Here is a 97116-nt window from a genome sequence, read left to right on the forward strand (position 1 = left end):
CCAATTAAAAATCCCCAATCTTTTCTTTGAATCCTACTAAACTCTTCCCGCTTTTTCCAAACGATTGGCAGCATAATAAGCACGATAATCCATAATCGATACATACTTAAAATAGAAGATGGTGCTGAGGACATCTTTACAAAAACTGCTGCGAATGAAATTGCTATAATTGAAATTGCTAATGGTAGTGCGATTGATTTTTCTTGTTTCAAACCTTGTCTCCCCTCTCACCTGCAAAAAATCCCACTTCATTATATCCGTTTTCTTTCATAACTTAAATACTAATTTTTTAGATTCTTCGTACCATTATGGTAAAATAGAAATTGAGGCACCTATTAGTGAATATTTCTTTCCTTTTCACTACAAGCGTCGCTCTTACAATCATAGTAAATTTTTATTTAGGGGGATATACATGAATCAAACAATAGGGCGAATTGAAGAAATTTCATTTTTTAGTACATCACTTCAAGAGGAACTTACACTTCTTGTTTATTTACCAGTAAATTACACACCTCTCCATAAGCATACGGTTGTTATTGCACAAGATGGTAGAGATTATTTTCAGCTTGGTAAAGCACACCGTGTAATTGAGCGTCTTCGTGAAACTGAAGAAATCGACCGCACAATTATTGTCGGTATTCCATATAAAAATGTACACGATCGTAAGGAAAAATATTTCCCGAATGATGTAAAAAATGCTGCTTACATTCGTTTCCTTGCTCACGAGCTTGCTCCATATATTGATGAAAATTATCCAACGTATCAAATGGGTAAAGGTCGCGTTTTAATTGGAGATTCTCTTGGTGGTACAGTATCTTTCATGACTGCGCTTATGTATCCGCATACATTCGGTAAAGTCGTTATGCAATCACCATTTGTTGATGAAACAGTCATGAACTTAGCAAAAGACTTCAAAGATCCACAGGCGTTAGAACTTTATCACATCATTGGGACAGAAGAAACAGCTGTAAAGCGCACAGACGGACAAGTATCTGATTTCGTAGAACCAAATCGCGAGTTAAATACACTTCTTACAGATAGAAATTTCATCACCCATTATGAAGAGTTTGAAGGGAATCACACTTGGAAGTATTGGCAAGCAGACTTGCCGAAAGCATTTTCTCATATTCTATCAATGAAATAATAGAGAGCAGTATTCAGAATAATTTGATATAATAGATTAAGAGATTTATTCTCAAAATCTAACTAGACTTACAAAGGGAGGAATTGGAACATGAAATTAGGCATTGTAATTTTTCCATCAAAAATGATTCAAGATAAAGCGAACGGATTGCGTAAACGTTATGATCCGCACTACGCATTAGTTCCGCCACATATTACATTGAAAACACCCTTTGAGACGCAAGATGATCAACTAGAATCGATTGTAAACGAGTTACATACAATCGCAAATAAAACGAACCCTTTCACCCTTCATGTTGGAAAAGTCGGTTCATTCGCACCTGTTAATAATGTCCTTTATTTTAAAGTAGAAAAAACACCTGAACTAACTTTCTTAAATGAAGAAATGCATAATGGTTTCTTTACACAAGAGCGTGAATACTCTTTCGTACCTCATTTAACAATCGGTCAAGACTTATCAGATGCAGAGCATGCTGATGTATTAGGTCGATTACGTATGAAAGATTTCTATTATGAACAACCAATTGATCGTTTCCACCTTCTATATCAATTAGAAAACGGAACTTGGACTGTACATGAAACATTCCACCTTGGAAAGGGGAACAACTAACTTGCACGCACAAATCGTACAAACAGACGCGCAGCTAAGTGATGCATTCTCCGTACGTAAACAAGTTTTTGTTGAAGAACAACGTGTTTCTTCTGAAGAAGAGTACGATGAATTCGAAGATACATCGGCGCACGTTGTTGCATATGACAATGACATTCCAGTCGGTGCAGGTCGCTTTCGCATCGTTGATGGAATAGGGAAAATGGAACGCATTTGTGTACTAGCTTCCCATCGTAAAAAAGGAATTGGCAAAATCATTATGGATGCACTTGAAGCTTACGCAAAGGAAGAGTCTTTACCGAAATTGAAACTTCATGCCCAAACACATGCTGAAGTTTTCTATAAAAAGCTAGGATACGTAACGGCTTCTGATGTGTTTATGGAAGCAAATATCCCGCACGTCGTAATGATAAAAGAATTGTAAAGTGAAACTTTAATCAGTGGGGTTTTGTTCATCCCCACTGATTATTGGCCTTCACCAATCGGGCGTTTACGGGCAGTTGATCTCCCACCTGAATTTTGAGTTTGGAGTTTTACTGCCCGCAAATAGCGGAATAAATTTGTAGCAGGAGGTAACCCCTCCTGTTTTTTACATTGCTATTTTCTTTTTCTTCCGCTAAAGTTAAATGTTGATGCTATAGTTTTGAAGGTGAATATATGACACAAGAAAAATTTTCACAAAAATCGTTAACACATGCTGGCATTCCGCAAGCGACATACCATATTCCGAAAACGTCTACCCATTTAATTATGGAAGAAGATGCAGATGCGGCGTATTTCCGTGCTTTAGAACAGCAAGGTATTTATTTAAATGAAAAACAGTTAGAAGCAGTGCAAACGACAGAAGGACCTGTTCTTACACTAGCTGGCGCTGGAAGTGGTAAAACATCTGTTTTAACAACTCGCGTTGGTTATTTAGTTAATGTAAAACATGTTCATCCGCGAAATATTTTACTGCTTACGTTTACACAAAAAGCAGCTGAAGAAATCCGAAGTCGTGTAGCAAACTTGCCTGGTATGAATCATGCTGCAAGTAACTATGTTGTTGCTGGTACATTCCACTCTGTCTTTTTAAAATTGCTTCGTAGTCAAGGATATAATCAGCAAATTTTAGCAAATGAAAAACATAAACAAATTATGATAAAGAAAATTTTGAAAGAATTACGCTTAAAAGACGATTATGATGCTGAAACAATACTCGCTATGATTTCACTTGAGAAAAACAAATTGAATCGTCCGAAAGATGTAAAAGCGAAAACACCGGTTGAACAAGAATTCAAAGAAGTATACGAACGTTTTGAAGAGGTAAAACAACGATACAATTATATCGATTTTGACGACATCTTATTAGAAACGTATTATATGTTAGAAAATAATGCTCCTTTGCTTACTCAATTGCAACAACGTTTTCACTACATTGAAGTAGATGAGTTCCAAGATACATCGTATGCACAATATGAAATTGTAAAATTGTTAGCCACGCCAAGAAATAATTTATTTATCGCAGGTGATGACGATCAAGCGATTTACGGTTGGCGAGGAGCAAGTCACCAAATTATTTTATCTTTTCCAAAAGAATTTGATAATACAACGATTATTGCGCTTAATACGAATTATCGATCCAATCCATTTATCGTTGGACTTGGAAATGAAGTTATCAAGCTAAATCAAGAACGTTTTGATAAAGAGCTATATTCTGTTCGTGAAGAGGGTGTACAACCATTTTACGCACGACCAGCTACAACTCTTGATGAAGCAAATCAAATTTTGCAGCTCATTCAAGAAAAGGTAGATAGCGGTGAGCGAAACTATAAAGATTTTTGTTTACTGTATCGCACACATTCTGTAAGTCGTTCGTTACTTGATCAGCTTACAATTCATAAAATCCCGTTTATTAAACACGGTGCGAGTCAATCATTTTACGAGCACTCTTTAATTAAGCCTGTATTAGATCATTTACGACTCGTGCTAGAACCGTTTCGCCTAGAATCCCTTTCTAACATATTGCCGACGATGTATATCGGCCGTGATGAATGTATTTCATTTATTGAACGGGAGCAATGGAAATATGGTGAGGGGCGTTTCCCTTCTCTTCTTCATTTCTTATTATTAAATCCGAGCTTGAAACCTTTTCAAGTGAAAAAGGTAAATGAGCGCATCGATTTTATTAAATTTATAAAAGAATTAGAACCGAAAAAGGCATTAAAAGAAATTATTCATGGTAAAGGAAAATATTTAGAGTACTTACAAAGTAACGATCGTTCTTCCTTTACGATGCATAAAGACATACAAGAAGAAATGTTAGAAGAATTAATGGAGTCTGCAACTCGTTTCACCGATATTCCAGCTTACTTACAATTTATTGACGAGGCGATTCAAGGTCAAAAAGAAATGGAAGCATTAAAAACAATGCCGCAAAAAGATGCCGTATCACTTATGTCAATTCATAACGCGAAAGGCCTTGAGTTTCCATGCGTCTTTTTACTTGGTGCAAGCGATGGTATATTGCCGCATACTTCTTCTTTAAAAGATGCAAATGACCGTGTGACGGATACTTCTGAAGCATTAGAAGAAGAAAGACGATTACTCTATGTCGCCATTACACGCGCTAAAGAAGAACTTTATATTTCCTCCCCGCAATTTTTCAGAGGAAAGAAACTAGATATATCTCGTTTTTTATATACTACGCGAAAAGATTTACCTGAAAAGACATCCATTAAATAAGGGTGTCTTTTTGCATATCACACTATGTACATCCCCTCTATATAAATTCCCTGTTTCTATCCTGAGAATTAACGTAATATCAACCATATCACGTTCATATTGTAATAGTGTATGTCAGAACTCACGATAAGGAGTGAACATAATGAGCTGCAATTGTAATGAAGATCATCATCACCATGATTGTGATTTCAACTGTGTATCTAATGTCGTTCGTTTTATACATGAACTACAAGAATGTGCAACTACAACATGCGGATCTGGTTGCGAAGTCCCATTTTTAGGAGCGCATAATAGTGCATCCGTAGCGAATACACGTCCTTTTATTTTATACACAAAGGCCGGAACACCATTTGAAGCATTCGCGCCATCTGCAAGCCTTACTAGTTGCCAATCTCCCATTTTCCGTGTCGAGAGTATAGATGATGATGATTGCGCTGTATTGCGTGTATTAACTGTAGTTTTAGGGGATGGTACCTCTGTACCACCTGGTGACGACCCAATCTGTACGTTTTTAGCTGTACCAAATGCAAGACTAGTGTCAACCGCCACTTGTCTTACTGTTGATTTAAGTTGCTTCTGCGCTATTCAATGCTTACGCGATGTTTCTATATAAAACTAAATATTAATTTAAGCATGGATTGGGTGGCAGAGTTTTCTGCCACCCAATCCATGCTTAAAAGGTATTATTATGTATTTTTTATAAAATTGGGAACTTGTCTAGAACATAGAACCTGTCCTTTTCATTAACTGAAAGTAGAAACAGATAAAGGAGTGAAAAACATGTTCTCTTCTGATTGCGAATTTACTAAAATTGATTGTGAGGCACAACCAGCTAGTACACTACCAGCCTTCGGTTTTGCTTTCAACGCTTCAGCACCTCAGTTCGCTTCATTATTCACACCATTACTATTACCTAGCGTAAGTCCAAACCCAAATCTTACTGTTCCTGTAATAAACAATACAGTAAGTGTCGGAAATGGCATTCGAATTCAAGTAGCTGGTATTTATCAAATCAGTTATACATTAACGGTAAGTCTTGAAAATGTTCCTGCTCCACCAAACGCTGCCCGGTTCTTCTTAACATTGGACACACCAGATAACGTTATTCCAGGATCAGGAACAGCAGTCCGTGCTAACATTATCGGCACTGGGGAAGTAGATGTTTCTAGTGGTGTTATTCTTATTAACTTGAATCCCGGCGACTTAGTTCAAATCGTACCAGTTGAATTATTTGGAACTGTAGACATTCGTGCTGCGGCATTAACAGTTGCACAAATTAGCTAGTAAAAAGCGGTATTTCTCCTTTGAAATACCGCTTTTTATATGTACAATAAAAAACACTCACAGTAACATGAGTGCTTCATTCTTCATAGTGTTTTATTGTGTTCTTCTTTTTCCCACAATTACATCCCTTTTTCTTCACAAATCCTTGTTGCTGTAATTGTTCTTGATGTGCCTGTTGTTGTGCTTGGTGTTGTTGCTGTATATGATACCATTGCTGCAGGTCATATGAATTTTTCCTTGGATTATTGCTCACAGCAAACATCTCCTCTACTGTCAATTCTGTCTATTTACTATATGAACAACTCTTTATTTCCGTTCCCTCATTCTTTTAAACTCCGCTTCCTCTCGTATTATGAAAATATATTATTCTCCTATAAAATATCCTGTAATCGTTTCAATAATTGCTGCTGCACCTGCAATAGCTAATAATGCAAGTAATGGCTCTGCAACGACGGGAATCCAATTATATAAAACTAATAGAAAAGCACTAACCCATACACCTGTACACCAATAACAGCTTAATAATTCACCAATCCACTTTCTTAATCCTTTCCCTTTTACTTTTGTAAACGTTGATACACTTCCATCTGGCTCCGTAACCTCTATTTCGTCAATAAACGGTCTTCGCAAAAAAACTGTAATTTTATCATATACAATTAGACGAGTGAGCCTAAAAGCAGCTAAAGCGAAAATAAAAAATAAAAGCCAACTTGTAAACAGCATGATTCCACCTTCCCTTATCTTCTTTCGCCTATTTAAAAAAAAAGGTCTTAAGATTGTGACCAAATCTCCTCGACTCCAATATCTTATTAATGTAAATACAAACAAGAAGATAAGGAGTGACATTAATGAGTTGTAACGAAAATAAACACCATAGCTCTTCTCATTGTGTAGTTGACGTTGTAAAATTCATCAATGAACTACAAGATTGTTCTACTACGACGTGTGGATCTGGTTGTGAAATCCCATTTTTAGGAGCACACAATACTGCATCAGTAGCAAATACACGCCCTTTTATTTTATACACAAAAGCTGGAACGCCATTTGAAGCATTTGCACCATCTGCAAGCCTTACTAGCTGCCAATCTCCAATTTTCCGTGTGGAAAGCGTAGACGATGATAGCTGTGCGGTGCTGCGTGTGTTAACTGTAGTATTAGGTGATGGCTCTACTATACCGCCTAATGACAATCCAATTTGTACGTTTTTAGCTGTACCAAATGCAAGACTAGTATCAACATCTACTTGCATTACTGTTGATTTAAGCTGTTTCTGTGCTATTCAATGCTTACGCGACGTTTCTATCTAATAAGTTAATTTAAGTAAACTAAAAAACTATTTGGGTGGTAGAAGATTTCTACCACCTTTACATATTTAAAAGCCGGCCATACTAATCGATTGGATATCATCTATAGACAACCTAATATCTCTCATACTATTTTGCGGCATAATGAATACAATGCCATTACGATATGATATTATCGATCCAACATATGAGACTGTAGCTGTTTTTATTCTGCACCTTACTTTCGGAATATAATGAGGGCGATTTAATAAAAAATGAATTTTTTCATCATTATTCATATCCTTGAATGATTTATTATACGGGACCGTTCTCACTGGCTCTTTCTCTTCTTGCTCTTGTTGCTCTTCTTGTGCTTCTTCTATTTTTTCTTCTACTTGTTGCTCTTGTTCTATTACCTCTTCCACAGCACTACTTACAATATTTTCATTTCTATTACTTTTCTCTTTTTGCTCCTCATTTTCAAAGTTTGTTAAGATAATTCTTTTTATTTTCGGTGTAGCGAGTTCTAAATTTACTTGCGCAATATATAACAACGGTTTTCCAACTGTTGAACTTTTATTTTTATTCTTCACACTCGTCCCTCCCACTTCCATACGTAGCTGAATAAATCGTGTACTATTATAGTTATATTCATAACGTGGCAAGAACTTTCGTTAAAAATCGTTCTTTCTGAGAACAATAAAAAGGACAGTCTCAACGTTTAGAGACTGTCCTTTAAAAATTATAATTACCCTAGGATATGATATCCTGAATCAACGTGAATGTTTTCTCCTGTTACGCCGCGTGCTAAATCACTGAATAAGAACACTGCTGTATCGCCAACTTCTTCTGGAGTTGTTGTGCGACGAAGTGGTGCGCGCTCCTCAATTTCTCTTAAGATTGAGTTAAAGTCGCCTACACCTTTCGCAGATAACGTACGAATTGGTCCTGCAGAAATAGCGTTAACGCGAATGCCATGTTGGCCTAAATCGTTCGCTAAATATTTTACGCTCGCTTCTAATGAAGCTTTCGCAACACCCATAACGTTATAGTTTTTCACAACGCGCTCTCCGCCAAGGTATGTTAAAGTTAAAATATTTCCGCCCTCTGTCATCACTTTTTTCGCTTCTCTTGCTACAGCTGTTAAAGAGAATGCACTAATATTTTGTGCAAGTAAAAATCCATCGCGAGAAGTATCTACAAATTCGCCTTTTAAATCGTCACGATTTGCAAAAGCAATACAGTGTGCAACACCGTGAATTGTACCAACTTCTTGCTTAATCGTTTCAAAGCAAGCTGTCAGTTCTTCATCATTCGTTACATCACAAGGTAATACAAGTGATTCTTGTCCTTCTAATGTGTCCGCTAATTCACGAACGTTTCTTTCTAAACGTTCTCCTGCATATGTGAAAATTAATTTTGCACCTGCATTATGCAAAGAGCGAGCAATTCCCCACGCAATACTTCTTTGGTTCGCAACGCCCATAACAACAAATGTTTTCCCTTGTAATAGTTCCATGATATATCCTCCCAGAAATACTTATACTTGTTATTAGTACCTGATACTATAATTATAGTACCATAAAACCGCCTAAAGGCAAACAAAAAAGTCATTAACATAAATTTGTTAATGACTTTTTGTTTCTATAAAAAAACGCTCTAATCCTTCTTCCCAAGAAGGCATTTGTGCAAAACCATTTAACCTAAGCATACTATGTTGAAAGATAGAATATTTTGGCCTTGCAGCCGCCGATCCAAATTCTTCGGTTGAAACAGGTAATACATTCACTTTCATATTTGCATACAAAAATATTTTTTGAGCAAATTCAAACCAAGAACATGAGCCTCTATTTGATACATGATACGTACCGTATAAAGAAGTATGAATGAGCTTATTAATAATCACATTTAAATCTGCCACATACGTAGGAGAACCGATTTGATCCGCTACAACAGATAGTTCTTCTCTTTCCTTACCTAATCGCATCATCGTTTTCACAAAATTATTTCCATACTTACCATATAGCCACGACGTACGAACGATAAAATATTTATTATGTAACTCTTTGACGAACTGCTCTCCTGCATACTTAGAAGCTCCGTATATATTTATCGGCGCTGGACTATAAAATTCATCGTATCCATCCGGTCTGTCGCCCTGAAATACATAATCAGTACTAATGTAAACTAACTTTGCTCCTACTAATTGTGAAGCAACCGCTATATTTCGAGCTCCTATTGCATTGATTAAATAAGCAAGATCCTGTTCTTTCTCAGCATGATCAACTTTCGTATATGCTGCACAATGAATAATTATATGTGGATTTATTTCTTGTACCACTTGCTGAATTCGGGATATATTTGTTACATCTAGTAACTTTTTATCAAATGGATATATGTCATATTCTTCAGGATTTAACTCTTCTTGTAGTTGCTTTCCTAATTGACCATTTGCTCCTGTTATGATAATCCGCTCTTTCATTTACATGCCCCTTACTGTTCTTTTAATGGTTTCCACCATTCCTTATTCTTTTCATACCAATGCACCGTCTCTTGTAATCCTTGTTCGAACGTATATTTCGGCTCCCAATCAAATTCGTTCTTCATTTTCTCTGCATCAATCGCATAACGGCGATCGTGCCCTAAACGGTCCGTAACATATTCAATGTCTTTTTTTGTTTTTCCTAAGAGAGTAATAATTTGTTCCACAACTTCTACATTTGTTTTTTCGTTATTCCCCCCTATGTTATATACCTCTCCTACACATCCCTTATGCAAAACAATATCAATCGCACGACAATGATCTGTTACATGTAACCAGTCTCTTATATTTAAGCCATCACCATATAACGGTAGTTTTTTTCCTTCCAGTGCATTCGTAACCATTAATGGAATTAACTTTTCAGGATATTGGTACGGTCCATAATTATTGGAACAACGCGTTACTATAACTGGTAATTGATATGTTTTATAATAAGATAAAGCTATCATGTCGGCGCTCGCCTTACTTGAAGAATACGGACTATTTGGAGCTAACGGGGTTTCCTCGGTAAACTTTCCTGTTTTCCCTAAAGAACCGTATACTTCATCTGTTGATACTTGCACGAACTTAATATGCGGATACTTTTTCACTAATTCTAATAAAGTGACTGTCCCGATTACATTCGTATCGTAAAAGGGAATCGGATTTTCAATACTACGGTCCACATGTGATTCAGCTGCAAAATTAACAATTACTTGCACATCACGCTCTTTAATAACATGCTCCAGCAGCTCTCCATTTTGAATTTTCCCTTTTACAAAAGAGTAATTAGGATGCTCTTGAATAGACTTTACATTATTCAAATTCCCGCTATATGTTAATGCATCGAAATTAATGATTTTATATGTTTCATAGCTTTGCAGCATGTAATGAACAAAATTACTTCCAATAAATCCAGCTCCACCTGTTATTAATATATTCATAAACAACTCTCCTACTTAAAAACTATCTTCATATTCCTGAAGTGATGGTAATATTCGATCCTTATCAGATAAGATAGGATTTGTTACCGGCCATGGAATTGCTAATTCTTTATCCTCCCAAAGTAATCCCGAGTCATGCTGTGCACTATAATACTCATCTACTTTATACATAACAATAGTATGTGGAACAAGCGTACAAAACCCGTGCGCAAATCCTTTTGGCACCAATAATTGCCGATGATTATCCGCACTTAAAATATATCCTTTCCACTGTTTAAATGTTGGTGAATCTTTTCGCAAATCAACGATAACGTCGTAAATTGCCCCTTGCATAACTTGAATGAGTTTCGTTTGTGCTTTCGGATTTTTTTGAAAGTGCAATCCTCGAATCGTTCCTGCCTGTGCTGAATAAGATACGTTATCTTGTACAAATGAATACGTAATCCCTAATGTTTCTAGCACCTTCTTATTATAACTCTCTGTAAAAAAGCCACGCTCATCTCCAAATAACCTCGGTTCTAACAATTTTGCATCGGTAAAGTTTGTTTCTACAACTTTCATATTCTCACCTATTCTCCGTTAAACTGTTTCCCAAAGTTTATATCTCGGGCTAGCGTATTCGCCCTTTGAAGAGAAGCATGAGTTCCCGCATCCGTCCACCAGCCGCTCATTTCGTTATAAGTAAGTACCCCTCGTTTTAAATACCAATTATTTATATCTGTAATTTCAAGTTCTCCCCTTGCGGAAGGTTTTAATTCTTTTATATAAGTAAAAACTTTCGAATCATACAAATAAATTCCTGTAACAGCATAGGAACTTTTCGGTTCCGTCGGCTTTTCTTCAATTTCAATTATTTTTTTGTTTTGAATATGCGCTACACCAAATCTTTCAGGATCTTCTACAGATTGAAGCAGTACTTTTGCACCTTCTTTTTGCTTTGTAAACTCCTCAACATATGGACGAATATCATCTGAAAAAATATTATCTCCTAATATAACTACCATGCGATCGTCCCCGATAAAATCCTCACAAAGCCCTAACGCTTGTGCAATTCCGCCCGCTATATCTTGCACACGATACGTAAAGGACACACCAAATTCGTGACCACTTCCTAAGAAACTAACAACATCTCCCATATGTTCTTTGCCTGTAATAATCATAATATCTGTAATCTCGCATTGTTTCATCTTATATACCGCATGATAAATCATTGGATACCGCCCAACAGGAAGCAAATGTTTATTTGTTACTTTCGTTATTGGATATAGTCTCGATCCAGTACCACCTGCTAAAATAATTCCTTTCACCCTGCATCTCTCCCTTACGATGGAGATAATATATCTTTATAATGTTCTACAAACACTTTCCGGTACTTTTCGTATATATCCGCATCAAATTCATCTCCGTTGTAATGAATACACCATAAATTCGCTTGATTAGGGATACCAATTAAATAACCCGCCTTTTGAAACTCTAAAGACTGCGACACATCATAAAAGTGGAATCCTTGAAACAAGTCTTCTCGCCACGGAATATCATATTGTGTGGCCATTAATAATCCATCAATTGCCTGAACTGACATAAATGATTGATTCCCATAAAACAGCTGATCTAAATTTAATAATTGATAATTCTGTCTTCTGTATTCAATCACTTTCCCTACTAAATTTTTCCCTTCCCACCATATCCCGTTGCCCGGTAAAAACTGAGCACCAGCTACGCCAATTAAACCAAGTTTTTCGTTATCTTTAAAAAGAGATATAAGTGTATAAAACATCTCTCGATTAATAAGATAAGTATCTTGATGCATATAAACCTTATACTTCGCGGGATATGAAAGTGCTCGGTTATATGCACTTGCCATGCTTTTCGCATCTCGTATCGGAAAAATTTGTACGACATAACCAGGGGGAACAAAAAGGTTTCTTATTTGTCTCTCACATTGCTTGAAAAGCTCTTCATTATTTATACAAACAACGACTAATATTGTATGATCTTTCATTTTGTAGCCCCTCTATTCGTCTTGATTTACATCTGACATATAGTGCTCCACAAATATCTTTCTATACTTTTCATAGTTTGTCATATTCACATCAATATGATAGTGAATGCACCAAGCATCACGCTGTACAGGAACCCCAACGGTATAGCCAGCTTTTCTAAATTCAAATGATTGAGATACATCATAAAAGTCAAACCCATCAAACAAGTCTTCTCGCCACGGAATATCGTATTGCGTTGCCATTAATAAACCGTCAATACATTCAACTGGCATAAATGTTTTTGACTCATGGTACGGCTTTTCTTGACTGGCCATATAAAATAAATCATTCATATAACCAATTACTTTTCCAACAACTCCTCTGCCTACACTCCATGTTCCATTTGGAGGAACATATTGGGCTCCAACCATACCAATCATTCCAAGATGTTCATGTTCCTGAAACAATTGAAGTAATCCATATAAAAAACCTACATTTACAATGAAAACATCTTGATGTATATACACTTTATATTTCGCTGGATGCGAAATCGCTTTATTATATCCGCTCGTCATACTTTCTGCGTTTCGAATCGGCATAAACTGTATAGTGTATCCTGGAGGTACTGCCAATTGCAATATATGTCGCACACATTGTGCATACAATTTCCGATCATTTATACACGTAACAAATAATATTGTTTTTTCTGCAGCACTCATACTTGTGATTTTTCTGCTTCAATAATATATTGAAATACAACCGTCTCAGCCATGAAGCCACTTCCAAGACGATATTTTTTACAAATTCCATATAACTCTTCAATAAGTGGCTCATACATTTTATGGTCAATATATACACGATCTACTTTATTAATAGAATATCCTGCTTTTAAAAACATTCTTAGCATTTCATTAAAAGTAAAGAAACGTACGTGCGTTTTATCTAGTAAGCCATTTTCTGTATACGTCCAATTTCCAGAAAGTAAGGGAGCTAATACTGAAATGTGAGCAACATTTGGTATACTAGCTAAAATTACACCGTTTTGTTTTATATATGGTTTTACTTTTTCTATTACAGCCCACGGATCGAATAAATGCTCTAATACATCCCCAAATATGACGCAATCAAATTGCTCTTCCTCATACGGCATATCCATTGTCTCTATATCACCTAAAACAACATGATCTAGCTTTTCTTTTGCTTTTTCCGCTGCTTCTGGAAATGCCTCAATACCTGATACACGTGTGCCATTTTCTTTTATAACCGCTCCTAATGCACCACTAGAGCAACCAATATCAAGAACTTCTTTCCATTCCTTTTTTATATGCTTTAATACATTCGGATTCGCTGCATTATAATAATAATCGGACTTTTCTTCATATAAAGAACTTTTTTCGCGATTCATTTCACACACTCCTTATGCAAATTGAATTTGAAATATACATCTCATATGAACAGAATACATCTTACAAAGGATGCCACCTCTACTGATTTCATTACTAATACTCTAATATATAGCCAATCTATCATCATTAGAATAATAACAAGGTATTTCCTAAAAACAGCCTACATTACACTTTATATTGTTTATCAAAAACACCTCGAAAATATTTACGGTTATATTCAATTACAGCATTATTCGGAACGTAAGAAGCTGCTAATTCATTGTAATAATATGCTTTGTCTGGATCTCCTAACTTGTTATAGCAAATACACATTTGCAAATATGGAAGCCATGTGTAGCTAGCTGGACTGTGAAACGGACTATCCGCTGCTAGTGGTACTTCCGTTGCTAGTTTAAACCAAAAGATCGCCTCATTATATTTTTGTTGTTCCATATATATATATCCTATTCTTGTACAATTCTCTCCTCTAGGGATATCGTACCGAAACGACTTTACACAAGATTCAATTGCCTTCTCCCACATTCCAAGCTTCGCATAACAATCCCCTAACTTACCGCATGCGTAAATTTTCTCTTCATGCCATCCTTCGTCTTGATTTAGAAATGTTTCATAGAGAAGGACCGCATCGTTGAATTTTTCGTTATCCATAGACTCATTCGCGTAATAAAACAAATCTCTTGGACTCAATTCTTCCCCCGCCGCTACGGTATTTTGAAAAATCTTCAAATTACGATCCGTCACTTCTTTTTCCTTTTTATGTGTAATAGCAACGTTACTATTATAGATTTCACCGGAAACAGCTAAATACTCATGTACCTTACCAAACCATTGAAACTGTTTTTCACGCTTTACAAGTCGATATCTTTTTGTGCAATAAAGAGGTTTTCCGTTAGAATCCATTACAAGATGATACGGCATCGAAACAGCATCTACTTTAGCATCTAATTCCCTTTTTAAAAGTTTCAATGCTTCTTGAGCATCCTCTAATAATACGTCATCTGCATCTAGCCACAATATATATTCTTGCGTCGCTTTTGAAAAAGAAAAATTTCTAGCTGCCGCAAAATCATCAATCCATTGGAAATCATATATATTAGGAGTGTATTTCTCTACAATTTCTTTCGTTTGATCAACAGAACCTGTATCAACTACTACAATTTCATCAACAATTTTTCCGATCGCATCCAAACATCGAGCTATTGTCTTTTCCTCATCTCGAACTATCATACATAAACTAATTGTAATGCCTTGCTTGTTCAATATAATCACCTTCTTCCAACTCAATCATATGTTATACAAATACAAAACTTTCCACTTTTTTATATTGTTCAAGTCATTTTAGAATTCTTTTCAATAATTCAAATGTCCGTGTCATTTTCTTACGAGTTTGCATCTACTATATAATGAAAGCTTTATGGAGGTGAATTTATGTCAAATAATAATTATTCAGATGGCTTAAATCCCGATGAATCATTATCCGCTAGTGCATTTGATCCTAATCTTGTAGGACCGACTTTACCGCCAATACCGCCGTTTACCCTTCCTACAGGGCCGACTGGTGCCACTGGTGCCACTGGACCGACTGGGCCGACTGGACCGACCGGACCGACTGGGCCAGCTGGTACAGGTGGTACAGGTGGTGCCACTGGGCCGACTGGGCCGACTGGACCGACTGGACCGACCGGACCGACTGGTGCCACTGGATCAGCTGGTGCGACTGGGCCGACTGGTGCCACTGGATCAACTGGTGCCACTGGACCGACTGGTGCCACTGGACCAACCGGGCCGACTGGACCATCTGGATTAGGACTTCCGGCAGGATTGTACGCATTTAACTCTGCTGCAATTAGCATATCTCTTGGATTTAATGACCCAGTACCATTTAACACTGTTGGAGCTCAGTTTGGTACAGCAATTTCTCAATTAGATGCTGATACTTTCCTCATAACTGAAACTGGATTTTATAAAATTACTGTTATCGCATATACTGCATTAGCAAGTGTATTAGGTGGTCTTGCAATTCAAGTGAATGGTGTTGATATCCCTGGCACTGGAACAAGTTTAATCTCACTTGGAGCACCTATCGTTATCCAAGCAATTACACAAATTACAGTAATTCCATCAATGGTTGAAGCGATTGTTACAGGGCTTGGATTATCGTTAGCTCTTGGTACGAGTGCATCCATTATTATTGAAAAAATCGCTTAATTTTTACTTAGCAGTAAAACTGATATCAGTTTTACTGCTTTTCAATTTCAATCATGAAACCTTCGTTATCTACATAATCATATTGTTGTATGACATTTCCTCAGGAGGAACAAATATGGAAAATAAATCTGCTATTCAGCTTTATCTTGAGTTATTAAAGAAAACAATTTTGTTTGAAATATGGTTAGAGTATGAACCATATTTACCTGCTACGTTACATATATCTAAAGAATTATCATATGAACCAGTTACAGTTCCACTCCCTTTATTTCTTAAGCAGTACGCAGAAAATCATAATTTAAAAATCGTTGATCCTAACATTTCAAAAAGTGAACGTCAAGGTGGCAAAGATTGGCCAAGAGCAGCACATAGTATGATCGGGCGAAAACGTATGAATCAATTACATGAGGCTATGGAAACTGTTGTCCGTGAAAATATAGAAGGTGACTTTATTGAAACTGGTGTATGGCGCGGGGGATCATGCATCTTTATGAATGGTTTTTTACAAGCAAACAACATCAAAAATCGTACTGTTTGGGTTGCTGATTCGTTTGAAGGTCTGCCAGAACCTAATTTAGAACAGTATCCAAAAGATTACGGTGATTATTTACACACATTTGATTACTTACGTGTTTCTTTAGAAAAAGTGCAAGAAAACTTTAGAAAATACGATTTATTAAATGATCAGGTGCAATTTTTAAAGGGATGGTTTAAAGATACATTACCTTCAGCACCGGTAGAAAAAATTGCAATTGCCCGCCTTGATGGTGATATGTATGAATCAACGATGGATAGTCTTGTAAACTTATACGATAAAGTTTCAACAGGTGGATATATCATTATTGATGATTACGGATTAATAACATGCGCAGAAGCTGTAACAGATTTCAGAAATCAAAGAAACTTAAAAGCTCCTATTACTAAAATTGATGATTTCGGTATTTATTGGCGAAAAGAATAGAATAAAGTGAAAAATGTATCCATTGGGGGCTCCTCTACTAATAGCATAATAAAAAAGCAAGGGGCTCCTCACCATTATCAGTTGTTTTTAGAAACATTCTTTACATATCGTAATAATTTAAATATCATTTTTCTCCTACTATAAAGTTTTAACTATATAGTAAAAGCGGCAATGTTCTACTTTACTATAAGGAAGGAGTAAATTTATGAACGAAAATGAAAAAAAAATCACATTACTCCCACCTCCAAAACTCGTTCAATATGTAGGTGGTGACTTCGAAAAAGTTGGAAACGAATTCATACAGTATTTTATTCAAATTGGCAATTTGAAATCAAATGAAACAGTGTTAGATATAGGTTGCGGTATCGGCCGAATGGCGGTTCCATTAATGAATTATTTAAGTGATGATGGAGCTTATTATGGATTTGACTTATTTAACGAGGGTATTACATGGTGCAAAAATAACATTTCAACAATCCGTAACAACTTCCATTTTGAACATGTCGACATATATAATCAGTTCTACAATCCAGAAGGAAAAGAAGATGCTTCCCAATACAAGTTTCCATATGAAGACGAGTCATTCGATTTTATTTTTTTAACGTCCGTATTCACACACCTCCTTCCGAAAGAATTAGAACATTATGTATCTGAGATTACACGAGTTCTGAAAAAAGACGGGAGATGTTTTATTACTTTCTTTTTAATTAATCCTGAATCATCCTATTACTTAAATAGAGGACTAAGTGCATTAAATTTTCATCATCAAATTGACAATTGTTATGTTCTGAATAAAGATATTCCTAATTTCGCAGTTGCCTATCCTGAGAACGATATTCGCGTTCTATTAAATAAGTATGGGCTAGAAATAATGAATCCCCCCCATTATGGTTCATGGTGTAACAGAACTGAGTACACAAGTTATCAAGATATTATTCTTACACAAAAAATTCCTGAAAGGTAGTTGTATATGAATAACAAAAAAAATCTGCCTCTCGTTTCCATCCTTATTCCCACCTTTAATCGACCACATTATTTTAAAATTGCTCTAGAAAGTGCATTAGCACAAACTTATTCGAATATTGAAATCATTGTAGGAGATGATAGTACAAATGATGCAACAGAAATTTTAATGGAGAGACATTATTTACCTAATTATAAAAACCTAACGTACATTCGAAATTCCGCTACTCTAGGACAATTTAATAACTCACTTATGCTCTTAGAACAGTCCAATGGAGAGTACATCAATTTCTTAATGGACGATGATATATTTTATAGTAATAAAATCGAAAAAATGATGTTCTATTTCCAACAAGACTTAGATCGGAACCTCGCACTTATCACATCCTATCGCACTTGGATTAATGATAATGGAGATATAATTGAACAACATTCCTCCATGAAAAAATTATGCGATGAAGATACTCTACTAAATGGGACAGATTTTGGAAACCGTATGCTTATAAAGGGACAAAATATTATCGGTGAACCTACAATTGTACTCTTTCGAAAACACCTATTAACAGAACCTTTCGGCACTTTAAATGGTAGAAAATATGGTTGTAGTGTTGATATGGCCTCTTGGATAAGTTTACTTTCAAAAGGTGATGCGATGTATATCACTGAGCCTTTAAGTTCATTCCGCCTTCATACTGGACAGCAAGTACATCACAAATTCCTTGAAGGCTGTGAAGATTTTTCACAGCTCGTTGTAACCTCGAAAAAGTATGGTTTCTTACAAGACGCCCAATATTATAAAAAGGGTTTGATAAGAGCTTACGGATGGTATAAAAATGCGGTCAAATTTTACAATCTATTTCCAAACCTCATTCCAGATATAAATACACATGCACGTCTTTCCTATTGTTTAAATATAATTACAAAAGAACTCCGTGCAAAATAGCACATCTCAAGGGAGGAGCAATTCCTTCCTCGTGATGTATGACTTCCCACAAATAGTGGAATAAATGTATGAACAGTCTACTTGCATATTATTTTTATCATGACGTCATCCATATACTTACTAGGTGATAGAAAGGACTATATACATTGAAACCAAATTCTCAATATCAAATAGACTACGTATTGCTATTCATCTTATTTGCCATTGGGACTGTTAGTTGCTTTGCTATTGCAAGTGCGCAAGCCTCTTTACCACCATTTTTACAAAACGTAAATTTTGTACTAAAGCAAATTCAATGGTATTTCATTGGATTTATTGCTATTGGCGTTATTATGATTATCGATTTCGATCGTTATCAAAAAATTGCTTGGTATTTATATAGCTTTGCAATGGTATTACTTATTGGGCTAGAACTTCAAGTACCAGGTGCCCTTACAATTAAAGGCGCTACCGCTTGGTACAGGCTTCCAGGCATCGGAAATTTCCAGCCTTCTGAAATTATGAAATTATTTTTAATTATCGTCATTGGACGAATTATAGCAAATCACAATGAGAAATATTTTTTCAGAACAATACAGGGCGATTTTTTATTACTCGGAAAGATATTCGCAGCAAGTTTGCCACCACTACTCCTTATTGCAAAGGAACCGGATTTAGGGAATACGATGGTAATTTCAGCTATGCTCGCAGCAATGATACTAGTTTCCGGTATACGATGGCGTTTTATTTTCGGATTAGTCTCCGGCATTATCACAGCGGGTTCTACATTAATATATATATTTTTTTCTCATACAGAGTTCTTTAAAGCACACATTTTAAAAGAATATCAATTAAATCGCTTCTACGGCTGGTTAGCACCATACAAATATGATGCGCAAGGCTATCAACTAAGACAAGCATTCTTAGCTGCTGGATCAGGGGAAATGCAAGGAAAGGGTTGGGAAAATGGACAAGTATATTTTCCAGAACCACATACAGATTTTATTTTCACTAATGTCGCTGAACAATTTGGTTTTTTAGGTGCAAGTGTCATTATTTCACTTTTTTTCTTACTCATTTTCCGAATGATTCATATCGCTTTAGAAAGTAATGATCCTTTCGGTAGTTATATTTGTGCTGGTACAATCGGAATGTTTACTTTTCAAGTATTCCAAAATATCGGGATGACAATCGGATTACTTCCTATTACAGGGATAACATTACCCCTTATGAGCTATGGAGGAAGTTCGCTGCTTACATACATGATTGCGATTGGATTTATTTTAAATGTTCGCTCAAGAACAAAAATCTTTATGTTTAAATAAGCCACACAAAAAGCGGTACATTTTTATCTCTATCCTTTTTTAGATATACTAATGAAAAATATGATGGAGGTTTAAATATGAAATATGACATTATAGGGGATATTCATGGGTGCTTCCAAGAGTTTCAAAATTTAACGACGAAACTTGGATACAACTGGAACAGTGGCCTACCCATTCACCCTGACCAACGTCAGCTTGCATTCGTTGGTGATATTACAGATCGCGGTCCTCACTCATTACGTATGATTGAAATTGTATGGGAACTTGTCATAAATAAAAAAGAAGCTTATTACGCTCCTGGAAATCACTGCAATAAACTATACCGATTTTTCCTTGGGGGTAATGTAACAATCGCTCACGGACTCGAAACAACTGTCGCTGAATATGAAGCGCTATCTTCTCATAAGCAAAACATTATAAAAGAAAAGTTCATCACCCTTTATGAGCAATCCCCTTTATATCACATACTAGATGAAAAAAGAGTAATCGTATGTCACGCTGGGATTCGGCAAGATTACATAGGAAGACAAGATAAAAAAGTACAAACCTTTGTATTATATGGCGATATTACAGGAGAAAAGCATGCTGACGGCTCACCTGTCCGTCGCGACTGGGCGCAAGAATATAACGGGGAAACTTGGATTATATATGGACATACTCCAGTAAAAGAACCTCGCTTTGTAAATCACACAGTCAATATCGATACTGGTGCTGTATTTGGTGGAAAGCTAACCGGACTACGTTTTCCTGAAATGGAGACCGTTTCCGTCCCTTCCTCCCTGCCTTTTGTCGCTGAGAAATTCCGCCCAATTTCATAACTCCCCTTACTTAGTGCAATTCATGAATTGCGAGGGATTACCGTATTATTTAGGCACATCTCATATAAAAACTAGGTAATGTACTTAAAAAAAGATGCAATAAAGTGCATCTTTTTTTAAGTACACGGCATATACTGTCGCAGGAGGTGACAGAATGAAGAAAAAATCTTCTAAACAAAAAAGAAAATTCCCGCCTTTCTATCTGCCTATGTACGGAATTAACAATTGGTGTAGCATTCGAGCTGCAGCTTTAGAAGAACTAGAAAAACAAGAATCATCAAAAAAAAGTAAAGCAAGAACAAAATATGTCTCTTTAGAAAATGCTGTAATGAGCCGCATAATCGATAATAGAAAAACAAAGATGCAACAAAAAAATAAACCTCTCTCTAATCATAGTGAACAGGTATTACATTCTGAGCAAACAGAGCAAAATACAGAAGAAAACATCCCTGTAGCAATAAATAAAAAAGTGGAACCAGAAATTCCAGCTACTATTATAAATCAAGTAAAAAAAATAAAAGAAGCATTAGCCCCATCAAATGATATACAAACAGAAAAAACTATTGTAATTCAGACCCCTACACCCGAAAATACAAAAGTTAAAAAAGGGAGCCGGTATGCACATGCAGAGGGGCTTCATTCTAATGCAGAAGGTACAGCTTCACATGCAGAAGGGCTTCTTACACATGCAAAAGGTTCTTTCTCTCATGCAGAAGGATCAAAAACAAAAGCAACTGGACATAGTTCGCATAGTGAAGGAAGTGAAACGACAGCAGGCGGCTCTTATTCTCATGCGGAAGGAAAACATACAATTGCTTTAGGCGAAGCAGCACATGCAGAAGGAACCGCGACTATCGCTAACGGATTCTCTTCTCATGCGGAAGGTATGCATACATCAACAGCTCATTTTGCAGGCAGCCATATTATGGGGCGCTTCGGCACGGCAGAAGAATCTTATTCTTGGTTTATTGCAAATGGTACAAATGACACCGACCATAATATCGGTGCAAAATGGCTTGCTCACAACGGAGAAATGTATATCGATGGTGCTTCTTACAATGCAAGTGGAACGGATTTTGCACAAATGTTTGAGACAGCAGATCATAGTTCTATTGATGTCGGTCATTTCGTTACATTTAGTAGCGAAGAAAAAATTCGAAAAGCTACTTCAAATGATTTATTCATATTAGGAATATCTAGTGCTACTCCTGCTCTCATAGGAAATAGCGGTGCTTTAAGTTGGCAAAAACGCTATAAAACAGATAGCTTTGGAAAGCGTCAATATGCGCATACGGACACGCAAGACACACAACCTCTTTTAAATACAGAATGGGATCCAGCTTGTAAATATATATCAAGAAGAGACCGTACTGAGTGGCTTCCTGTCGGATTAATTGGACAAATGTTAGTACGTGATGACGGTACTTGCGAAACACACGGATACTGTCTTCCAAATGATGACGGCATTGCTACAAAAGCTGAAAGTGGCTTTTTCGTTATTAAACGTACTGGTGAAAATCAAATTTTAATATTATTCCGCTAAAAAAAGGGAACAAAATTCTTCGTTCAGTAAGAATTTTGTTCCCTTTTAATTGTTATGTAAAGCGGATTGCATGTCATCTGGGATACATAAGGTAAAAGTCATTTCCTTTTCTAAAATAGGGTGATAAAACGTCAAAGACGTACTATGAAGCGCTTGGCGTTTCATCACATCTCTTCGACCGCCGTATAAATCATCCCCAAGTAGCGGATGTCCTATATGCGCCATATGTACACGAATTTGATGCGTTCTTCCTGTTTCAAGTTCAAGTGCTACATGCGTCTCATTAGAAGAACTTTCCATCACTCTAAAATGAGTAACAGCTCTTTGACCATCTTCACAGACAGTTCGCTCAATAATACTATCCGCTTTTCGTCCGATTGGTGCATCAATCGTCCCTATCTCTTCTAGGATCATTCCATGAACGAGCGCCTCATACGTTCGTTTCACTCCTTTTTGTTGATGCTGCTTTGATAAAAGGTTGTGAACGAATCGATTTTTTGCAATTAACATAAGTCCTGAAGTATCACGATCGAGTCTCGTTACAATGTGCACTGTACTTGCAAGGTTCTGTTTATCATAATGATATAACAGAGCATTTGCAACACTTCCTGACGGATGCTCCCTAGACGGAATTGTCGACATATATGCTTCTTTATTTACAACAAGCACTGCATCATCTTCATATACAATATTTAAAGGAATATCTTCTGCTTCCATCCCTTCACTTCTTTCCTCAAACGGAAAGAAGACTTGTAACTCTTCACCGGCTTGTAACTTGTAGCGAACACTCGCATGTTGACCGTTTACTTCAATAGCTCCACCGTGAAACTTTATATCGGTTAAAGCAGCCTTCGAAATTCCTTTCGTTTTCAAAAACTCTCTAACTAAAGTCCCCTCATCCGCAAGCTGTATATCCCATTTCAATGTAAACCTGTTCAAATATATAAACCCTCTCTATTTATCTGCAACAAACGAGTCACGGACACGTTTCCAGAACGGGAACGGACGGAAACGAACAAATCGTACTTTCTCGTTTGCAACGCGATACTGAATTGATTTCACATCTTGATGAACCATCGTCAAATGATCCACCGTAATTTGCAAGTTCATTCCTGCAGCCGGCTTTAAAACGCATGTATGATGTTTCGGCAGTACGAGCGGCGAACCTACCGTACGAAATACACGATTGTTAATTGATGCCATTTCTGCAATTTGAATCGCTTCAATAGAAGGGTGAATAATCGCTCCACCAAGTGCCTTATTATACGCAGTACTTCCTGAAGGAGTAGAAATACAAAGACCATCTCCGCGGAACGTTTCAAAATACTCTCCGCGTATTTCCACTTCTGTTACTAATGTTCCTTCTGCACTTTTTACAGTCGCTTCATTCATCGCCAAATACTGCGACTCTTTACTACCATTCACATAGCGAATAATCACCTCTAAAAGTGGGTATTCAACTACTTGGAACGGTGTTTTAGCAATCGCAATTACTAACTTCTCTACTTCCGTCGGTAACCAATCTGCATAGAAACCTAAATGCCCTGTATGTACACCAACAAATGCGGTTTCATCTAATCGATTATAGTAACGATGAAACGCATATAAAAGCGTTCCATCTCCCCCAACAGAAATTACAATATCAGGTTCCTTTTCATCCATCGTAAAACCAAAATCTAACAAGTATTCTTTCATCGTACTTGCTAGTGTATCTGATGATTGATCTCCCTTTGACATAATTGTAAATTTCATCGCCCAACACCCTTTAGTTTATGATTCAGAATCTTTCGTTTCCTGCTTTCGTGAAAAAATCTTTTGCGCTTCTTGAATTTCAAGACGAATGGAAGACATTTCTTCATCTAATAAAAATGCCGCTTCCGCTGCACGTTGTAAGCGTATTTTAATATCTTCAGGAAAACGTCCACTATATTTGTAATTTAAAGAATGCTCAATCGTTGCCCAAAAATTCATTGCTAACGTACGTATTTGAATTTCAACCAATACTTTTTTCTCTCCCTGTATCGTTTGAACAGGATAACTAATGACAACGTGGTAAGAGCGATAACCGCTATCTTTCTTTTGCGTTACATAATCACGTTCTTCCACAATTTCAAAATCATTTCGTTTTCGAAGATATTCTACAACAGGCTTAATCTCATCAACAAATTGACACATCATTCGAAGGCCTGCGATGTCTTGCATATCTTCTCTAAGCCGGTCTAACGGCACATTTCTCTTCTCCGCTTTATCAATAATACTTGCAACCGACTTTACCCTTCCTGTTACAAACTCAATTGGAGAATGCTCCGTTAACATTGCAAATTGAGTACGCATTCCTTTTAGTTTCACTTTCAGCTCTGCCACCGCTTGGTGATAAGGCGCTAAAAAGTCTTCCCAATTACGATTCATTTCAACCACCACCAAAATCAATCCATTTGCTTATAGAAATACTTTTTCTACAGCAGTTACTAATTCTTCTCCGTAATTTGCATTACCTTCAATATTTTCAACTAAATACTCTACTTCTTCTTTTAATGCTTCTAATTCCATTTCAATATCATTCACGCGAATAAACATTGCTGTATCTTTATTCATCGCTTCATGCATTGCTTCCCAGCATGTATGCGGAATACTTACATAAATGAAAGATGATTCGTTTTCTAAGATATATAAAAATGATAAATTATCTGAGTCTACAAGTACGTGATTACGCGCACTTAACTCCTTTACCTCTATTTCAGTATTTTCCGCACAAAAAATAAGCGCATTCTCTCTCATTTCTACGCTCTTAACTTGAATTTTATTTTGCATGCTCGAATTCCTCCATCTCAACTTCCTGTCTTACTTAACAGTATTATTGTATCATAACATGGACGCAAACAAATAAAACATTGAACCAAATTTGCGAAAAAGCGATAATGTGTAAAGAATTATTTTTCAAAAGGAGCGCATACAATGACACAAGAAATTGAAATTGAATTTAAAAACATGGTTACAGAGGAAGAATTCCAAAGGTTATGCAAGTCTTTTTCTATTAAAGCATTTACAAAACAAGTAAATCATTACTTTGAAACAACTCAATTTTCTTTAAAAAATACAGGCTCTGCACTTCGTATTCGTCATAAAGATGGAACTTATACATTCACATTAAAACAACCTGCTGAAATTGGTTTATTAGAAACTCATCAATCTATAACAGAAAAAGAAGCAAAACTTATGATGGAAACAAACGCAATCATTCAAGGAACTGTAATGGATCAACTTCAGAAACTACAAATTCCAGTTTCCTCTTTAACTTATATGGGAAGTTTAACAACAGAAAGAGCTGAAACATTGTTTGAAGGTGGAACACTTGTCTTTGATCATAGTTTCTATTACAATCACGATGATTATGAAATCGAATACGAAGTACAAGATGAGGAAGCTGGTAAAGCCTCATTTATGAGTTTATTAAAGCAACATAACGTACCAGTTCATCATACAAATAACAAAGTAAAACGCTTTTTCCTTGCCAAACAAAACAAAGAGCGCTAAAGTGAAATTTCCATCAGTGTAGAAGTGATTTACTGGTGGTTATGTTTCACCTTTTTGGAAATTAAAGATTTATTAGCAACACATAAAATAAGCAACGAATGTTATGAAGGCTGTTTAGTTGCTCTTCATAACATTCCATTGCTACAATAGATATACATTTCATGGAAAAAGGAGTTTATAAAGGATGAGCAAGCAACCGATGACACCATTTGAAGCAATTGGCGGTGAACAATGCATTGCAACATTAGTGGATACATTTTATTCCTATGTCAGTGAACACCCTGACTTATCTCCGATCTTCCCGGATGATTTAACAGAAACTGCTAGGAAGCAGAAACAATTTTTAACACAATATTTAGGTGGTCCTAATTTATACACTGAAGAACATGGGCATCCTATGCTAAGAGCACGCCATCTTCCGTTTGAGATTACTCCAAAACGCGCAGAAGCTTGGCTATCATGCATGGAGCAAGCAATGGATGATACAGGAGTGCACGGTCATATAAGAGAGTTTGTTTTTGAACGTTTAGCATTAACTGCTCAACATATGGTCAATACTCCAAATGAAACAGGTGAAGTGTAATGGATAAGCAGGAAGCAAAGCATATGAATATGCCTTCTCCTTCCACATGCGAGCATAAGTCTGTAGAAGCATATTTATTTATTGATCCACTTTGTAAAGATTGCTGGGATATCGAGCCATTTATTATTAAACTATGGCTTGAATATGGGAAATACTTCTCTATTCGTCATATAGTAACTGGAAAAGTGGACGGGGCAAACGCTTCCTCACACAAATGGAATAAACCTGCTAATATTCGATTTGTGTGGGAAAAGACAACAAGTTTACAAGGTTTTTCATGTGATGGAAAAGTACATATGCAAGAGGCATCGTCAACGCCGTATCTAGTTTCGATGGCAATTAAAGCGGCGGAGTTGCAAGGCCGAAAAGCAGGTTCGAAGTTTTTGCGAAAACTCCAGGAATACATTCTTCTTAAAAATGTATCAAATCCAGATGGTGAACTATTGCTTACATGTGCAAAAGATAGCGGCATTGATGTAGAGGAATTTAAAAAAGACCTACACTCAGTTAGCGCAAAAAAAGCTTTCCAATGCGACCTGAAATTCACAAATGAGATGCATATTACAGAAATACCTTCCCTCCTATTTTTCCATGCAAATTCAGATGAGGAAGGTATTAAAATTGCAGGAATTTATTCCTATGATGTATACGTACAGTTATTAAAAGAACTTGTAAAATGCGAGATTGAGCCAGAGCCATTACCTCCTTTAGAGGTATTACTAGAAGCAACACAATTTATTTCTTCAAAGGAAATCTCATTCATATATGACTGCCCGCAGCAAGAAATAGAGCGCGAACTAAAAAAATTACAACTAAAACGAAAAGTACAAATGATTGAAGTGAAGTGCGAGCGTTATTGGAAATGGATAGCAAAAGAAAAAGACCTGGTGTAAACACCAGGTCTTTTTCTTTACGGCTTATAAAAATATTAAAGGGGATGGGAGAAATTTTCACGTTCAAACAAAGGGGTATATGTTTGTATGTGAATTCGTTCACGCTTATTATATTACAAGATTCGACGTCAGATGACAACCCCTTTTGTCGAATTTCACACTTTTGTCACATTCTAAACGTTTTCATTCTTGAATAAGCTATAAAAAAAGCTATTTAGGAGGTTTCCTTATGAAAAAGTCTCATATTTTTCTTATCTTTCTATGTGTTATCGTTTCTTTTTTCTTGTACATCCTCTCTCTACTACAAGCTTTTCCTAAAATTATTGCCTTCCCTCTTTTATTTGGAGTTATCGTCATCGCTGTCTCTTATTTCAACTATAGAAAACGATTTAAAGGATTTTAACTACAAAAATAAGTCGTAAAAATTCCTTCTAATATAGAAAAAGCGAGGAAAATCACCTCAATAATTCGACAAATATCGACATTTTAACCTATTGAGCAAATGCCCCAAACAGAAAAGACGAGGATAAAATCCCTCGTCTTTTCTCATTACTTCTCTTCAAACAATAACGCTTCTAATTCATTTAACTTCTCTTCAAATACTTGTAATGCTTCTTTTACAGGTTCAGGAGATGCCATATCAACTCCTGCTTTTTTCAGCACTTCAATTGGATAATCAGAGCTTCCTGCTTTTAAGAATTCGTTAATGTAACGTTCTACTGCTGGTTGCCCTTCTTCTAAAATTTGTTTAGATAGAGCTGTCGCTGCACTAAATCCTGTTGCGTATTGATATACGTAATAGTTGTAGTAGAAATGCGGAATGCGAGACCACTCTAAACCAATTTCTTCGTCGATCACTAAAGCATCACCGAAATATTTCTTATTTAAATCATAGTAGATTTCCGTTAACATGTCCGGCGTAACAGCATGTCCTTCTTGTACTTTCTTATGAATAATATGCTCAAACTCTGCGAACATCGTTTGACGGAATACAGTGCCGCGGAATCCTTCTAAATAGTGATTTAATAAATATAGACGCTCTTTCTTATCTTCTGTCGTTTTCAATAAGTAATCATTTAGAAGCGCTTCATTACAAGTTGATGCTACTTCTGCAACGAAGATTGAATAATCACCATATACGTGCGGCTGTGTCTTCCTTGTATAGTAACTATGCACTGAATGGCCAAACTCATGAGTAAGTGTAAATAAATTATTTACATTATCATGCCAGTTCATTAAAATATACGGATTTGTTCCGTATGCACCAGATGAATATGCTCCGCTTCGTTTTCCTTTATTCTCATATACATCTACCCAGCGATTCTCATATGCTTCTTTTAAAATTTCAACATATTCATCACCAAGTACATTTAAAGATTTCAATAACATTTCTTGTGCTTCTTCATACTTCACATTCATTTTCACTTCTGGTACAAGCGGTGTATATAAATCATACATATGAAGCTCATCAAGACCTAGGGCACGCTTACGAATATCAATATAGCGATGTAGTAAGTGTAAATTATCATTTACCGATTCAACAAGTTGATCATACACCGCTTCAGGAATATTATTATTACTTAATGCAGCTTGACGTGCAGAATCGTATTTACGAACGCGGGCATTGAAATTATTACGTTTCACAGCCCCACTTAACGTACTTGCAAATGTGTTCTTATATTTTCCGTACGTTTCATATACAGCTTTGAATGCATCTTCGCGCACACGACGATCATCACTTTCTAAAAATTGAATATAACGACCATGTGTTATTTCTACTTCTTCTCCATCTTCACCTTTAATAGATGGAAATTTTAAATCTGCATTATTCAACATACCAAATGTATTACTTGATGCACTCATCACTTCAGATGCTTCTGCTAATAACGCTTCTTCAGCTTCCGATAATACATGCGGGCGTTGACGTGTAATTTCTTCTAATGCATGCTCATATACACTTAGTTCTCGATTTTCTTGTAAGAATGTTTCCAATGTATCTTCTGAAATAGATAAAATTTCAGGCACGATATAAGCTGTGCTACTAGATACTTGTGAGTATAAATTTGTTGCGCGATCATTTAATGCTTGATACACAGAGTTTGTTGTATCTTGATCGTAACGCATATGTGCATATGTATATAGCTTACCTAATCGCATTGAAATTTCATCTTCATATTGCAATGCCTCAAGCAAATTGTCTGCAGAGTCACCAAGCTTCCCTTTAAATTCAGTTAACTTTGGCAATAGCTCTTTAATAGCTTGGAATTCTTTTTCCCATTCTGCATCTGTTTGGAAAATATCTTCTAATCGCCATGTGTTTGCTTCTTCAATCTCATTGCGATCTGGTAATGATTTTACTGTGTTTTGTTCAGCCATTCTTTAAGCCCTCCTTTAAATATCTCTACTTAAGTACAATTCGATTTTTCTTATGTAATTCCTTCACGATCAGTCTTTATTATATCCCCTTTTCCCTCTCTCATGTTGTACTTTGTCTCAAATAGAGATAGTGCATGCGCTAAGCAAATGTCATCATATTTCATAATTTCCTCCTCTGTTTTTAACAAAACAACATCTCTTATTTTTCGATACTTATTATTACCTACTTTATTTAACACACCTATATAACATAAAAATGTCATATACTCTGCAACTGCTATCTTCCATATATGTTGTGCAAAATACGGAAGTAGACGCCTCTTCGTATATTTCGCTACATAATTACATGCGTACTGAAGGGAAATATACTCCCCTACCTTAAGCTTACTTATACACTTCATATAAAGAAAAGCTTGCCATATAAATGGATTTGTTTGAAAAGCAAATGAGGATGGAAGCGGAACACCGATTTCAGAAGGAAAACTCGATGGGGTACATTTATATTGATATAAGAGGCGTAATAGTGACTTATGATTATAATTCCAGATAGATAGAGCGTTTTGCCGAAAATGGTTCTTTTTTCTCTTCCATTCTTGTCCTAATACCTCTTTTCGGAAAGGAACGGGAGAAAAGAGCATTTCAACAGTAGTCGTATCGGTTGGTAAATAAATTGTATGTGAGAAAGAGACATTTGTAGAAAACGGAGTGATAAACGCGCATTTCATAAACGATTTTTGTTTCGGACAAAAGAAAATAAGGAATGGCTGAGGATAAGGTTGTAAGGAGAAGGCCATAAGGGCGGAGAATGTCATCCAATGGGCGGATTGCTTTTTCAACTGATTTCCACCGATTATCCAGATAACTTGTATACTAGCTTGCCAATACGAATATGTTCGCTTATAAAGCTGCTCTATGGAGAGATTTGCACATTGATATTCAATCGCAATTTTTCTATCCGCCCTCTCTACGTAAATATCTGGTCGTTGCTGAATTTCCGAAAGATAATGCTCTATATCTACATGAAAGTTTTGACGTTTTAACCATCTATATAACAATTCTTTACCTTGCATATGGTACACAGATTCTGCCTCATAAAACGCAAGACATGAATCTACTTTCTTATGAGCAAAATGCCAACTCTTTTGTGTCCCTAACTTCATTTGCACTTCCTTTCCGCAAGCTGTGCAAAAGAATTTTTCTCATTTACGCATATCGCGTAAACACTCTTCATCCCGGTTATATAATAGATGAATTTTCTCTCCGTTTTCTCTCCTTGCAATAAACATCACAATCACACCCTTTCAACTCCTTGTATTCTACAATTTACTACAAATTCCTCTCAAAAAAAGAGATGTCCTAAATTAGGACATCTCTTTTTATAATAAAGGTGATAATAACCGATACGTCGATTCAACAATCCGCCTATGAAGACGTCTCTTATGAAATCGGTCAACATGAATTTCACTGGATTCTTCTAAATCGTCTTTAAAATCTTGAACGAGCTTTCGAATGCTATCTGTATCATATAAAAAGGCATTTACTTCAAAGTTTAAATGAAAACTTCTCATATCCATATTAGCTGTCCCAATTGAAGCGAGATCCGAATCAACGATAACAACTTTACTATGAAGAAAACCTTTTTCATATTCATATATTTTTACTCCTGCATCTAATAACTCCGGAAAGTACGATCTTGATGCATAAAAGACAGTGCGCTTATCTGGCTTACTTGGCATTAACAAACGAACATCAATACCAGCAAGTGCAGCTACTTTTAATGCAGATAAAATATCATCGTCTGGAATAAAGTATGGTGTTGCAATCCAAATCGATTTCCTAGCTGAAGCAATCATTGCAAAATATAAATGTTTAATTGTTTCCCATTTATTATCTGGTCCACCTCCAACGAGTTGTACTCCGCCCCAATGATCACCCTCAACTGCTTTCGCTTGTAAATATTCAGGTGCTAATACTGCCTCACCAGTCATATAAAACCAATCTTGAAGGAAAATTAGCTGTAAGCTTTGAACTGCTTCACCGCGTAAATATAAATGCGTGTCTCGCCAAAAACCGAAATATTTATCCTTCCCTAAATATTCATCACCAATATTTAATCCGCCTACAAACCCTTCATTTCCATCTATAATAACGATTTTTCGATGGTTTCGATAATTAATTTTATCGTTTAAAATCGGAAAGCGCACAGGGAAAAATGGAATCATTTCTACTCCTGCATCATTCAATTCTTCAATATACGAATTTGATAATTTAAAACTTCCAACCGCGTCATATAAAAAACGAACGACAACGCCTTCTTTTGATTTTTTTATTAAAATATCTTTAATTTCTGTACCGAGCTTGTCATCACGCACAATGTAATACTCCATATGAATGTGGTGTTTCGCTCGATTTAACCCATCTAAAATTGCCTGAAACGTCTCGTCTCCATTTGTTAATGTCCTCGTTTCAGTTTGAAATGAAATATTTAAAGCACCCAATCGATCAGCTAAACGAAATAGCAATTCTTGATGCTTATGGTCTCGTAAAATTCGTTCTTCATAATCTTCGTGTCCCTTATATTGTAAAAATGCCTGTTCATCGAGTAACGCCTTCTTTTGGAACATTCTTTTTCTGCGAAAGTTTTGTCCAAATAATAAATAAGCAAAGAAACCGAACACTGGAAAAATTCCTAGTACGATTAACCATGTAAGTGTTTTGGATGGATGTCTGTTTTCTAAGAAAATAACACATCCAATTAAAAATGCAGAAACCGTAAATAAAATACTAATAATACCTAAAATCGAAACGTCTTTTATACCCATGACATCCGAATAAAATGCTACATCAATAAACATGCGTAATGAAACAAATAATGCGAACAATAGTAGAAAAAAGAAAAGTAGTTTTAACGTGTTTTTCATCTCTTACCCCCTTACTAAGAAAACTTTCCTATTCTTCATAAAAAAAGCCGATTTCATACTATAGAAATCGGCCTACGTTTTAGAAGGAAAATGGTTACGAATTGTCTCAAGCGCATGCTCTTTCACAACTTGCTTTCCATACTCACTTACACGATGAATCGTTAAAGTAGACTCTTCCCCGTATTCTAAAACAATACTTAAAATACGATCAATCTCTTCCTCATCATGTAGCACTTCATCGAATTCCACATATACATAATAGCGGTCCTCAAATGAATACAGTTCATCTTTTATATCTTCAAAAATTAGACGATGACTTAATGAAATTACATCTTCAAAATCATTAAACTTAATTAAAAAGCCAAACGTACCATCTTCATTAAAGTTTGTACCTGTCGGTTCTATTTCCTCTTCCTCTAATTCTTGCTGGAATAATGATTCGATTCCTTCATCTAAAGGAATATCTATAATTTTGTCTACACCTATTGGTAGTTCTAATTTTTGTCCATCCTTTGAAAGTTCTGCTTTCGTTACAAGTACTTCAATCCCTTTGTCGACTGCTTGCACTTGAATCCATAACGGTCCATCAATAAAGAAGTCATCATGATCGCGAGCTTCATCCATCATTTCCCAAAAGAGTTCTTCACTCCGTTCGCGGTCATACCAAATTTCTTCACGGTTAAACCCTCTGTCCTCTATATCAACGTACGTAATAAAAAATTTCATCGTATGATCGTTAATTCTTTCAATTTCCAAAATACAACTCTCCCTTCCTGTTTAGAATTGTTATGAAGGGATCCCCCACTCATATGACAAATCAATAGATTCTTGTACTCTCATTTTATGATAAGATTCTCCAGAATGGAAATAAAATCGATTTATTTTACAAAAATAGTTATATACCTATCTGCATTCGGCTACTTACATAAACTGAAACTTTAATTGATGGGTTCTTTGCTCATCCACGTTGATTATTAACCACACTAATCGGGCATTTACGGACAGGAAAGCACAAAACTAACTCCTTTTCTTTATAACCGGGTTTTGTGACGGAGTCTTACTACCCGCAGATAGTCGGCTAAATATCATTATTTCAATTCTCTGTTCACAAAAAATTTGGACATACATTTGCGTATTGCCCCGTACACTGTAATAAAGTAAAACTTCTATAAGAGAAGATTATTTAATCCCAAAAGCGCGGGATAAAAGCTAAACAAACTTTCTTCATCACATACATATCGCTTATTAAAACATCATAAATGGAGGCAGACGAATGGACTTAGAGTTTTTAACATCTGTACTAATGATCGTCGGTATCGATGTTGTACTAGGTGGTGATAACGCAATTGTTATCGCACTAGCTAGCCGAAATTTACCTGAATCAAAACGAAATAAAGCAATTTTGATTGGAACTATTTTAGCAATTGTGCTGCGAATTCTCCTCACAATACTAGCTGTCTATTTACTCGACATCCCATTTTTACAACTCATCGGCGGAGTTTTACTCACATTAATTGCAGTAAATTTACTAACTGATAACAACAACGATCTTTCTTCGATTCAGGGAAAAACGACTTTATTCCAAGCGGTGCGTACGATTGTATTCGCAGATCTCGTTATGGGGTTTGATAATGTTATTGCCATTGCGGGTGCAGCTCACGGAAGATTATTACTCGTAATAATCGGTCTACTCATTTCTATCCCGATTATCATTTGGGGCAGCAAACTTATTTTAATACTCATGGAACGTTTTCCGTTCCTCATTTTTTGCGGGGCAGCAGTTCTCGCCTATACAGCAGGAAAAATGATTACACATGAAGACAGACTTGCAACTTTTTTTCATAACAACCCAAGTTTCACGACAAGTATTCCTTACTTATTCATTTTCACCGTTTTATGCATCGGTATTATCGTTCAACGAGTTCGATTACGAAATGTGAAACATTAAAAGAAAACCTTCTACTATATAATAGGTAGAAGGTTTTCATATTATTATAATTAATTTACAAGACGCTGTGCTTCACGCAATTGGAACGTTCTTACTGTACGTGGTAAGAAACGGCGGATTTCGTCTTCGTTGTAACCTACTTGAAGGCGCTTCTCGTCAATCATAATTGGACGACGTAAAATCCCTGGATAGTCACGAATCATCTTATATAAATCTTGAAGTGGTAAAGACTCTAAGTTTACATTTAATTCTTGGAAAACTTTTGAACGAGTAGAAATAATCTCATCCGTTCCGCTTTCTGTCATACGTAAAATCTCTTTAATTTCCTCAATCGTTAATGGATCTGAGAAAATATTACGTTCTGTATAAGGAATATGATTTTCCTCTAGCCATAATTTCGCCTTTCTACAAGACGTACAGCTTGGAGAACTATATAATGTTACCATACAAAGCTCACTCTCCTTAAAGAGTACAAATTCTGTACTAATTACAGTTTAAATTTCTAACTTCCGCAATTTTTCACGATAACTTGTCTTATAGCAAAGTAAAAAATCACAATTCATGTAAGCAACAACAATTACTTTTAATAAGTAACTTCTATAATCATTATACAATAGTTTTTGCAAGAAATATACAGTAAATTTACTGCTAGTTGAGAAAACTTCTCCGTGTATTCCACTGCTATGTAACATGATTACACTCACTTTAACTGTCATCTAACAACAATCTTCAACCCTTTTGACGCCTGCTTTTTACAATATACTTCATGTTATATACGATTGTTTTTTCATAACATGAATCGCCTAAAAGAGAACGTTTTCTTACCTTTTCCCAATAATTCAATTGAGAAATGTAAGACCAAAAGCTAAAACAATAGAAAGAACATCTGTTCTTATATTAACAAATCTCATCACCCATGTCTATACGATTTCTAAAATTGCCAAACATTTTTCTGACATTTCTTTCTTTTTTACCTTTTATCTCATACAATAAAAATACAGGCAGGCAAAGGGGGAATTTGCATATGATTGCTTTTTTTACTGATTTTATCATTGTTGCTACCCTCATCATTGGAATAACAGCATTGATTGGTGTCATTACAAATAGCATCGGTGAAAAACTCTTTGGTGGGAAAGAAAAAATGAAGTTTGTTAACAAAAGTTTAGATGTACAATCTGGTTGGAATCAAGTTGGCGGAAAAGGCATTTATAAAAAACGTACGTACTAAAAAAAGCAGGTAATCACCTGCTTTTTTTGTTATTTCTCTACTGATGCCCATTTGAAGCTTACTTCGCCACCATATTTATGATTGTACATATCTTTAATTGTTTCTCTTTGTAAATATGCTCTACCACGTTGATATACTGGAACAATCGCAGCATCATCAAGTAACATTTTTTCTGCTTCTAATAAGTTTTTCCAACGAGCGTTTACGTCGCTTCCATCTTTCTTCGCTTTCATAATAATCTCATCGTACTTCGGATTAGAATACTTCATTTTATTCTGTGCTCCGTCAGTTACGAACATATCAAGATATGTAACTGGATCTGGGAAATCTGCACTCCATCCAGAGAATGACATTACATAGTCACCCGCATCTTCTAATTTTAGTTTTTGCGCGAATGGCTGCTGTTTAATTTTCACTGTTAAACCTGGTAAATTCTTTTCTAACTCACCTTTTAAATATTCACCAGTTTTCTTCGATAATTCCACGTCTTCATTTAACATCTCTAATTCAATTTCATTTTTACCAAGTTCTTTTTTACCAGCTTCCCAATACTTTTTCGCTTCTTTTACATTCGGTTTTATAATATCTCCATTTTCAGCACGGAAATCTTTTTTATCCGGTCCTTTAATGAAATTGTCAGGAATTAATCCCGTCGCTGGCTTAGAACCGTTATTTAATAATGTATCAACGAATGGTTTACGGTCAAAACCAAGAGAAATTGCTTTACGAATATTTTTATTTGCTAAAGCTGGGTCTTTTTGATTTAAGCGAAGGAAGAATACAGAAGTATCTTCTACCGTTTTGAAATCTGGTTTTCCTTTATATTTATCGATGAACTCTGCTAATAACGTCGCTCGATCGACTGCGTTTGTTTCATATAAATTAATTGGCGTAGACGTATCTTTTACAATATTAAAGTTTACTTCCTCAAGCTTCACTTCTTTATTGTCCCAATATGATGGGCTCTTTGTCATTTTGAAGCTACGTTCATGTTGCCAATCACTTAATGTAAATGGCCCGTTATAAAGTGTTGTATTTGCTTCTAAACCAAACTGTGCACCTTGCTCTTTTACATACTTTTCATTCACAGGATAGAAGATCGGATAGACCATTAAATCAACAAGATATGGAATAGAATTATCTAATTCCACTTCTAACGTGTGATCATCAATTGCTTTTACGCCTAATTGATCTGGACTCATCTCTTTTTTATTAATTTTTTCTGCATTCTTTATATCATACATAATGTACGCTGATTTTGCAGCTGTATCTGGATTAATCGCTCTTTGCCATCCATATACGAAATCTTTCGCTGTTACAGGTTCACCATTTGACCATTTTGCATCTTCACGTAATTTAAATGTATACTTTTTACCGTCTTCTGACTTTTGGAATTCTTTCGCTACACCTGGAACTAACTTATCATCTTTTCCAAGACGGTATAGTCCTTCCATCGTGTTGTTCATTACTTTCGAAGAAACTGCATCAGCTGACAAAGCTGGATCCATCGTTGGAATTTCTTGTGTTTCAATTAAGTTTATAACTTGCTTCGCACCGCTTTTCCCGCTATCCCCTTTTGCGTTCGCTTGCGGCTCATCTTTTTGATAACTACATGCCCCTAAAACCATGCTCATCGCTACTGTTGATGCTACAAAAACTGGTATCTTTTTTTTCATACTTCCACCCCTCCAAAAAATGTTAGCCCTTTCATTTTCAAACAGAAAGAAATATATATATGTTCTAATAATTCATATTATACACACAAATATATTCTTTGTATATTTATATTTCTATTTTATTAAAATTTTCTGTTAAAAAATAAACCTTTGTAAACGTTTCATATTGCTATTTTTCCTGACTAAAACGTCAAAAAAACTATTTTTATATTTTTCTAAATTATCAGAGAAAAATGAATTTTATATTCTATTATATTTTACGTATAATTATCCTTCTCTTATTAACATAAAATGGAGGTCTCTTCATATTAAAAATATGTAGGTTAAAATGAGTGCAATGGCTATGAAAGTATGTTACGATACACTTTGCTAAAAATAGATATCGGTAAAGAGGGGACAGATATGACAGCAATTCACTCAAAAAGTGGGCCAACTGAGAAACTAAGTTTATTCCTATTAACATGGCCTATTTTTCTAGAAGTTTTTCTTTTTATGTTGATGGGGATCGCTGATACTTTCATGTTAAGTGCATTATCAGACGATGCTGTATCTGGGGTTGGTGCAGCAAATCAATATCTTCATATCGCTATTTTGGTACTAGAAGTAATTGGGAATGGCGCTGCGATCGTCGTATCTCAATACCTCGGTTCCAAACGTTTTATGGAAGCATCTAAAATATCAGCATTAGCCGTCACATTAAATTTAGTGGTCGGACTCGTTATAAGCGCTGGTTTTCTTTTATTTTCAAAACATATGATGATGGCAATGAATTTACAAGGCGATGTACTAATGTATGCACAAAGCTATTTATCCATCGTCGGAGGGGCTATTTTCCTTCAAGCTATTATTAACTCGTTAGCCGCAATTATCCGCGTTCACGGCTTTACAAAGCAAGCAATGTTTGTTTCGCTCGGAATGAATATTATTCATATCGCCGGAAACTACGTACTTATTTTCGGGAAATTCGGTTTCCCTGAACTCGGTGTGCAAGGGGCCGCGATTTCTTCCGCTGTCAGTCGACTACTGGCACTTATTGTGTTCTTCTGGTTACTATACCGCGTTATGGAATACCGTGTGAAATTACAATATTACTTCACTTTATCAAAAGAATACGTTGGCAAAATATTAAAGATCGGCATTCCATCTGCATTCGAACAAGTCATGTATCAAGCTTGTCAAATTGTCTTCTTATATTACGCAACATACTTAGGTACGGAATCATTGGCAGCAAGGCAATACGCTACTAACATTTCCATGTTCACTTATTTATTTGCCATTGCGATTGGTATGGGAACAGCAATTATTATCGGGCGCCTTGTTGGCGGCGGCGAAAAAGATGAAGCATATGAACGTGTATGGAAAAGTGTAAAATGGGCAATTGGCGTAACTTTATGTATGGTTGTTCTCGTTATTACATTCCGCACACAATTAATGGGACTGTTTACAGATAATCCACACATTATTAAATTAGGTGCAAGCGTTCTTTTACTAAGTGTACTACTTGAAACGGGACGCACGATGAACATCGTCATCATTAATTCACTTCGTGCAGCTGGTGATGCAAAATACCCTGTTTTAATCGGCGCATTCTCTATGGTGTTAATGAGTTTACCACTCGGTTACTTTTTCGCCTTCCATTTAGATATGGGACTCGTTGGTATTTGGTTAGCGATTGCTATCGACGAATGGACGCGTGCCATTATTATGTTCTTCCGCTGGAAAAGTAGAGCATGGGAACGTTATGCACTTGTTAAACCGAATGAGCAAGAAGAAAGTGTTTCTGTTCAGGCGCAGTAACACTCGTTTGATCAAGATGTAGTTATTAGTGAATGAAATTTATATGGGCGATTCTTTCAATATATCGACTTACCGACAATGTTGACCACTCATTTATATAGTAGAAAAAAGCCACCCTTCCTTAATGGAAGAATGGCTTTTTTTATTATTGATAGATTTCTTTATATTTCTTATACTCTGCTTCAGAACATAATACGAAATGGCCTGGGCGAATTTCACGCATTGTTGGTACTTCACTACCATAATCATGCTGAGTTGGATCATATACGATACGTTTACGATTACGCTCATAATCTGGGTCTGGAAGTGGAATTGCTGATAATAGTGATTTTGTATACGGATGAATTGGATTCGCATATAACTCATCACTTGTTGTTAGCTCAACGATTTGACCACGGTACATTACGCCGATGCGGTCACTAATGTATTTTACCATCGATAAATCATGGGCGATGAATAAGTATGTTAAACCTTTTTCTTTTTGTAACTGTTTCAGTAAGTTTACAACTTGCGCCTGAATCGATACGTCAAGTGCTGAGATTGGCTCATCGGCAATGATAAATTCAGGTTCTACAGCAAGTGCTCGAGCAATACCGATACGTTGACGTTGTCCACCTGAGAATTCATGCGGGAAACGGTTCGCGTGTTCTTTATTTAAGCCAACTGTGTTTAACAGTTCATGAACACGATCCATACGCTCTTTTTTACTTTTTGCTAGTCCGTGAATATCAATACCCTCTGCAATAATGTCCCCTACTGTCATACGAGGGTTTAATGATGCATATGGATCTTGGAAAATCATTTGCATTTTACGGTTGAATTTCTTCAGTTCTGCGCGTGATTTTTTACCATGTACATTTTCACCATCGAACAACACTTCACCAGCAGTTGCATCGTATAAACGAATGATTGTTCTTCCAGTTGTTGATTTACCACAACCTGATTCTCCTACAAGACCAAATGTTTCTCCGCGGTAAATATCAAATGAAATATCATTAACCGCTTTGACAACACCACCACTCACGTCGAAGTGTTGCTTTACATTTTTTACTTCAATTAATTTCTCACGTTGTTTAGTCATGTTGTTCACCTGCTTTCATTTGAAGAATGCGTTTTTCAACAACTGCCGGTGGTTTTACTTCTGGCGCTTGCTCATGAAGTAACCAAGTTGCCGCATAGTGTGTATCACTTACTTTAAATAAAGGTGGTTCCATTTCAAAATCAATTTTCAGCGCCTGCGGATTACGTGGTGCAAAAGCATCACCCTTTGGCGGCTTTAATAAGTCTGGAGGCGTTCCAGGAATTGCATATAGCTCTTCTTCTGAACCATCTAAGCTTGGCATAGATGCGATTAAGCCCCATGTGTATGGATGTTGTGGATTATAAAAAATTTCATCAACAGTTCCAATTTCAACAACTTTACCAGCGTACATAACCGCAACTCGGTCTGCAACGTTTGCCACTACACCTAAGTCATGTGTAATGAAAATGATTGCTGCTTCTGTTTTTTGCTGAATGTCCTTCATAAGCTCTAAAATTTGCGCCTGAATTGTAACGTCTAGCGCTGTTGTCGGCTCATCGGCAATTAGTAATTTCGGATTACAAGCTAACGCCATCGCAATAACTACACGCTGTCTCATACCACCTGAGAATTGGTGAGGATATTGTTTTAAGCGAGCTTCTGGATTTGGAATACCTACAAGGTCGATTAATTCTACAGCAACTTTACGTGCGTCCGCTTTACTCATCCCTTGGTGTTTAATAAGGCCTTCCATAATCTGATTACCAATTGTCATCGTTGGATTTAATGATGTCATTGGATCTTGGAAAATCATCGCGATATCTTTACCGCGTACTTGCTGCATTTCTTTTTCTGTTAATTTCGTTAAGTCACGACCTTCAAATACGATTTCACCGTTTTTAATACGTCCTGGAGGGTTCGGAATTAATCCCATTAACGCTTTAGAAGTAACTGATTTACCAGAACCAGATTCTCCTACAATCGCTAATGTCTCTCCTTTTTTTAAATCAAAAGTAACACCGCGTACAGCTTGTACTTCACCTGCATGTGTATCAAAGGAGACTTGCAAATCTTTTACCTCTAGCAATGTTTTCATTTTTACTTCTCCCCTCTTTTACTTACGCATTTTTGGATCTAACGCGTCGCGTAATCCGTCTGCCATTAAGTTAAATGCTAAGATTAACATACTGATGACAACCGCTGGGATGAACATCATATGTGGATACGTTTGAATTGATTTATAACCGTCATTTACAAGAGATCCAAGTGATGCGAATGGTGGCTGAATACCTAAACCAATGAAGCTTAAGAATGCTTCACCAAACACCGCTGTTGGAATTGTAAACATTGTCATTACGATAATTGGTCCCATTACGTTCGGTATTAAGTGTTTCACAATTAATTGTGTATTCGTTGCTCCTAATGTACGAGATGCTAATACGTATTCTTGGTTTTTTAATTTTAGGATTTGTCCACGAACGATACGCGACATCCCTATCCAACCTGTAATTGCCATCGCAAGTGTAATCGACCATATACCTGATCCCATAATGATTACCATTAAAATAACGATGATTAAATATGGAATACCGTTAATAATCTCCATAATACGTTGCATAATGTTATCTACTCTACCGCCGTAGAATGCTGAAATACCTCCGTATGCAACCCCAATTACTAAATCAATTGCTGCTGCTAAAAGAGCGATATATAATGATACGCGTGTACCTTCCCATGTTCTTGTCCATAAATCACGGCCAAGATCATCTGTACCAAACCAGAAGTACTCTTTAATATCACGTTTTTCATATTGGTCAACACCATATTGATCTGTACCGTCAAATGGTAGCCAATGAATATTTTCAATCACTGGAATTTTTGGTGGCATTTTCGCACGACCTAAATCCTGCTCTTTATAAGAATGCTTACTTACCATCGGTCCTATAATTGCTAGTAGTACAATAAGCATTAATAATACGAAACCAAACATTGCACCTTTATGTTGGAACAAACGTCTTCTTACATCTTGCCAAAACGTTAAGCTTGGACGGGCAATGACTTCATTATCAACATTACTTTGATTGGCTGGTTGAAATAAATCTGGAGATAATTTTTGTACATCTTTCATCATTTTTTCCCTCCCGCTAAACGAATACGAGGATCAATAATTCCGTATAAAATATCGACAATGAAAATAACTAAGATGAAGATCGCACTATAGAAAATTGTAGTTCCCATAATAACTGTATAGTCATTCACTGTAATCGATTTAACGAATTGTTCCCCAAGTCCAGGTACAGCGTAAATTTGCTCAATAACTAGTGTCCCTGTAATTAATCCGGCAACCATTGGTCCTAAAATTGTTACAACTGGAATTAACGCGTTACGAAGTGCATGCTTGATAATGATAACGCCTTGGCTAATTCCTTTTGCTTTCGCTGTTAAAATGTAGTCGGCTTGCATAACTTCAATTAACTCTGCACGAGCGAAACGTGCGATTGTTGCGATAACTGCCATCGATAAAGCAATTGTAGGCATTACTGTAAACTCTGGTCCTTTCCAGAATGCTACTGGGAACCAACCAAGTTTTACCCCTACGAAATATTGTAGTAATGCGGCAAATACGAACGATGGTACCGACATACCGAGTACGGAAATTATTGTCGCCCCATAATCGACCCATGTATTGTTACGAAGTGCCGCAACGATTCCTAAAATTAATCCGATAAACGTTCCTAATATAATCGCTTGTAAACCAAGTTGTGCTGATGGTCCAATGCGGTCCACAATCATATCTGTTACTGGGCGGTTATCATATTGGAATGATACCCCTAAATCACCTTTTGCTAAGTTACCTAAGTAACGTGCATATTGAACTGGTACTGGATCATTTAAACCATATTTTTCAAGAATGATTTCTTTTTGTGCCGGTGATAACTTCTCCTGATTTTTAAGCGGAGAACCCGGAAGTAATTTCATCAAAAAGAAAGTCAGTGTAGTAATTAAAAATAATGTCAAAGCCATGTACACGAAACGTTTTAATACATAACGTCCCATAGTCAAGCACCTCCCCGTTTTTCTCAAAAGCAATAAGATAGTTTAAAATATTCTTACTTTTATTTTTTTAAAATAAGAGCATATGCCCATCATAGGCATATACCCTTATTCATGATGGAAACCATTTTTAGTTTTTGAGTTCAACCCACTTATAGCTAAATTCTCCGCCATATTTATGCTCTAATAGGCCAGTAATTGAACTACGTTGTAAATATGCCTTTCCAGGTTGATATACTGGAGCAATCGCTGCATCCTCAAGCAGTTGTTGTTCTGCTTTTAATAGAGCATCCCAGCGAGCTTGTACATCTACTTCTGTTTTGGCTTTCTTAATTAGTTCATCATAAGCTGGATTTGCGTAATTCACTTTATTTTGCGAATTACCTGTTGTATACATTTCAAGGAATGACATTGGATCCATATAATCTGGACTCCATCCCGCATATGACATCGCATAATCTCCACTTGCTTCAAGTTTTAATTTTTGTGCAAATGGCTGCATTTTTGTTGAAACTGTTAAACCTGGTAAGTTCTTTTCGAATTGTCCTTTTAAATACTCTCCGATTTTTTTAGCATCATCAGTATCAAAGTTTAATAACTCTAACTCTACTTTGTCTACACCAAGTTCTTTTTTACCAGCTTCCCAATATTTTTGAGCTTCTTTAACATCCTCTTTTATAAGCTTTCCGTTCTCTTCACGGAAGTCTTTTCCGTTAGGTCCTTTTGCCAAACCTTTCGGAACAAAACCATACATTCCTTCTGAACCATCGTTTAAAATAACTTTTCCGATATTTTCACGTTCAAAGGACATCGCAATTGCTTTTCGGATATTTTTATTTGCTAAAAACTTATTTTTTTCATTTAAGCGAATGAATTGTGTAGATGGTCTCTTAATTGTTTTAAAATCAGCATCTGATTTGTATTTATCTACAAACTCTGATGTTAATACTACACGATCAATTGCTTTTGTTTCATATAAATTTATAGCCGTTGAACGATCCTTAACAATATTGAAGTTTACTTCCTCAAGTTTTACTACTTTATTTTCCCAATACGTCGGATTCTTCGTCAATTTGAAACTTTGTTCATGCTTCCATTCATTTAAAACGAATGGTCCATTGTAAAGTGTCGTATTGGATTCTAATCCGAATTTATCTCCTTGTTCTTTTACAAACTTCTCATTCAAAGGATAAAATGTTGGATAGACTGTTAAACTTACAAAATAAGGAACAGGGTTGTCTAATTCCACTTCAAGTGTGTGATCATCAATGGCCTTTACACCCAGTTCTTCCACTGGTAACTCTTTTTTGTTAACTTTCTCCGCATTTTTAACATCAAATAGTATGTAAGCAAACTTGGCACCCGTATTTGAATCTACAGCTCTTCTCCAAGAATAAACGAAGTCTTTCGCTGTTACAGGCTCACCGTTAGACCATTTCGCATCTTCACGTAATTTAAATACATACTTTTTACCATCCTCTGATTTCTCATAGGATTTAGCGACACCTGGAACGAGTTTATCATCTTTCCCCAGACGATATAATCCTTCCATTGTATTATTCATGATGTTAGAAGATGCTGCATCCGTTGATAACGTCGTATCCATTGTTGGAATCTCAGCTGTTTCAGTTAGGTTTAACACTTGCTTATTTGAGGATTTTTCTTTTGCACCTGCTTTGTTATCTTCTTTTTGATAACTACAAGCTCCTAACATACTCACTGTCAACGTTGATGCAATTAATAACGGTATCTTTTTCTTCATGTTGTATTGCCTCCCCTAATTGCACTTCCTGTACCCTCACTTGTAAAAAAGTAGAATTGAAAGAATAATCTCCAAGTTTCTACAATTTTCATTATACATATAATATGACGATTGTGAATATAGTTTTTTGTTTTTTTGTTAAAATTTTTAATAAATTATTTATTTTTTTATTTTTTTGTAAAGGAATACGTTAACATTGCTACCATCATCTTGCAATTAACACTTTAATTGCATATAATTTTCAAAAAATTATTTATATTACTTATTATAACTTTTATAGTATAATAATTCTAGTAATATTTTGACGGAGGGGAATATTTTGAATAAAGTTTTTTTTCATACTTGTATACTATTTTTCGTAGCGATAATCGCTTCTAGTGTTGGCGCATTCCTCGTTTCATCTCGGTTTTTGTTGAATTTTGTCAACATCTCATTCTATATCTCATTGGTTTTTATTCTTATAGGTGGTTTTTTATACATATTTCAAAATGGATTTTTTAACGTAACAATTTACGCATTCCAAAGAGTATTTGGTACGAACAAAAAAATTGACTCTTTAATTGAAGAAGCAGAGGAACCTACCGATAAAAAAGAACGTATTTATAAAACATATTCATTCAAATGGACGTATCCGATTTGTATTACTGGTATCGTACTTGGTCTGTTCTCGACTCTCATTAGCTTTACTATTTTGATGTAGTTTGCAAACACTATTCCATATGATATAATAATCAGCAAAACATTTTGTTATAAAACTTTAGTTCTTTCATATTAAAAGGGCTCAGTTAACAATAAATAAATTTATATGTATGCGATGATAAAGAAGAGTACATATTGAGGCAATTTCAGAGAGCTTGTGGCTGGTGTGAACAAGTAATTGTGCAATATGGAATGGGCTTTTGAGCACCAAACCGAACCGTGAGTAGTAGGCTTTGGCGTTATATCCAGACGTTATTATGGATCTGAGAGATTTCACAATGGTGAAATAATTAGGGTGGTACCGCGGTCCATTCGTCCCTATGTAATTTGGGATGAATGGGCTTTTTTGTATGCCTTCTCTTCCCTATCACACATTCAAATTTAGGAGGAATTACTTATGTCAGTTATCTTTTCTGGTATTCAGCCAAGTGGAACAATTACACTTGGTAACTATTTAGGAGCTATGAAGCAATTTACAGAGCTTCAAAACGAACACGACTGTTATTTCTGCATTGTAAACCAACATGCGATTACAGTACCTCAAGATCCCGTACAACTTCGTAAAAACATCCGCAGTCTTGCTGCACTATATGTTGCATGCGGCATCGATCCTGAAAAAGCTACTTTATTTGTACAGTCAGAAGTACCCGCACACGCTCAACTAGGATGGATCATGCAATCAGTTGCTTACGTTGGAGAATTGGAGCGTATGACACAATATAAAGATAAAGCTTCTGGTAGAGATTCAGTTCCGGCTGGATTACTTACGTATCCACCATTAATGGCTGCTGATATTTTACTTTACAACACTGAAATCGTACCTGTTGGTGATGATCAAAAACAACATATGGAATTAACACGTGATCTAGCAGAGCGTTTCAACAAACGTTTCCGTGAAGTGTTCACAGTTCCTGAAATTCGCATTCCAAAAGTAGGAGCTCGCGTTATGTCATTAACAGAACCTACGAAAAAAATGAGTAAATCTGATCCAAATCCAAAATCAATGATCAGTATGCTTGATGAACCGAAAACAATTGAAAAGAAAATTAAAAGTGCTGTAACTGACTCTGAAGGTATCGTGAAATTCGATAAAGAAAATAAACCTGGTATCTCTAACTTATTAACAATCTATTCTTCATTCTCTGGAAAAACAGTTGAAGAAATAGAAGCAATGTACGAAGGAAAAGGATACGGCGACTTCAAAGGCGACCTAGCGCAAGTAGTCGTAGAAGCAGTTCGCCCAATCCAAGACAAATATAACGAACTAATCAGCTCCCCAGAACTAGACGAAATTCTAGACAAAGGTGCAGAAAAAGCAAACCGCGTCGCATTCAAACAACTACGCAAAGTAGAAAACGCAATGGGACTAAGCAGAAAACGTAGGTAACTTATAAAGCGGAGGCGGCTCGCTTAGAATGTGAGGGGGATGGAGCTCCTGACGCAGAGGCGCTTCTTGCCTCGCAGGAAGGCGCGAAGCCACCGAACATTCTTGCCAACTCCAAAAAAAAAAACCGCCAATCGGCGGTTTTTTTAATTTACCTTCTGCTCATTTTCCATTTCCCATAGCTTTTCAAAAAACGGCTGTCCTTTTACAAGACGCTCACATAATTGTTCGTGTTTCTCAGACCATCCAGTTTTCGCTTCATCATAAAGTTTAGCCCAAATATCTTCAAATTCCATATGTTGAACCATTCCGTATGCTGATGGATCCCACTCTGTGAACCAGTAGCGAATTTCAGCTGGATTTTTCGTTGTATGTAATTGATCTAACGCCATAAATAATAATTGTTTTAGCTGTCTTTCTTTACGAGTCAAGCCATTCATAATGAAAGGCGATGGTGATAAAATATGATGTTCTTTTTCAATTTCTTCTACCTGGAACTCATACTTTTCTGCTTGCACATTTTCTACCATCTCATATACCATCTGCTCTTGACGAGGTATAAGCCTACTTTTTCTAATTGGCACATTATAGCCGATTGAATCAATCGCAATAATTCCTTTTCCATCTGTAACTACAAAACAATATTCTTGTTGCAAACGTTCGTGATTTTTACGAATATAAGCCTTATGATGTACGTCTTCCAATAACTTTTGCGGAAGCTCTAACAATTCGTTCTCGATGTAATGATATAATGTGGAATCTACTTTTAATAATGGCACTTGATCTAATAGCTCAATCGTATCATCTTTCCGCCACTCGTAAAAATGACAAACGTTATACCCATTCTCTTCACCTTCAAACCAATTTACCCATACATCATGTAGATATAACATTCTCTACCCCTCACTTCACTACTGTTTGTACCAATCATTATGTTCATTTTTGCTTAACTTTATTCCACTTGAGGAAATATATTCTAATTATTATTTTTTCTTCTATAATATATAAAAAAACAAGAGATAGCTCTCCTGTTTTTTTACGAAACGTGAAATGTATTTGCTTTATTCAATATTTCTTTCGCATCTATAGATAATAAAGAAAGTGTATCTTCTCCTTCAAAAGCTACGCAATCTTTTACAATATGGAATCCAAGTGCATAGCCAAGCATTTTCGGATACGGGTGCAGTCCATTTAATAAAACATCATGCTCCCTCGTACCTCTCTTTACATCTATTCGTTCTTGTATTGAATTTCTCCAATAATAAATAGCATCTTCTTTTGAAATGTAAGTAGTCCACGGTGCGCATCTTTTTTCTGTATACCTTTCATATACAGCTTGCTCAGCTAAGCCTTCCATAATCATCGTATCAAGTAATGTATACTCTTTTTCTTTCGTCTCAATTTGATGCAATCTACATATATGGTGATATTCATGCGTTAATAAAGCTTTTAGTTCCTCTACTGAATTACGTCCACATACGAATAAGAAAATAACGTGACGCATAGATAAACCAGCCTTCCCGTTATACTCTTCTTGTACCGTTCGATTATATGAATCTGATAATAAAATAAAGATAGGAACATCTGGACCTTTTAGCCAACTTTTTAATTTTTCATACTCCATGCTAAGTTCTTTCCAAATTTCTTTTTTCTCTAATTCTTTAATTTCCTGCTCACCCCGCATTACCGGGCGATACATACCTCTAGAGATTAAAAAGCGATACAACCTCTCTTTTGGCAATGGAATATACTTTGTAAATTTCTCACAAAGTTTTTCTGGGCGTCCATAATACAGGTGTAGCCATTTTGCCGTATCAACAACCCCCATCTTCATCCCTCCTTTTTTTATGTATATGCGAAAAAAGGAAAGAGCGTAAAAATAAATAAGGTGTTTTTTCGTAGTTTGTTACGAAAAAACACCTTATTTCATCTATTATTTATACGATTTAAATACTAATACTGCGTTATGACCACCGAATCCTAATGAATTACTTAATACCGCGTTTACTTCTTGATGTCTCGCTTTATTTGGTACGTAATCTAAATCACAATCTGGATCTGGCGTTTCATAGTTAATTGTCGGAGGAATCACTCCGTCTGTAATTGTTTTAATAGAGAAGATCGCCTCAACAGCACCCGCTGCTCCTAATAAGTGACCTGTCATTGATTTCGTTGAGCTAATCGCTACTTTATATGCATGCTCGCCGAAAGTTTCTTTAATTGCCATCGTTTCATACTTTTCATTCGCATCTGTACTTGTACCATGCGCATTAATGTAATCAATATCTTCTGGCTCTAGACCTGCATCAGCTAAAGCTTGACGCATTGCACGCACTCCGCCTTCACCGCCAGGAGCAGGCATTGTAATATGGAACGCATCACCCGTTGCACCATAACCAGCAATTTCCGCATAAATATGGGCACCACGTGCTAACGCGTGCTCTAATTCTTCAAGAATAAGAATTCCTGATCCTTCACCCATTACGAAACCGCTACGGTTTTTATCGAACGGACGGCAAGCCGTCGCTGGATCTTCATTAAATGTTAATGCTTTCGCTGAACTAAATCCAGCAAATGCCATACTTGTTAACGGTGCTTCTGCTCCGCCCGTTATCATCGCATCAGCATCACCACGCTGAATTGCTTTAAATGCATCACCAATTGAGTTTGCACCAGATGCACAAGCCGTTACAGAACAAGTGTTAATTCCTTTTGCTCCTGTAGCGATTGATACTTGACCTGCTGCCATATCTGGAATCATCATTGGTACGAAGAATGGACTCACGCGGCGCGGACCTTTTTCAGTAAAAATCTTAAATTGTTCTTCGTATGTTTCCATACCGCCAATACCAGAACCAATCCACACACCAATTCGGGGTCCGTTTTCTTCTGTAATTTCAAGGTTCGCATCCGCAACTGCCATTTTCGCTGCTGCTACTGCATATTGTGTAAAGCGATCCATACGGCGCGCTTCTTTTTTATCAATATATTTCTCGACTTCAAAGTCGTTAATTTCTGCTGCTACTTTTGCTGGAAACATTTCTGGATCAATTCTTGTAAGTCGTCCGATTCCAGATACACCCTTTTTAATGTTTTCCCACGCTGTTTCAACATCTGTTCCGATCGGTGTAACAGCTCCTAATCCTGTAATTACGACCCTCTTTTTTTCCATACAAAATACACTCCTTTTTTTCTCTCAGTCCTTATTTACCCCAACGAAGAGCGACTGCTCCCCATGTTAATCCGCCGCCAAAACCAACAAGTATAATTAAATCACCGTCTTGAATACGTCCATTTTGCAATTCCTCTACCATCGCAATTGGAATTGAAGAGGCTGATGTATTACCGAACTTTTCAATTGTCATACTCATTTTTTCTTTCGGTAAATTTAATCTCTCTCTTGCAGATTCCATAATACGAATATTCGCTTGATGTGGTACTAAGAAGTCCACATCCTCTTTCGTAAGTCCTGCTTTTTCTAACACACGAAGACAAGAATCACCAAGTTGACGAACGGCAAATTTAAAGACTTCTCTGCCATTCATCATAACATACTCGTCTTGATAAAGATGCTTACCACCACTTCCGTCCGCTCCTAATTCGAATGAAAGTACACCTTTTCCTTCCGAAACAGCTCCCATTACGATAGCACCTGCTCCGTCCCCAAATAGTACTGCTGTATTTCGGTCATTCCAATCTACAATTTTGGATAGTTTGTCACTACCAACTACTAATACATTTTTATAAGTTCCCGTTTGAATAAATTGCTGCGCTGTAATCATTCCGTACATAAAGCCAGCACACGCTGCACTTAAATCCATTGCAGCTGCATGTTTTGCGCCAATTGCTTCCTGGATTACACAAGCTACTGCTGGGAATGCGCGATCCGGCGTTACTGTTGCGACTAAAATAAGATCGATATCCTCTCCGCTAATTCCTGCATCTTCAAGTGCTTTTTTAGAAGCCTCTACCGCCATATATGAAGTATCTATTGTATCATCGGCAATGCGTCTTTCTGCAATTCCCGTTCTCGTACGAATCCATTCATCAGATGTATCTACGATTTTCTCTAAATCGTGATTTGTGACTACTTTTTCTGGCACATATCTTCCGATCCCTAAAATGCCCACGTTCACATCGCAGCCCTCCGTTTTATATCAATTATTATGACTTGGTACTAATTTTAAAACATAAATGTACTTTTGTCTAGAATATATTTCAGCTAAAAAATAAAGACGGCGTATTACCAACTTTATTTTTCATTAAAAGAAACAGAAAAATCCCTGCCATTTCGAAATACAAATTATTCCATCACCTTATCCTTACTTCGCTCAAAACAAAAAGGCCCTTACCGCTTCTACTCACAGCTTGAGCCTCCTCCCCTCCAAAAGACGGGTTAATTCTTTATCAGTTCCCCTTCAAAACTAAGACCTTCTCCTCATCACCGCTCTGGCCTTACCTCGCTCGAAACAAAAAAAGGCCCTTACCGCTTCTACATACGGCTTGAGCCTCTTTCCCTCTCAAAAAAGAAGGTTTTTTTATTCTTTATCAGCTTTCCCAAGCTCATATGCTTCGCTCATTACTTTCATCAATAGCTCTAACACAGGCTGTGCTTTCTCCATATCAAGTGCAATTCCATTATCATCTAAAATTGCCTTAGCTTCTGGTAAATGCTTCATTGCGATTTGTAAAAATTGCATGCTTTTTTCGTTCATATATGCTCTTCCTCTCCAATAAAAATTTAAATTTATAGTCCATACAATAGTGTAACACGTGCACTACCCTTCGTATAACTCTTTATATTTTTTCATATGTGCCAATTGTTTATTTAAACCAAATTCTAACGGCGTATTTCTTTTAAGAGAAACAATCTCTACCGCTTCATTTCTTATATGCTCATCTTTTTTGTTTACCTTACCATCTGCATGTAAAAGGCTCATACCTTTTTCCCATAATGCTTCTTTTCCACTAAGTAAATTATATATACCGAGGTGCTTTACATTCATTCCATTTTCCCATAAGTATTCACATACATCTTCAACGTAAAGTAAATCCCTTCCTTTTTCTCCACTTATACAATGGCACTCTTTTTCATCGAGTTCTGATAAAATGAGCTGATGATACATCATAAACGACGGTTGCCATGGCCCATATACTGTAGGAACTCGATATGCACTATATTGTAATTCTCCTTTTTTCAATCCTTCTTCCACTTTCGAAAACAGGCGTTTGTTTTCGGATTCTTCAGCGCTTCCTATTTCAATAGAAGAAATTAGATTTAACTTTACTTTATTTTTTTCACACATTCTTACGATTCGTTTTAAATATTGTAATATGACTCTTTCATTCCGAAAGCCACTTTGCTGATTCGGCTCATACAAACAAAAATAAACTGTATCGAAACTCTCTTCCTCTACCGATCGCCATCCGTCTTCATCCCTTATGGAATAGTACGTAAATAACGCATTTCGCCCAATCAACAATAATTTCTCTTCATTAATTTTTGTCATACTATCAAATTCATCAAAATCAAGACCATATACTTCTACTTCTTCTGCAATCATTTTATTCACAAGGTGATAACCTACAAACGTAAGTGCACCCACAATTAGCACGCGTTTCATACCACCAACCCTTTCCCCTTGAAACAAATAGCTCCTCATTTATGTATATGGGAGCTTCACAATTCTTCTTCATATTTTTTAAAGAAATCCGTCGTTTGTCTAACCATTTTATATTTCACATCTTGGAGATGGAATAAGACAGAAGTATCGCATTGATTTAATTGCCTCATTTTCTCGTATTTACGTAACAATTGTTTTCTTCCTCTTTTTTCTTGTGTTGATACGAAAATTTTAACGGGTACACAAGACGGAAGAAGCGTAAATGATTTCTTATTTATTTTTGATTCTAATTCTTCTTCTTTGGAATCATACGCCAAACTTAATTCCTTCACTAATCTTTTGTAAAAAAACTTATGCTCTTTTTCGAACTCCACATATTCTGGCAAATCTAAACACGGATTTAACATAATGACAGAACGTATACTTTCAGGGTATTTGTTCATCATTTCAAGCGCTACAAGCGCACCCATACCATCTGCCATAATGTGCATTTTCGTATTTAATGTCTCTTTTCTCAAAACAACATCATATAAACGTTTCGCTAGGCGAACAGATTGGTCATTCCCCCAGTGTCTTCCATATAAATTAGAAGAAAAGACCGTGTAGCCTTCCTCAATAAGGCCATGTAAAAAATAAGATTTTCCCGCATGCTGTGTCCATAAACTTGTACCATTCTCAATAAAATAGTTATAATCTCCTAGGAGCATAACAGAAAATCCATTTGGCTTTTCCGGTAAATAAATTACACATGGTTCTTTTTCTAAGTAAAAAAAACGTTCCGTAATACTCATTTTTCCCCCGCCTTATTTTCTAAACGTATAAAAGTACTCTTTTATAATGTATGAACAGAATGCAAATTTGCGTTGAAAAATCTACAAATATTTTTCTATATTCTTTTTTCAATTGTGTTACAATAAGGACAGATTGAACGAATAGAGGTGTAAAATATGCGTTTCATTTGGGCATTAATTTGGTCGTTCGCGCTTGTACATATGATGAGCTATGTAATCGGTTCTATGACTGGCGGTACATACGATTTTAACCAAGCGTCTATTTTCTCAGTTGTTCTTGCTGTATTAGTACTAGCGATTTCAGCTACGATTCCAAACGAGCCAGTAGAACAACACTAAAAAAAGAGTCCGGATTTTATCCGAACTCTTTTTTTATTTTTATTGCACATGAACGACTAACTCATTATTTGCTACATCAATAACTACGTGACTATTATCAGTAATCGTTCCTGCAATTAATTCTCTCGCTAATCTCGTTTCCACCTGACGTTGTACGTATCGTTTTAAGGGACGAGCTCCGTACATCGGATCGAATCCAGCTTCTACAACAAATTCTTTTGCAGATTCCGTTAATTCTACTGTAATGTGGCGATCTGCTAAACGCCCTTGTAATTCTTGTACAATCTTATCAACAATACCTTTAATTTCATTCCTTGTAAGAGGTTTGAATAAAATAATTTCATCGACACGGTTTAAGAATTCTGGTCGGAAATGTCCTCTTAATTGTCCCATTACAAGTTCTCTTGACTCTTCTTTAATAGAGCCATCTTCTTCTAGCCCTTCTAATAAGTGAGCAGATCCAATATTTGAAGTCATAATAATAACCGTATTTTTAAAGTCTACTGTACGTCCTTGTGAATCTGTAATGCGTCCATCGTCTAACATTTGTAATAAAATGTTGAATACTTCTGGATGCGCCTTTTCGATTTCGTCTAACAAAATAACAGAATACGGTTTACGTCTTACTGCTTCTGTTAATTGTCCGCCCTCTTCATATCCCACATATCCAGGAGGCGCACCAATTAAGCGTGACACTGCGTGTTTTTCCATGTACTCAGACATATCGATACGAATCATTTGCTCTTCACTGTCAAATAACGTTTGTGCTAACGTTTTTGCAAGCTCAGTTTTACCAACACCTGTAGGTCCTAAGAAAATAAATGAACCAATTGGACGATTCGGATCTTTAATTCCAGCGCGAGCACGAAGTACTGCATCTGATACAAGGCTTACCGCTTCCTCTTGACCGATAACACGCTCTGATAAAATTTGTTCTAGACGTAATAATTTCTCACGTTCACCTTCAACGAGTTTTGCGACAGGAATACCAGTCCAGCGTGAAACAATATCTGCAATTTCTTCTTCACTTACTTCCTCACGTAATAAGCGATTTTCTTGTTTATTATGCGCACCCATTTCTTCCGATTCTTTTAACTCTTTTTCGATAGCTGGAATTTTTCCGTGGCGAAGTTCAGCCGCTTTGTTTAAATCGTAATTGCCTTCTGCTTCTTCTAACTCACGGCGCAAGCGTTCTAAATGTTCACGTAAGTCACGAACTTTGTGAATGTCTTCTTTTTCCTTCTCCCATTTCGCTCTCATACCGCTTGCAACTTCTTTTAAGTCCGATAATTCACGTTGTAATGTTTTTAGGCGTTCTTGGCTACCAAAGTCCTTTTCTTTCCCAAGGGCAGCTTCTTCAATTTCTAATTGCATAATACGACGCGTTACTTCATCTAATTCTGTTGGCATAGAATCAATTTCTGTTCGGATTGTTGCACAGGCTTCATCGACAAGGTCAATTGCTTTATCGGGTAAGAAACGATCTGAAATATATCGATCTGATAAAACCGATGCCGCTACAATTGCACGGTCATGAATATTTACACCGTGATAAATCTCAAAACGCTCTTTTAAACCACGTAAAATTGAAATTGTATCCTCAACAGTTGGCTCTTCTGCTAATACTTGTTGGAAACGTCTTTCTAACGCTGGATCTTTCTCGATATATTTACGATATTCATCGAGCGTCGTTGCCCCGATACAATGCAGTTCACCACGAGCTAGCATCGGTTTTAACATATTCCCTGCATCCATCGCTCCTTCTGTTTTACCAGCACCGACGATTGTATGAAGTTCATCAATGAATAATAAAATACGCCCTTCACTCTTTTTAATTTCATTTAATACAGCTTGCAGACGCTCTTCAAACTCACCGCGGAATTTTGCTCCGGCCACAAGTGCACTCATATCTAAAGCGAAGATTGTTCTATCTTTTAATCCTTCTGGGACATCCTTTTTCACAATACGTTGCGCTAATCCTTCAACGATTGCTGTTTTACCAACACCTGGCTCACCAATTAAAACAGGGTTGTTTTTCGTTTTGCGTGAAAGAATGCGGATCACGCGGCGAATCTCACTATCTCGGCCAATTACAGGATCAATTTTCCCTGCTCTCACTTCAGCCACTAAATCACGTCCATATTTTTCTAACGCTTCATAAGTTGCTTCTGGATTTTGACTAGTCACTCTCTGATTCCCCCGAACTGTCATTAAAGACTGTAATAAGTTATCTTTCGTAATATGAAATCTCGTAAATAATTGATTTATATCGCCTTTCTCTTCAGAAAAAGCAAGCAATACATGTTCGATTGAAATGTAATCATCCTGCAATTTCTCTGCTTCTTTCCCTGCTCTTACAAGCAGTTGTTGCAAAGCACCGGTTACATATAATTTCCCAGCCTCTGCCCCGCTTCCAGTTACAGAAGGCTTTTTCTTAATTAAACTTTCGGCGCCTTGCTTTAACGCTTCTATATCGACATTCATTTTTTGAAAAATACGTACTGCCAATCCGTCTTGCTGCTCTAATAACGTAAGCAATAGATGAACAGTATCTACTTCTTGATGATGATGAGATACCGCTAAAGACTGAGCACTCATAATCGCTTCCTGTGTTTTCGTTGTCATTTGATTTAAGTCCATCTTTACCGTCCTCCAAATGTTTGACTTTCTTTGACCTTTGATTTGATTATACGCCAACTGACTTTTTTATACAATAATTTTGCTTATGTATTTCAAACTTATTATTGGAAAATGCAAAAAGTAACATTCATTTTTCTAAGCAAAAAAGCCGCAATAACGATTGCGGCTTCTGTTACGGTTTTCTTTTATATGTCCACTGACGGTTATGATTTGTGTTCTCTGGGAACCTATCCCCGGCAGTTAATTTCACCATTTGTGGATCTTTCACCATACTTCCCGTTTCACCAATTTCTACATAAATGCCATCATTTGGCGCTTTTTGCCCTGAACGAAACCTGCGATTTTGTCCCATTTCCATTCTCCTTCCATGACGTCTTGCCTCATTAGTATATCCATTTTAAAAGAAAGCTTTTCTGTCATGTTTAGGAAACAAGTACTACCGTTTACTCATGCACATATATATAATTACACAAGCTTAAGCAGGAATTATTGACATATTTGTTGAAAAAAAAGAAACCAACCTACTTTAGGCCAGTTTCAAAGGAGAGTCAAACATATACGAGAAGATTACATGTTCATTATAAGTCGCATCGTTCAAACAATGTAACCCCTTTCACAAATTATACATAATGAAAGAAACATTGTTTGAACTTTCTAAAAAGATGTTGACTTTTCCTAATTTCCAATGAGAAATAGTAGACACCACAGCGCTTCGCGACGTAAGATGGATATATAGTGAAACTTTCATTTACAGTAGTTTCACCCAGTCTAACCTCTTATTTCTGCATATTAAAAACGGAAATACAGATAGAAACAAAAAAATTATTATAAGAGGTGAAATTATGAATAAACAACATTTAATCGCATTAGACTTAGACGGAACTTTATTAACAGACAACAAAATAATTTCTCCAAGAACTAAAAACACAATTGCAAAAGCAAAAGAACAAGGACATATTGTTGTTATTTCAACAGGGCGTCCATTCCGCGCTAGTTACGATTATTATAAAGAACTTAGCCTTAACACACCAATCGTAAACTTTAACGGCGCTTACGTGCATCACCCACTTGATTCAAGTTGGGGAACACATCACTCTCCTCTTGAACTTTCAACAGCGCAAGAAATCGTCCGAGCTTGCTTTGATTTCGGCGTGAAAAATGTCTATGCTGAAGTCATGGATGATGTGTATGTCCGTGAAATTGATGAAGATAAAAAACATATTTTCGAATTCGGTTCTCCAAAGATTTTCACAGGAGATTTATTAAATATTTTAAACGACCATCCAACTTGCTTATTAATCGATGCACATGACGAGCATTCCGCTGCCATTCGCCAGCATTTAACAGATATGCACGCTGAAGTCATCGATCATAGAAAATGGGGGGCACCTTGGCCAATTATTGAAATTGTAAAAAGCGGATTAAATAAAGCTGTCGGATTACAAAAAATTTCAGGTCATTACAATATTCCTAAAGAGCGAATTATCGCTTTTGGTGATGAAGATAACGACTTTGAAATGATCGAATTTGCTGGTCATGGCATCGCTATGGGTAATGCAATTCCTGAGCTGAAATCACTCGCAAATCATACAACATTAACGAATGAAGAAGATGGGATCGCTCTATATTTAGAAGAGGTTCTTGGGTTGTAATCTAAAAATTCCCTGCTTATAGTTTCTCGCCAAACGCTCATACTATTATTAGACGCAAAAGTCAGCGCGTCAATTGTTTTCAGCTAAATAAAGGGGGTTTTTCGAATGGGTAAAAAGAACAAATCAAAACGTTTTATCCAGCAAGGAGCCGATGCTGTTATGAAGCATGATGCAAGATTCCCGTACAGAGGTACATTAGCTGAGGCAGAAAAAGCGAGAAGTAACTCTTCATTTGGAGGGGTTTAAATGGGGAACTTACTATTCCAACAAGCTAGAGACGCTGTTGCAAGTGCCGTTTCTTGTTCAAGTGGCGCTGAACAACAGGAACTCGTTTATAGAGCAAAAAACTCTTTGCACTCTGCTTATGCAAACTCTTCAACTGCTGAAAAAGTTCAGCTACGTGAAATGCAGGAGCAATTGCAAAACATTACGAATTCGCATTAAAAAAGAGGACCAGCTTTGGTCCTCTTTAATCTTTTCTAAACAATCCAAACACACCGACCGTTTGCAGTATATTTGTAAATGCACCTGGGTCCACCTGTTTGATAACCCTCTCTAATTCGTACAACTCGTAACGAGTAATAACAATCATTAACATTTCTTTATTTTCATTTGTATAAGCACCTGTTGCTGGTATAGTTGTAATCCCTCTCACTAAACGAGAGTGAATCGCTTTTCTCACATCTCCCCCGTTCTTTGTAACAATTAGTGCCGTAATCTTCACGTGACGGGTATGAATCGCATCAATAATTCTCGTTGATACATACAAAGTGACTAAAGTATATAATGCCTTTTCCCATCCATATACGTAGCCAGCAGCGATAATGATAAGTGCATTAAAGAAGAAAAAATACGTACCGACAGGCTTATCTTTTATTTTAGATAAAATCATGGCGATAATATCTAGGCCCCCTGTAGAAGCACCCCACTTTAAAGCAATCCCTACCCCAATCGCTGAAATAATACCACCAAAAATCGCATTCAATATGATATCGTTCGAAACCGCTCTAACTGGGATAATTTCTAAAAACAAAGTCATAAATACAACGCAAAGAAAACTAAAAAATGTAAAAGCCTTCCCAACCTTTTTCCATGCTAAAATAACGACAGGAATATTAAATAAACTAAACAATACACCCGTAGATATGTGAATAGATAAAAAGTCACCTAACATTTGTGATAATAATTGAGATAATCCAGCAAAGCCACTCGCATATACTTTAGCTGGCGTTAAAAATAAATTCATCCCAATCGCATTTAATAAACCTGCAATAATCACAACGACTAACTTCTTAATAAGTTCCGTATAATTCAGCTTCAAATCCATTTCTAATCCACCTTTAGTATTCATGAATGCACCGCTATACATAGTCTTTACGAAAAAGGAAATGATAAACATACAACGTTTAGAAATGGAGTTGATACATATGCCACATACGAGCGATAACGACAAAAAAGCACGCGATAATAATGCAAAGCGCACTCAAAAAAATGAACAAGAGCAAAAAAATATTCAGCAAGGAAAACGTGCATATTCTAAGAAAACCGATCACCTTTGATTACATCGTACATCAACATTAATGTTGATGTACTTTTTTTACATTTTACAGAAAAAAAACATTAAAAATTCACTTCATGTTCACTTCTATATTCTACAATAGCGATAACATATTCGGATGAGGTGTTAGCATGAAAGGAAAAAGTATATTCATTATCACTGCACTAATAAGTATAATAATGCTATCTGCTTGCGGACAAAAAAATGACTCGGCCACAATCGCCACAACAACCAACTCAACCATTACGAAGAGCGATTTCGAAAAGCAATTAAAAGATCGCTATGGAAAAGACATGCTATATGAAATGGTAGCACAAGATGTTATCACTAAAAAATATAAAGTATCTGATGATGCAGTAGATAAAGAAGTAGAAAAAGCAAAAAATCAATATGGAGACCAATTCAAAGCAGCACTAGAAAATAATCGTTTAAAAGATGAAGAAGATTTCAAAGATCAAATTAGATTCAAACTCGCATTGAATGAAGCGATTAAACAAAGCGTTACAGAAAAAGATGTAAAAGACCACTATAAACCAGAAATTAAAGCTAGTCACATTTTAGTAAGTGACGAAAATGAAGCAAAAGAAATAAAGAAAAAATTGGATACCGGCGCTTCATTTGAAGAGTTAGCAAAACAAGAATCTCAAGATGTAATATCAAAAGATAATGGCGGAGACCTCGGGTACTTCAGGGCAGGAAAAATGACACCTGAATTCGAAAAAGCTGCCTATAAATTAAAGGTTGGGCAAATTAGCGATCCCGTTAAATCAGCAAACGGCTATCACATTATTAAACTAACTGATAAAAAAGATTTAGAACCTTACGATAAAGTGAAAGACTCTATACGTAAAGACTTAGAAGAAGAACGTATTGCCGATCCTTCCTTCGGTCAACAATTATTACAAGATGAATTAAAAAAGGCGAATATTAAAATAAATGACAGTGACTTAAAAGATACATTTTCTCATCTTTTCGGGAAAGAGAACTAAAATAAAGCACGATCTTATTTGTTCAAATAAGGTCGTGCTTTTTAATCTTTCATCAATATTTTCAATTTTTTCTTCAAGCTTTTATAATGCCAATTTATATGATCTAACTCTATCTCTACTTCAATTAACGCATCTATTAAGCCTTCTTTAGACTGCTGAGAGTGCATCATATTTTCAAGCATTTTTTCAAAGCTTTTACTACTCTCATATATATCATTTAAATCCACCGCTAATATTTCACATTCTTTTTTGGACGATAATACGGAAAGACGTTTTATTAATTGTTCTAGTACATTTTCTTGCACTATAATGCCTCCCTTTTAATCCGATGCTTATACCTCTTTCTTTAACAGATTATACGCATTTCAAAATTAACCACGCATACCACAATACCTCTTCCGCCTCAATTTCCCCATCATCAATCAAACCGATAATCCGCTTTGCATCTTCATACTTATCAACAAGTGATAAATCATTTAATTTCTTGCCAAAATCCTCTTGTAAATTATTATGAATAAAAGAATAAAAATTATTGTTACTAAAACCACATATATCAAATCCTAATATTTCATCGTTTTCAACATCAGCAGGTAATGCACTTTCGAGAAAATCATATATAGAAACTTCAAAGTCATTTTCTTCTCGCTCATTCATTAAAAAATTCGTCCGATACTCTTCTGAAAGATACAAACTAATAATCTCCAGATTTTCTATCCCCTTTAAATAATTTCGCTTAAAAAATCGCGCATCCTTTAAAGATTTAAAAGTATTCGGCCATGCGAACTTTTTTTCTCGCATTAATGTATCTAAAAAAGATTGTCCACTTTCATGCCCCTCTTTACTAATCTTCAATCTTGCATTTATCATCTGAGCAATAGGGTCATTTTCATTTGAATTACACCAAGGAAAAAACCAATAATCCGGAAATGTAGGCCGAATCCCATTACATATCGTTAAAATCGTTTGTGACAGCCCCTCAATATTGCATTCTTTATAGATAAGTTCCCTATCGTAGGAAATTATGAGGTATCCAGCGTTATAATATTTCATTTACACACCTCTTCTCTTTTCTTTTCCATTAAAAATAAATTCAACTTCTCTTTCATATAGATATAACTATCTATCCTTTCTATATTCTTTAAAATATTCCTCTTCCAACGATTCTCTTACTCCCCTCTCAATTTTTGCTAAACGCAAAAAGAACTATCTCTTCCCTAATAATTTTAGAGAAAAGATAGTTCTTTTTAGTCCACTTTATTTCTTAAAGTAAGTCCAGCCTTCTTCTTGGTAAATCTTCTCTTCTTTCATCAGTTTACCAAGTGCACGCTTAAATGCAGCTTTACTCATGTTGAAACGTTCTTTAATGTCTTCTGGGTGGCTCTTATCCCAAAACGGCATTGCTCCGCCTCGTTCTTCCATATATTCATAAACTACTGCAGCATCATCTTCCATTCCTTCTTCTTTACGAGGAAGAAGTGAAATGTTGATTGTACCGTCATCTTTCACGTCAATAATACGACCTGTTACGCGCTCACCGATGCGGACTTGTTCTTTTCTTTCTGTATGGTGTAAGAAAGCACGGAAATGCTCGTCAGTTAGTATGAATGAACCAACTTGAAGTGAACGATACACACGTCCATTTACGTTTTTATTACGCATAGATGGCGTTGCATCTACGATAATTTCTTGCATATCACTGTCTCTTGCCGGAAGAGCAATTAAACGATCACGATTCGTTAATTTTAACGTACAATATAATTCGTCGCCTTCTTGAGGCCATACTGGCATATAAATTGGAAACTCATCAAGTGGAATTAGTATATCTTTTGATACACCAATATCAACAAACACACCTAAACTAGGAATAACTTCTACAACCTTTACCCAATTCCAATCATGTGTTGTAATAATTGGTTCCTTCATTGTTGCTGAAATACGATTTTGGTGATCAAGGTATAAGAATACATCAATCGTATCGCCTTCTGCAATTTCTCCAGCTAATTCGTTTTTATGTAGGAAGATTTCTTCCTCTTCGTTTCCAACCATATATCCGATTTCCGTTTCGCGTAAAACAGTTACCTGTTCAATCGATCCTAATTGCAAATACATATTTTTTAATTCCCTTCTATATATATAAAGTTATCTTTTTTATCATTCCAAACAAAAGTTAATTATAACACGATTTTTCCTTTATTTGTCCAACTGCCCAAAATTCACTATAATTAAATAAAGACTTTATCTATAGGACTATATTACCCTACGGATGATCCGTCAAAACACTTAAGTTGCAACACTCTATCTAATCGATGTATTTTCCGTTATACTTTAATATGTATATTACATAGCCTATTTAGGTGCATTAAAAGATAGAAATTTATTTGGAGGTGCTAACTATGGCAAAAGAGAGTTCTTTTGACATCGTTTCGAAAGTAGAATTACCTGAAGTAACAAACGCAATTAACATCGCATTAAAGGAAATCCAAAACCGATATGACTTTAAAGGTAGTAAAAGTGATATTAAATTAGAAAAGGAAGTACTTGTTTTAACTTCTGATGACGAGTTTAAATTAGACCAAGTAAAAGACGTTCTAATTGCTAAACTTGTAAAACGTAACGTTCCAATCAAAAACTTGGACTACGGAAAAGTTGAAGCTGCATCTGGTAACACTGTTCGCCAACGTGCAACTCTGCAACAAGGTATCGATAAAGATAACGCGAAAAAAATCAACAACATCATTAAAGAAATGAAATTAAAAGTGAAAACACAAGTTCAAGATGACCAAGTACGCGTAACAGCGAAAAGCCGTGATGACTTACAAGCAGTAATCGCAGCCGTTCGCAGCGTTGACTTACCAATCGACGTACAGTTCATTAACTATCGCTAAAAAGAAAAACTCCTCTAATGAGAGGAGTTTTTCTTTTCTATCTAAATTATGACCTTATCTACGCTTCTTTTTAACCGCAATTAAAAACGCAATAAATAACACGTTCACACCGACGATTAAAGAGATAAATAACCAATTCACACCTGTTTCTCCGCTAACTTTATAAACATTCGATTCCTCACGCTTTAAAACGAGATAAAAATTTCCGTTTTCTTCTCTTATAATTTCGTCTTCTAACAATCCTCTTAGCTCTTGTTTTTCACCAATTGTACTTACAGGCAAGGAAACTTTTTGTGTTTCTTTCGTATTATTAATCGCTACTAGTGTTACTTCGTCTTTATACTTTCGTTTTAATATACTCATTCCATCTTTATCATATAGAAGTTCAAACGTACCGCGTCGTAAAGATGGTCTCGTTTGTCTAAGTTCACCTAGCTTCGTTATGTGTTGCATGAACTTTTCATCCGATTTGAAATCCATTAATCGTCTATTATCTGGAGCATCTCCTCCATCTAATGCGATTTCAGTTCCGTAATAAAAATTCGGTATCCCCGGGGATGTATATAAGTAAGTGAGCGCTAGTTTTAAACGGGACGGCGGGTAATACATATTTTCTTTTGCAATACGTGCAAATCGCTTTGTTTCTTGATTATCTAAAAACGTAGTGAATTCCCCTTCTTTTCCGCTCACATCATATAAAGGTTTCACAGACATATCTGCTTTTGAAAATGACTCTACTATTTTTTTATAGTACTCATTCTCTCCCTTTGTCATAATACGAAAATCTTTCTTTATTGTCTGCAAATCTTTTTGTACATCATCCCAAAAAGCACGTGGCTTTTTTTCACTATGTATCACATAACTTCCGTCTAAATCAACTTCTTTTATCCACCATTTCATCGATTCTATTAATTGTTGTTCATTTTCTTCATATAGAAATTGAAAGACAACTTTCATTCCTTTTTGGTGAGCCTCATTTACAAGCTCTTTCACATCATTTTCTGTTCCGAAATGTTCATTTACTTTTTGAAAATTTCGAACGCCTAATCCATCATACTTTTCACTTTCAAAAAGCGGTGAAAGCATAATAGTAGTAAAACCCATTTCTTTTATGTAATCCAATCTTTTTATAATCCCTCGTATATCTCCACCCTGGTACGCTTCTAAATTTCCAACATCCAATTGCTTATCATTTTTTGGCTCTCCATTATTAAAACGATCGATCATAATGGAATATATAACTTCATCTCGCCATTCTCTTTTTTCTTCCGCAAAAGTATGTATTGGTACAAACAAAATAATAGCTAAACAAAAACAAATGAATAGTTCCTTAGTCCATATTTTTTTCACACGCATCCCCCAAACTTCTAATTGTAAGAATATTATACCAATTATTAGAACAAATCGCATACGCTGATTTCATTCCTCTAAAATAATTGATGTTAGATTTTCTAACATCACCCAAAAAGTTTTCTGAATTTTTAGTTGATTTTTATTTCTTTTTCGAATATGATATGAAACATAACAAGACGATGTTATTTTTTCTAACACAATAGGAGGAGAGAGAATGAATACGGGAGATACAGTTTTTATGTTTGTAACGACAGTAATGGTCATGTTGATGACACCAGGATTGGCACTTTTTTATGGGGGCATGGTTCGCAGTAAAAACGTACTCAGCACGACAATGCATAGTTATAGCGCAATGGCTATCGTTTCGATTCAATGGATTGTTATCGGTTATTCTTTATCATTCGGACCAGATTGGCACGGACTTATTGGCAATCTCGATTGGTTCGGTCTAAACGGAGTTACCTACTCACCAAATCCAGACTACTCATCTACTATTCCTCACAATTTATTTATGATGTTCCAACTCATGTTCGCCATTTTAACTCCCGCTTTAATTTCAGGTGCATTCGCCGAAAGAATGCGATTTTCTGCCTTTCTTATTTTTATCCTTCTTTGGACAACAATCGTTTACAATCCCGTCGCTCATTGGGTGTGGGGTGTTGGCGGGTGGCTAAGAGAACTTGGTGCGTTAGACTTCGCTGGCGGTAATGTCGTTCATATCACATCTGGTGTTGCTGGTCTTGTATTAGCTATTTTCCTTGGAAAACGAAAAAACATAAGCGGTACCTCTCCTCATCATTTACCATTTACAATGTTAGGCGCAGGCTTACTCTGGTTCGGCTGGTTCGGTTTTAACGTCGGTAGTGCATTATCTTTAAATGACGTAGCTTTAACTGCATTTATTAATACAAATATAGCCGCTGCTGCTTCAGCTCTAACTTGGATGCTTTCTGAATGGTTCTTCCAATCAAAACCGACTGCGATGGGAGCTGCTTGCGGGGTTGTTTCTGGTTTAGTCGCAATTACACCAGCTTGCGGATTTGTTACACCTTTCTTCGCCCTTCTTATCGGAGCGATTGGCGGTATATTATGTTTCGGCGCTGTCTTCTTCTTAAAAAACAAATTCGGGTACGACGATACACTTGATGCATTTGGATGCCACGGCATCGGAGGAACTTGGGGCGGTATTGCAACTGGACTATTTGCAACTACTACTGTAAATAGCGATGGTGCTAACGGATTATTTTATGGAAATGCCGCACTTCTTTTCAAACAAATTGTAGCAATCGGAGCGACATATGCATTCACAATCATAATGACGTACGCCATTATTAAGACTATTAACTTCTTCCTTCCTGTTCGCGTCGATGACCACGAAGAACAAATGGGGCTTGATATTTCGATGCATGGGGAGAAGGCTTATGAGTATACAGAAAGATCTGTGAACTAAAACTTACAAACATACGAAAAAGGTGTACTCCGTTCTAACACGGGGTACACCTTTTTCGTATATTCATAACAACACAAATAATCCAAACTATTGGTATATAAATATCTTTATCTATCTATTCATATAAGTATCTTATCTTTTCAATAACAAATTTAAAACAAGTTGCACAGCAACAGCATCATCTAAATAACCGATAGGAAAAATGTAATCCGGAATCACATCGACTGATAGAATAAAATAGATGAGAGCACTTCCCATTAAAGCTAGTTCTACAGGTGTCCCCTTCTTTTTCGTAAATCTCTCATACAATTCTTTCAAATCATTAATAAATGGTCCAATACTACTTACCTTCAGAATCTTCTCAGTAAACCCCTTTTCAATCGTTTCTTTCCCTTCTTCTGTTTGCGAATATTGTTCGTAATTAGCCAATTGTTGCTCTACATTCGCGATACTAAACTTTTGATCATATAACTGTGAAGATTCAAGTAAATGTTCAATGTTATTAATGGATACTTGAATATCAGATTGTTCTTCCTGCTTTGTTTCAATAGAATAACCTGCCGCCACAAATAAATCTGCAATCGGAATACCAAGGCAATCTGCAAACTTTTGCAAATGCTTCGGATTTGCTTTTCGCTTCCCATTTATAATCATTGAAATAGTAGCAGTATCAATTCCAGTAAGCGCACTCAGTTTTCGCATTGACAAAGACTTTTCCTTCAGTAATTCTTTTAATAACAACCCAAGATTACTTCTTTCAGTTCCTTCAGACATATTCCATTCCCCTCTATTCATGAGAATAATCATAGTTGACACACGCAATATAACTACAACTTCTATACAATTATATTAACAAATTTTTTTGCCGAGTTACAAGGTATGAGTTCGTAATATATGTTTACATTTTGCAAACATATATTACGAACTCATAAAATAAAGCCATCTCAAAAAATCGAAATTTTTCAAGACAGCTTCTTCTGCAAAGTTTAATAGTGCAACTTATTGCAACCATTTTCTCAATAAAAAAAATATGCAACTACAAGCAATATAAGAACTAATAAAAATGAAAAATGCAGCTAGAAATGAATGGTGCAAGGAAAAAGTTAACACTGTTAATAACGAAGACAAAAAGAATATATCTAATAAAATAAAATATCCTGAACTTAAAACACTTTCTACTAATTGTAATTCCGCCTCAAGTTCAGAGTACTTCAACCTTTTATAAAGCAATCTCACTTTCTCTCACCTTCTATTCATCTGATGTTAAAACTATCATCCCTTTCTCTTTCTATAAAGTGAGACTTTAATCAGTGGGGGTTTTGTTCACCCCACTGATTATCAGCCCAAAAATAGTGGGATAAATCAATCAAAAAAAGGCAGCAAATGCAATAATTAATAGTAACGTTCCGCTGATCAATGTTCCAAATTGCCCTAAAGTAAATTTCCCAATACGAACGTGAGCTATCTTTCTCCCTAATGCAACTCCGCCCCAAACTGTTATGAAACTACCAATTGCCGCAGTAACACATATTGCTATCGGATTCAAACCGAATAAACCAGCACCTAATCCGTTCGTTAATGCATTAGCAGACAGACCAATGCCAAGAAAGATAGATTCTACAAATCCGATTCCTCCAGATTCACCTATATTTTTCGTTAAACCATTTATTTCCGTAGATGCTACTTCACCTTCCGCTCCTTCAACTACCACCTTACGCGGAATTGCTAATAATACAATTCGAAGACCAATGACAACTAATAAGAAAGAACCAATGACTACTGGCATAATCCCAGGCAAAATTTTTGAAAGCCATAATCCAAAATAAATCCCGGCCACACTAAACAAAAAGCAAATAACCGAAATGATAAGATTAGAAAAATGGCTAATTCGTATGTTGCGAATCCCATAAGAAATTCCTACCCCTAAGTTATCGATACTTGATGAAAACGTTAATGCTAATATCATCATCCATGCCGCCATTTAATTCTTTCACCCCTTAATGATTTTATAATTCTGAACATTCCGAAAATCAATGCGACATACATAGTATGGAATATGAATAAGGGAGTTAAAAGCTCCCTATATTCTTTCCATTTCGTACTCCACCCTTAAAAGCGAGGAAGAGTGAACCATTTCATAATATTCATACGGTTTTCTTTTCCTTTTTCACGAACCGAGTGAAAAATCTCACCAGTGAATGAACCCATTTTCGTAGCAATTTCTTTTTGCATCGCTTTATTTTCCGATGCTGCTTTTATACTTAAATCTAATGCCTGCTCAAAGTGCTCTAACGCTTTTTCCAAATGGTGATCTACATCTTTTTCTACAGCTTTTTCTACAGCTTTATGCATCATGTTTAATCTCCTCCACTTCATCTTGCGCTTGTTCAGCTGCCGCTTCTATCACTTCTTGTTCATCAGTAATGTCATCTTCCACATAAGAAAGTTCTTTCTCAAATTGCTTTTGCATTCTATCCATTTTCGCTTCCACAATAATATCTTCTACTTCCTCTTTAATTGTTTCAAAAGTAGACTTCACACCCCTTGCCCCCGATTCAACAAGCGGACGAAGTGTATTTCTTACGACAGGTAATAAAGCGGCACTTGCTAGCGCTAAAGTAGATCCAATAACAACTTTTCGTATCATTTTCATTGCTCCTTTACACTGTTTTTAATAATGCAGATTCAGAAACTACTGGTTTTACTAAATCAGTATTCTTATATGAAACTAAATTAATAATAGGTTTCGCGATTTGAGACACTGTGCCCGCCACGAGAAGAACAGGTATCCATTGTGTGAGCGTTAACGGAACAGTATGGAATATACGAGCTAACGGAGGTACATATATAGCTGATAATAATACAAGCCAAGACGTTCCTAACGCTGTAATAAAGAACCGGTCTTTTGACCAATCGCGAACTGTTTCTTCTGATCCCTCTTGTCTCCAAGAGAAAGTTTGAATGAGCTGCCCGGCAACTAAAGCTGCAAATGCTGATGTTTGTGCTACTGGAAGAGGTACTCCAACCGCTAAACTAATACCAAATACAGCGAGCGAACCTACCCCAAGCAGTACTCCTCTTGTAATAACTTTTTTGTACAAATCTTTATCAACAATATCTTGACGTTTCGTTTGCTTCGTTTTGTTTCCAGGGTTTACAGCTAAAATCATCGCTGGTAAAGCATCGGTAATAAGATTCATTAATAAAATTTGAATTGGCACTAACGGAATCGGCATTCCCGCTATAACAGCAGCACTAGTCACTAACACTTCCGCTAAATTCCCCGTCAATAAACAACCAACTGCTTTACGAATATTTCCGATGATCGTTCTACCTTCTTTTACCCCTTCAACAATTGAACCGAAATGATCCTTTTTCAAAATCAAATCAGCGGCTTCTTTCGTAACTTCTGTTCCGGTTTGCCCCATCGCAATACCGATATTCGCCTTTTTTATAGCCGGTGTATCATTTACACCATCTCCAGTCATCGCGACGATTTGACCGTCGGATTGGAAGGCCGTTACAATTCGTAATTTGTGAGCCGGAGTCACACGAGCAAAAACAGATGTACTTTTCACAACTTCTTTTAATTCCTCATCTGTCATGTTATCAATTTCTAATCCCGTTAAAACACGATCTTCACGATTCCAAATTCCAGTTTGTTTCGCAATAGAAATCGCCGTAGTCGGATGATCTCCCGTAATCATTACTGGCTTCACACCTAACTCAATCGCTTCACGAATACTCTCTTCCACTTCAGGTTTTGGCGGATCGATCATACCGACTAATCCGACAAAAGTAAGATCATCACTTTCGCCATTGCTGTACGCAAAACCTAATACTCGTAATGCCTGTTTTGCAAACTCTTCATTTTGTTGTAAAATAACTTCTTTTTGCTTATCACATAACGGATATATTTGACCGTTATCTTGATACCATTTACAACGAGTAAGAATTGCCTCTACAGAACCTTTCGAGAACTTATATAACCCTTCAGCGTTACTCTCTTTACAAACAACACTCATAATTTTTGTCTCTGAATCAAAGGGTTCTTCATGATGGCGTTCAAATGACGCCATATCTTCATGTAATGCACCCGCTTTAGAAGCTAAACTTAATAAAGCTCCCTCAGTCGGATCACCTTTCACAATCCATAGGTCATCTTCCTGCTCTAATTTACTATTGTTACAAAGGACACCAATTTGAAGAATACGAGATAAATCCGGATTTTCTAGTGGCATACTTTCCGTTTCATAATAAGTAGCCTCTTCTATATCCGTATCTACAGCAGCAGCAACTTTAGATGAAGTTACATCAGCAATCGCCCCTACTGGTTCATACCCATCACCCGTTACACTCCATAAACGATTCGGCGTAGCAATTACTTTAACCGTCATTTCATTTTTCGTAAGGGTTCCCGTTTTATCAGAACAAATTACCGTCGTTCTACCGAGCGTTTCTAAGCTCGAAAGCTTTCGAACGAGTGCATTTTGCTTTTGCATACGGAATATACCCGCACTTAAAGCAATTGTGATCATAATTGGCAACCCTTCTGGAACAGCAGAGGCAGTAAGAGCAACCGACGTCGTGATCATTTGCGTAATTGGCAGTCCCCTTAGTAGCCCCGCCATAAGTACAAGACCACCAGCTACAAATGCTCCTTTAATAAATGTTTTACTAATAGATGTCACCTTTTGCTGCAATGGCGTAGGCTCTGTTTCCTCCCCTTTCATTAAGGAAATCATATAGCCCATCTCTGTACGCATACCTGTTTCTACTACAATCGCTACCGCTTTACCGCGTGTTACAGACGTCCCCATAAAGAGCATATTGTTTCGTTCTGCTAACGAACATTCTTCTAGCATAGCGTCCGCTTTCTTTTCAACTGGAAGTGACTCTCCCGTTAACATCGCTTCGTTAATTTCTAAGTTCCAAGAGTTAACAACGCGAAGATCAGCAGGTACGCGGTCTCCCGCTTCCAGGCAGACAATATCCCCAGGAACGAGTTCACTACTTGATATTTCTATTTCTGCTTCTTCTCGTATTACTTTACAAACAGGAGCTCGGAATTGATTTAAAGCCTCAACTACCTTTTCCGCCTTCCGCTCTTGAAGCGTCCCAATTATTGCATTTACAACGAGAATTGTCCCCATCGCTAATCCATCGAACCAACCACCAGATATAACAGATAATCCGGCTGCTCCGAGTAAAATAAGCGATGTAAATTCTTTAAATTGACCCATAAACGATACAATCCAAGGAACTGACGGTTTCGGTTCAATTTGGTTCATTCCGTATTCTTCTTTTCGCATATTCACTTGTGCATCACTTAATCCATATTGCTTCTCAACTTGTAATCTATTCATCACTTTTTCTTGATTAAATGTATACCATGGAATTTGATCTTGTTTAGCAGGAATCACTTTTGGCTGAGAAGAATCCATTTTCGACAATTCTCCATAGGAAAATATCTTCTCACTCATTCTTTTCGCCCTAGATAAGAACGTTAACGATAAAGCATTTGCAAATAAGGCGATTACAGGTGCTGTGAATATAGACCAAACTGCTAACATCTCCCCTACCACATTCCACACTTTCGCTGCGCGGAAATGCTCATTCACCAACATGTTGATTCGGCTTGCATACGCTGTAGATTGTGAGATATTTTTTATTTCTTCAAATGATATAGACGGAAAATCTGTATTTTGATCAGTTGCAAATAATACCTCTTCTCCACTTGAGCGAAGCAATTCCACCCGTTTGGCCGCATCCCCCTGCTGCCAGCTATCATCCACACCATAATGAGAAAGAATGTTACGATTTACATGTAAACTATTTTGCAAAACGCCTATATTCCACTTATTTTCACGTAATCCATTCACTACTTCTGTGAATTCTGGAATAATAGTAACCTTCGATCCAACTAATAGACCGAGGCATTTTTTATTTTTAGCGACGAACTGCACTTGAAAACCTTCTTTTTCAAGTCTCTTTACTTCCAGCTCATACGCACTTATATCTACACCATTTCGCTCGGCAAAATCTTTACTTCCGAAAAAGGAAGTTATCCCTTGGATTTCACCTTTTATCCCTTCATTCTCTATTTGAACTTCAAACGCTCTTCTTAACGTTCTTCCAGTTTGCGCAGCCCATTGCATGACTTCTTCTTTCCATACATGCTCACTTTTCTCAATAAGAGAAGCGGCTGTGCACCAAACTTGCCCTTCATTTTCATCTTGTGAAATACAACTCATCCCCTCTGCTGAGGACTGGAATATACGAGATGTATCATCCAATACTATCGTTTTTGTTCGAGACAATTGTGATAACGACCCACCACTTGGAATGACATATCCTCTTTCTCTTGCAACGAGGTCACCTTGTCGCCACGCATATTCTGCCGATGAGACGGCCGGTTTCGGATTAGCTGCTAATAAAACTGCCATTCCGCGTAAAGGATTTCTAGTGAAAGCCCAAGTTGCTCCACCAAAAATCATTCCCCATTTTGATTGTTTTTCACTATACGCTTTAATCTCTGGAGAAAGGAGATTTTCTTTATACGCTTCATTTTCTTCGTTTATGTTTGCTTGACTACGCTTCCAGTTTAAGTAATTTAATAGACTAAGACCGGCAAGCACGACAATATTCTCCCGTGCAAGCGCAAGTGCAAGTGTTCCTACACCAAGCACAAGATCAGAATTCACCTTTTTGCTAGCAACCATTTTTTTGAATCCTCGCTTCAGGAACGGATAACCCGTCACAACAGATAAAGCTCCAGATACATAAAAAAGACCAGGACTTCTAGCTAAGGCAGATCTACCCATAAATAATTGTTTTATGCCGAAAGCACCTAACCCAACAACCGAAAGTGCTAACGGTAACGGCACACCTTCATCCTTTTTGCTATGAACAGTGTCATTATTACGAGAAACTACACTAGATGAATAATCTATTAATTCCTTCTTTTCTTCACTGCTATTTGTACTAGTTTTCTTTCGCTTGGTCACTTGTTCTTCTATAAGTTGAATTATTTTGCAAATGTTATGTAGAGAGGTCTTGTTGATATCGTAAGTAATAAGGGCTCTCCCTGTAGAAATTGAGGGACTTACTTGATAAATACCTTCCGCTTGACTAAATCGGTCTAATATCAAGTTCGCCATGTTCTTGTTGTGTTTTAACTTATAAATTTCAATTCGAATTCTTCCAGGTAACGATCGTATAAATCTCGTTTTTAATGATTTACTTTGCATTCCCATCCTCCTTATCGTCTTGAAGGAAGTAAAAAGCTGTATTACTCATGTAGTACTTAAGGAGTGACAGGCAGATTTTCATAATCTATATTTTGCTCAGAATGATACGCATTTACACGAGAAACCCATTTTTCCTGGAATTTAGAAATTGTATTTGGAACAGCTTCGACCGCTCCTATAATTGGTGATACTGTTTTCACAGCTACTTTACGTGCCGCTTCTTTCACTTTCGGCAAAGCCTCTTCCATTTCCGAACCCGTACTTTGAATTTGTTCTTTCGCACCAAGAAAGGCTGATACTGTTTTTACTGCAAGCTTTCGCAATCCCTTTCTCGCTTTTGGTGATGCCAATATAACCGCAGCTACCCCAACCGCTATACCGATTGGAGATTTCATAAATCGAAACATATTCATTTCTCCTCACTTAAATTTATTTCGAATCCTTGAATGAAACAACTCATATACAATTAAGTAACCTTGTAAATCATTTAATCACATCCTTATTTTGTAAAAAGTATATAAAGAGTATATATTTTTGTTTGTATTATTTCAACAATTTATTAGTTTTTTGTAAATTTTATGTTAATTCAGAAAACAACTTTGTAAATACTCCTATTTCTATGTAGTGGTATAAGTAATATATTCCATATTCTTTTCTTACTCAATTGTTGAGGTTTTGTTGAGAATTCATTTTGTATTTTTACAAATTACAAACTAGGACATGCACTTTTACGAAACAATTTTTATATACTATAAAAAACGCTATAAGGAGTGATTTTCATGAGCTTATCCTACTGGAAATACGCTATACTCAATCACATTACTGCAAATTTCCGTACCTTCTTATTCAATATCACTGTCGCTATTTTAGGTGAAATCGCACTCTTCCTTGTCTTAAGCTTTATTCCGAAACGATTTCATAAATTTTTTGCATAAAAAAGCCTGAGTTCCTATCAATGTAGAACTCAGGCTGCTTAACTCTATTAAATAAAAGGGGTCTTGTTATAATTATCGCTTCTGCTTTATATCGGGATTGATACATATTAATTATTCAAACCCGTACATACCCCACTTATTATTATCGTGAATATATGAACGTTTCGACACAACATATCGATTTACCAACAAATTCCGATATGACTGAAAAGCACAATACCTTACGAATCACCGTACTTCCTTTTATTTGCGCTTAGTATAATAAGAAACGCAATCGCTATTACAGCTAAAAAGCGAACCGGATTAAACGGCGTTCCAACCGTTTCATTTAATCGGTGATAAATGAAGGGGATCATCTCAAGTACCATTAATCCCATAGCGATTTGAAACGTTTCCGCCATCGCTTTATTTTTTATAAATGCAGCGCGCTCATCACCTTGTTTTCCGATTGCTATAAACATTTTTACAATAGCAAACACTACAAATAAAAAGACACATAAAGCAATAATAAAAATAGCAACATTCATGAAATATACCTCTTGTATGTAAAACTTGTTTGACAAGAGTATAACATCTTTTACATATCATGTAAAACATATTTTACATAAAAAGACGACCAAGAATTGGCCGTCTTTTCCTATTTATTTCGGAGCATTCCCTACATACTGTGTTATATCAACATTTAACGCCCCAGCTAAACGCATACCGTACTCTTGATCTGCACGGAAGAAGTTACAAACAGCTAGCAATTTCGTGCGCTCATTTACGTCCTTTAAGTCATTTGTTAAGTTTGCAATTAAGTTGTCTTGCTCTTCTTTAGAGAATGAACGGTAACGCTCACCCGCTTGTTTGAAGTCATTTGGTTTCTCGATTTTTTCACGAGATACATAGCCTTCTACTTTCATAGTTGAATCACGGTAAGTTGGGTCTTCAACTGGATTTTCAGTATGGCGACTCGGTTCGTAGTTTATTGTAGATGGGTTTTGATCGATTTGCATCGCACCATCACGTTGTTGGTTACGAACAGCTGCGTATGGACAGTTTACAGGAATTTGTAAGTAGTTTGCACCAAGACGATAACGCTGTGTATCTGGGTAAGAGAATAAACGACCTTGTAATAATTTATCTTCAGATGGTTCAATACCATTTACAGTTGCACTTGGAGAGAACGCCACTTGTTCTACTTCTGCAAAGAAGTTTTTCGGGTTTCGATTTAACGTCATTGTCCCCACTTCAATTAATGGGAAGCGATCTTCTGGCCATACTTTCGTTGGATCTAGTGGATCAAAGTCTAAAGAATCCGTTTCATCTAGTTGCATGACTTGTACGTGTAAATCCCATTTCGGGTAGTTCCCTTTTTCAATTGCATCGAATAAGTCACGAGTTGCATGGTTGAAGTCTTTCCCTTGTACCTCTTGCACTTCCTTCGCACTTAAGTTACGTACATCTTGCTGTGGCTTCCAGTGGTATTTAATGTAAACAATTTTACCTTCTGCATTAATCCATTTAAATGAATGGACGCCGAAACCTTCCATTTCACGATAACTCGCTGGTGTACCATAATCAGAAAATACCCATGTCATCATATGTGTTGATTCTGGAGTTAATGTCATGAAATCCCAGTAACGATCTGGTGTTTGAACATTTGTATCAGGTGCTGGTTTTAAAGAATGCACCATGTCTGGGAATTTAATTGCATCACGAATGAAGAAAACTGGTAAATGGTTACCTACGATATCGTAGTTCCCTTCTTCTGTATAAAATTTAACAGCGAATCCTCGTGGATCACGCGCTGTTTCTGGAGAACCTTGACCATGAATAACCGTTGAGAAACGAACGAATACAGGTGTTTCAGTTCCTTCATTTTGTAAAAACGCTGCTTTCGTATATTGCTTCATGCTGTTTTTCGTTACGAATACACCGTGAGCACCTGCACCACGTGCATGCACAACGCGCTCTGGAATACGTTCACGATCAAAGTGAGCCAGTTTTTCTACTAAATGATAGTCTTCTAACAATACCGGTCCACGGCGACCAGCTGTACGAGAATTTTGGTTATCTCCAACTGGAGCACCTTGGTTTGTTGTTAAGCGATTATTTGGATTCGTCATGGGGGGATCCTCCTCTTTCTCTCATAGTAATTATTATTTATTTAAAATTATTATAAACTAATTATTATTCAAAACTAAATCCTTGTCAACTATTTCCTTCATTTTTTTGGAAACAATTTCAGCTAAGCAATCAATAAATACAGATTGTGAATTAGGCATATTTGGTCTAAAATATGCGGCATTTAATTCATCAGTTACAACTTTACATTCATAATCGTTGTCATATAAAACTTCTAAATGCTCTGCCACAAAGCCAACTGGACAATATACGAAAGACTCATAACCATGTTCTTCATATAAATCTCTCGTTAAATCTTGCACATCTGGCCCAATCCATGGATCTGGTGTATTTCCAGCGCTTTGCCAACCCGTTGTATAATGCTTTATACCGGCTTCTGCCGCAATTAAATCCGCTGTCCGCTGTAATTGCTCTACGTAAGGGTCTCCCTCAGCAATAATTTTCTCCGGTAAACTATGTGCAGAGAAAATAACAATTGCCTTCTCTTTATCTACAATGTTAGTAAACGTTTCTTCAATTTGATTTGCCCAATAAGAAATAAACTTCGGTTCATCGTACCATTGCTCAATCGGTTCAATAACAGGCCCACCTATTTCTTTTGATAGGCGAATTGCACGGTCATTATACGCTTGAATACTAAATGTAGAATAGTGCGGTGCTAATACGATACTAATCGCCTGCTCAATTCCATCTTTCTTCATCTCTTCTACTGCATCTTCAATAAACGGAGTAATATGTTTTAAACCTAAGTAACAAACAAATTCATACTCTGTATACATTTTATTCAATGAATCTGTTAATTTATGCGCCTGCTCTTTCGTTATTTTTGCAAGTGGTGAAATTCCGCCAATCGCTTTATAGCGCCCGATTAAATCTTGAAGCGCTTCTTCAGACGGCTTACGCCCGTGACGGATATGTGTATAATACGCCTCTACATCATCTAATGATTCTGGCGTTCCATACGCCATTACGAGTAAACCTATTTTTTTCTTTTTCATCTATATAACACCTCAACTTCGCAAATGAGAATCTTTTTCAAGAACATTTGTTTCCAATTATAACAAGTAATAATAAGTACGTCAAAATAATTATTCTAAATAAGTACTATTTCTAATATGATTTCGAATTTTATATGACAATTCATTTAATATTATTTGTCATATTTTTGTATTCTTCTTAATTACTGTGGAACTTCACAACACCTTAAAAAAATCTCAATATTCTGGTTATAATTCCTCAAAATTTGTACTTTACTATTTATCTTAGAAAAGAAAACAGAATTCCGTCGAATTCTAATTAAAGAAGCATATAAGGAGGATTTAAAATGACACAACCTTTTATAAAAAAAGCAGCATTGATTTCTACACTTTCCATGAGTACGATCCTATCCACGACACTTCCATTTAACGTTTTAGCTGCACCCACCCCAGCAATACAAATGCAACAAGAAAAACTCACTGACGAGGTTATGAAACTTTCGTTCGAGGAAAATCTAAATGATAGTTCCGCGTCCAATCACATCATTTCGTATAAAAATGGTAATCCTTTATTTACAGATGGACGCATAAATAAGGCTCTCAAGTTTAAAGCAATATCACAAAAAACCGCTTCTTATATCGACTTAGGAGACACTTCGCAATTAAAATTTGGAGAAAGTACAGATTTCACAGTAGCCTTTTGGGTAAAATCTTCCGGGGTAAATGCTGATCCAGCTATCATTTCAAATAAAGATTGGAATAGCAGCGGAAACTTAGGGTGGTTTATTGGGTTAAAGGACAAGGCCCTCCTTTGGAATTTCAAAACTTCTGGTAGCTCTCGCATAGATGCCTCTATTCCAAATATCGCTGATAATGTTTGGCATCACATTACGATTTCTCATGACCGCGATGGATATGCAACTATTTATAAAGACGGAAAGCTAGAACAACAAATTGATATTAGTAAAATGAAAGGTACAATCGATACAAATTACACAACAAAAATTGGAGTTGATGGCAAAGGAACTTTATTTGGAAACAACTTTGACGCAACACTAGATGAAGTATCTATTCTAAGAAAAGCAGTAACAGCTGCAGATGTTCAAAAGATGTATCAATCCGCTCCACCAATTGCTGTTACTGACATCTCCATTGATCAACCAACCCTTCATTTAAATATTGATGGTTACACCTATTTACAATCCAATATCCAACCTTCCGATGCAACAAATAAAAAAGTTACTTGGACAAGTAGTGATAAAAGCATCGCAGACATTGAAGCGACAGATGAAAGAGTCAAAGTAATTGGAAAAGGCATTGGGAAAACGACAATTCAAGCCATTTCTGAAGATGGAAAAAAAGCCGCTACTGCAGAACTAACTGTTGGAAATTCTTTAGATATAACACGTGATGGTTTACTTAAACAAGACGATTTAAACTTTATAAAACAATACACCGGATCAGATATAAATAGTCAAAACTGGGATGAAATTAAGCATGCGGATTTAAATGAAGATGGAAAAATTGACGAAAAGGACATGCTTCCTCTTCAAGAGCGGCTAAAACAATCTACAAACTACCCATACAAACATGTCTTTATTATCGGGTTAGATGGAGCCGGTATCGCTGTTAAAGATGCTACTGCCCCTAATATTAAAAATTTTATCGCTAACGGTGCCAGCACTTATAATGCGCAAGCTCTTTCACCAACGATTAGCGCTCAAAACTGGAGTGGCATCATACATGGTGTAACACCTGATAAAACCAAACTTGATAATACAGTCGCAGGGTCAGTAGCATTCCCTGAAAACTCACCTTATCCATCCTTTATGAAAGTACTAAAACAAGAACGACCATACGCAAAAATAGCCTCATTCGCTGGATGGAGTCCGATTAATAAAGGGATTATCGAACAATCTGTAGGCGCTCACTTAGAGTCTGTCCCGGATGACCAATTAGCACCAAAAATCTCAAATTACATTAAAACCGAAGGAAAAGATACTGCGATCACATTCATTCATTTTGACGATATTGATGGTGCTGGTCATTCTAAAGGCTACGGTAGCCCCGCATATATGCAACAAATTGAAAAAACAGATAAAAATGTAGGGGTTGTATTAGATGCAATTCGTGACGCTGGTTTATTAGAAGATAGCCTCATTATTATGACAACGGACCACGGAGGAAAAGGATATGGACATGGCGGAGAATCTCCTGAAGAAAAGACAATTTTTTGGGCGGCAAACGGCCCTGGAATTCTAGCAAAATCCTCTATTACAACTTCTATGACGAATATGGATACAGCGGCAGTTGTAGCACAAGCACTGCGCTCGAATAAACCTATGACTTGGGACGCAAAAACACCTGAGAAATTACTTGAAACGTTCCCTACTAACCTTACACTTAATCAATCCGAACACTCTTTAAAAGAAAGAGAAACCTTTGAACTTGTTGCGAAGATTACCCCAAACGTTACAAATAAAAAGTTAATTTGGAAAAGCGATAATCCAAATGTAGCAACAATACAAGCAACGGATGAAAAAGCAAGTATCCATGCTGTACAAACTGGTACTACAACTATCACTGCAACAACTGCTACTGGCGAATATGTAGCAACATGTAAAGTAACTGTCGAACCAAATCACGTGCCCGTTACAGGTATCAAAGTAGACGAACGATCTTTTGAGCTAAATCAAGGAGATGAAAAACTTGTATCTGCCTCCGTTCTTCCTGAAAATGCAACAAATCAAAAGACAGTTTGGAAAAGTAGTGACACAAACATCATTGCCCTGGAAATCCAAAATGATACAACTCATGTGAAAGCTTTAAAACCCGGACGTGTTGTCTTAACCGCAACAACAGATGATGGAAAATACAATAGATATGTTTATATTCAAGTGAAATAGAAAAAAAGGCGGCTTACACAACATGCAAGCCGCCTCTTACTATTCCTTAATATTCACCCCATACTCTTTAAACCAAACATGAATTTGCGCTAAATGAGCTAAAAGCTGAGGCCCAGTCATTAATTGACCAAACGCCATTTAACTACAATAAAATAAAAGAGCACAGCGTGTATATAAAGTGCGACCAACACTCTATATACCGTCCGCCTACCCTGACTAGGCAAACACTTGCTGTACTCTTACGGACTATTTTACAGTACGTAAGAGCTCCTAGCAACAGTTTGCTTACAATTGGCATTCTGTTGCTTTTTTGTTTCTCAAAAGGAGACAAGATTTATAATGGAAAAGAAAAAAAGTATTACAATTATCGCAGGTAATGAAACATACGAAAACCTATCAACATTCGAAACTATTGATAAATTAAACGATACTGTTCGAGCATACAAAGAGAAATTTGCGGATCAGTTAAATAAAAACCAATTAGCTGTATTAAATCATTTACACAACTATTCTGCTAAATATTTCGGTGTCTCTTTTAAATCAAAAAAGAAGATTGCTGAAGTACTTCATATTAGCCGTAGAACGGTTATTCGTGCATGCCAACACCTAGAGTCCCTTGGTATTATTAAACAGCTAGAAATGAAGCGGAAGAGCGACATGAAACAAACAAGTAATGTTATTGTTATTCAACCAAACATTGTGGAAGAACAGGTTGTCACACCTAAACCAGCTACAGATGATGATTTTTGTCACACCAATAAAACAACTACTATTTCTTTAAAACAAAATATAAAAGATATAAACAAACGTAAAGAAGACGACATTCAATCTCTTAAACATGATTCAGATTTTATCGATTATCGTGTACCACAATCCATGCGTATGAAATTAGCAACTGCATTCGATTCAAAAGTTATTAATAAGTCTTTCAAAAATGCCGTAAACATTGCAAAGAAGGCTGCAAAAAAATGTAGTTTACTAGCGGATAAAGATGTATTCCACAACATTCTTGCGAATGCATCTGTTGTTTTGCGTAAAAATACGCATGAATTTGAGCATAACGGGACTCTGATGAAAAATCCGATTGGATACTTTACAAGAACGTTTAAAAGCATGGTCTATGATTACATTGATAGCTTTAGAGAAATTCATATTATTGCTAAACGTAAAGAAAATGCATACACTGGCCCTCTAGCTATTTTTAAGCAAATGATTGAAGGATAAGTCTGCATGTTTGATCGGTATTGAAAATAACTTGATGGACAAGCATTTCTTTGACTATGCATGTATGCATAGAAAATAACTATTCCAGATTTCACTCATAAAACTACCGCATGATACTCGCTAATGAAATTGTTATCCTATCTCTAGAGAGAAGAAAACAACCTAAGAGCCTGTTTATAGTCTTATAAATATGTTAGGATGTATGCAAAAACAGGAGATGAGTGTATGTCTTATCCAAGTGATATCAGCCGTGAAAAATTCGAGATCATTCGTGAGGAACTAGAAACGTTTAGCAAACGCACAAGTCCGCGAAAGTATGACCTTTATGATGTGTTCAATGCACTACTCTATGTTCTGAGTACAGGCTGCCAGTGGCGTGCTTTACCAAAAGATTATCCCAAATGGCAAAATGTTTACCGCTACTATGCAAAATGGAGTAAATCCAATGCCGAAGGTAGTAGTCTATTAGAGACCTTATTAAAAAAATTGTTGGGCAAATAAGGGAAGCAGTGAATCGCCCCAAAAGCTCTAGCTTTAATATTGTCGATGCCCAAAGTGTTAAGAATGCAGATACGGCTGAACAAAAAGGTTATGATGGTGGTAAGAAAGTTTCTGGTATTAAACGACATATCAGTGTAGATATTCTTGGATTTCCCCATGCAATCCATGTTACCACTGCCAATGTCACAGATCGAAAAGGCGCACTCGAAATGTACGAGCAATATCCTGAATTGAAAGAAACCATAGAAGCCATCCTCACGGATGGTGGGTACACAGGAGAAAAGTTTCAAAAAGAAATTCAAAAGCTATTGAATGCTGAAGTACAAGTTGCCAAGCGGTCCGAATTGCATCAATTTCAAGTGATCCCTAAAAGATGGATCGTAGAGCGCTCATTTGCTTGGTTAGAAAAATACAGACGATTGTTCAAAAATGTAGAGAGAAAACTAGAAACAAGTAAACAAATGGTTGTCCTAGGATTTCTCGCTATTTTAATAAAAAGATAAGACTATAAACAGGCTCTTAGATATTATTTCATTATGGCCAACGTATGATCCAACACACTATGCAGTCCCTACAAAGTCACAATTTACACGAACCGTGCATAGCACTGCTTTTGGCCGTCCGACTGATCATACTTTGGCGCAGGTAGAGTCTAATGTAATTGCTAGTCCACGTTTATTTACATGGTTACGTGAGATGAATATTTATACAGCTCCCTACATTGACTTGGGTTGGACTATATTTCGTGGCATCAGAACACATTATCAGTACACGCTCAACAACAATATAATAACAGGAGAACTGCAAGGTACACACGGGGAGGGGGCTCCGACGAACATTACGATTCCCTCGCCGCAAAATAATGACGATATTCGGCGGATTTGGACCGCCCAGCATGTTTTCGGTCCTATCCCTCCAGCAAGGATGAATGTCTGTGATTTTCAGTTTGAGTTTGCGAAATCAAATCCTCAAACTGCAACTACAATCACCTCAGCATATAGACATTGGTCAGAAACAGTATTACCTTATATATATAAGTTGAATTAAAAGGTTACAGCTACTGTTTGTCGAAATATAATAAGTAACATATATTGACAAATGGAGCGGAGCAAAATGACACATGTACACCAAAACGAAAAAGAAAGCCTACTTGTAGCAATGAAAACGACTAAAACGAAACGAATGTATGAACGTTATCAAACGATCTATTTCTATGTACAAGGCTTTTCTATAAAAGAAATAATGAACATGATTGGTCGTTCTGAAAAAACAATCTATAATTATGTGAATGCTTACAAAGAAAAAGGATTGCATGGCTTACTCATGGGACAATCAACAGGAGCACCACGTAAATTAGCCCCTGAACAAGAACAGGAGTTAGTTCAAGTGATTGCATCTCATCTACCCGTTGATGTTGGATTTCCAGCTAAACATAATTGGACTTTATCCATTATCGCTTCTTTCATTAAAAGAGAATGGAACGTAAGTTACACACTTCGCGGGGTGTCTCGACTTTTACATGATTTAGGGCTTAGTTACACAAAACCGACGTATACATTAGCGAAAGCAGACCCGGTGAAACAACAAGAGTTTAGGGAAGTTACCTTCCCCGCCTATAAAAAAAAACTTTTAAACGAGGAGATTGACCATCTTCTGTTTCAAGATGAGTCCATGATCCGCGATTACCAAGCACTGCAGCATACATGGTTTTTAAAAGGAAAACAACGCAGTATTCCTACTTATGGGAAACACCAAGGTGTTAAACTTATTGGTACACTTAATTATGAAACCGGTGAGTTAGTTTGTGTAGAAGAGGAGCGGTATGATGCCGAAGCATTTCTTCGTTTTCTTCAGCATGTACTTGAACTGTATCCCAACGGGAAAATAGCTCTTATTCTAGATAATGCGCGTATTCATCATGCGAAGCTCATCCAACCACTTTTAAGGAAACACTGTCATCGCTTAGAATTAGTGTTTTTACCTCCCTACAGTCCCGATTTAAATTTAATTGAAGGGGTATGGAAATGGCTCAAATCAGACATCATTCATAATGTTTTTTATTCATCGATTTATGAAATTCAAAAAAATGTACAGGCTTTTATTCAGGAATTAAATCGCACACCTGAAAAAGTGATCGATCGATTATGCATTCGATTGTAATCTTTTAATTCAACTTATATAGATCAAAACTCTAATCTATATAGTCATCGATTTTCACATATGGGGACTGGAATCGGATTCGGTTTACAGAATTCTGGTCTAGCCCCCATATATTACAGCTACGGCTGGACCCATGTAAGCGCAGATCACAACAATTTGATAGACACTCAAAAGATTACCCAAATTCCAGCGGTGAAGGGATATATGTTGACTGGCGACGCCGATGTCATAAAGGGACCTGGCAGTACAGGCGGAGATCTAGTACAGTTGCGCTCTGGTGGCCTCGTACGTATAAAAGTAACACTACCTACTAATGGACCAGCCTATCGTATGCGGATTCGTTATGCTAATAACTCTCCTGCTTCACTGGGCGTAGATTGTCACTTCCCCGGAAATACACTCGAATCAGATCAATATGATATTCCAGCTACGTATACAGGTGGGAATTTAACATACAATGCTTTTGCATACCAAGATACTCTACTCCTACCTGCGACAACGAATGAAAGGGTAGCTGAGATATATGTATCTAGTAGTTTCAACTCTAGTAATAATAAGATTATCATCGACAAAATCGAATTCATTCCGATGTAATAATTTCCAGAAAAAAACCAAAATACTAATCTTACCGTGTTTGTATCTGACAAGATTGATTCGATAAGCATATATATATAACAATGAAAAAAAAGCCAATTCCCTTGACTTACAGGAAATTGGCTTTTGCATATAAAAACTCATTAGATGTATAAATTCGCTTATTTCAACGGGATTGTAAATAACTTAATGGACAAGTTCTACTTCGATAAAGAATTTATGGCCAGATAAAAAACACCCAGCTTAATGAACTAGGCTTTTCGATTTTTAAAACATTTAATATCAGTTCGAAACTAGATCGGTTCCAATCATTCCTATGATATTTTTCCGTCGCATTTACCGAAATAACACATGTACGTACACTATTCTCCCCTGCTCCTAAACTGTCTTTCAGGTTAGGCACCTAAAAATAGGCTTACTTTTTGGGCATACGTCCAGATCAATCCTATTTCTCCCCACATATATTATGATTGTGCAGGGCTAATTAACCATTTTTATCATGAATAAAAAGGAGCGATTCTATTGGCTTACTTACCTGAAAGATACGATGATGATATATACAGCGTCTATGATTCTGATTTTTTTTATGAACCTCGATATTTCCCTTATCCCCCTTGGCGCCCTTATCCTTTTCGCCGTCGCCGCCATCGTAGATGGAGACGTTATTAACTAAGCGACAGATTTTACAAAAATGATTACTAACCTAGCCATTACAGTTCACAACACTCCCTTATCAATTAGGTGAGGGAGTGTTCATATTGGAAACTGCGATAAAAAAAGAGAATGAAGTATGCAAATGTTATGTAACGCGTACTCAAAAATTTTTTCCATCATTTTTACGGTACATACACCCAATTCTTCCTCCACACATAGGATGCATTGTAAACCAAAGGAGGAATGAAAAAATGAAAAATGAACACAATCATTGTGGATGTGACAACAGACCGTTCGAGAATGAAAATTATCAAGATTTCAATGCAGGTTATTATGAGAATGGCATTCTACACTTTTTAAGAAGATTAAGTCCCGGCACGTGTATTGTGATACAATATGACTGTCAACCACCAACAACAGGAACGTTTCAAGGATTCCAAAATGGGCTTGTGATTTTATCTGATTTTGACTGTTTCCCAGGACTTGCGCATCTTGTGGTTGATAAAATTAATGTCATTACACTTGGAGCGCTTCCATGTGACATTCCAAGAGAATGCGAGCGCTATTAATTGTAAGAAACATCCATAGAAGAAATCTTTATCTCTGCACATAAGAATTGTTTCAATATTTATATCATACAAAGAAGACTCCCTATTATGTTACTGAGGGAGCCTTCTATTTATCGGATTATTCGCAATCCATTCGAATGAATTCAATGCTTTCCAACATAAATGTTCCAGATGTTTCTCCAATTTCAATGCAGACACGATTCGTTTCTGGGAAGATTTCAACCGTTTTCGTTACATAACCAGAAAGGTCAAGAGTATTTTGTTCTACCATCGGATATTCATTTGTACTGTAAGAACATCCACAGCCCATTCCCTGATGATTGATCATGTTCGTGCTGTTAGGATATGCACCCGTTTCATACTGATTTGGTGGATAGTTATTCATCATATGTTCGCTCGAATATGCATGTTTGCTGCATCCACAACCGCAATCCGACCCTTGATTCATTGACATATTAGTATTACCAGGATATCCATTCATTTCGTAATCGTTGGATAGGTCATTCATAGTGTTGTTGCCTGAATATGCATTTTCTCCATAATTTTCTGATGGATAGTTCATCATACTATTTTCATCACCATATGGATTCATTCCAAAACTTTCTGATGGGTAATTCATATTATTACCAGGATATGCATTTGTTTCATAATTTTCTGGCGGATAGTTCATCATATTTTGATTACTTGCATATCCACTTGTACCATAGGCTTCTGGTGTCGCCATATTGCGCTTATGATAACGTTCACGCATATTAGAACGAACATTCGACCTTGTCGCACCTGTTTCTTCTTCACCCACTGTAAACTTCAATGTTTCTGTATTTTCTTCCGTACCATCGCTGATTGTCACATACCCTTCTCCTGAACCTTCTTTTCTTGCCGTTACACGTAAGAGATAGCTATGTTCTGGCTTCACACACACATATTGCGAAAGGTTTGCACTCCAATCTGAAATCACTAGCACAGATGCGTTTCCGATCTGTTGTACAGCCGTACCATCTGAGGCATTCCAATTCCACAATCCTTCAGTAAACTCACCATTGACCAGTACATTTCGCTGATTATATAATCCTCTTGCCATTGCAACTGTTTCGGAAAATTGTTGGAAGATATTATAAGCATATGCTTCTCCTGGTACTGCTGATAAAACGCCCTGTAAAAATTGATTATATACATATGGAATTTTTTGTATCAATTTTTCCGCACGCAAAATATTTTGTAATGTGATAGCTGATTGCAAACGATTTTGATTTGAATCTGTGAATAACGTTTGAATTGCATTTCTTGCTGTTTGCACAGCCCTTTCAATCTTCATTCGTTTCTCTGCCCATTTTTTCTTCCATTTTGGCTCGCGTTTTTGCATACGTGTTAATGCATTTCCTGTTAATGGCCCAGCCTCTACTACTTCTATATTATCCAATGTCGCCATACCATCTGTCGTCCCAATCTTAAAGCCAACCCAAATGCCCAGATTTCGCTCCATATCGAGCTCACCTATATCAATATAGAACTTAAATTCATGTGGATTTTGACACATCATACCCGTACTTTGGACCATCATCCCCGCTGCAGTCTGATACCCATTCTCGCATGGATTACACCACATGTCTTGTGGCATCGTATTACTTGGCATAACAGGATATGGAGTTGGTTGTGATACAGGTTCTCCTGTACATGGATTGGTTGATATGATATCACTTGGTACATTCATTCTTTTGTGCACTTCTTTATCATATCTTGCAACAAGAATTTCTAAATCTTTACTACTTCCTACAAACCCTCGTACCATATAGCGGGTATATGGTTTTAATTTTGCTTCCTCTATCTTTTGATACACATACGCTGGAAATATTTTATCACTTAATATAGGATTATTTGCACTCGGCAGATTTAGATAATGACCTTTAAAAATGGGATTATCCGCTACCGTGTATACATGAGGGCTTATGTGCCATCCATCTACACCAGCCCAATCCGATGATTCAAAATCACCATAGTTTAATAGATTACGTTCTCGACTCAAACGTTTCGCTAATTTTACTTGATCTAGCAAACACATTTTTTCTTTTGGATGGATCCAATCCGACAAACACTCTACTAACTTAGCCACCTGATCTACTTGGTAATCGGTGACTTTCAATTGTAGCGTAGTAGAATTCGAAAACAAGGCATGAACTGCCTCTCGCGCTTTTGTCACATTTTGATTCATTGAATATCCTCCCGCTATATGAGTGTTACGTCAAGAAAGTAGGCGTAACTACTCAGTCGTTTATTTTAGATTATGTTAAGATATTAAACAGAATTTATATATTCAATTAATGTACAGAACCCATTCATAAACAAGGAGTTCACTGCCTTCCGTGTCTTTTCTAAATCTCGTTCCCCTTTAAATATTTCTAATGAATCTTATGCCGGAATAAATTCGATTTTATCGATGACTACATTTGTTCCAGTTTCAGCTACAATCACGAACCAGTGATTCGCATATACTGTCTGTACGCCCAAGTCCGCATATTGAAATTCGTTATATGCTGTTGGAAGTCCTCCACCATAAGTTCTTTGAATATTAGTATACTTATCACCAGTAGGAGTAGATACCCGTAGCCTACCACCAGTTGTACTCCCATAACGGAATCTAACTCGATAATTTCGGCTTCCTGAGGAAGTAAAACTAATATGCAACCGCCCCTCCCCAGCAGGTGTATTTCCAATCAACTGTACAAAATCTCCTCCTGTACTACCAGTTCCTCTCCTGACAGTAGCAGTTCCCGTCGCAATGTTTTCTAGTCCATTCCCTTTCACCGCTGGAATTTGGGTGATTCTACCCGATGCTATTGTATTGAATAGATCTACACTGTTATGAGTCCAGCCAAATAACAAGGCGCTTAATTGTTTATACTCAGGCCATGCGAAAGGACAGCCATCCCGTACAGGCTCAAATTTAATCCAAGATAATCGATGATTCTCAATAGAATGATCCCGCGTACTTCTTGCATATATATCTTTGTATTGTGGCAAATCACGCTGCCAAAATTCACCACCAACACCTATCGTTCCTGCATTTAATGAAAGAGTGCCAAAATTCACCCATAATTGTAACAATCTCGTTTCAAACCACTGTTGCGTCCGTGCATAATTCCAATAATACTCTCCAAACTCAATTCCAGGCCTATCAACCCTCGTATAATTTGTTTTTTGACCCTCTACCGGAAGCCATTGGTCACTGGCATTCGTTTTTCGAACTTTTTTCTCCAACCCTACCATCAGATCACCATGTGTAAAATTAGTTGACTTTCCCGTATACCTTATATACAAATTCATCCCTGTTAGCCAAGTAAATAACTGTGATTGTCGATTTCCTAACATGCGATTTTCTATGCCATCTATCGTATTGAGGGCGGCATCGCTCCACCATGTTGTTCCCCGTATATCCGTATAAACTTCTCGTGTGAGCTCTGATTTGACTGGGGTACTATAAAGGCCCGGATCATACGTTGGAAATAGCGTAATAATATCCAATACCATAATAGTCATGTCTCTTCGGTACGCATTGTATAAATTCCAATTTTCTGTACCTCGGTACTCTCCTTTAGCATCACGGAAACGAACAGGTGTTCCGCCCGATTGATTATACTGCGTCCATGGGTAACGATTATAGTCAGATACGTTTGCTTGTAAGCTTTTGGCTTGTTGTAACCCATTATTATACGTATTCACACAGTAATCTGTATATGTTGCTGTACGTGATTGGAGCCTAGTATACATATCATCCCATTCTTCACCAGGTAGAGAAGACATACCCCATTCTTTCCCAAACTTAACCGCGTCTCGTAATAGGAGTAAATGTAGATTCGCAGCTTCTGCATACACATTTACTGCTAATTGAAATGATGGCATAGCTGATTCGAAATGCCTATTCGCACCACGAAACTCGTTCAATACCCGCTCTTTGTTTTGGATACTATTTGGATTTTTGTTCCAATCATCAGCTGCGAGTTGGTATAATTCCAAAACATTTTGGAGGCCTTGTAATTCTAAAATTGCTTTTTCTCTTGCTTTTTGATCAAGCTTTTGATCGATCAGATTCTCCACCGCATTCATAAATGATTCCCACACTGCTTGTGAATTTTTTGTAGGCCAAAGCAGACCAAGTAGTGCACCTAGGATTCCAGCGGCTACTCCAGCTGGAGGGAATGGGACTGAAAGAAGATAGGACGCGATATTTATACTTGTAATAACTGCATCCCTTACATCTTTGCTATATCCTTCTTCCAGGACAGTAGAATTTCCATTGGTACACATATTCATCCACTCTTTGTAACCCATATTTCGTAGTTCAGAACCTGGTGCCTGTGCAAAAGGGTACCTTGGTGGACAAGACATGCTACCACTATCCAGTATTTCATATCCATTGTTATTGCAATTTTGATTCATTGACAATCCTCCATTCTGTTTCTGTGTGTAACGCTCTGTCCGTATAAATCATGCCCTCGAGTTTCTTACTTCGGGATATTCTGAAAGGTCAGTGTTCCTGTAAACCGAAGAAATTGACTTTCTTGCTCTTGCACCGGTGTGACGTCAAATGCTGAAATCAAAATATTCTTTTCTTCAATTTGATAGTCTGGAAGATTTGCTACGCTAAATTTCAGCACCGTATTCACTGGAATATGTACAGTATGACTCAGTTCAATTTGGTTATCACGCCCTGAGGACGCACTATATTTCTCCCCACATTCTCCCTGCACTTGTGCATTGACCATATAAGGGATGCTTCCTACTACTTTCAAAAGATTCAGCGTAACATCGACTGGTCCACAATTGTCTACTGTAATGGTTTTCTGAGCGGTTTCTTTTACAATAGATAAACCAGACAGGTTATATACAAGTTTTCGAGTACCGTTCGGTACGTATACAAAACCATGTGGCACCTGTACCATTGAACAAAATGACACGCTCGATTGAACTTGTTCTGGATCGTCTATCGTTGCCGCAGACTGCAAGACGCCTTCGAGTGGATAGGCACGTGGTGTATGTATCATAGGTTGATCTCTCCTATATTCACCTTGTTTCAACACGTTCACCTCCTACTGTATGTTCCCCTATTTCTGTAAACACGTTTGAAGTGAGTGAAATGACGAATCGTCACTTACGTAAAGGATACTGGAATATATGTATAGAAATTATTTCCTCACACTTTAGTATTCCCTACTCAATTGCTCTTCCCTTTGTCGAAATAATTCTATTTTTTGCTATTTTTCGCATCAGTTTTTATGAGGGAGATACAAGATAAATATATGTGGTATGCAACATGTTAGAACAAAAAATAAATCAGGCTTTTCCCTTTACGCAAGTACCTATGCCGTTTGTGTGCCTAGCTCATACAATGTACAGAGTTTAAAAAATAGAAAAGCAAAGGGGGAAAATGAAATGTGTCGTAGTAGAAGATTTTGTGAAGATGATTTTCGTTGCCATAGAAGATTTTGTGAAGATGATTTTCGTTGCCATAGAAGATTTTGTGAAGATGATTTTCGTTGCCATAGAAGATTCTGTGAAGATGATTTTCGTTGCCATAGAAGATTCTGTGAAGATGATTTTCGTTGCCATAGAAGATTCTGTGAAGATGATTTTCGTTGCCATAGAAGATTCTGTGAAGATGGTTTTCGTTGCCATAGAAGATTTTAGCACCGCCGTCCGTTTCGTCACAGCATTCTAGGTTTACTAGAGAGACTAAGCCTGTGGACTTGCATCACCATCCAGTTTGATTGTCAACCACCTGTCACTGCTTTATTTCATGACATCTTCCCATGTGAAGATACCATTTCCGTAAGTGGGCTCGATGGCTTTGATGATTGTTTTTGGGTTACCTATATAGCGATTGATAGAATTAATGCGGTATCTGTCGTATCAAATTGCCCAAGACCTTGTTAAATATGTTAATCTGAATGATTACAAAAAAGGAATACCTTCCTCTTTTTCTGGAAAATACTCCTTTTTGGATATGCCTACCATGTAACATGTGTATTTCTATCGCACATCTACATAGGCTGGGCTTTCTGTTACATAATATGTTTTACCTTTCGAATTGTGCACCTGATTATGATATAACGCCCCCTTTAAATCTTACATACTCCCCTGATACCCATTGGTCGCCACCGGCGTTATACCAACCATTTTGAATCCCCCAAGATTGATACGTTTCACCTTGGTGCACATTTTTTACGATGCCATAGTTAGTCCCTGGGCCAGTACGAACTCGTAATACATCTGCTGTAATCGTAACTACACCTACACCATCATTTGAAGGTTTCGAAGGCGCTGGTGCATTTCCTCCAGTATAATGAATGTATGATGGATCGTTATAAATCCACTGATCGCCACCGAGGTTTAACCAACCATTTGATTGTCCCCACACTTTGTAGGACTCTCCTTTCCCTAATTGACGAATAACCTCGTATCCAGTACCTGGACCTTTACGAAGGTTAACGCGATCCCCCTCAATATAAACAATCCCTGTTTCATTAGTTGAAGGGAGAATAGGCTTCGGTGTTACTAGATTACTGCCACCATTATATGCCCTTTGCACACGCTCAATAAAACTGTTCCAACGTCAATATCCTGCTGTATCAAGCATTTTATTAATAATATCTATTATTGGAGTACCCATAGGAAAGTTCCACACACTTGACTTTGTAGTCGGTGGAATACTAATAAACTTACGGTTGAATCCAAGAGACTCTAGCAAGTCAGCTACTTCCTCATGTGGATAGCCCCAGAAAGTACGATTCCAAAGAGCCTTATCTTCTTGAAGTATAACAAGTTGATCATAAGCTTCAATATCCCTGTAGACCCCTTTTACTTGGTCGGAACGAGTAGGCGAATTAAGAAGAAATACTCCTAGCGGAAACTCTAACCAGTTGCCGTCTGGCATTTCAATTTCCATGTAGGGCTTGATTCGATCGCTCAAATAGTTAATCACATCACGCTTTGGAATGAGAGTGTCCTCTTCGTAAGTGACTGCTACATTAACATACTTGAGTCGAACATTGTCAGCTGAGTTGTGCCTTCCAGCACTCCATTGTAGTTGCACTCTCAACTTTCGAGCGTCTGAACCAGCTGGTATACCAAGAGAACCATATGGAACAGTTGTGACCCAACTAGACCAAGTAGTCCCACCATTCAGCGAGTAGCGAGTTTTGACTATATTTTCTGGACTCCAAGAGCCTTCTCTGGTAAGTGTGCCAAATACATTGTCATATGACAGCTTAGCTTCTTTAACTCGTGGAATGTCAACTCCCTGGTACGTACTATTGCTCATATCAAGTACAGGGCTTGTAGCAATACCAGAGTAGATCGCTTTAGCTGTTCCACTAAAATAAACATTATCGTAGTTACAAATACCATTGAGAACTCCTGAATCGCAAGCCATTAACAAACCGTAACCAGCACTAGCTCGGCCAGCTGGAACAGTTACTTCTCCCTCCCAGCGATACCAGTTGTTAAATCCCGTGTTGGTCATAGTTACATTTTCATTGAGTCGAATGTTTCCAGCTGAGCTCATAGCGTATACATAGTTAGGGTGAATCTCTCCGTTAAACAAGCGATAAAAGAACGAGACGTATATCTTTTGACCTCCACTAACTACTACCAATCCGTTACCTATTGTTTGCATTCCGACGGGTTGTGTGTTAGCTGTGTCACGTTTGACCTCTTGAGCGTAGCTACCTTGCCAACCGCCTCCTTGTGAAACCGTGTAGTAATTAACTCCGTTAGCCCAAGGCTTGAACTCTCCAGCCATCCACCCGTGAGCTTGCTCTGGATTGTCTGTTACTGTTCGCCAACCATCTTCCAATCTTGAGTTTGTAATTGTTCCACTGTAAGGTTGTAATCTCATCTCGCCATTATCCATAGCTACATTGGTCTTACTCCAAGATTCAAATTTCAAGTTTGCCACATTTGACGCAAGGCCTGTGTAGAAGTTTACTGAGCGTGATCGTCTTTCAATATGAGCTGGCATGTATTCTTCTCTTAATGTAAACTTAGCGGTTCTCTTGATAGCGGAGAAGGCTGAGAAAGCAACCTCTCCGTCAAGAATGTTGTCAAGTGTGCGCTTGAAGTTTAAGTTCTTATCTAATAAGTCATATCTAAACCGAATGTTACGAGCCTTGGTTTTAGCGTGTAATACATCATAAACCTGCTCATCAGAATAACCTTTCTGTGCTAATGGTTGCATTCTCTCTCCTCCTATGTTGTTATATTATCAGTATCATAGTGAGTCTTGGTAAACTCGCAACTCATTACGAAACCACTAATTTGCTTATCTTTCATATTGACTTTATCCGTTGAGACGAACATCTTACGACCCGATCCGTCTCGGTACAAGTAAACTTCTCGCTTGTTCAACAAGTCGCTCACCTGCTTAGCCTCGAACCAAGTGTCAACCTCCCACTCGATACTCAACTCTGTCGTTTCATTCTCACCGTACTCTCTTACTGGGTCTTTACGTCCAACAAATCGTTGTAGCGCTGAGTCGACCTCAGTAGAGCTATCTCGATCAGTTACCATAGTCAGAAAATGCAAGTCAGTTATACTGTCTACATCTTGAACAATAGTTTCATTGAATGTGTGCATAAACTGGCGAGGTGGACTTTCTGACTTGGTGTTATTTACCAAATTCCATGCTACGAGTTTGTACTCATAAAGCGTTTGACTCGCTGGCGTATAGTCAAGGAATCCTCCTCGAATACCGTCTAGTGGCCTTGGCTGGAAAGGCGCACTCTGTGGGAAGTTACCTTTCAACAACATTGGCTGAATAAAGTAGGTGTCATTTGTCGAGTTGTTTGAAGCTACAAACATTAGCCTCTCAGTACCAGTTGGAGTAGTAAATACTTTATACTGAACACCGCCAACCATCTCTGCTCCAGTACTCGCTCCTGTGTTCGTCTGAGGTCGGATATACCAACCAGAGCTTAAACCAATGAGAGTGTATTGTTGACCAGCTTTAACTGGAATGTAGACATAGCTCTCAAGGAATGTTGCTGCAGGTGCTTGAATCCTCATTTTGTAAGGGGTCATTATAGTTGTCTGAGCATGTCTAACCCAACTTGAGTCTGTAAAGCGTGGCACTAAGTTGCCAGTGTCAATTGAGCTAACCACTGGGTTTCCTGCGATTAGTTCCCACTCAGCATTCCCAGTAAGTGTATACTCTCGACGATAGCAATCTATTAAGTTAGTAGCTACTGGAGATGTAATTCTCAACTGAATACCACTCACAGTTACGTTAGCCCCTCCACTCATAGGAGTTCCATACACATTGTCAAATACTACTCTGACTTTTGCTACATTAGCTGGAGCTACTCGACTTGCATAAACTTCTGACTTTGCACCACTGCCAGCAACTTGACCAGCTGGATCTGCCGTGCTTCCTATGTCATTTCCGTTAGCATCATAAAACCAGACAATGCCTCGTAATCCATTGTTATCAGAAAAACCAACTACCTCATAAGTAGCACCTGCAACGATTGGAATCTGAGTAGCATCAAGATAGATAGATACTCCAGCAAAGTTATTACCAGCTGTTAGGTCGCTCACATTCACTTTGTAGCTTGTTGCATCCACCGGGACAATACGAGAAAGCGATACATTGCCTCGACGCTCCCAATCATTTGCAAAAGTAACTCCGTCCTCCGTGATAGGTGGTAAGTTAATGCCAAGCTCACCTTGGTTGTATACTACGTTAGTAACACCAGAGCCAGCTTCCTCAACTCGTTGAATAATTGGAATAGCTGGAGTTGCAAAGTTGACGGAGAAGTCCGTCCTCACAAAACTAGACCAGACACCGCTTGAGTTGACTCGTAGTTGAATGTAGTAAGCCTCGTTCGTTATTAACGTGTAGTTAAGCCTTACACTACGCTCAGTAGTGCCAGTAGTACTCCAAAGAGTGACTCCTCCAGGGTTCTTTAAGAATAGTTCAAACTGTAATTGCTCCACAGAAGTCCATTCGACTACCATAGTAGCCTGTGGATGAACAACTGCGTAAGTTGGATACACCATGTTAGGAGCATTACTAGGATTAGCTGAGATAGCCAACTGCTCTGTCGTCCAGGAGCTTTGCAAGTTAAAATCGTCCGTTGTCTTAACAGACCACTCGAACATTCCAAGCGGCAATGTGCTGGATGGCATATTGTAATGCTGACTCGTAGAGTTGACAAAACTCGTTGAGTTCGGTACGTAGTTCCAGCTTCCTCGGTTACCACCAGAATAAACGGTACGCCAACGGAACTGATAACCCATTTGAATTGCTTTAGGGTCAGCCTTCCAGCTAAACGTGTTAATTGCTGTTCGATCAATCGTAGAGCCAACTACTGGAGTCGTTCCAGTTGGCGCTTTTGGTGCTACATCGTGGAAGATAATAAACCAGTCTGA

97 protein-coding genes, 3 pseudogenes and 1 other annotated feature (1 of these 101 running past the window's edge) are annotated in these 97116 nt (G+C 36.9%); of the genes and pseudogenes, 40 read left to right on the forward strand and 60 right to left on the reverse strand.

Going from position 1 to position 97116, the window contains the following annotated elements; genetic code table 11:
• A protein-coding gene (locus tag ACP6L7_RS06445) for a DMT family transporter (protein ID WP_097830065.1) crosses the window boundary here: on the reverse strand, positions 1 to 212 show its 5' portion. The gene continues 700 nt to the left of window position 1, outside the view; only the first 212 of its 912 coding nucleotides appear in the window; its start codon is at positions 210 to 212; the stop codon falls past the left edge of the window.
• Between the two features lie 200 nt (positions 213 to 412).
• On the opposite strand from ACP6L7_RS06445, the gene ACP6L7_RS06450 reads away from it, so the two are divergent.
• From ACP6L7_RS06450 to exsF, 6 genes are all read left to right on the forward strand, one after another.
• Complete coding sequence (locus ACP6L7_RS06450; protein WP_097830064.1) at positions 413 to 1144, forward strand: alpha/beta hydrolase; 732 nt, start codon at positions 413 to 415, stop codon at positions 1142 to 1144.
• 90 nt (positions 1145 to 1234) lie between these two features.
• Complete coding sequence (locus ACP6L7_RS06455; RefSeq protein WP_070141304.1) at positions 1235 to 1753, forward strand: YjcG family protein; 519 nt, start codon at positions 1235 to 1237, stop codon at positions 1751 to 1753.
• Position 1754: 1 nt separating this feature from the next.
• Positions 1755 to 2177, forward strand: a complete 423-nt coding sequence (locus ACP6L7_RS06460) for a GNAT family N-acetyltransferase (protein ID WP_097830063.1) — start codon at positions 1755 to 1757, stop codon at positions 2175 to 2177.
• Positions 2178 to 2410: 233 nt separating this feature from the next.
• Positions 2411 to 4477 (forward strand): ATP-dependent helicase, encoded by a 2067-nt coding sequence (locus tag ACP6L7_RS06465; protein ID WP_097830062.1) that lies wholly within the window; start codon positions 2411 to 2413, stop codon positions 4475 to 4477.
• 142 nt (positions 4478 to 4619) lie between these two features.
• A complete protein-coding gene (gene cotY, locus ACP6L7_RS06470) occupies positions 4620 to 5090 on the forward strand; it encodes a spore coat protein CotY (protein ID WP_097830061.1) in 471 nt (156 codons plus the stop codon).
• Between the two features lie 167 nt (positions 5091 to 5257).
• Positions 5258 to 5761 carry an exosporium protein ExsF gene (gene exsF / locus ACP6L7_RS06475; protein WP_097830060.1) on the forward strand — a complete coding sequence of 168 codons (504 nt, stop codon included), beginning with the start codon at positions 5258 to 5260 and terminating at the stop codon, positions 5759 to 5761.
• Positions 5762 to 5837: 76 nt separating this feature from the next.
• On the opposite strand, the gene ACP6L7_RS06480 is transcribed toward exsF, so the two are convergent.
• Together ACP6L7_RS06480 and ACP6L7_RS06485 are read right to left on the reverse strand one after the other, a co-directional pair.
• Positions 5838 to 6023 carry a cytochrome C oxidase subunit III gene (locus ACP6L7_RS06480; protein WP_097830059.1) on the reverse strand — a complete coding sequence of 62 codons (186 nt, stop codon included), beginning with the start codon at positions 6021 to 6023 and terminating at the stop codon, positions 5838 to 5840.
• Between the two features lie 101 nt (positions 6024 to 6124).
• Positions 6125 to 6484 (reverse strand): DUF1360 domain-containing protein, encoded by a 360-nt coding sequence (locus ACP6L7_RS06485; RefSeq protein WP_430528970.1) that lies wholly within the window; start codon positions 6482 to 6484, stop codon positions 6125 to 6127.
• A gap of 125 nt (positions 6485 to 6609) precedes the next feature.
• Here ACP6L7_RS06485 and exsY point away from each other — a divergent pair, with 125 nt between their 5' ends.
• The gene (gene exsY, locus ACP6L7_RS06490; protein WP_097830057.1) at positions 6610 to 7068 is read left to right on the forward strand and encodes an exosporium assembly protein ExsY; all 459 of its coding nucleotides are present in this window, start codon (positions 6610 to 6612) and stop codon (positions 7066 to 7068) included.
• A 65-nt stretch (positions 7069 to 7133) separates the two neighbouring features.
• Here exsY and ACP6L7_RS06495 read toward each other — a convergent pair whose 3' ends face one another.
• The 10 genes from ACP6L7_RS06495 to ACP6L7_RS06540 form a co-directional block, all read right to left on the reverse strand.
• Entirely contained in the window at positions 7134 to 7658 is a 525-nt protein-coding gene (locus ACP6L7_RS06495) for a spore coat CotO family protein (RefSeq protein ID WP_097830183.1), read from the reverse strand.
• 134 nt (positions 7659 to 7792) lie between these two features.
• Positions 7793 to 8563 carry an enoyl-ACP reductase FabI gene (gene fabI, locus ACP6L7_RS06500; protein ID WP_000421885.1) on the reverse strand — a complete coding sequence of 257 codons (771 nt, stop codon included), beginning with the start codon at positions 8561 to 8563 and terminating at the stop codon, positions 7793 to 7795.
• A gap of 108 nt (positions 8564 to 8671) precedes the next feature.
• The gene (gene rfbD, locus ACP6L7_RS06505) at positions 8672 to 9526 is read right to left on the reverse strand and encodes a dTDP-4-dehydrorhamnose reductase (RefSeq protein ID WP_097830056.1); all 855 of its coding nucleotides are present in this window, start codon (positions 9524 to 9526) and stop codon (positions 8672 to 8674) included.
• 11 nt (positions 9527 to 9537) lie between these two features.
• Positions 9538 to 10509, reverse strand: a complete 972-nt coding sequence (gene rfbB, locus ACP6L7_RS06510) for a dTDP-glucose 4,6-dehydratase (RefSeq protein WP_097830055.1) — start codon at positions 10507 to 10509, stop codon at positions 9538 to 9540.
• A 15-nt stretch (positions 10510 to 10524) separates the two neighbouring features.
• The gene (gene rfbC / locus ACP6L7_RS06515; protein ID WP_097830054.1) at positions 10525 to 11070 is read right to left on the reverse strand and encodes a dTDP-4-dehydrorhamnose 3,5-epimerase; all 546 of its coding nucleotides are present in this window, start codon (positions 11068 to 11070) and stop codon (positions 10525 to 10527) included.
• Between the two features lie 8 nt (positions 11071 to 11078).
• Positions 11079 to 11816: a sugar phosphate nucleotidyltransferase gene (locus ACP6L7_RS06520; RefSeq protein ID WP_097830053.1), complete on the reverse strand. Its 738-nt coding sequence runs from the start codon at positions 11814 to 11816 to the stop codon at positions 11079 to 11081.
• Between the two features lie 14 nt (positions 11817 to 11830).
• The gene (locus ACP6L7_RS06525; RefSeq protein WP_097830052.1) at positions 11831 to 12511 is read right to left on the reverse strand and encodes a glycosyltransferase family protein; all 681 of its coding nucleotides are present in this window, start codon (positions 12509 to 12511) and stop codon (positions 11831 to 11833) included.
• A 12-nt stretch (positions 12512 to 12523) separates the two neighbouring features.
• Positions 12524 to 13210: a glycosyltransferase family protein gene (locus ACP6L7_RS06530; protein WP_097830051.1), complete on the reverse strand. Its 687-nt coding sequence runs from the start codon at positions 13208 to 13210 to the stop codon at positions 12524 to 12526.
• Positions 13207 to 13896: a class I SAM-dependent methyltransferase gene (locus ACP6L7_RS06535; protein ID WP_097830050.1), complete on the reverse strand. Its 690-nt coding sequence runs from the start codon at positions 13894 to 13896 to the stop codon at positions 13207 to 13209. Before ACP6L7_RS06535 ends, ACP6L7_RS06530 begins: the two co-directional genes overlap by 4 nt.
• A gap of 166 nt (positions 13897 to 14062) precedes the next feature.
• Positions 14063 to 15160 (reverse strand): glycosyltransferase, encoded by a 1098-nt coding sequence (locus tag ACP6L7_RS06540; protein WP_097830182.1) that lies wholly within the window; start codon positions 15158 to 15160, stop codon positions 14063 to 14065.
• 165 nt (positions 15161 to 15325) lie between these two features.
• Between ACP6L7_RS06540 and ACP6L7_RS06545 the strand changes: the two genes are divergently transcribed.
• From ACP6L7_RS06545 to ACP6L7_RS06575, 7 genes are all read left to right on the forward strand, one after another.
• Entirely contained in the window at positions 15326 to 16105 is a 780-nt protein-coding gene (locus ACP6L7_RS06545) for a BclA C-terminal domain-containing protein (RefSeq protein WP_097830049.1), read from the forward strand.
• A gap of 115 nt (positions 16106 to 16220) precedes the next feature.
• A complete protein-coding gene (locus ACP6L7_RS06550; protein ID WP_097830048.1) occupies positions 16221 to 17066 on the forward strand; it encodes a TylF/MycF family methyltransferase in 846 nt (281 codons plus the stop codon).
• Positions 17067 to 17271: 205 nt separating this feature from the next.
• Positions 17272 to 18030 carry a class I SAM-dependent methyltransferase gene (locus ACP6L7_RS06555; RefSeq protein WP_097830047.1) on the forward strand — a complete coding sequence of 253 codons (759 nt, stop codon included), beginning with the start codon at positions 17272 to 17274 and terminating at the stop codon, positions 18028 to 18030.
• A gap of 6 nt (positions 18031 to 18036) precedes the next feature.
• Positions 18037 to 18972 (forward strand): glycosyltransferase family 2 protein, encoded by a 936-nt coding sequence (locus tag ACP6L7_RS06560; RefSeq protein ID WP_097830046.1) that lies wholly within the window; start codon positions 18037 to 18039, stop codon positions 18970 to 18972.
• A gap of 146 nt (positions 18973 to 19118) precedes the next feature.
• On the forward strand, positions 19119 to 20276 hold the full coding sequence (locus tag ACP6L7_RS06565; protein WP_097830045.1) for an FtsW/RodA/SpoVE family cell cycle protein: 1158 nt from the start codon (positions 19119 to 19121) through the stop codon (positions 20274 to 20276).
• Between the two features lie 77 nt (positions 20277 to 20353).
• Positions 20354 to 21094, forward strand: coding sequence for a bis(5'-nucleosyl)-tetraphosphatase PrpE (gene prpE, locus ACP6L7_RS06570; RefSeq protein ID WP_097830044.1), 741 nt, complete (start codon positions 20354 to 20356; stop codon positions 21092 to 21094).
• 154 nt (positions 21095 to 21248) lie between these two features.
• Positions 21249 to 22637 (forward strand): peptidase G2 autoproteolytic cleavage domain-containing protein, encoded by a 1389-nt coding sequence (locus ACP6L7_RS06575; protein WP_097830043.1) that lies wholly within the window; start codon positions 21249 to 21251, stop codon positions 22635 to 22637.
• Positions 22638 to 22682: 45 nt separating this feature from the next.
• Here ACP6L7_RS06575 and ACP6L7_RS06580 read toward each other — a convergent pair whose 3' ends face one another.
• From ACP6L7_RS06580 to ACP6L7_RS06595, 4 genes are read right to left on the reverse strand one after another with little or no spacing between them, the layout of a single operon-like run.
• Positions 22683 to 23576: an RluA family pseudouridine synthase gene (locus ACP6L7_RS06580; protein ID WP_097830042.1), complete on the reverse strand. Its 894-nt coding sequence runs from the start codon at positions 23574 to 23576 to the stop codon at positions 22683 to 22685.
• 15 nt (positions 23577 to 23591) lie between these two features.
• Positions 23592 to 24389 (reverse strand): NAD kinase, encoded by a 798-nt coding sequence (locus tag ACP6L7_RS06585; protein WP_000673196.1) that lies wholly within the window; start codon positions 24387 to 24389, stop codon positions 23592 to 23594.
• Between the two features lie 18 nt (positions 24390 to 24407).
• Entirely contained in the window at positions 24408 to 25046 is a 639-nt protein-coding gene (yjbM, locus tag ACP6L7_RS06590) for a GTP diphosphokinase (RefSeq protein ID WP_097830041.1), read from the reverse strand.
• Between the two features lie 30 nt (positions 25047 to 25076).
• The gene (locus ACP6L7_RS06595; RefSeq protein WP_097830040.1) at positions 25077 to 25448 is read right to left on the reverse strand and encodes a UPF0738 family protein; all 372 of its coding nucleotides are present in this window, start codon (positions 25446 to 25448) and stop codon (positions 25077 to 25079) included.
• A 144-nt stretch (positions 25449 to 25592) separates the two neighbouring features.
• On the opposite strand from ACP6L7_RS06595, the gene ACP6L7_RS06600 reads away from it, so the two are divergent.
• The 4 genes from ACP6L7_RS06600 to ACP6L7_RS06615 all read left to right on the forward strand — a co-directional run bounded on the left by ACP6L7_RS06600 (position 25593) and on the right by ACP6L7_RS06615 (position 28050).
• A complete protein-coding gene (locus tag ACP6L7_RS06600) occupies positions 25593 to 26171 on the forward strand; it encodes a CYTH domain-containing protein (protein ID WP_430528971.1) in 579 nt (192 codons plus the stop codon).
• Between the two features lie 184 nt (positions 26172 to 26355).
• Positions 26356 to 26754, forward strand: coding sequence for a globin domain-containing protein (locus ACP6L7_RS06605; RefSeq protein WP_000043388.1), 399 nt, complete (start codon positions 26356 to 26358; stop codon positions 26752 to 26754).
• A complete protein-coding gene (locus tag ACP6L7_RS06610) occupies positions 26754 to 27647 on the forward strand; it encodes a ClpXP adapter SpxH family protein (protein WP_097830038.1) in 894 nt (297 codons plus the stop codon). Before ACP6L7_RS06605 ends, ACP6L7_RS06610 begins: the two co-directional genes overlap by 1 nt.
• Before the next feature lie 229 nt (positions 27648 to 27876).
• Positions 27877 to 28050, forward strand: a complete 174-nt coding sequence (locus ACP6L7_RS06615; protein WP_000748141.1) for a hypothetical protein — start codon at positions 27877 to 27879, stop codon at positions 28048 to 28050.
• 146 nt (positions 28051 to 28196) lie between these two features.
• Here the strand turns inward: ACP6L7_RS06615 and pepF are convergent, their stop codons facing one another.
• From pepF to mecA, 4 genes and pseudogenes are all read right to left on the reverse strand, one after another.
• Entirely contained in the window at positions 28197 to 30023 is a 1827-nt protein-coding gene (pepF, locus tag ACP6L7_RS06620; RefSeq protein WP_097830037.1) for an oligoendopeptidase F, read from the reverse strand.
• Between the two features lie 50 nt (positions 30024 to 30073).
• A pseudogene (locus tag ACP6L7_RS06625) lies at positions 30074 to 31318 on the reverse strand (competence protein CoiA).
• 81 nt (positions 31319 to 31399) lie between these two features.
• Positions 31400 to 32944 carry a cardiolipin synthase gene (locus tag ACP6L7_RS06630; protein ID WP_097830035.1) on the reverse strand — a complete coding sequence of 515 codons (1545 nt, stop codon included), beginning with the start codon at positions 32942 to 32944 and terminating at the stop codon, positions 31400 to 31402.
• A 72-nt stretch (positions 32945 to 33016) separates the two neighbouring features.
• Positions 33017 to 33700, reverse strand: coding sequence for an adaptor protein MecA (mecA, locus tag ACP6L7_RS06635; protein ID WP_000402127.1), 684 nt, complete (start codon positions 33698 to 33700; stop codon positions 33017 to 33019).
• Positions 33701 to 34217: 517 nt separating this feature from the next.
• On the opposite strand from mecA, the gene ACP6L7_RS06640 reads away from it, so the two are divergent.
• On the forward strand, positions 34218 to 34892 hold the full coding sequence (locus ACP6L7_RS06640) for a TerC family protein (RefSeq protein WP_071744644.1): 675 nt from the start codon (positions 34218 to 34220) through the stop codon (positions 34890 to 34892).
• A gap of 50 nt (positions 34893 to 34942) precedes the next feature.
• Here the strand turns inward: ACP6L7_RS06640 and spx are convergent, their stop codons facing one another.
• Both spx and ACP6L7_RS06650 read right to left on the reverse strand, forming a co-directional pair.
• Entirely contained in the window at positions 34943 to 35338 is a 396-nt protein-coding gene (spx, locus tag ACP6L7_RS06645) for a transcriptional regulator Spx (protein ID WP_000258267.1), read from the reverse strand.
• Between the two features lie 48 nt (positions 35339 to 35386).
• Positions 35387 to 35584: a hypothetical protein gene (locus tag ACP6L7_RS06650; protein ID WP_141534132.1), complete on the reverse strand. Its 198-nt coding sequence runs from the start codon at positions 35582 to 35584 to the stop codon at positions 35387 to 35389.
• 332 nt (positions 35585 to 35916) lie between these two features.
• Here ACP6L7_RS06650 and ACP6L7_RS06655 point away from each other — a divergent pair, with 332 nt between their 5' ends.
• The gene (locus ACP6L7_RS06655) at positions 35917 to 36120 is read left to right on the forward strand and encodes a hypothetical protein (protein WP_000559981.1); all 204 of its coding nucleotides are present in this window, start codon (positions 35917 to 35919) and stop codon (positions 36118 to 36120) included.
• A gap of 29 nt (positions 36121 to 36149) precedes the next feature.
• On the opposite strand, the gene ACP6L7_RS06660 is transcribed toward ACP6L7_RS06655, so the two are convergent.
• Complete coding sequence (locus tag ACP6L7_RS06660) at positions 36150 to 37796, reverse strand: peptide ABC transporter substrate-binding protein (protein WP_098361664.1); 1647 nt, start codon at positions 37794 to 37796, stop codon at positions 36150 to 36152.
• Between the two features lie 351 nt (positions 37797 to 38147).
• Between ACP6L7_RS06660 and ACP6L7_RS06665 the strand changes: the two genes are divergently transcribed.
• The gene (locus ACP6L7_RS06665; protein WP_141533312.1) at positions 38148 to 39593 is read left to right on the forward strand and encodes an MATE family efflux transporter; all 1446 of its coding nucleotides are present in this window, start codon (positions 38148 to 38150) and stop codon (positions 39591 to 39593) included.
• 145 nt (positions 39594 to 39738) lie between these two features.
• Here the strand turns inward: ACP6L7_RS06665 and ACP6L7_RS06670 are convergent, their stop codons facing one another.
• From ACP6L7_RS06670 to ACP6L7_RS06690, 5 genes are all read right to left on the reverse strand, one after another.
• The gene (locus ACP6L7_RS06670) at positions 39739 to 40674 is read right to left on the reverse strand and encodes an ABC transporter ATP-binding protein (RefSeq protein ID WP_097830031.1); all 936 of its coding nucleotides are present in this window, start codon (positions 40672 to 40674) and stop codon (positions 39739 to 39741) included.
• On the reverse strand, positions 40667 to 41710 hold the full coding sequence (locus ACP6L7_RS06675; protein ID WP_097830030.1) for an ABC transporter ATP-binding protein: 1044 nt from the start codon (positions 41708 to 41710) through the stop codon (positions 40667 to 40669). Before ACP6L7_RS06675 ends, ACP6L7_RS06670 begins: the two co-directional genes overlap by 8 nt.
• 18 nt (positions 41711 to 41728) lie before the next feature.
• The gene (gene opp3C / locus ACP6L7_RS06680) at positions 41729 to 42745 is read right to left on the reverse strand and encodes an oligopeptide ABC transporter permease (RefSeq protein WP_000974094.1); all 1017 of its coding nucleotides are present in this window, start codon (positions 42743 to 42745) and stop codon (positions 41729 to 41731) included.
• Positions 42742 to 43671 (reverse strand): oligopeptide ABC transporter permease, encoded by a 930-nt coding sequence (gene opp3b, locus ACP6L7_RS06685; protein WP_000534165.1) that lies wholly within the window; start codon positions 43669 to 43671, stop codon positions 42742 to 42744. The genes opp3C and opp3b overlap by 4 nt, the downstream gene beginning before the upstream one ends.
• A gap of 127 nt (positions 43672 to 43798) precedes the next feature.
• A complete protein-coding gene (locus tag ACP6L7_RS06690; RefSeq protein WP_097830029.1) occupies positions 43799 to 45430 on the reverse strand; it encodes a peptide ABC transporter substrate-binding protein in 1632 nt (543 codons plus the stop codon).
• A gap of 319 nt (positions 45431 to 45749) precedes the next feature.
• On the opposite strand from ACP6L7_RS06690, the gene ACP6L7_RS06695 reads away from it, so the two are divergent.
• Together ACP6L7_RS06695 and trpS are read left to right on the forward strand one after the other, a co-directional pair.
• Positions 45750 to 46130 (forward strand): DUF3899 domain-containing protein, encoded by a 381-nt coding sequence (locus ACP6L7_RS06695; protein ID WP_097830028.1) that lies wholly within the window; start codon positions 45750 to 45752, stop codon positions 46128 to 46130.
• A 105-nt stretch (positions 46131 to 46235) separates the two neighbouring features.
• Positions 46236 to 46452: a binding site (T-box leader), on the forward strand.
• A gap of 74 nt (positions 46453 to 46526) precedes the next feature.
• Positions 46527 to 47516, forward strand: coding sequence for a tryptophan--tRNA ligase (gene trpS / locus ACP6L7_RS06700; protein WP_097830027.1), 990 nt, complete (start codon positions 46527 to 46529; stop codon positions 47514 to 47516).
• Positions 47517 to 47659: 143 nt separating this feature from the next.
• Here trpS and ACP6L7_RS06705 read toward each other — a convergent pair whose 3' ends face one another.
• From ACP6L7_RS06705 to ACP6L7_RS06735, 7 genes are all read right to left on the reverse strand, one after another.
• Complete coding sequence (locus ACP6L7_RS06705) at positions 47660 to 48406, reverse strand: YjbA family protein (protein ID WP_000966130.1); 747 nt, start codon at positions 48404 to 48406, stop codon at positions 47660 to 47662.
• A 143-nt stretch (positions 48407 to 48549) separates the two neighbouring features.
• Positions 48550 to 49341, reverse strand: a complete 792-nt coding sequence (locus ACP6L7_RS06710; protein WP_097830026.1) for a DUF2268 domain-containing putative Zn-dependent protease — start codon at positions 49339 to 49341, stop codon at positions 48550 to 48552.
• Positions 49342 to 49446: 105 nt separating this feature from the next.
• Positions 49447 to 50685 carry a beta-ketoacyl-ACP synthase II gene (gene fabF / locus ACP6L7_RS06715; RefSeq protein ID WP_071744630.1) on the reverse strand — a complete coding sequence of 413 codons (1239 nt, stop codon included), beginning with the start codon at positions 50683 to 50685 and terminating at the stop codon, positions 49447 to 49449.
• A gap of 31 nt (positions 50686 to 50716) precedes the next feature.
• Positions 50717 to 51649: a beta-ketoacyl-ACP synthase III gene (gene fabH / locus ACP6L7_RS06720; RefSeq protein WP_001100550.1), complete on the reverse strand. Its 933-nt coding sequence runs from the start codon at positions 51647 to 51649 to the stop codon at positions 50717 to 50719.
• Between the two features lie 402 nt (positions 51650 to 52051).
• On the reverse strand, positions 52052 to 52228 hold the full coding sequence (locus ACP6L7_RS06725; protein WP_001003336.1) for a ComZ family protein: 177 nt from the start codon (positions 52226 to 52228) through the stop codon (positions 52052 to 52054).
• 63 nt (positions 52229 to 52291) lie between these two features.
• The gene (locus ACP6L7_RS06730; RefSeq protein ID WP_141533311.1) at positions 52292 to 53164 is read right to left on the reverse strand and encodes an NAD-dependent epimerase/dehydratase family protein; all 873 of its coding nucleotides are present in this window, start codon (positions 53162 to 53164) and stop codon (positions 52292 to 52294) included.
• A 29-nt stretch (positions 53165 to 53193) separates the two neighbouring features.
• A complete protein-coding gene (locus ACP6L7_RS06735) occupies positions 53194 to 53928 on the reverse strand; it encodes a lipase family protein (protein ID WP_097830025.1) in 735 nt (244 codons plus the stop codon).
• Between the two features lie 156 nt (positions 53929 to 54084).
• On the opposite strand from ACP6L7_RS06735, the gene ACP6L7_RS06740 reads away from it, so the two are divergent.
• On the forward strand, positions 54085 to 54267 hold the full coding sequence (locus tag ACP6L7_RS06740) for a YjzD family protein (RefSeq protein ID WP_001211113.1): 183 nt from the start codon (positions 54085 to 54087) through the stop codon (positions 54265 to 54267).
• Between the two features lie 39 nt (positions 54268 to 54306).
• Here the strand turns inward: ACP6L7_RS06740 and clpB are convergent, their stop codons facing one another.
• Both clpB and ACP6L7_RS06750 read right to left on the reverse strand, forming a co-directional pair.
• The gene (gene clpB / locus ACP6L7_RS06745) at positions 54307 to 56907 is read right to left on the reverse strand and encodes an ATP-dependent chaperone ClpB (protein ID WP_097830024.1); all 2601 of its coding nucleotides are present in this window, start codon (positions 56905 to 56907) and stop codon (positions 54307 to 54309) included.
• Between the two features lie 172 nt (positions 56908 to 57079).
• Positions 57080 to 57259 (reverse strand): YjzC family protein, encoded by a 180-nt coding sequence (locus ACP6L7_RS06750; RefSeq protein ID WP_071744626.1) that lies wholly within the window; start codon positions 57257 to 57259, stop codon positions 57080 to 57082.
• Between the two features lie 490 nt (positions 57260 to 57749).
• On the opposite strand from ACP6L7_RS06750, the gene ACP6L7_RS06755 reads away from it, so the two are divergent.
• From ACP6L7_RS06755 to ACP6L7_RS06765, 3 genes are all read left to right on the forward strand, one after another.
• Positions 57750 to 58559 (forward strand): Cof-type HAD-IIB family hydrolase, encoded by an 810-nt coding sequence (locus ACP6L7_RS06755; RefSeq protein WP_001041222.1) that lies wholly within the window; start codon positions 57750 to 57752, stop codon positions 58557 to 58559.
• A gap of 105 nt (positions 58560 to 58664) precedes the next feature.
• Positions 58665 to 58805: a hypothetical protein gene (locus ACP6L7_RS06760; RefSeq protein ID WP_000516816.1), complete on the forward strand. Its 141-nt coding sequence runs from the start codon at positions 58665 to 58667 to the stop codon at positions 58803 to 58805.
• Positions 58806 to 59003: a DUF3813 domain-containing protein gene (locus tag ACP6L7_RS06765; RefSeq protein ID WP_000527405.1), complete on the forward strand. Its 198-nt coding sequence runs from the start codon at positions 58806 to 58808 to the stop codon at positions 59001 to 59003.
• A gap of 25 nt (positions 59004 to 59028) precedes the next feature.
• Here the strand turns inward: ACP6L7_RS06765 and ACP6L7_RS06770 are convergent, their stop codons facing one another.
• A complete protein-coding gene (locus tag ACP6L7_RS06770) occupies positions 59029 to 59886 on the reverse strand; it encodes a YitT family protein (protein WP_097830022.1) in 858 nt (285 codons plus the stop codon).
• Between the two features lie 100 nt (positions 59887 to 59986).
• Here ACP6L7_RS06770 and ACP6L7_RS06775 point away from each other — a divergent pair, with 100 nt between their 5' ends.
• A complete protein-coding gene (locus ACP6L7_RS06775) occupies positions 59987 to 60118 on the forward strand; it encodes a DUF3941 domain-containing protein (RefSeq protein ID WP_001120851.1) in 132 nt (43 codons plus the stop codon).
• A gap of 130 nt (positions 60119 to 60248) precedes the next feature.
• Positions 60249 to 61106, forward strand: a complete 858-nt coding sequence (prsA, locus tag ACP6L7_RS06780) for a peptidylprolyl isomerase PrsA (RefSeq protein ID WP_097830021.1) — start codon at positions 60249 to 60251, stop codon at positions 61104 to 61106.
• A gap of 41 nt (positions 61107 to 61147) precedes the next feature.
• Here the strand turns inward: prsA and ACP6L7_RS06785 are convergent, their stop codons facing one another.
• From ACP6L7_RS06785 to ACP6L7_RS06795, 3 genes are all read right to left on the reverse strand, one after another.
• Positions 61148 to 61411: a hypothetical protein gene (locus ACP6L7_RS06785; RefSeq protein ID WP_141533310.1), complete on the reverse strand. Its 264-nt coding sequence runs from the start codon at positions 61409 to 61411 to the stop codon at positions 61148 to 61150.
• 49 nt (positions 61412 to 61460) lie between these two features.
• On the reverse strand, positions 61461 to 62156 hold the full coding sequence (locus ACP6L7_RS06790; protein WP_097830019.1) for a hypothetical protein: 696 nt from the start codon (positions 62154 to 62156) through the stop codon (positions 61461 to 61463).
• A 204-nt stretch (positions 62157 to 62360) separates the two neighbouring features.
• Positions 62361 to 63215: a CvfB family protein gene (locus ACP6L7_RS06795; RefSeq protein ID WP_097830018.1), complete on the reverse strand. Its 855-nt coding sequence runs from the start codon at positions 63213 to 63215 to the stop codon at positions 62361 to 62363.
• A gap of 284 nt (positions 63216 to 63499) precedes the next feature.
• Here ACP6L7_RS06795 and ACP6L7_RS06800 point away from each other — a divergent pair, with 284 nt between their 5' ends.
• Positions 63500 to 63991, forward strand: coding sequence for a YajQ family cyclic di-GMP-binding protein (locus tag ACP6L7_RS06800; RefSeq protein WP_001051113.1), 492 nt, complete (start codon positions 63500 to 63502; stop codon positions 63989 to 63991).
• A 54-nt stretch (positions 63992 to 64045) separates the two neighbouring features.
• On the opposite strand, the gene ACP6L7_RS06805 is transcribed toward ACP6L7_RS06800, so the two are convergent.
• The gene (locus ACP6L7_RS06805; RefSeq protein ID WP_141533309.1) at positions 64046 to 65401 is read right to left on the reverse strand and encodes an alpha-amylase family glycosyl hydrolase; all 1356 of its coding nucleotides are present in this window, start codon (positions 65399 to 65401) and stop codon (positions 64046 to 64048) included.
• Between the two features lie 157 nt (positions 65402 to 65558).
• Between ACP6L7_RS06805 and ACP6L7_RS06810 the strand changes: the two genes are divergently transcribed.
• Positions 65559 to 66794 carry an ammonium transporter gene (locus ACP6L7_RS06810; RefSeq protein ID WP_097830017.1) on the forward strand — a complete coding sequence of 412 codons (1236 nt, stop codon included), beginning with the start codon at positions 65559 to 65561 and terminating at the stop codon, positions 66792 to 66794.
• A gap of 132 nt (positions 66795 to 66926) precedes the next feature.
• Here the strand turns inward: ACP6L7_RS06810 and ACP6L7_RS06815 are convergent, their stop codons facing one another.
• The 7 genes from ACP6L7_RS06815 to ACP6L7_RS06845 form a co-directional block, all read right to left on the reverse strand.
• Entirely contained in the window at positions 66927 to 67568 is a 642-nt protein-coding gene (locus ACP6L7_RS06815) for a helix-turn-helix domain-containing protein (protein ID WP_097830016.1), read from the reverse strand.
• A gap of 225 nt (positions 67569 to 67793) precedes the next feature.
• Positions 67794 to 68030 carry a hypothetical protein gene (locus tag ACP6L7_RS06820; RefSeq protein WP_002170809.1) on the reverse strand — a complete coding sequence of 79 codons (237 nt, stop codon included), beginning with the start codon at positions 68028 to 68030 and terminating at the stop codon, positions 67794 to 67796.
• Between the two features lie 130 nt (positions 68031 to 68160).
• Entirely contained in the window at positions 68161 to 68775 is a 615-nt protein-coding gene (gene ytaF, locus ACP6L7_RS06825; protein ID WP_097830015.1) for a sporulation membrane protein YtaF, read from the reverse strand.
• Between the two features lie 128 nt (positions 68776 to 68903).
• A complete protein-coding gene (locus ACP6L7_RS06830) occupies positions 68904 to 69149 on the reverse strand; it encodes a hypothetical protein (RefSeq protein ID WP_097830014.1) in 246 nt (81 codons plus the stop codon).
• A complete protein-coding gene (locus ACP6L7_RS06835) occupies positions 69139 to 69441 on the reverse strand; it encodes a hypothetical protein (protein WP_002170806.1) in 303 nt (100 codons plus the stop codon). Before ACP6L7_RS06835 ends, ACP6L7_RS06830 begins: the two co-directional genes overlap by 11 nt.
• A gap of 13 nt (positions 69442 to 69454) precedes the next feature.
• Complete coding sequence (locus tag ACP6L7_RS06840) at positions 69455 to 74044, reverse strand: cation-translocating P-type ATPase (RefSeq protein WP_097830013.1); 4590 nt, start codon at positions 74042 to 74044, stop codon at positions 69455 to 69457.
• Positions 74045 to 74100: 56 nt separating this feature from the next.
• On the reverse strand, positions 74101 to 74451 hold the full coding sequence (locus ACP6L7_RS06845) for a YtxH domain-containing protein (protein ID WP_097830012.1): 351 nt from the start codon (positions 74449 to 74451) through the stop codon (positions 74101 to 74103).
• 372 nt (positions 74452 to 74823) lie between these two features.
• Between ACP6L7_RS06845 and ACP6L7_RS06850 the strand changes: the two genes are divergently transcribed.
• The gene (locus tag ACP6L7_RS06850; protein WP_170961004.1) at positions 74824 to 74979 is read left to right on the forward strand and encodes a hypothetical protein; all 156 of its coding nucleotides are present in this window, start codon (positions 74824 to 74826) and stop codon (positions 74977 to 74979) included.
• Between the two features lie 221 nt (positions 74980 to 75200).
• Here ACP6L7_RS06850 and ACP6L7_RS06855 read toward each other — a convergent pair whose 3' ends face one another.
• The 3 genes from ACP6L7_RS06855 to hemH form a co-directional block, all read right to left on the reverse strand.
• Positions 75201 to 75506, reverse strand: coding sequence for a hypothetical protein (locus ACP6L7_RS06855; RefSeq protein ID WP_097830011.1), 306 nt, complete (start codon positions 75504 to 75506; stop codon positions 75201 to 75203).
• A gap of 114 nt (positions 75507 to 75620) precedes the next feature.
• A complete protein-coding gene (gene katB / locus ACP6L7_RS06860) occupies positions 75621 to 77090 on the reverse strand; it encodes a catalase KatB (protein WP_097830010.1) in 1470 nt (489 codons plus the stop codon).
• Positions 77091 to 77147: 57 nt separating this feature from the next.
• A complete protein-coding gene (gene hemH, locus ACP6L7_RS06865) occupies positions 77148 to 78107 on the reverse strand; it encodes a ferrochelatase (protein ID WP_097830009.1) in 960 nt (319 codons plus the stop codon).
• 326 nt (positions 78108 to 78433) lie between these two features.
• Between hemH and ACP6L7_RS06870 the strand changes: the two genes are divergently transcribed.
• Positions 78434 to 80992 carry an Ig-like domain-containing protein gene (locus ACP6L7_RS06870; RefSeq protein ID WP_097830008.1) on the forward strand — a complete coding sequence of 853 codons (2559 nt, stop codon included), beginning with the start codon at positions 78434 to 78436 and terminating at the stop codon, positions 80990 to 80992.
• 39 nt (positions 80993 to 81031) lie between these two features.
• Here ACP6L7_RS06870 and ACP6L7_RS06875 read toward each other — a convergent pair.
• Positions 81032 to 81124, reverse strand: a pseudogene (locus ACP6L7_RS06875) (aspartate--ammonia ligase); the annotation flags it as partial.
• 207 nt (positions 81125 to 81331) lie between these two features.
• Here ACP6L7_RS06875 and ACP6L7_RS06880 point away from each other — a divergent pair.
• From ACP6L7_RS06880 to ACP6L7_RS06905, 6 genes are all read left to right on the forward strand, one after another.
• Entirely contained in the window at positions 81332 to 82216 is an 885-nt protein-coding gene (locus ACP6L7_RS06880) for a helix-turn-helix domain-containing protein (protein WP_430528972.1), read from the forward strand.
• 225 nt (positions 82217 to 82441) lie between these two features.
• Positions 82442 to 83220 (forward strand): IS5 family transposase gene (locus tag ACP6L7_RS06885; RefSeq protein ID WP_430528891.1). Its coding sequence is split into 2 segments (ribosomal slippage): positions 82442 to 82703 and positions 82703 to 83220, totalling 780 coding nucleotides; the frame shifts between segments, so codons are not numbered across the junction.
• 25 nt (positions 83221 to 83245) lie between these two features.
• Positions 83246 to 83764, forward strand: coding sequence for an insecticidal delta-endotoxin (locus ACP6L7_RS06890; protein WP_430528985.1), 519 nt, complete (start codon positions 83246 to 83248; stop codon positions 83762 to 83764).
• A 66-nt stretch (positions 83765 to 83830) separates the two neighbouring features.
• On the forward strand, positions 83831 to 84877 hold the full coding sequence (locus tag ACP6L7_RS06895; RefSeq protein WP_430528973.1) for an IS630 family transposase: 1047 nt from the start codon (positions 83831 to 83833) through the stop codon (positions 84875 to 84877).
• A 60-nt stretch (positions 84878 to 84937) separates the two neighbouring features.
• On the forward strand, positions 84938 to 85471 hold the full coding sequence (locus tag ACP6L7_RS06900; RefSeq protein ID WP_430528974.1) for a delta endotoxin C-terminal domain-containing protein: 534 nt from the start codon (positions 84938 to 84940) through the stop codon (positions 85469 to 85471).
• Positions 85472 to 86376: 905 nt separating this feature from the next.
• Positions 86377 to 86694 carry a hypothetical protein gene (locus ACP6L7_RS06905; RefSeq protein WP_430528975.1) on the forward strand — a complete coding sequence of 106 codons (318 nt, stop codon included), beginning with the start codon at positions 86377 to 86379 and terminating at the stop codon, positions 86692 to 86694.
• Between the two features lie 118 nt (positions 86695 to 86812).
• Here the strand turns inward: ACP6L7_RS06905 and ACP6L7_RS06910 are convergent, their stop codons facing one another.
• From ACP6L7_RS06910 to ACP6L7_RS06920, 3 genes are all read right to left on the reverse strand, one after another.
• The gene (locus ACP6L7_RS06910; protein ID WP_430528976.1) at positions 86813 to 88903 is read right to left on the reverse strand and encodes a hypothetical protein; all 2091 of its coding nucleotides are present in this window, start codon (positions 88901 to 88903) and stop codon (positions 86813 to 86815) included.
• A gap of 197 nt (positions 88904 to 89100) precedes the next feature.
• Entirely contained in the window at positions 89101 to 91128 is a 2028-nt protein-coding gene (locus ACP6L7_RS06915) for an insecticidal delta-endotoxin Cry8Ea1 family protein (protein ID WP_430528977.1), read from the reverse strand.
• A 65-nt stretch (positions 91129 to 91193) separates the two neighbouring features.
• Positions 91194 to 91769, reverse strand: coding sequence for a hypothetical protein (locus ACP6L7_RS06920; protein ID WP_430528978.1), 576 nt, complete (start codon positions 91767 to 91769; stop codon positions 91194 to 91196).
• Positions 91770 to 92116: 347 nt separating this feature from the next.
• Between ACP6L7_RS06920 and ACP6L7_RS06925 the strand changes: the two genes are divergently transcribed.
• Positions 92117 to 92407, forward strand: a complete 291-nt coding sequence (locus ACP6L7_RS06925) for a hypothetical protein (RefSeq protein WP_430528979.1) — start codon at positions 92117 to 92119, stop codon at positions 92405 to 92407.
• 381 nt (positions 92408 to 92788) lie between these two features.
• Here the strand turns inward: ACP6L7_RS06925 and ACP6L7_RS06930 are convergent.
• The 3 genes and pseudogenes from ACP6L7_RS06930 to ACP6L7_RS06940 all read right to left on the reverse strand — a co-directional run.
• Positions 92789 to 93301: pseudogene (locus ACP6L7_RS06930) on the reverse strand (SH3 domain-containing protein); the annotation flags it as partial.
• Positions 93302 to 94924 (reverse strand): hypothetical protein, encoded by a 1623-nt coding sequence (locus tag ACP6L7_RS06935; protein WP_430528980.1) that lies wholly within the window; start codon positions 94922 to 94924, stop codon positions 93302 to 93304.
• An 11-nt stretch (positions 94925 to 94935) separates the two neighbouring features.
• A partial coding sequence (locus ACP6L7_RS06940) for a hypothetical protein (protein WP_430528981.1) occupies positions 94936 to 97116 on the reverse strand: 2181 nt, incomplete at its 5' end.

It is taken from the genome of Bacillus silvicola (assembly GCF_050524305.1).
In the GTDB taxonomy this organism is placed as follows: domain Bacteria; phylum Bacillota; class Bacilli; order Bacillales; family Bacillaceae_G; genus Bacillus_A; species Bacillus_A cereus_AT.

What these genes read in the sequence shown, in the direction of transcription:
- ACP6L7_RS06450 (WP_097830064.1), top strand. Translation starts at nt 413, where the DNA reads ATGAATCAAACAATAGGGCGAATTGAAGAAATTTCATTTTTTAGTACA.
- ACP6L7_RS06455 (WP_070141304.1), top strand. Translation starts at nt 1,235, where the DNA reads ATGAAATTAGGCATTGTAATTTTTCCATCAAAAATGATTCAAGATAAA.
- ACP6L7_RS06465 (WP_097830062.1), top strand. Translation starts at nt 2,411, where the DNA reads ATGACACAAGAAAAATTTTCACAAAAATCGTTAACACATGCTGGCATT.
- cotY (WP_097830061.1), top strand. Translation starts at nt 4,620, where the DNA reads ATGAGCTGCAATTGTAATGAAGATCATCATCACCATGATTGTGATTTC.
- exsF (WP_097830060.1), top strand. Translation starts at nt 5,258, where the DNA reads ATGTTCTCTTCTGATTGCGAATTTACTAAAATTGATTGTGAGGCACAA.
- ACP6L7_RS06480 (WP_097830059.1), bottom strand. Translation starts at nt 6,023, where the DNA reads ATGTTTGCTGTGAGCAATAATCCAAGGAAAAATTCATATGACCTGCAG.
- ACP6L7_RS06485 (WP_430528970.1), bottom strand. Translation starts at nt 6,484, where the DNA reads ATGCTGTTTACAAGTTGGCTTTTATTTTTTATTTTCGCTTTAGCTGCT.
- exsY (WP_097830057.1), top strand. Translation starts at nt 6,610, where the DNA reads ATGAGTTGTAACGAAAATAAACACCATAGCTCTTCTCATTGTGTAGTT.
- ACP6L7_RS06495 (WP_097830183.1), bottom strand. Translation starts at nt 7,658, where the DNA reads ATGGAAGTGGGAGGGACGAGTGTGAAGAATAAAAATAAAAGTTCAACA.
- fabI (WP_000421885.1), bottom strand. Translation starts at nt 8,563, where the DNA reads ATGGAACTATTACAAGGGAAAACATTTGTTGTTATGGGCGTTGCGAAC.
- rfbD (WP_097830056.1), bottom strand. Translation starts at nt 9,526, where the DNA reads ATGAAAGAGCGGATTATCATAACAGGAGCAAATGGTCAATTAGGAAAG.
- rfbB (WP_097830055.1), bottom strand. Translation starts at nt 10,509, where the DNA reads ATGAATATATTAATAACAGGTGGAGCTGGATTTATTGGAAGTAATTTT.
- rfbC (WP_097830054.1), bottom strand. Translation starts at nt 11,070, where the DNA reads ATGAAAGTTGTAGAAACAAACTTTACCGATGCAAAATTGTTAGAACCG.
- ACP6L7_RS06525 (WP_097830052.1), bottom strand. Translation starts at nt 12,511, where the DNA reads ATGAAAGATCATACAATATTAGTCGTTGTTTGTATAAATAATGAAGAG.
- ACP6L7_RS06530 (WP_097830051.1), bottom strand. Translation starts at nt 13,210, where the DNA reads ATGAGTGCTGCAGAAAAAACAATATTATTTGTTACGTGTATAAATGAT.
- ACP6L7_RS06535 (WP_097830050.1), bottom strand. Translation starts at nt 13,896, where the DNA reads ATGAATCGCGAAAAAAGTTCTTTATATGAAGAAAAGTCCGATTATTAT.
- ACP6L7_RS06545 (WP_097830049.1), top strand. Translation starts at nt 15,326, where the DNA reads ATGTCAAATAATAATTATTCAGATGGCTTAAATCCCGATGAATCATTA.
- ACP6L7_RS06550 (WP_097830048.1), top strand. Translation starts at nt 16,221, where the DNA reads ATGGAAAATAAATCTGCTATTCAGCTTTATCTTGAGTTATTAAAGAAA.
- ACP6L7_RS06555 (WP_097830047.1), top strand. Translation starts at nt 17,272, where the DNA reads ATGAACGAAAATGAAAAAAAAATCACATTACTCCCACCTCCAAAACTC.
- ACP6L7_RS06560 (WP_097830046.1), top strand. Translation starts at nt 18,037, where the DNA reads ATGAATAACAAAAAAAATCTGCCTCTCGTTTCCATCCTTATTCCCACC.
- prpE (WP_097830044.1), top strand. Translation starts at nt 20,354, where the DNA reads ATGAAATATGACATTATAGGGGATATTCATGGGTGCTTCCAAGAGTTT.
- ACP6L7_RS06575 (WP_097830043.1), top strand. Translation starts at nt 21,249, where the DNA reads ATGAAGAAAAAATCTTCTAAACAAAAAAGAAAATTCCCGCCTTTCTAT.
- ACP6L7_RS06585 (WP_000673196.1), bottom strand. Translation starts at nt 24,389, where the DNA reads ATGAAATTTACAATTATGTCAAAGGGAGATCAATCATCAGATACACTA.
- yjbM (WP_097830041.1), bottom strand. Translation starts at nt 25,046, where the DNA reads ATGAATCGTAATTGGGAAGACTTTTTAGCGCCTTATCACCAAGCGGTG.
- ACP6L7_RS06595 (WP_097830040.1), bottom strand. Translation starts at nt 25,448, where the DNA reads ATGCAAAATAAAATTCAAGTTAAGAGCGTAGAAATGAGAGAGAATGCG.
- ACP6L7_RS06600 (WP_430528971.1), top strand. Translation starts at nt 25,593, where the DNA reads ATGACACAAGAAATTGAAATTGAATTTAAAAACATGGTTACAGAGGAA.
- ACP6L7_RS06605 (WP_000043388.1), top strand. Translation starts at nt 26,356, where the DNA reads ATGAGCAAGCAACCGATGACACCATTTGAAGCAATTGGCGGTGAACAA.
- ACP6L7_RS06610 (WP_097830038.1), top strand. Translation starts at nt 26,754, where the DNA reads ATGGATAAGCAGGAAGCAAAGCATATGAATATGCCTTCTCCTTCCACA.
- ACP6L7_RS06615 (WP_000748141.1), top strand. Translation starts at nt 27,877, where the DNA reads ATGAAAAAGTCTCATATTTTTCTTATCTTTCTATGTGTTATCGTTTCT.
- pepF (WP_097830037.1), bottom strand. Translation starts at nt 30,023, where the DNA reads ATGGCTGAACAAAACACAGTAAAATCATTACCAGATCGCAATGAGATT.
- ACP6L7_RS06630 (WP_097830035.1), bottom strand. Translation starts at nt 32,944, where the DNA reads ATGAAAAACACGTTAAAACTACTTTTCTTTTTTCTACTATTGTTCGCA.
- ACP6L7_RS06640 (WP_071744644.1), top strand. Translation starts at nt 34,218, where the DNA reads ATGGACTTAGAGTTTTTAACATCTGTACTAATGATCGTCGGTATCGAT.
- spx (WP_000258267.1), bottom strand. Translation starts at nt 35,338, where the DNA reads ATGGTAACATTATATAGTTCTCCAAGCTGTACGTCTTGTAGAAAGGCG.
- ACP6L7_RS06650 (WP_141534132.1), bottom strand. Translation starts at nt 35,584, where the DNA reads ATGTTACATAGCAGTGGAATACACGGAGAAGTTTTCTCAACTAGCAGT.
- ACP6L7_RS06655 (WP_000559981.1), top strand. Translation starts at nt 35,917, where the DNA reads ATGATTGCTTTTTTTACTGATTTTATCATTGTTGCTACCCTCATCATT.
- ACP6L7_RS06660 (WP_098361664.1), bottom strand. Translation starts at nt 37,796, where the DNA reads ATGAAAAAAAAGATACCAGTTTTTGTAGCATCAACAGTAGCGATGAGC.
- ACP6L7_RS06665 (WP_141533312.1), top strand. Translation starts at nt 38,148, where the DNA reads ATGTTACGATACACTTTGCTAAAAATAGATATCGGTAAAGAGGGGACA.
- ACP6L7_RS06670 (WP_097830031.1), bottom strand. Translation starts at nt 40,674, where the DNA reads ATGACTAAACAACGTGAGAAATTAATTGAAGTAAAAAATGTAAAGCAA.
- ACP6L7_RS06675 (WP_097830030.1), bottom strand. Translation starts at nt 41,710, where the DNA reads ATGAAAACATTGCTAGAGGTAAAAGATTTGCAAGTCTCCTTTGATACA.
- opp3C (WP_000974094.1), bottom strand. Translation starts at nt 42,745, where the DNA reads ATGATGAAAGATGTACAAAAATTATCTCCAGATTTATTTCAACCAGCC.
- opp3b (WP_000534165.1), bottom strand. Translation starts at nt 43,671, where the DNA reads ATGGGACGTTATGTATTAAAACGTTTCGTGTACATGGCTTTGACATTA.
- ACP6L7_RS06690 (WP_097830029.1), bottom strand. Translation starts at nt 45,430, where the DNA reads ATGAAGAAAAAGATACCGTTATTAATTGCATCAACGTTGACAGTGAGT.
- trpS (WP_097830027.1), top strand. Translation starts at nt 46,527, where the DNA reads ATGTCAGTTATCTTTTCTGGTATTCAGCCAAGTGGAACAATTACACTT.
- ACP6L7_RS06705 (WP_000966130.1), bottom strand. Translation starts at nt 48,406, where the DNA reads ATGTTATATCTACATGATGTATGGGTAAATTGGTTTGAAGGTGAAGAG.
- ACP6L7_RS06710 (WP_097830026.1), bottom strand. Translation starts at nt 49,341, where the DNA reads ATGGGGGTTGTTGATACGGCAAAATGGCTACACCTGTATTATGGACGC.
- fabF (WP_071744630.1), bottom strand. Translation starts at nt 50,685, where the DNA reads ATGGAAAAAAAGAGGGTCGTAATTACAGGATTAGGAGCTGTTACACCG.
- ACP6L7_RS06725 (WP_001003336.1), bottom strand. Translation starts at nt 52,228, where the DNA reads ATGAACGAAAAAAGCATGCAATTTTTACAAATCGCAATGAAGCATTTA.
- ACP6L7_RS06735 (WP_097830025.1), bottom strand. Translation starts at nt 53,928, where the DNA reads ATGAGTATTACGGAACGTTTTTTTTACTTAGAAAAAGAACCATGTGTA.
- ACP6L7_RS06740 (WP_001211113.1), top strand. Translation starts at nt 54,085, where the DNA reads ATGCGTTTCATTTGGGCATTAATTTGGTCGTTCGCGCTTGTACATATG.
- clpB (WP_097830024.1), bottom strand. Translation starts at nt 56,907, where the DNA reads ATGGACTTAAATCAAATGACAACGAAAACACAGGAAGCGATTATGAGT.
- ACP6L7_RS06750 (WP_071744626.1), bottom strand. Translation starts at nt 57,259, where the DNA reads ATGGGACAAAATCGCAGGTTTCGTTCAGGGCAAAAAGCGCCAAATGAT.
- ACP6L7_RS06755 (WP_001041222.1), top strand. Translation starts at nt 57,750, where the DNA reads ATGAATAAACAACATTTAATCGCATTAGACTTAGACGGAACTTTATTA.
- ACP6L7_RS06760 (WP_000516816.1), top strand. Translation starts at nt 58,665, where the DNA reads ATGGGTAAAAAGAACAAATCAAAACGTTTTATCCAGCAAGGAGCCGAT.
- ACP6L7_RS06765 (WP_000527405.1), top strand. Translation starts at nt 58,806, where the DNA reads ATGGGGAACTTACTATTCCAACAAGCTAGAGACGCTGTTGCAAGTGCC.
- ACP6L7_RS06770 (WP_097830022.1), bottom strand. Translation starts at nt 59,886, where the DNA reads ATGGATTTGAAGCTGAATTATACGGAACTTATTAAGAAGTTAGTCGTT.
- ACP6L7_RS06775 (WP_001120851.1), top strand. Translation starts at nt 59,987, where the DNA reads ATGCCACATACGAGCGATAACGACAAAAAAGCACGCGATAATAATGCA.
- prsA (WP_097830021.1), top strand. Translation starts at nt 60,249, where the DNA reads ATGAAAGGAAAAAGTATATTCATTATCACTGCACTAATAAGTATAATA.
- ACP6L7_RS06790 (WP_097830019.1), bottom strand. Translation starts at nt 62,156, where the DNA reads ATGAAATATTATAACGCTGGATACCTCATAATTTCCTACGATAGGGAA.
- ACP6L7_RS06795 (WP_097830018.1), bottom strand. Translation starts at nt 63,215, where the DNA reads ATGTATTTGCAATTAGGATCGATTGAACAGGTAACTGTTTTACGCGAA.
- ACP6L7_RS06800 (WP_001051113.1), top strand. Translation starts at nt 63,500, where the DNA reads ATGGCAAAAGAGAGTTCTTTTGACATCGTTTCGAAAGTAGAATTACCT.
- ACP6L7_RS06805 (WP_141533309.1), bottom strand. Translation starts at nt 65,401, where the DNA reads ATGCGATTTGTTCTAATAATTGGTATAATATTCTTACAATTAGAAGTT.
- ACP6L7_RS06810 (WP_097830017.1), top strand. Translation starts at nt 65,559, where the DNA reads ATGAATACGGGAGATACAGTTTTTATGTTTGTAACGACAGTAATGGTC.
- ACP6L7_RS06815 (WP_097830016.1), bottom strand. Translation starts at nt 67,568, where the DNA reads ATGTCTGAAGGAACTGAAAGAAGTAATCTTGGGTTGTTATTAAAAGAA.
- ytaF (WP_097830015.1), bottom strand. Translation starts at nt 68,775, where the DNA reads ATGGCGGCATGGATGATGATATTAGCATTAACGTTTTCATCAAGTATC.
- ACP6L7_RS06830 (WP_097830014.1), bottom strand. Translation starts at nt 69,149, where the DNA reads ATGATGCATAAAGCTGTAGAAAAAGCTGTAGAAAAAGATGTAGATCAC.
- ACP6L7_RS06835 (WP_002170806.1), bottom strand. Translation starts at nt 69,441, where the DNA reads ATGATACGAAAAGTTGTTATTGGATCTACTTTAGCGCTAGCAAGTGCC.
- ACP6L7_RS06840 (WP_097830013.1), bottom strand. Translation starts at nt 74,044, where the DNA reads ATGCAAAGTAAATCATTAAAAACGAGATTTATACGATCGTTACCTGGA.
- ACP6L7_RS06845 (WP_097830012.1), bottom strand. Translation starts at nt 74,451, where the DNA reads ATGTTTCGATTTATGAAATCTCCAATCGGTATAGCGGTTGGGGTAGCT.
- ACP6L7_RS06850 (WP_170961004.1), top strand. Translation starts at nt 74,824, where the DNA reads ATGAGCTTATCCTACTGGAAATACGCTATACTCAATCACATTACTGCA.
- ACP6L7_RS06855 (WP_097830011.1), bottom strand. Translation starts at nt 75,506, where the DNA reads ATGAATGTTGCTATTTTTATTATTGCTTTATGTGTCTTTTTATTTGTA.
- katB (WP_097830010.1), bottom strand. Translation starts at nt 77,090, where the DNA reads ATGACGAATCCAAATAATCGCTTAACAACAAACCAAGGTGCTCCAGTT.
- hemH (WP_097830009.1), bottom strand. Translation starts at nt 78,107, where the DNA reads ATGAAAAAGAAAAAAATAGGTTTACTCGTAATGGCGTATGGAACGCCA.
- ACP6L7_RS06870 (WP_097830008.1), top strand. Translation starts at nt 78,434, where the DNA reads ATGACACAACCTTTTATAAAAAAAGCAGCATTGATTTCTACACTTTCC.
- ACP6L7_RS06880 (WP_430528972.1), top strand. Translation starts at nt 81,332, where the DNA reads ATGGAAAAGAAAAAAAGTATTACAATTATCGCAGGTAATGAAACATAC.
- ACP6L7_RS06895 (WP_430528973.1), top strand. Translation starts at nt 83,831, where the DNA reads ATGACACATGTACACCAAAACGAAAAAGAAAGCCTACTTGTAGCAATG.
- ACP6L7_RS06900 (WP_430528974.1), top strand. Translation starts at nt 84,938, where the DNA reads ATGGGGACTGGAATCGGATTCGGTTTACAGAATTCTGGTCTAGCCCCC.
- ACP6L7_RS06905 (WP_430528975.1), top strand. Translation starts at nt 86,377, where the DNA reads ATGAAAAATGAACACAATCATTGTGGATGTGACAACAGACCGTTCGAG.
- ACP6L7_RS06910 (WP_430528976.1), bottom strand. Translation starts at nt 88,903, where the DNA reads ATGAATCAAAATGTGACAAAAGCGCGAGAGGCAGTTCATGCCTTGTTT.
- ACP6L7_RS06915 (WP_430528977.1), bottom strand. Translation starts at nt 91,128, where the DNA reads ATGAATCAAAATTGCAATAACAATGGATATGAAATACTGGATAGTGGT.
- ACP6L7_RS06925 (WP_430528979.1), top strand. Translation starts at nt 92,117, where the DNA reads ATGAAATGTGTCGTAGTAGAAGATTTTGTGAAGATGATTTTCGTTGCC.
- ACP6L7_RS06935 (WP_430528980.1), bottom strand. Translation starts at nt 94,924, where the DNA reads ATGCAACCATTAGCACAGAAAGGTTATTCTGATGAGCAGGTTTATGAT.